The organism is Stenotrophomonas sp. Ste96, assembly GCF_024519495.1.
Lineage (GTDB): Bacteria > Pseudomonadota > Gammaproteobacteria > Xanthomonadales > Xanthomonadaceae > Stenotrophomonas > Stenotrophomonas bentonitica_A.
In genome coordinates, this window is record NZ_JALJRX010000003.1 from 225467 (window position 1) to 340809 (window position 115343).

General features: G+C 68.0%; 89 protein-coding genes, 1 other RNA gene, 1 pseudogene and 2 riboswitches (1 of these 93 cut by a window edge). Of the genes and pseudogenes, 71 read left to right on the forward strand and 20 right to left on the reverse strand.

Annotated features, from left to right (window positions below; all coding sequences use genetic code 11):
• Window positions 1-187: 187 nt before the first annotated feature.
• Window positions 188-664, reverse strand: coding sequence for an RDD family protein (locus OC373_RS10385; RefSeq protein ID WP_237393502.1), 477 nt, complete (start codon window positions 662-664; stop codon window positions 188-190).
• Between the two features lie 71 nt (window positions 665-735).
• Between OC373_RS10385 and xerD the strand changes: the two genes are divergently transcribed.
• Both xerD and OC373_RS10395 read left to right on the forward strand, forming a co-directional pair.
• Window positions 736-1713, forward strand: a complete 978-nt coding sequence (gene xerD, locus OC373_RS10390) for a site-specific tyrosine recombinase XerD (protein WP_070426586.1) — start codon at window positions 736-738, stop codon at window positions 1711-1713.
• A 105-nt stretch (window positions 1714-1818) separates the two neighbouring features.
• Window positions 1819-2598, forward strand: coding sequence for a thioredoxin fold domain-containing protein (locus tag OC373_RS10395; protein WP_046272725.1), 780 nt, complete (start codon window positions 1819-1821; stop codon window positions 2596-2598).
• Between the two features lie 88 nt (window positions 2599-2686).
• Here OC373_RS10395 and OC373_RS10400 read toward each other — a convergent pair whose 3' ends face one another.
• Window positions 2687-4795, reverse strand: a complete 2109-nt coding sequence (locus tag OC373_RS10400; RefSeq protein ID WP_070426587.1) for a glycosyl hydrolase family 18 protein — start codon at window positions 4793-4795, stop codon at window positions 2687-2689.
• A 293-nt stretch (window positions 4796-5088) separates the two neighbouring features.
• On the opposite strand from OC373_RS10400, the gene purL reads away from it, so the two are divergent.
• From purL to bcsZ (OC373_RS10520), 24 genes are all read left to right on the forward strand, one after another.
• Window positions 5089-8973: a phosphoribosylformylglycinamidine synthase gene (gene purL, locus OC373_RS10405; RefSeq protein ID WP_070426588.1), complete on the forward strand. Its 3885-nt coding sequence runs from the start codon at window positions 5089-5091 to the stop codon at window positions 8971-8973.
• Window positions 8974-9423: 450 nt separating this feature from the next.
• A complete protein-coding gene (locus OC373_RS10410; RefSeq protein ID WP_261997657.1) occupies window positions 9424-17013 on the forward strand; it encodes an ESPR-type extended signal peptide-containing protein in 7590 nt (2529 codons plus the stop codon).
• 157 nt (window positions 17014-17170) lie between these two features.
• Window positions 17171-19024: a S8 family peptidase gene (locus tag OC373_RS10415; RefSeq protein WP_026069677.1), complete on the forward strand. Its 1854-nt coding sequence runs from the start codon at window positions 17171-17173 to the stop codon at window positions 19022-19024.
• Window positions 19025-19149: 125 nt separating this feature from the next.
• A complete protein-coding gene (gene gspE / locus OC373_RS10420) occupies window positions 19150-20877 on the forward strand; it encodes a type II secretion system ATPase GspE (protein WP_019182544.1) in 1728 nt (575 codons plus the stop codon).
• A gap of 37 nt (window positions 20878-20914) precedes the next feature.
• Window positions 20915-22135 carry a type II secretion system F family protein gene (locus OC373_RS10425; RefSeq protein WP_070426590.1) on the forward strand — a complete coding sequence of 407 codons (1221 nt, stop codon included), beginning with the start codon at window positions 20915-20917 and terminating at the stop codon, window positions 22133-22135.
• Window positions 22136-22183: 48 nt separating this feature from the next.
• On the forward strand, window positions 22184-22615 hold the full coding sequence (gene gspG / locus OC373_RS10430) for a type II secretion system major pseudopilin GspG (RefSeq protein ID WP_019182542.1): 432 nt from the start codon (window positions 22184-22186) through the stop codon (window positions 22613-22615).
• 90 nt (window positions 22616-22705) lie between these two features.
• On the forward strand, window positions 22706-23125 hold the full coding sequence (locus OC373_RS10435; RefSeq protein ID WP_070427528.1) for a GspH/FimT family pseudopilin: 420 nt from the start codon (window positions 22706-22708) through the stop codon (window positions 23123-23125).
• The gene (locus OC373_RS10440; RefSeq protein ID WP_070426591.1) at window positions 23122-23538 is read left to right on the forward strand and encodes a prepilin-type N-terminal cleavage/methylation domain-containing protein; all 417 of its coding nucleotides are present in this window, start codon (window positions 23122-23124) and stop codon (window positions 23536-23538) included. Before OC373_RS10435 ends, OC373_RS10440 begins: the two co-directional genes overlap by 4 nt.
• Complete coding sequence (locus OC373_RS10445; RefSeq protein WP_070427527.1) at window positions 23535-24173, forward strand: type II secretion system protein J; 639 nt, start codon at window positions 23535-23537, stop codon at window positions 24171-24173. The genes OC373_RS10440 and OC373_RS10445 overlap by 4 nt, the downstream gene beginning before the upstream one ends.
• On the forward strand, window positions 24170-25033 hold the full coding sequence (locus OC373_RS10450; RefSeq protein WP_070426592.1) for a type II secretion system protein GspK: 864 nt from the start codon (window positions 24170-24172) through the stop codon (window positions 25031-25033). The genes OC373_RS10445 and OC373_RS10450 overlap by 4 nt, the downstream gene beginning before the upstream one ends.
• Complete coding sequence (locus OC373_RS10455; RefSeq protein ID WP_070426593.1) at window positions 25030-26178, forward strand: PilN domain-containing protein; 1149 nt, start codon at window positions 25030-25032, stop codon at window positions 26176-26178. The genes OC373_RS10450 and OC373_RS10455 overlap by 4 nt, the downstream gene beginning before the upstream one ends.
• Entirely contained in the window at window positions 26153-26896 is a 744-nt protein-coding gene (gene gspM, locus OC373_RS10460) for a type II secretion system protein GspM (RefSeq protein ID WP_237393503.1), read from the forward strand. Before OC373_RS10455 ends, gspM begins: the two co-directional genes overlap by 26 nt.
• Complete coding sequence (locus tag OC373_RS10465; RefSeq protein ID WP_261997658.1) at window positions 26886-27671, forward strand: general secretion pathway protein GspN; 786 nt, start codon at window positions 26886-26888, stop codon at window positions 27669-27671. Before gspM ends, OC373_RS10465 begins: the two co-directional genes overlap by 11 nt.
• A 9-nt stretch (window positions 27672-27680) precedes the next feature.
• Window positions 27681-29879 (forward strand): type II secretion system secretin GspD, encoded by a 2199-nt coding sequence (gene gspD, locus OC373_RS10470; RefSeq protein ID WP_070426596.1) that lies wholly within the window; start codon window positions 27681-27683, stop codon window positions 29877-29879.
• Between the two features lie 115 nt (window positions 29880-29994).
• Window positions 29995-30861 carry a glycosyltransferase gene (locus OC373_RS10475; protein WP_261997659.1) on the forward strand — a complete coding sequence of 289 codons (867 nt, stop codon included), beginning with the start codon at window positions 29995-29997 and terminating at the stop codon, window positions 30859-30861.
• Window positions 30858-31694 (forward strand): glycosyltransferase family 2 protein, encoded by an 837-nt coding sequence (locus OC373_RS10480; RefSeq protein ID WP_261997660.1) that lies wholly within the window; start codon window positions 30858-30860, stop codon window positions 31692-31694. The genes OC373_RS10475 and OC373_RS10480 overlap by 4 nt, the downstream gene beginning before the upstream one ends.
• Before the next feature lie 106 nt (window positions 31695-31800).
• Window positions 31801-32979, forward strand: a complete 1179-nt coding sequence (pncB, locus tag OC373_RS10485; RefSeq protein WP_261997661.1) for a nicotinate phosphoribosyltransferase — start codon at window positions 31801-31803, stop codon at window positions 32977-32979.
• A 247-nt stretch (window positions 32980-33226) separates the two neighbouring features.
• A complete protein-coding gene (gene bcsD / locus OC373_RS10490) occupies window positions 33227-33685 on the forward strand; it encodes a cellulose biosynthesis protein BcsD (protein ID WP_026069674.1) in 459 nt (152 codons plus the stop codon).
• 24 nt (window positions 33686-33709) lie between these two features.
• Entirely contained in the window at window positions 33710-34084 is a 375-nt protein-coding gene (locus OC373_RS10495; protein WP_261997662.1) for a hypothetical protein, read from the forward strand.
• Window positions 34085-34184: 100 nt separating this feature from the next.
• On the forward strand, window positions 34185-36335 hold the full coding sequence (bcsA, locus tag OC373_RS10500; RefSeq protein WP_019182528.1) for a UDP-forming cellulose synthase catalytic subunit: 2151 nt from the start codon (window positions 34185-34187) through the stop codon (window positions 36333-36335).
• A complete protein-coding gene (bcsB, locus tag OC373_RS10505) occupies window positions 36332-38677 on the forward strand; it encodes a cellulose biosynthesis cyclic di-GMP-binding regulatory protein BcsB (RefSeq protein WP_261997663.1) in 2346 nt (781 codons plus the stop codon). The genes bcsA and bcsB overlap by 4 nt, the downstream gene beginning before the upstream one ends.
• Window positions 38678-38679: 2 nt before the next feature.
• Entirely contained in the window at window positions 38680-39843 is a 1164-nt protein-coding gene (gene bcsZ / locus OC373_RS10510; RefSeq protein ID WP_261997664.1) for a cellulose synthase complex periplasmic endoglucanase BcsZ, read from the forward strand.
• Window positions 39825-44306, forward strand: a complete 4482-nt coding sequence (locus tag OC373_RS10515; protein ID WP_261997665.1) for a cellulose biosynthesis protein BcsC — start codon at window positions 39825-39827, stop codon at window positions 44304-44306. Before bcsZ (OC373_RS10510) ends, OC373_RS10515 begins: the two co-directional genes overlap by 19 nt.
• 125 nt (window positions 44307-44431) lie before the next feature.
• Window positions 44432-45553, forward strand: coding sequence for a cellulose synthase complex periplasmic endoglucanase BcsZ (gene bcsZ / locus OC373_RS10520; RefSeq protein WP_019182524.1), 1122 nt, complete (start codon window positions 44432-44434; stop codon window positions 45551-45553).
• Window positions 45554-45596: 43 nt separating this feature from the next.
• Here the strand turns inward: bcsZ (OC373_RS10520) and OC373_RS10525 are convergent, their stop codons facing one another.
• Complete coding sequence (locus tag OC373_RS10525; RefSeq protein WP_261997666.1) at window positions 45597-46913, reverse strand: NCS2 family permease; 1317 nt, start codon at window positions 46911-46913, stop codon at window positions 45597-45599.
• A 125-nt stretch (window positions 46914-47038) separates the two neighbouring features.
• Window positions 47039-48703: an energy-dependent translational throttle protein EttA gene (ettA, locus tag OC373_RS10530; protein WP_019182522.1), complete on the reverse strand. Its 1665-nt coding sequence runs from the start codon at window positions 48701-48703 to the stop codon at window positions 47039-47041.
• Window positions 48704-48938: 235 nt separating this feature from the next.
• On the opposite strand from ettA, the gene OC373_RS10535 reads away from it, so the two are divergent.
• From OC373_RS10535 to thiL, 10 genes are all read left to right on the forward strand, one after another.
• On the forward strand, window positions 48939-49409 hold the full coding sequence (locus OC373_RS10535) for an RcnB family protein (protein ID WP_070426603.1): 471 nt from the start codon (window positions 48939-48941) through the stop codon (window positions 49407-49409).
• Window positions 49410-49611: 202 nt separating this feature from the next.
• Window positions 49612-50865, forward strand: coding sequence for a serine hydroxymethyltransferase (gene glyA / locus OC373_RS10540; RefSeq protein WP_070426604.1), 1254 nt, complete (start codon window positions 49612-49614; stop codon window positions 50863-50865).
• Between the two features lies 1 nt (window position 50866).
• Window positions 50867-51289 (forward strand): hypothetical protein, encoded by a 423-nt coding sequence (locus tag OC373_RS10545; RefSeq protein ID WP_070426605.1) that lies wholly within the window; start codon window positions 50867-50869, stop codon window positions 51287-51289.
• 108 nt (window positions 51290-51397) lie between these two features.
• Window positions 51398-51919 (forward strand): transcriptional regulator NrdR, encoded by a 522-nt coding sequence (gene nrdR / locus OC373_RS10550; RefSeq protein WP_019182518.1) that lies wholly within the window; start codon window positions 51398-51400, stop codon window positions 51917-51919.
• 70 nt (window positions 51920-51989) lie between these two features.
• Window positions 51990-53072 (forward strand): bifunctional diaminohydroxyphosphoribosylaminopyrimidine deaminase/5-amino-6-(5-phosphoribosylamino)uracil reductase RibD, encoded by a 1083-nt coding sequence (gene ribD / locus OC373_RS10555; RefSeq protein ID WP_070426606.1) that lies wholly within the window; start codon window positions 51990-51992, stop codon window positions 53070-53072.
• Between the two features lie 189 nt (window positions 53073-53261).
• Window positions 53262-53406, forward strand: a riboswitch (FMN riboswitch).
• 75 nt (window positions 53407-53481) lie between these two features.
• Window positions 53482-54084: a riboflavin synthase gene (locus OC373_RS10560; protein ID WP_070426607.1), complete on the forward strand. Its 603-nt coding sequence runs from the start codon at window positions 53482-53484 to the stop codon at window positions 54082-54084.
• Window positions 54081-55196, forward strand: coding sequence for a 3,4-dihydroxy-2-butanone-4-phosphate synthase (ribB, locus tag OC373_RS10565; RefSeq protein ID WP_070426608.1), 1116 nt, complete (start codon window positions 54081-54083; stop codon window positions 55194-55196). Before OC373_RS10560 ends, ribB begins: the two co-directional genes overlap by 4 nt.
• A 183-nt stretch (window positions 55197-55379) precedes the next feature.
• Window positions 55380-55847: a 6,7-dimethyl-8-ribityllumazine synthase gene (ribH, locus tag OC373_RS10570; RefSeq protein ID WP_070426609.1), complete on the forward strand. Its 468-nt coding sequence runs from the start codon at window positions 55380-55382 to the stop codon at window positions 55845-55847.
• On the forward strand, window positions 55844-56323 hold the full coding sequence (nusB, locus tag OC373_RS10575) for a transcription antitermination factor NusB (RefSeq protein WP_019182513.1): 480 nt from the start codon (window positions 55844-55846) through the stop codon (window positions 56321-56323). The genes ribH and nusB overlap by 4 nt, the downstream gene beginning before the upstream one ends.
• Before the next feature lie 8 nt (window positions 56324-56331).
• Window positions 56332-57294 carry a thiamine-phosphate kinase gene (thiL, locus tag OC373_RS10580; protein ID WP_083279852.1) on the forward strand — a complete coding sequence of 321 codons (963 nt, stop codon included), beginning with the start codon at window positions 56332-56334 and terminating at the stop codon, window positions 57292-57294.
• A gap of 81 nt (window positions 57295-57375) precedes the next feature.
• Here thiL and OC373_RS10585 read toward each other — a convergent pair whose 3' ends face one another.
• Entirely contained in the window at window positions 57376-58095 is a 720-nt protein-coding gene (locus tag OC373_RS10585) for a fimbria/pilus periplasmic chaperone (RefSeq protein ID WP_261997667.1), read from the reverse strand.
• A gap of 63 nt (window positions 58096-58158) precedes the next feature.
• Window positions 58159-58671 (reverse strand): fimbrial protein, encoded by a 513-nt coding sequence (locus OC373_RS10590; protein WP_261997668.1) that lies wholly within the window; start codon window positions 58669-58671, stop codon window positions 58159-58161.
• Window positions 58672-59190: 519 nt separating this feature from the next.
• Between OC373_RS10590 and OC373_RS10595 the strand changes: the two are divergent.
• From OC373_RS10595 to OC373_RS10615, 5 genes and pseudogenes are all read left to right on the forward strand, one after another.
• Window positions 59191-60816: pseudogene (locus OC373_RS10595) on the forward strand (fimbria/pilus outer membrane usher protein); the annotation flags it as partial.
• Between the two features lie 58 nt (window positions 60817-60874).
• Entirely contained in the window at window positions 60875-61531 is a 657-nt protein-coding gene (locus OC373_RS10600; protein ID WP_261997669.1) for a fimbria/pilus outer membrane usher protein, read from the forward strand.
• Between the two features lie 30 nt (window positions 61532-61561).
• Entirely contained in the window at window positions 61562-62071 is a 510-nt protein-coding gene (locus OC373_RS10605) for a fimbrial protein (protein ID WP_261997670.1), read from the forward strand.
• Window positions 62064-63002 carry a fimbrial protein gene (locus tag OC373_RS10610; RefSeq protein ID WP_261997671.1) on the forward strand — a complete coding sequence of 313 codons (939 nt, stop codon included), beginning with the start codon at window positions 62064-62066 and terminating at the stop codon, window positions 63000-63002. Before OC373_RS10605 ends, OC373_RS10610 begins: the two co-directional genes overlap by 8 nt.
• A 643-nt stretch (window positions 63003-63645) precedes the next feature.
• Window positions 63646-65526, forward strand: a complete 1881-nt coding sequence (locus OC373_RS10615; RefSeq protein ID WP_261997672.1) for an autotransporter outer membrane beta-barrel domain-containing protein — start codon at window positions 63646-63648, stop codon at window positions 65524-65526.
• Window positions 65527-65686: 160 nt separating this feature from the next.
• Here OC373_RS10615 and OC373_RS10620 read toward each other — a convergent pair whose 3' ends face one another.
• The 3 genes from OC373_RS10620 to OC373_RS10630 form a co-directional block, all read right to left on the reverse strand.
• On the reverse strand, window positions 65687-67072 hold the full coding sequence (locus tag OC373_RS10620) for an FAD-linked oxidase C-terminal domain-containing protein (RefSeq protein ID WP_070426615.1): 1386 nt from the start codon (window positions 67070-67072) through the stop codon (window positions 65687-65689).
• An 85-nt stretch (window positions 67073-67157) separates the two neighbouring features.
• Window positions 67158-67526, reverse strand: a complete 369-nt coding sequence (locus OC373_RS10625; RefSeq protein ID WP_070427533.1) for a YraN family protein — start codon at window positions 67524-67526, stop codon at window positions 67158-67160.
• 5 nt (window positions 67527-67531) lie between these two features.
• On the reverse strand, window positions 67532-69253 hold the full coding sequence (locus OC373_RS10630) for a penicillin-binding protein activator (RefSeq protein WP_070427532.1): 1722 nt from the start codon (window positions 69251-69253) through the stop codon (window positions 67532-67534).
• 79 nt (window positions 69254-69332) lie between these two features.
• Between OC373_RS10630 and rsmI the strand changes: the two genes are divergently transcribed.
• A complete protein-coding gene (gene rsmI, locus OC373_RS10635) occupies window positions 69333-70154 on the forward strand; it encodes a 16S rRNA (cytidine(1402)-2'-O)-methyltransferase (RefSeq protein WP_070426616.1) in 822 nt (273 codons plus the stop codon).
• A 276-nt stretch (window positions 70155-70430) separates the two neighbouring features.
• Here rsmI and rnpB read toward each other — a convergent pair.
• Window positions 70431-70781, reverse strand: an RNA gene (rnpB, locus tag OC373_RS10640) — RNase P RNA component class A.
• 26 nt (window positions 70782-70807) lie between these two features.
• The gene (locus OC373_RS10645) at window positions 70808-71584 is read right to left on the reverse strand and encodes an NRDE family protein (protein ID WP_070426617.1); all 777 of its coding nucleotides are present in this window, start codon (window positions 71582-71584) and stop codon (window positions 70808-70810) included.
• Between the two features lie 324 nt (window positions 71585-71908).
• On the opposite strand from OC373_RS10645, the gene mraZ reads away from it, so the two are divergent.
• From mraZ to lpxC, 15 genes are all read left to right on the forward strand, one after another.
• Window positions 71909-72355 (forward strand): division/cell wall cluster transcriptional repressor MraZ, encoded by a 447-nt coding sequence (mraZ, locus tag OC373_RS10650; RefSeq protein WP_019182494.1) that lies wholly within the window; start codon window positions 71909-71911, stop codon window positions 72353-72355.
• A 14-nt stretch (window positions 72356-72369) separates the two neighbouring features.
• Entirely contained in the window at window positions 72370-73338 is a 969-nt protein-coding gene (gene rsmH, locus OC373_RS10655) for a 16S rRNA (cytosine(1402)-N(4))-methyltransferase RsmH (protein ID WP_070426618.1), read from the forward strand.
• The gene (gene ftsL / locus OC373_RS10660) at window positions 73335-73598 is read left to right on the forward strand and encodes a cell division protein FtsL (RefSeq protein WP_019182492.1); all 264 of its coding nucleotides are present in this window, start codon (window positions 73335-73337) and stop codon (window positions 73596-73598) included. Before rsmH ends, ftsL begins: the two co-directional genes overlap by 4 nt.
• A complete protein-coding gene (locus tag OC373_RS10665; protein ID WP_070426619.1) occupies window positions 73595-75439 on the forward strand; it encodes a penicillin-binding transpeptidase domain-containing protein in 1845 nt (614 codons plus the stop codon). The genes ftsL and OC373_RS10665 overlap by 4 nt, the downstream gene beginning before the upstream one ends.
• Window positions 75436-76938, forward strand: a complete 1503-nt coding sequence (locus OC373_RS10670; RefSeq protein ID WP_070426620.1) for a UDP-N-acetylmuramoyl-L-alanyl-D-glutamate--2,6-diaminopimelate ligase — start codon at window positions 75436-75438, stop codon at window positions 76936-76938. The genes OC373_RS10665 and OC373_RS10670 overlap by 4 nt, the downstream gene beginning before the upstream one ends.
• Complete coding sequence (gene murF / locus OC373_RS10675) at window positions 76935-78329, forward strand: UDP-N-acetylmuramoyl-tripeptide--D-alanyl-D-alanine ligase (RefSeq protein WP_070426621.1); 1395 nt, start codon at window positions 76935-76937, stop codon at window positions 78327-78329. The genes OC373_RS10670 and murF overlap by 4 nt, the downstream gene beginning before the upstream one ends.
• Window positions 78319-79404, forward strand: coding sequence for a phospho-N-acetylmuramoyl-pentapeptide-transferase (mraY, locus tag OC373_RS10680; RefSeq protein WP_019182488.1), 1086 nt, complete (start codon window positions 78319-78321; stop codon window positions 79402-79404). The genes murF and mraY overlap by 11 nt, the downstream gene beginning before the upstream one ends.
• The gene (ftsW, locus tag OC373_RS10685; RefSeq protein WP_070426622.1) at window positions 79404-80732 is read left to right on the forward strand and encodes a putative lipid II flippase FtsW; all 1329 of its coding nucleotides are present in this window, start codon (window positions 79404-79406) and stop codon (window positions 80730-80732) included. The genes mraY and ftsW overlap by 1 nt, the downstream gene beginning before the upstream one ends.
• A complete protein-coding gene (gene murG, locus OC373_RS10690) occupies window positions 80729-81823 on the forward strand; it encodes an undecaprenyldiphospho-muramoylpentapeptide beta-N-acetylglucosaminyltransferase (protein WP_070426623.1) in 1095 nt (364 codons plus the stop codon). Before ftsW ends, murG begins: the two co-directional genes overlap by 4 nt.
• Before the next feature lie 37 nt (window positions 81824-81860).
• Window positions 81861-83297, forward strand: a complete 1437-nt coding sequence (murC, locus tag OC373_RS10695) for a UDP-N-acetylmuramate--L-alanine ligase (RefSeq protein WP_019182485.1) — start codon at window positions 81861-81863, stop codon at window positions 83295-83297.
• Window positions 83294-84277, forward strand: a complete 984-nt coding sequence (locus OC373_RS10700) for a D-alanine--D-alanine ligase (protein ID WP_019182484.1) — start codon at window positions 83294-83296, stop codon at window positions 84275-84277. Before murC ends, OC373_RS10700 begins: the two co-directional genes overlap by 4 nt.
• Window positions 84274-85035, forward strand: a complete 762-nt coding sequence (locus OC373_RS10705; protein WP_019182483.1) for a cell division protein FtsQ/DivIB — start codon at window positions 84274-84276, stop codon at window positions 85033-85035. Before OC373_RS10700 ends, OC373_RS10705 begins: the two co-directional genes overlap by 4 nt.
• A complete protein-coding gene (ftsA, locus tag OC373_RS10710; RefSeq protein ID WP_017355446.1) occupies window positions 85032-86267 on the forward strand; it encodes a cell division protein FtsA in 1236 nt (411 codons plus the stop codon). The genes OC373_RS10705 and ftsA overlap by 4 nt, the downstream gene beginning before the upstream one ends.
• 280 nt (window positions 86268-86547) lie before the next feature.
• Window positions 86548-87780 (forward strand): cell division protein FtsZ, encoded by a 1233-nt coding sequence (ftsZ, locus tag OC373_RS10715; RefSeq protein ID WP_019182482.1) that lies wholly within the window; start codon window positions 86548-86550, stop codon window positions 87778-87780.
• Between the two features lie 216 nt (window positions 87781-87996).
• Window positions 87997-88908 carry a UDP-3-O-acyl-N-acetylglucosamine deacetylase gene (lpxC, locus tag OC373_RS10720; RefSeq protein WP_070426625.1) on the forward strand — a complete coding sequence of 304 codons (912 nt, stop codon included), beginning with the start codon at window positions 87997-87999 and terminating at the stop codon, window positions 88906-88908.
• 295 nt (window positions 88909-89203) lie between these two features.
• Here the strand turns inward: lpxC and OC373_RS10725 are convergent, their stop codons facing one another.
• A complete protein-coding gene (locus tag OC373_RS10725; protein ID WP_083279853.1) occupies window positions 89204-89644 on the reverse strand; it encodes a DUF721 domain-containing protein in 441 nt (146 codons plus the stop codon).
• 12 nt (window positions 89645-89656) lie between these two features.
• Here OC373_RS10725 and OC373_RS10730 point away from each other — a divergent pair, with 12 nt between their 5' ends.
• From OC373_RS10730 to OC373_RS10740, 3 genes are all read left to right on the forward strand, one after another.
• Window positions 89657-90607 carry a M23 family metallopeptidase gene (locus OC373_RS10730; RefSeq protein WP_019182479.1) on the forward strand — a complete coding sequence of 317 codons (951 nt, stop codon included), beginning with the start codon at window positions 89657-89659 and terminating at the stop codon, window positions 90605-90607.
• Window positions 90608-90775: 168 nt separating this feature from the next.
• The gene (gene secA / locus OC373_RS10735; protein ID WP_019182478.1) at window positions 90776-93508 is read left to right on the forward strand and encodes a preprotein translocase subunit SecA; all 2733 of its coding nucleotides are present in this window, start codon (window positions 90776-90778) and stop codon (window positions 93506-93508) included.
• A 420-nt stretch (window positions 93509-93928) separates the two neighbouring features.
• Window positions 93929-94888: a Nudix family hydrolase gene (locus tag OC373_RS10740; protein ID WP_070426626.1), complete on the forward strand. Its 960-nt coding sequence runs from the start codon at window positions 93929-93931 to the stop codon at window positions 94886-94888.
• On the opposite strand, the gene OC373_RS10745 is transcribed toward OC373_RS10740, so the two are convergent.
• Window positions 94878-95444, reverse strand: coding sequence for a hypothetical protein (locus OC373_RS10745; protein WP_070426627.1), 567 nt, complete (start codon window positions 95442-95444; stop codon window positions 94878-94880). The genes OC373_RS10740 and OC373_RS10745 overlap by 11 nt on opposite strands.
• 50 nt (window positions 95445-95494) lie before the next feature.
• Window positions 95495-96322 (reverse strand): methylenetetrahydrofolate reductase [NAD(P)H], encoded by an 828-nt coding sequence (gene metF, locus OC373_RS10750; RefSeq protein ID WP_019182475.1) that lies wholly within the window; start codon window positions 96320-96322, stop codon window positions 95495-95497.
• A 124-nt stretch (window positions 96323-96446) separates the two neighbouring features.
• Here metF and OC373_RS10755 point away from each other — a divergent pair, with 124 nt between their 5' ends.
• From OC373_RS10755 to OC373_RS10775, 5 genes are all read left to right on the forward strand, one after another.
• Entirely contained in the window at window positions 96447-97337 is an 891-nt protein-coding gene (locus tag OC373_RS10755) for a TIGR01777 family oxidoreductase (protein WP_070426628.1), read from the forward strand.
• A gap of 120 nt (window positions 97338-97457) precedes the next feature.
• Window positions 97458-98378 carry an alpha/beta hydrolase gene (locus OC373_RS10760; RefSeq protein WP_070426629.1) on the forward strand — a complete coding sequence of 307 codons (921 nt, stop codon included), beginning with the start codon at window positions 97458-97460 and terminating at the stop codon, window positions 98376-98378.
• A gap of 20 nt (window positions 98379-98398) precedes the next feature.
• Window positions 98399-99469 carry a histidine kinase gene (locus OC373_RS10765; protein WP_237393506.1) on the forward strand — a complete coding sequence of 357 codons (1071 nt, stop codon included), beginning with the start codon at window positions 98399-98401 and terminating at the stop codon, window positions 99467-99469.
• Window positions 99466-100206: a LytTR family DNA-binding domain-containing protein gene (locus OC373_RS10770; protein ID WP_070426630.1), complete on the forward strand. Its 741-nt coding sequence runs from the start codon at window positions 99466-99468 to the stop codon at window positions 100204-100206. The genes OC373_RS10765 and OC373_RS10770 overlap by 4 nt, the downstream gene beginning before the upstream one ends.
• A gap of 54 nt (window positions 100207-100260) precedes the next feature.
• The gene (locus OC373_RS10775; RefSeq protein ID WP_070426631.1) at window positions 100261-100818 is read left to right on the forward strand and encodes a DUF3228 family protein; all 558 of its coding nucleotides are present in this window, start codon (window positions 100261-100263) and stop codon (window positions 100816-100818) included.
• A gap of 171 nt (window positions 100819-100989) precedes the next feature.
• On the opposite strand, the gene OC373_RS10780 is transcribed toward OC373_RS10775, so the two are convergent.
• Together OC373_RS10780 and ybaK are read right to left on the reverse strand one after the other, a co-directional pair.
• Window positions 100990-101505, reverse strand: a complete 516-nt coding sequence (locus OC373_RS10780; protein ID WP_070426632.1) for a hypothetical protein — start codon at window positions 101503-101505, stop codon at window positions 100990-100992.
• Window positions 101505-101978: a Cys-tRNA(Pro) deacylase gene (gene ybaK, locus OC373_RS10785; protein ID WP_070426633.1), complete on the reverse strand. Its 474-nt coding sequence runs from the start codon at window positions 101976-101978 to the stop codon at window positions 101505-101507. Before ybaK ends, OC373_RS10780 begins: the two co-directional genes overlap by 1 nt.
• A 17-nt stretch (window positions 101979-101995) precedes the next feature.
• On the opposite strand from ybaK, the gene OC373_RS10790 reads away from it, so the two are divergent.
• The gene (locus OC373_RS10790) at window positions 101996-102898 is read left to right on the forward strand and encodes a hypothetical protein (RefSeq protein WP_156785738.1); all 903 of its coding nucleotides are present in this window, start codon (window positions 101996-101998) and stop codon (window positions 102896-102898) included.
• Window positions 102899-102971: 73 nt separating this feature from the next.
• On the opposite strand, the gene ahcY is transcribed toward OC373_RS10790, so the two are convergent.
• The gene (ahcY, locus tag OC373_RS10795) at window positions 102972-104417 is read right to left on the reverse strand and encodes an adenosylhomocysteinase (RefSeq protein WP_046273657.1); all 1446 of its coding nucleotides are present in this window, start codon (window positions 104415-104417) and stop codon (window positions 102972-102974) included.
• A gap of 35 nt (window positions 104418-104452) precedes the next feature.
• Window positions 104453-104541: riboswitch (S-adenosyl-L-homocysteine riboswitch) on the reverse strand.
• A 126-nt stretch (window positions 104542-104667) separates the two neighbouring features.
• On the opposite strand from ahcY, the gene OC373_RS10800 reads away from it, so the two are divergent.
• Together OC373_RS10800 and ppc are read left to right on the forward strand one after the other, a co-directional pair.
• Window positions 104668-107202 carry a prolyl oligopeptidase family serine peptidase gene (locus tag OC373_RS10800; RefSeq protein WP_070426635.1) on the forward strand — a complete coding sequence of 845 codons (2535 nt, stop codon included), beginning with the start codon at window positions 104668-104670 and terminating at the stop codon, window positions 107200-107202.
• Between the two features lie 305 nt (window positions 107203-107507).
• Window positions 107508-110219 (forward strand): phosphoenolpyruvate carboxylase, encoded by a 2712-nt coding sequence (gene ppc, locus OC373_RS10805; protein ID WP_070426636.1) that lies wholly within the window; start codon window positions 107508-107510, stop codon window positions 110217-110219.
• Between the two features lie 41 nt (window positions 110220-110260).
• Here ppc and OC373_RS10810 read toward each other — a convergent pair whose 3' ends face one another.
• Both OC373_RS10810 and metK read right to left on the reverse strand, forming a co-directional pair.
• Window positions 110261-110779: an acyl-CoA thioesterase gene (locus OC373_RS10810; protein WP_026069660.1), complete on the reverse strand. Its 519-nt coding sequence runs from the start codon at window positions 110777-110779 to the stop codon at window positions 110261-110263.
• A gap of 213 nt (window positions 110780-110992) precedes the next feature.
• Window positions 110993-112204, reverse strand: a complete 1212-nt coding sequence (gene metK, locus OC373_RS10815) for a methionine adenosyltransferase (RefSeq protein ID WP_019182462.1) — start codon at window positions 112202-112204, stop codon at window positions 110993-110995.
• A gap of 358 nt (window positions 112205-112562) precedes the next feature.
• Between metK and OC373_RS10820 the strand changes: the two genes are divergently transcribed.
• The 3 genes from OC373_RS10820 to OC373_RS10830 are packed head-to-tail and all read left to right on the forward strand — an operon-like array spanning window position 112563 to window position 114967.
• Entirely contained in the window at window positions 112563-113405 is an 843-nt protein-coding gene (locus OC373_RS10820) for a UDP-2,3-diacylglucosamine diphosphatase (RefSeq protein ID WP_261997673.1), read from the forward strand.
• A 48-nt stretch (window positions 113406-113453) separates the two neighbouring features.
• On the forward strand, window positions 113454-114530 hold the full coding sequence (locus OC373_RS10825) for a metal-dependent hydrolase (RefSeq protein WP_019182460.1): 1077 nt from the start codon (window positions 113454-113456) through the stop codon (window positions 114528-114530).
• The gene (locus tag OC373_RS10830; protein ID WP_019182459.1) at window positions 114527-114967 is read left to right on the forward strand and encodes a hypothetical protein; all 441 of its coding nucleotides are present in this window, start codon (window positions 114527-114529) and stop codon (window positions 114965-114967) included. The genes OC373_RS10825 and OC373_RS10830 overlap by 4 nt, the downstream gene beginning before the upstream one ends.
• 13 nt (window positions 114968-114980) lie before the next feature.
• Here the strand turns inward: OC373_RS10830 and OC373_RS10835 are convergent, their stop codons facing one another.
• A protein-coding gene (locus tag OC373_RS10835) for a methyltransferase domain-containing protein (RefSeq protein ID WP_046273661.1) crosses the window boundary here: on the reverse strand, window positions 114981-115343 show its end. Its footprint extends 465 nt past the window's final position; 363 of the gene's 828 nt are visible here — the last part of the coding sequence; its start codon lies beyond the right edge, outside the window; it ends in the stop codon at window positions 114981-114983.

Genomic DNA, 115343 nt, shown 5'->3' on the forward strand with positions numbered 1-115343 from the left:
CAACCGCATTACGTGATCTGTCAATGCGGAGAGGCGCAGCCCATTTCAGGACCGTAGTGCGCCATGGATGGCGCACTACGAGCCTACATGGACGTACTTGCGGCGGGTCCAGAAATGGGTTGCGCCTCTCCGCAAACGCAGAGAAAAAGAGACGCTGCTTGTTGCTGTTTGCTGTTTTCTGTTTGCTTCACGGCTTCGGCAGCCGCACAACCCGCGTCCCGCTGGCGCGGTCATGCCAGGTCAACCGCTGCCGATCCACCAGCGCCCACCAGAACCCCAGGCCGGCCGCCAGCACCGACAACGTCCCCACTGCATACCGCCGCCACAACTGCCCGCGCGACGGTACCGTGCCGTCCAACGACACCACCTGCAACCGCCACGGCCGCATTCCCAGCGTCTGCCCACCGCGGCGCCAGCTCATCGTCGCGTACAGCCCCGTCACGCCCCAGCAGCACGCCCACAACGCCCACTGCCACGCACTGAACGGCGCGATGTTTTCCCGCTCCGCATGACCGCTCAACGTATAGACCGCCACGAACACCGCACCGAGCAGCATCCACAGCGCCAGCGCCGGGAAGAAGTCGTATAACAGTGACAACAGCCGCCACGGCAGCAACGATGCAGGGCGATCAGCAGCGGGGGACGACAGCGCGGTATCGGTCATGACCCGGAGCATACCCGGCCCGCTGCCCCCGTTCGATGGCCCACGCACGGTCTGCTCCGTATGCTGTCCGCATGTCCGACGCCACCACCCCCGCCCTGCGCCGCCAGCTCATCCAGCACCTGCCCGAGCTGCGCGATGACGACACCCTGCGCATCCAGCGCTTCCTCGACACCGCCTGGGCTGAACACGGCCTCGCGCGTGCCAGTCTGGACAGTTACCGGCGCGATCTGGAAGGTCTCGCGCGCTGGCGTGATGGTGCGGCCGGGGGGCTGGCCGGTCTCGATCGCGCTGGGCTGTTCGACTACCTGGCCTGGCGCTCCCGCCATGGCTGGTCGCCGCGCAGCAATGCCCGCCTGCTTTCCGCGCTGCGGGCCTTCTTCGCCGATGCCGTGCGCCGCGGCGAGCGCACGGACGACCCAAGCGCGCTGCTCGACCCGCCCAAGCTGCCGCGGCTGCTGCCCAAGGCGCTGGCCGAAAGCCAGATCGATGCGCTGCTGGCCAGCCCCGACATCGATACGCCCCTGGGCCTGCGCGACCGCGCCATGCTGGAGTTGATGTATGCCGCGGGCCTGCGCGTCAGTGAACTGGTCAATCTGCCGGCTAATGCAGTGAACCTGCGTCAGGGCGTGCTGCGGGTGACCGGCAAGGGCAGCAAGGAACGCCTGGTGCCGCTGGGCGAGGAGTCCCAGCACTGGCTTGAGCGTTATCTGGCCGAATCGCGGCCGCAGCTCACCGGCAAGCGCAACGTGCCGACGCCGCAGGACGGCGCCGTGCCGATGTTCCTGGAGCCCTCCCTGCATCCCTTGAGCCGCCAGCAGTTCTGGGGGCTGGTGAAGAAGTATGCGGTGCTGGCCGGGATCGACCCGGCCCGGATCAGCCCCCACGGCCTGCGCCACAGCTTTGCCACCCACCTGCTCAACCGTGGCGCGGATCTGCGCGCGCTGCAGATGCTGCTGGGCCACAGCTCGCTGTCCACCACCCAGATCTACACGCTGGTGGCCCGCGAGCACCTGCAGAAGCTGCACGCCAGGCACCATCCGCGCGGCTGAGGGGCGGGCAGAACCTGGTCGCGCGTCACCGTTCCACTGCGGTCCAGCTGCGTGGGCGGGCAGCTGTGCGAGAATCCAGCCTGACCTCTTACACCGGAATGCTCGATGCTCCGTGTTGCCATTGCGGCGCTCTTCGGCGCGCTCAGCCTGACTGCCTGCGCGCAGCAACCGTCCGCTCCGGCGGCCACATCCACTGCCGCCGCCCCGGCCGCCGCCGGTGATGCCGACCAGCGCGTGCGCACCGCGCTGCAGCAGCTGGACCCCAACTTCAAGCCCGATTTCATCGGCGCCGCCCCGTTCCCCGGCTTCCGCGAAGTGCTGGTCGGCGGCCAGGTGCTGTACGTTTCCGATGACGGCCGCTACCTGATGCAGTCCCAGCCGTACGACATCCAGAACAAGGCCCCGGTCAGCAGCCAGGGCCTGCTCAGCTACCGCCGCAAGCTGCTCGATGGCGTGCCGCATAACGAGCGCATCGTGTTCGCCGCGCCGAATGCCAAGTACACCGTCAGCGTCTTCACCGATATCGAATGCGGCTACTGCCGCAAACTGCACCAGGACATCGCCGAGCTCAACCGCAACGGCATCACGGTGGAGTACCTGGCGTTCCCGCGCATGGGCCTGGGCAGCCAGGACTACACCGACATGATCTCGGTCTGGTGCGCGGCCGACCGCAAGCAGGCCCTGACCGCAGCCAAGACCGGCAAGGCCGTCACCCCGAAGAACTGCACCAACCCGGTGGCCATGCAGTACAAGCTCGGCCAGCAGATGGGCGTCAACGGCACCCCGGCGATCTTCGCCGCCGACGGCACCCAGCTCGGTGGCTACCTGCCGCCGGCCCAGCTCAAGGCCGCGCTGGAACGTGTCTCTGCAGGCGGCAGCCGCTGAAACAGAACGCCCCGGCCAGGCCGGGGCGTTTTTTTTCTCCGCGCGAGCGCCCTGTTCGATCAACGGGGCTGCGTCCGGCGCGACGGCCTCACTTCAAGCCGTCGCTGATCGCCTTGGTCAGGGTGCCCTGCGCATCATCGCCGCTGAACTCCCAGAAGAACGCGCCACCCAGGCCCTGGGTTTTCACGTAGCCCATCTTCTCGGTGACCATCGCCGGCGTGTCCACGCTCCAGAACGTGGTGCCGTTGGAGATCCACGTGGCCTTGGCGATGCTGTCGGTGTAGACCGGCCAGTTGAGGTTCTTGAGCACCTTCCAGTCTTCGATGCCGGCCTCGTACGTGCCCGGTGCCGCGCCGCTGGCGCTCTTGTAGAGCCCGTTGTTGCCACTGGCCACGCCGGTCCAGCCGCGCCCGTAGTAGCCGATGCCCAGGTTCAATTTGCTGGCCGGCACACCGCGGCTGAGGAAGGCCTCCATCGCATCATTGCTGTTGTAGAACTTCTGGTCGCCCGTGGAAGGATCGGCCGGTGAATCGAACAGCGCCGAGTGATGGTTGGTCTGCGGATCCCACGCGCCGTGGAAGTCGTAGGTCATCACGTTGATGAAATCCAGGTACGGGTGGTAGCTGGCCGGATCGGTCACGCGGATCTTGTCCACGCCTGCACCCACGGCGACCGTCAGCAGCAGCCCGGGCCGCACGGCGTCGAGCTGGCGGCGGAATTCGGCCAGCAGGGCGGTGAAGTTGGCATTGTCGGCCGGTGTGCCGCAGCTCAACCCGCAGGCCACCGGGTACTCCCAGTCGATGTCGATGCCATCGAACACGCCCAGTGCCGCACCCGCGCCGCCGGCACCATCGGCGACCGGCAGGTTGCCCTTGATGTAGGCATCGATGCACGAGGCCACGAACGCCTGCCGGTTGGCCGGCTGCGCTGCGCTGGAGAACCCGCGCGACCAGGTCCAGCCGCCGAGCGAGATCAGCACCTTGATGTTCGGGTGCTTGGCCTTGAGCTGCTTGAGCTGGTTCCAGTTGCCACGCAGCGGCTGGTCCCAGGTATCGCCGACGCCGCTCACGCTGGCTCCGGCAGCGAAGGATTTGCCGTAATCAGCGTACGCATCGCCGCCCACGCCGGTATTCGGGTCCGAGGCCTGGGTCACGCCCACTTCGCAGCGGTTGTTGCGCACATTGCCGAAGGCGTAGTTGATGTGGGTCAGCTTCGCTGCCGAGCCGCTGGTATCGATGTTCTTGACCTGGTAGTTGCGGCCGTAGATGCCCCATTGGGTGAAGTAGCCGATCACCCGCTTGTTGCCGCCGCCCCCGCCACCGGCGGCCGTGGTCACGCTGATCGAACTGCTCTGCGCCGACGCATTCCCGGCGTTGTCACGCGCGCGCACCGTGTAGGTGTAGGCCGTGCTCGCGGTGAGGCCGCCGTCGGTGTACTGGGTCGCACTCGGCGAGCCGACCAGGCTGCCGTTGCGGTACACGTCGTAGCCGGCCACGCCGCTGCCGCCGCTGTTGTCGGTGGCGGCATTCCAGGCCAGGTTCACCGTGGTGGCGGTCCGGGAAGGTGAGCCCAGCCCACCCGGCACGCTGGGCGGCGTGGTGTCGTTGCTGGCTGCGGTGACGGTCACGCTGACCGTGGCCGAGGAGGTCACCGCATTGTTGTTGTCGGTGGCCACCGCCTTGAAGGTGTGGCTGCCCGCCGAGGCATTGCTCCAGACCACGCTGTACGGCGCGCTCGTGTCGATGCCCAGCGAGGTGCCGCCGCGGAAGAATTCCACCTTGCTGACGCTGCCGTCGGTATCGCTGGCGTTGGCGCTCACGGTGATGCTGCTGCCGGCGGTGAAGCTGGCCCCGGCGGTGGGCGAGGTCAGGCTGACGGTGGGCGGTTGGTTGCTGCCGCTGCCATCGCAGGCGCCCAGGTTGGTGTAGTAGGGCGCGCCGGCCGGGTGGTCCGGCGGTGCGTTCCAGATGTCCTGGTTGGCGCGGTACAGCACGCCTCCCTTCTGCAGGGTCTGGCCGGCCAGATAGATGGCCGCGCCGTTCCATTCGGGCGCCCCGGTACAGTTCGCGGCCTGCACCAGGGTGGGCGTGCCGGCCGCAGCGGCCAGGGCCAGGGCCAGCAGCCAGCGCCGCGGGCGCAGGGTGGGGGCTGGGGAGGTAAACGATGTCACTGCACGGCGCGCAATCGGGTCTGGCATGGTCGGTCTCCGATCAGGTGGTGTGCGCATGCCGCCGGGATGGCGGCATGCGTGCAGCAGTTCCGGACGCCGGTGAGAGAGGCCGGCAACGACATGGGGGACGGACGGCACCTGGCCGTGGGCCAGGTGGTGATAACGTTGTCATGTAATCGGCGGCCAATCCGTGAACCAGTGCATGGTTCGGGTGTGAACTGGGCTGGGCACCGCCTGGGCCTGCCGATCCCCGGGGCCGGGCCGCGGCGGCCGAGTTGGGTACAATAGTGGGCCCCGTTCCCAACCACGGTTCCCCGGACATGATGGTCCTCGAGGGCGCATCCGCCCTTTCGCCGTTCCGCCGCGAACGTCTTGAATCCCGCCTGCAGTCCCTGGCCGCCGATCTGCGCATCACCGGTGCCTGGCATGTCTACTTCATCCAGACCGAGGGCGATGCGGCCCCGGACCCGGCGATCCTGAGCCGGATCCTGGAAGCCCAGCCCGCGCTGGCCGGGCGTGAGGACGGGGCGGTATCGCGCTTCGTGGTGCCGCGGTTGGGCACGCTGTCGCCGTGGTCGAGCAAGGCCACCGAGCTGGTCCGCGGTGCCGGGCAGCCGATCCGCCGGGTCGAACGTGGCCTGCGTATCGATCTGGCCGGATGGCCGGCCGACGCGGCCGCGCAGGAGGCGGTGATCCGCGCGCTGCACGACCCGATGACCCAGTCCGTGCTGGCCGAGACCGCGCAGGCGCAGGCGCTGTTCAGCGCCCCGGCCCGCGGTGAGCTGGAACGGATCGCGCTGGATGACCTGGAAGCGGCCAACACCCGGCTCGGCCTGGCCATGGCCCAGGACGAGATCGACTACCTGCGCCAGCGCTTCGGCGAACTGGGCCGCAAGCCGTCGGACGTGGAACTGATGATGTTCGCGCAGGCCAACTCCGAGCACTGCCGCCACAAGATCTTCAATGCCAGCTGGACCATCGACGGTGCCGAGCAGTCGCACTCGTTGTTCCGGATGATCAAGAACACCCACCAGCAGACCCCGCAGCACACGTTGAGCGCCTACAGCGACAACGCTGCGGTGGTCGCCGGTTTCCCGGCCGCGCGCTATCGCCCGGACCCGGCCAGCGGCCAGTACCGCAGCGAGGCCGTGGTCGATTCGGCGTTCTGCATCAAGGTGGAAACGCACAACCACCCGACCGCGATCGCCCCGTTCCCGGGTGCGGCCACCGGTGCGGGCGGCGAAATCCGCGATGAAGGCGCGACCGGCCGCGGCGGCAAGCCCAAGGCCGGCCTGACCGGCTTCTCGGTCTCGCACCTGCGCATCCCGACCCTGCCGCAGCCGTGGGAAGCGCCGCGCGCGCTGAACCCGCGCATGGCACCGGCGCTGGACATCATGCTGGACGGCCCGCTCGGCGGCGCCGCCTTCAACAACGAGTTCGGCCGCCCGAACCTGCTCGGTTATTTCCGCAGCTTCGAACTGCCCGAAGGGCAGGGCCTGACCCGCGCCTACGACAAGCCGATCATGCTGGCTGGTGGCCTGGGCGCGATCGACCAGAACCAGGTCGAGAAGCTGCGCCTGCAGCCCGGCGATGCGGTGATCGTGCTCGGCGGCCCGGCGATGCTGATCGGCCTGGGCGGTGGTGCCGCCAGCTCGGTGGCCTCCGGTGAGAGCGCCGAAGACCTCGATTTCGCCAGCGTGCAGCGCGACAACCCGGAAATGGAACGTCGCTGCCAGGAAGTGATCGACCGCTGCGTCGCGCTCGGCCTGGACAATCCGATCCGCTGGTTCCATGACGTCGGCGCCGGTGGCCTGTCCAATGCGATTCCCGAACTGCTGCACGACTCCGGCGTGGGCGGTGTGATCGATCTGGGCAAGGTGCCCGCCGATGACCCGTCGCTGTCGCCGATGCAGCTGTGGTGCAACGAATCGCAGGAACGCTATGTGCTTGGCGTGCCGCAGGCGCGCCTGGCCGAGTTCGCCGCGCTGTGCGCACGCGAGCGCTGCCCGTTCGCCGCGGTCGGTGTTGCCACGGCCGAAGAGCGTCTGGTCGTGGCTTATGGCGCGACCGTGGGCAACATTCCGGCCGATGCCCCGATCGACCTGCCGATGGACGTGCTGTTCGGCAAGGCGCCGAAGATGCACCGCGACACCGTGCACCCGCCGGCGCCGCGCTGGCCGGCGCTGAAGACGGCCGGGCTGGACCTGCATGAAGCGGGTCTGCGCGTGCTGGCCCATCCTTCGGTGGCCTCGAAGAACTTCCTGGTCACCATCGGTGACCGCAGCGTCGGTGGCCTCACCGCGCGCGAGCAGATGATCGGCCCGTGGCAGCTGCCGCTGGCCAACGTCGCCATCACCCTGGCAGGCTTCGATACCGTCGCCGGTGAAGCGATGGCGATCGGCGAGCGCACCCCGCTGGCCCTGCTGGATGCGGCCGCCTCGGCACGCATGGCGGTGGGTGAAGCGATCACCAACCTGTGCGCGGCCCCGGTCGACGCGCTGGAAACGGTCAAGCTGTCGGCCAACTGGATGGCCGCCGCCGGGCACAATGGCGAAGACGCGCTGCTGTACGACGCGGTGCGTGCGGTCGGCATGGAGCTGTGCCCGCAGCTGGACCTGAGCATTCCGGTCGGCAAGGACTCGCTGTCCATGCAGGCGCAGTGGCAGGCCGATGGCCAGGCACACAAGTCGGTCTCGCCGGTCTCGCTGGTGATCTCGGCGTTCGCGCCGGTCGCCGATGCCACCGGCCAGCTGACCCCGCTGCTGGACCGTGACGCCGACAGCGAGCTGTGGCTGATCGGCCTGGGCGCCGGCAAGCAGCGCCTGGGCGGCTCGATCCTGGCCCAGGTGCACGCCGACCATTCCGCGCTGCCGGCCTTCGCCGGTGCGGTGCCGGACCTGGACGATGCGCAGCGCCTGCGTGCCTTCTTCGAACTGATCCGTGATGCACGCCAGGCCGGCCTGCTGCTGGCCTACCACGACCGCAGCGATGGCGGCGCGTTCGCCGCGTTGTGCGAAATGGCCTTTGCCTCGCGCCTGGGCCTGGACATCACCCTGGATGCCTGGGGCGATGATCCGTTCCGCAGCCTGTTCAATGAAGAACTGGGTGCGGTGGTGCAGATCGCCAAGGAAGACCGCGCGGCCTTCGCTGATCTGGTCGAGCGTCACGCACTGACCGAATGCGCCCAGCGCATCGCGCGTCCGACCACCGCGCCGGTGGTACGCGTCTCGCTGCAGGGCGAAAGCCTGGTCGAGTGGCGCTGGGAAGCGCTGTTCGATGCGTGGTGGTCGGTCACCCATGCCATGCAGAAGCTGCGCGACAACCCGGACAACGCCGACCAGGAGCGTGCCATCGCGCGCAACTTCAACGCGCCGGGCCTGAAGCCGAAGCTGACCTTCGATCTCAACGAAGACGTGGCGATGCCCTTCATCAACACCGGTGCGCGCCCGCGCGTGGCGGTGCTGCGCGAGCAGGGTGTCAACGGCCAGATCGAAATGGCGAACGTCTTCGAACGTGCCGGCTTCAGTTCGTTCGATGTGCATATGAGCGACCTGATCGAAGGCCGTGTCGCGCTGTCCGATTTCACCGGCCTGGTGGCCTGTGGCGGTTTCAGCTACGGCGACGTGCTCGGTGCCGGCCGCGGCTGGGCCACCTCGGTGCTGGAGCGCAGCGCGCTGCGCGATGCCTTCGCGGCGTTCTTCGCCCGCGAGGACAGCTTCGCGCTGGGCGTGTGCAACGGCTGCCAGATGATGAGCCAGCTCAAGGACATCATCCCCGGTGCCGAGCACTGGCCGCAGTTCCGCCGCAACCGCAGCGAGCAGTTCGAAGCACGCACCGCGTTGCTGGAAGTGGTGGAATCGCCGTCGATCCTGCTGCGTGGCATGGCCGGTTCACGCCTGCCGGTCGCGGTGGCGCATGGTGAGGGCCAGGCGGTATTCGCCAATGCGGTCGATCAGGCGGCAGCCCGCGTGTCGCTGCGTTACATCGATGGCGACGGCAACGTAGCCACCCAGTACCCGTTGAATCCGAACGGCTCGCCCGACGGCATCACCGGCCTGACCACCACCGATGGCCGCACTACCATCATGATGCCGCACCCGGAACGCACCCCGCGTGCGATCAACCACAGCTGGCATCCGCAGGACTGGAACGGCGATTCGCCGTGGCTGCGGATGTTCCGCAACGCAAGAGTATGGTGCGGCTGATACTGCGCATCGCCTCCCATGCGGGGCAGTGAAAACCGCGTGAAGAAACCGCCGGCTTGCCCGGCGGTTTTCTTTTGTACGCCCCACAACATGATCGGCAGCAATGAGTTACATCGCGTTACAACGTGAAATGACGTTATCGCCGTTACTCACATGCATCTAACAAAATCCTTCAATAACGCGTGGTTTTTGTGACGCACTTCGCGGTCATATGAATTTCAATGTCAAAGTCTTGACGTTGTTCAAACTGTACGTTAACACTGCATCCTCATTTCGACAGCGTTCAGTTCCACAGTAACCGCATGGATGGCGTGCACGCTGTAGGTATCTGCCAGCCATTGCGCACAACGCAGTAAATCAAGCGAAAAAACGCCCCCAGGGGACGTTGGACCACGCGGTCCGGCGTTGGCGTCGCTTTGCCTAAAACCAGCCTAATCAGGAGCCGCATCGATGAATCGGATTTATCGCAAGGTCTGGAACAAAGCACTGGGGCAGATGGTCGTCGCCTCGGAATTGGCCAGCAGCCAGTCCTCGGGTGTCGTCATCGATCAGCGCCGAACCTCTGGCGGACGCAACACCGCACTGCTCTGCGCCGCCATCGCGTTGACGCTGGGAGTGGGCATGGCAGGCGGCGCGCAGACAGCGCGTGCGCAGTCGGTGGAGGTGGGTGGGAACGCGAACTGCGTGGTTCTGAACAGCACCGTCATCGACAGCTGTGTCGTTGATGGCAATGCCACCGCCTCGGGCACCAATGCGGTGGCGATCGGCAGCAACAGCACGGCCTCCGGGGCGAACAGCGTGGCGCTCGGCGCCGGCTCGAAGACCAACCGCGCCAACACGGTATCGGTGGGTGATGCGGGCAAGGAACGGCAGGTCACCAACGTGGCCGCCGGCACCGCCGCCACGGATGCGGTGAACAAGGCGCAGCTGGACAAGGTTGCGGTGGCAGCCGAAGGCGCGACCCGCTATTTCAAGGCCGACGGTGACGGCAACGATGCCGACGCGGCGAAGATCGATGGCGAAGGTGCACTGGCCGCAGGGGCGAGCGCCAAGGCCGATGGCGACGGCGCAACGGCGCTGGGCCACAGCAGCCAGGCCATCGGCAATGCGACCACCGCAGTGGGCAGCGAAGCACTCGCGGTCGGCCTCGGGGCGAGCTCGTTCGGCCAGGGCAGCCTGGCCTTCGGTGATGCCAGCATCGCGCTCGGCCAGAGCGCCGCGGCGTTCGGTCTGGGCGATGTCGCGCTCGGTGCATCGGCAGTGGCGGCCAGTGAAAACGGCGCGGCCACCGCGATTGGCGGTCTTGCCGAAGCCAGCGCCGATGGCGCGACCGCGATTGGTGGCGGCGCACTGGCCATCGGCCCGGGCAGCACCTCGCTGGGCCGCGGCGCGGCCAGTGCCGGCGAAGCGTCGGTGGCGGTCGGTGCGTTCAGCGTCGCGGTCGCCGATTTCAGTGCGACGCTCGGTGCGAATTCCGCTGCGGTTGCGGTAGGCAGCGTGGCGCTCGGCGCCGGCTCGTACGCCGATCGCGTCGACACGGTGTCGGTCGGCAATGCGCAGAACGGCCTGCGCCGCCAGATCACCAATCTCGCCGACGGCACCGATGACAGCGATGCGGTGAACAAGGCGCAGCTCGATGCCGTCGGCGGCGTCGCCGCCAACACGGACAAGTACTTCCAGGCCACCGGCAGCAGCGACAGCGATGCCGGTGCCTTCGCGGCAGGCGACAACGCTACGGCGATCGGTGAAGCATCCAACGCGCTGGCCGATGGTGCGACCGCGCTCGGCAGCGGCGCCACGGTGACCGGGCAGAACGCAACGGCGGTCGGTTACAACGCCAGCGCCACCGGCCAGAACAGCGCGGCCTTCGGCACCAATGCGCAGGCCAACGGCCCGGGCAGCGTGGCGGTCGGCGGTGCTGCGGTGGATGCCGATGGCAATCCGCTGATCACCAATGGCGGCGTACCGGTCGATACCGGCGCGACCAGCGCCGGCGTGGGCGGCACGGCGGTCGGTGCAAGTGCGGAAGCCTCCGGGTTCGCTGCGTCGTCCTACGGCGTCGGCGCGTACGCGGCCGGTGCACAGGCGTCGGCCTTCGGCGCGGTGGCCAACGCCACCGGCGACTATTCCACTGCGGTCGGGACGCAGAGCGTGGCGACCGGCAACAGCAGCACGGCCATCGGTGGCCCGGCGGATCTGCTGCCGGGGCTGGGCTTCTTCGTGCAGACCCAGGCCAGCGGCGAAGCCGCCACGGCCGTCGGCGCAGGTGCGATCGCCAGCGGCGATTACGCCGTGGCCAACGGCACGCTGAGCGAAGCCTCGGGTACTGAAGCCACCGCCGTGGGCTACTTCGCCTATGCCCCGGGTGAGGGCGCCACTGCACTCGGCGCGGAGACCTGGGCCAGCGGGGAACTGAGCACGGCGGTCGGTTTCTACAGCACCGCGCGCGGCGCCAACAGCGTCGCGCTCGGCGCCAACTCCACTGCCACCCGTGACAACACCGTCTCAGTCGGCGACGTTGGCAATGAGCGGCAGATCACCCATGTCGCTGCAGGCAGCGAAGCGACCGATGCGGTCAACAAGGCACAGCTCGATGCCGTCGCGACGTCGGCCTCGGCCACATCAGCGCAGTTCAAGGCAAACGGTGCGGCCGGCGGTGCGGTCGGTGCTTACGCGCAGGGTGAGGATGCGCTGGCGGCCGGTGAGGCCAGCAACGCATTGGGGGCCGGTGCAACGGCAGTGGGTGGCGGCGCGACCGCCGTCGGCGATGACACCGTCGCGCTGGGCCGTAACAGCAGCGCCACCGGCAACGGCAGCGTCGCCATCGGTGGGCTGGGCCAGGCCTATGACGAGTACAACCAGCCGCTGGTCGATGAGCAGGGCAATGCGATCCTGATCGGTGCGACCGCGGCGCCGGACAGCGTGGCGGTCGGTGCCGGTGCACAAGCTACCGGCACCACCAGCAACGCCTTCGGCAGCGGCGCGCAGGCCACCGGCAGCAACAGCCTGGCCAGCGGCTACAAGGCCCGCGCGACCGGCGATTACAGCGTGGCGCAGGGCGACAATGCCTTCGCCAGTGGCGAAGAAACCACGGCCACCGGTGCCTACGCATGGGCCACTGCCGATGGCGCCACCGCCTTCGGTTCCAGTGCATGGGCGACCGAAGCCAACGCGACCGCAGTCGGCCAGTCGGCCTGGGCCAGCGGCACCGGATCGACCTCGATCGGCTACAACAGCTGGGCGCGCGGCAGCAGTTCCACCGCGCTCGGCCGTGGTGCCTTCGGCTACGGCGACAACAGCGTCGCCGTCGGCTTCCAGGCCCTGGGCAACAGCATCAACACCATCGCCATCGGCACCAATGTGGTGGCCGGCGGTGAAAGCGCGATCGGCATCGGGGCGGGCAGCAATGCCAGTGCGTCCAACAGCGTGGCGCTCGGCGCGGGTGCGGTCGCTGATCGTGCCTACACCGTCTCGGTCGGCAACGATGGCCGGCAGCGCCAGATCACCCAGGTTGCCGCCGGTACCGAAGGCAGTGATGCGGTCAATCTCGATCAGCTGAGCGCAGCCACCGATCAGTTCCAGGCCAGCGGTGACGGTGTTGCCGTGGCAGGTGGCGAGGAAAGTGTGGCCGCCGGCGCAAACGCGGCGACCGATGGCGACTACGCCACTGCCGTGGGCTCGAGCAGCTTCGCGGCCGGTACCGGCGCATCGGCTGTTGGCAGTGGTGCCTTTGCCTTGGCCGACAACGCCAGTGCCGTCGGCTTCAACGCCGTCGCCAGCGGTGCCAACGCAAGCGCAACCGGTGCCAACGCACAGGCGACCGCCGAATACGCAACAGCCAGCGGTGCCGAAAGCCTGGCCTCGGGTGAGCAGAGCACCGCGACCGGTGCGGCCAGCGTCGCCTCCGGCGCCGGCAGCCTGGCCGGTGGCGCGCTGTCCGACGCGGCCGGTGAAGAATCCGTGGCGTTGGGCTACTTCAGCAGCGCCAGTGGCGACGGCGCGACCGCGGTAGGTGCCGAAAGCGTGGTCAGTGGCACGCTGTCGGCCGGCTATGGCTTCGCCTCCGAAGCCACCGCCAACTACACCACCGCGATCGGCGGGGATGCCGTGGCCTCGGCCTTCAACGCCACCGCGCTGGGCAGCTTCGCGCAGGCGACCGGCTCCAACAGCGTGGCCCTCGGTGGTGATGCTGAAGCGACTGGTGCGTACAGCACCGCCACCGGCCAGGGCAGCCTGGCCAGTGGCATCAACAGCGTGGCGGTCGGTGGGGCGCTGTTCGGCCTGCTGCCTACCGAAGCGTCGGGCAATTACTCCACGGCTGTCGGTGGTGGGGCATGGTCGCCCGGCGTGAACAGCACCGCGCTCGGCAATGCAGCAACCTCCACCGGGGCCAACAGCGTTGCGCTGGGCGCGGACTCGATCGCCGACCGCGATGACAGCGTCTCGGTCGGCAGCGCCGATGCGCAGCGCCAGATCACCCACGTCGCCGCCGGTACCGACGGCACCGATGCGGTGAACGTAAACCAGTTGAATGCGGTGGCCGATGCGGCCGCCACCACCAGCAAATACTTCCAGGCCAGTGGCAGTGCCGACAGCGATGCCGGTGCCTACGTGGAAGGCGACAACGCGCTGGCTGCCGGTGAGGCCGCCAATGCCATCGGCAACGGCGCCAGCGCACTCGGCAGCGGCGCCACCGCCATCGCGGACAACGCCACGGCCGTCGGTTTCAACGCCCTGGCCAGCGCTGACGGCGCCGCGGCCCTGGGCAGTGACGCGCAGGCGACCGGCGAAGACAGCGTGGCGATCGGCAACGGTGCCAGTGCCAGCGAGATCGGTGCGAGCGCCACCGGCGCCGGTGCACAGGCCGGCGGTGCATACGCCACGGCGACCGGCAGCCAGTCCACGGCGGTGGGCCAGCAGGCCACCGCCAATGGCTTCCGCGCCAATGCCTCCGAAGCCGGTGCATCGGCCTTCGGCAGTTACAGCGAAGCGACCGGCCAGCTCTCGTCCGCGCTGGGCTACGGCGCGGTCGCCTCCAACGCCTACGCCGTGGCGGTGGGTGCGGCCTCGACGGCCTCCGGCGCTGGTGCGGTGGCGGTGGGTGAGTACTCCGAAGCCACCGGCGATGAGAGCGTGGCGATCGGTGGCACGACTTTCTTCGGTCTGCTTCCGTCGCGCGCATCGGGTACCGGTGCCTCGGCCTTCGGTGCGGGCGCGTGGGCAACCGATGATTACGCCACGGCAATCGGCTGGAACTCGTGGGCCGATGCGGGCAATGCCACGGCACTGGGTGCCAGTGCCAGCGCGGAAGGCGTGAACAGTGTTGCGCTCGGCGCCGGTTCCACCGCGGATCGCGACAACTCGGTCTCGGTCGGCACCGCCACCGCGCAGCGGCAGATCACCAACGTCGCCGCCGGTACGGAAGGCACCGACGCGGTGAACGTCGATCAGCTCACTGCGGTCGCCGATGTGGCCGAAACCACCAGCCGTTTCTTCCAGGCCTCGGGCAGCGGCAACGGCGATGACGTCGGCAGCTTCGTCGACGGGGCGTATGCCACCGCGGCGGGTGAGGCGGCCAATGCGTTCGGTACCGGGGCCTCGGCCTACGGCAGCGGCGCGCTGGCGTCCGGGCGCAACGCCTCTGCGTCGGGCTTCAATGCCTCGGCCACGGCCGACTCGGCGACCGCCATCGGTGGTGCGTTGTATTACGAAGATGAGAACGGCAACGTGTTGCTCGACAAGGCCACCAGCGCCAGCGCCGTCGGTGCCACCGCGCTCGGTGCGGGGGCGCAGGCCGACGGAAGCTTCAGCACCGCGACCGGTGCCGGTGCCACGGCGGCCGGGCTGCAGTCCTCGGCCTTCGGTTACAGCGCCGAAGCCGGCAGCGACTACAGCACCGCCGTCGGTACGTTCAGCGCGGCCAGCGGCGCGCGCACCACGGCGTTGGGCTACGGGGCCGAAGCCAGTGGCGATTACGCCTCCGCACTGGGCTGGGGCAGCGCCGCGTCGGGCAGCTACGCCAATGCGATCGGCTACGCATCACAGGCCAGCGGCGACAACAGTGTGGCTGCCGGTTCCAACGCCTGGGCAACCGCGGCACGCACCACGGCGGTCGGGCAACTGGCCTGGGCGACCTCGCAGGGGTCCACTGCCCTCGGCCAGGACAGCTATGCCTACAGCGGCATCAATGCCACCGCACTGGGCACCAGTTCGTCGGCCAGTGGTGCCGGCAGCGTCGCGCTAGGCGCCGGTGCCCGCACCAGTGAAGCCAACGTGGTCTCGGTCGGTGGCGGTAACGGCACCACCGGCCCGGCGACGCGGCGCATCACCAATGTCGGGGATGCGGTCAATGCCAGTGACGCGGTGACCAAGTCGCAGCTGGATTCGGTCGCTGCGACGGCCGATGCGGTCGGCAAGCACTTCCAGGCCAGCGGCAGCGGCGTGGCCACGGCCAGTGGCAGTGATGCACTCGCCGCCGGTTCCGGCGCCACCGCCAGCGCAACCCGCAGCAGTGCACTGGGTACCGCGGCGATCGCCTCGGCCACTGGCGCCACCGCGGTCGGTGCCGATGCCTCGGCACGCGGTGCCAACAGCACCGTGATTGGTCGCCAGGCCTCCACCAATGCCACCAACGGCGTGGCGATCGGCAACGGTGCGTTCGCCAGCAACGGGGCCAACAGCATCGCGATCGGGTCGGCGGCAGGTGTCTCCGGTGCCAACGCGGTGGCCTTGGGCGCCGGCTCGCGCGCGGTGGAAGCCAATGTGGTCTCGGTCGGCGGCGGCAACGGGACGGACGGTCCGGCCACGCGCCGCATCGTCAACGTGGGCGCCGGTCGCATCGCCGCCGGCAGCACCGATGCGGTGACCGGCGGCCAGCTCAACACCACCAACCAGCGCGTGGGTGCGGTGGAAACCCAGGTCGGTGATATCGACACCCGGATCGGCTCGGTCGAGAACGTCACCGCCAATGCGCTGACCTACGACGACAGCAGCCGCGACACGCTCACCCTCTCGGGTCTGCAGGGCACCACGCTCGACAACGTCGGCAGCGGTTCGATCGCATCCGGCAGCCGCCAGGCGATCAACGGCGGGCAGCTGTTCCAGTCGCTCACCGATGTCGCCACCTTCCTCGGCGGCGGGGCCAGTGTCGGCATGCAGGGCGTGTTCGTTGCGCCGAACTATGTGATCCAGGGCGCGACGTACAGCAACGTGGGCGATGCACTGGGCGCGCTGGACCGCAAGGTCAGCGACCTCGATCAGCGTGTTGCCGGTGGCGGCAGTGGCAGTGCACGTGCACGGACTGCCTCGCTGGCGACTGCCAGCGTCGCAGCGGACACCAGCGGTGTGCAGGAGGCCAGCGTCATCAGTGCTGCCAGCGAAACCGCCGTCGCCAATGTGCAAGGTGCGCCGACCGCTGCCAGCGTTGGCGGCAGCCAGCCGGTCAACGCGCCGGCCGCCGCACCTGCCGCCGTCAATGCGGTGGCGATGGGTGACGGTGCCGTGGCAAGCGGGGCCTCGGCCACGGCCATCGGCCAGGGCGCGACCGCCTCGGCGGCCAACTCGGTGGCGCTGGGCCAGGGCTCGGTCGCCGATCGTGCCGACACCGTCTCGGTCGGCAGCGTCGGCAACGAGCGACAGGTCGCCAACGTCGCGGCCGGTACGCAGGCCACCGATGCGGTCAACAAAGGCCAGCTGGATGGCGGCATCGCGACCGCCAACAGCTACACCGACCAGCGCTTCACCTCGATGGCCGACAGCTTCGACATCTACAAGGGCGAGATCGACCAGCGCCTGCGTCACCAGGACCGCCGCATCGATCGCCAGGGCGCGATGAGCGCGGCCATGCTCAACATGGCCACCAGCGCCGCCGGCGTGCGCACCCAGAACCGCGTCGGTGTCGGCGTCGGTTTCCAGGGCGGCGAATCGGCCCTGTCGCTGGGCTACCAGCGTGCGCTCAGCGAGCGCGCCACGGTGACCCTGGGCGGTGCCTTCAGCAGTGATGACAGCTCGGTCGGCGTGGGTGCCGGCTTTGGCTGGTAAGCCGTTTCAACGCGGGGCCGTGCGCGGCCCCGCCGCAACGCAATGCAAGGCCTGAGGGGGCGGGTCACGGGAACCCTGGCCAGGGCCGGCCAGGGAGCTCGCATGGAGTGTTGGCCTGAACAGTCGTTTGATCCATGACCTTGAAGAGGACGTCAACGTGACCAGTAAGCAGAACCTTCGCATCAATGTGCTGGCAGCCGCCGTGCTGTCGTTGTCCGCAGGCGCCAGCGCCTATGCCGCGGGCCTGCCGGCCAAGGAACCGGTGCGCCAGCCGGCTGCCGCCCAGGGCGCAGAGCGCATCATCGTCAAGTACCGCCCCGGCAGTGCCGCGGCCACGGATCGTTCGGCCAAGCTGACGGCCGTGCAGTCGGCGGTCGCCCGCGCCAGTGTCGGTGGCTCCGCCGCCGGGCGTGCCAGCGCGGTGAACCCGCAGATCGTGCGCAAGCTCGGTGTCGGTGCCGATCTGATCCGCCTGCAGGGCCGCTTGAGCCCTGCCGAACTGCAGAAGGTGCTGGCCGAGATCAAGGCCGATCCTTCCGTGCAGTACGCCGAAGTGGACGTGAAGCTGCAGCGCACCGATGTGCGCCCGCGCGACGCGACCCCGCAGCTGGTGCCGAACGATCCGTACTACGCGCAGTACCAGTGGCATCTGAACAGCGCTACCGGCGGCATCAATGCGCCGGCCGCGTGGGACATCGCCCAGGGCGAAGGCGTGGTGGTGGCGGTGCTCGATACCGGCATCCTGCCGCAGCATCCGGACTTCTCCGGCAATCTGCTGGAAGGCTACGACTTCATCAGCGACGCGGAAACCTCCCGCCGCGCCACCGATGACCGCGTGCCCGGCGCGCTGGATTACGGTGACTGGGTGGAGAACGACAACGAATGCTATGCCGGCTCGCTGGCCGATGACAGTTCCTGGCACGGCACCCACGTGGCCGGCACCATCGCCGAATCCACCAACAATGGCGTCGGCATGGCAGGCGTCGCGTACAAGGCCCGCGTGCTGCCGGTGCGCGTGCTCGGCAAGTGCGGCGGCTACCTCTCCGACATCGCCGATGCGATCACCTGGGCCTCCGGCGGCACCGTTGCCGGGGTTCCGGCCAATGCCAACCCGGCCGAGGTCATCAACATGAGCCTGGGCGGTGGCGGCGCATGCGATGCGCTCTACCAGGATGCCATCAACGGTGCGGTATCGCGTGGCACCACCGTGGTGGTCGCCGCCGGCAACTCGGCCTCCAACGCGGCCAACTTCCGGCCGGCCAGCTGCGCCAACGTGGTGGCGGTCGGCGCCACCCGCATCACCGGCGGCATCGCCTACTACTCCAACTTCGGCCCGGTCGTGGATCTGTCCGGCCCGGGCGGCGGCGGCAGCGTGGACGGCAACCCGGGCGGTTACGTGTGGCAGTCCGGCTACAACGGCCTGACCACGCCGACCTCCGGTGCCTACAGCTACATGGGCATGGCCGGTACCTCGATGGCCTCTCCGCACGTTGCGGCGGTGGCGGCGCTGGTGCAGGGCGCGGTCGCCGCGGCCGGCAAGGATCCGCTCACCCCGGCCGCGCTGGAAGCACTGCTCAAGCAGACCGCGCGGGCGTTCCCGGTGACCATCCCGACCGCCACCCCGATCGGCACCGGCATCGTCGATGCCAAGGCGGCCCTGGACAAGGCGCTGGAAGAAGAATGCACCGAGAACTGCGGCCCGGTGGCGACCCCGCTGACCAACAAGGTCGCCGTGGGTGGTCTGAGCGGCGCCGGTGGCAGCGAAGTGCTTTACAGCTTCGAGGCGCAGGCCGGCAAGGTACTGAGCCTGCTCACCTATGGCGGCAGCGGCAACGTCTCGGTGTATGTGAGCCAGGGCAAGGAGCCGACCGCGACCGCGTTCGATGCCAAGTCCACGCGGCCGGGCAACAGTGAAACCGTGCGCTTCACCGCACCGGTGGCCGGAACGTATTACATCAAGGTGGTGGGCGAGTCCGCGTTCAGCGGCGTGAGCATTCTCGCCAACCAGTAATACGGGTCAAACGCCACGGGAGTCCGTCATGTGACGGGCTCCCGTTTTTACATCTGGACGGTGTGGAATCCCGCGTACGATCGCGGTGAACTGCTAAAGTCGCAGCGGTTGCCAGGAGAAGATTCTTGAACGCGGTTGCCCAGGACCCCACTGCAGAATCCACCGCTGAATCCCGCATCGTCGGGGTATTGCTGGAGAAAGGCCGGCTCAAGGACAGCGATCTGGCCCGCGCGCGTCCGCTGCACCGTGAATCCGGCGGCAGCCTGCTCGGCCTGCTGGTCCGCCTGGGGCTGGTATCAGAGCGCGACCATGCACAGACCTGCGCCGAGGTTCTCGGCCTGCCGCTGCTCGACGCCAAGGCCGTGCCGGAATCGCCGCCCGAAGCGCTGCTGGACGGGCTGCCGCTGACGGTGCGATTCCTCAAGCAGTTCCATGTCTGCCCCCTCGCATTGCAGGACGACGCGCTGGATCTGTGGCTGTCCGATCCACAGGACCCGTATGCGGCCGATGCCGTGCAGCTGGCGATGGCGCTGCCGGTCCGCCTGCATGTCGGCCTGCGCTCGGAAATCGATGATCTGATCGAGCGCTGGTTCGGCCAGGGCCGCAGCGCGATGGGCGCGATCATCGAAACCGCGGACGGTGAAGGTGCGGCGGTCGACGACATCGAACACCTGCGCGACCTGGCGTCCGAAGCGCCGGTGATCCGGCTGGTCAACCTCGTGATCCAGCGGGCGGTGGAACTGCGCGCCTCCGATATTCATATCGAACCGTTCGAGAATCGCCTGAAGGTGCGTTACCGCGTAGACGGCGTGCTGATCGAAGGGGAAAGCCCGCCGGTGAATCTCACCGCTGCGGTGATCAGCCGCATCAAGATCATGGCGCGGCTCAACATCGCCGAACGTCGCCTGCCGCAGGACGGCCGCATCATGCTGCGCGTGCAGGGCAAGGAACTGGACCTGCGCGTGAGCAGCGTACCGACCGCGCACGGCGAAAGCGTGGTCATGCGCCTGCTCGACCGCGACACCGTGGTGTTCGATTTCCATCGGTTGGGGTTCACCGAGGCGTTCCTGCCGCAGTTCCGCAAGGTGCTGGAACAGCCACACGGCATCCTGCTGGTCACCGGCCCGACCGGTTCGGGCAAGACCACCACGCTGTACACCGCGCTGAGCCAGCTCAATACGGCCGACGTCAAGATCATCACCGTCGAAGATCCGGTGGAGTACCAGATCGAAGGCATCAACCAGATCCAGGCCAAGCCGCAGATCGGGCTGGATTTCGCCAATGCGCTGCGCAGCATCGTGCGCCAGGACCCGGACATCATCATGATCGGTGAAATGCGCGATCTGGAAACCGCGCGCATCGCGATCCAGTCCGCGCTCACCGGCCACCTGGTGCTGTCCACGCTGCACACCAACAATGCCGCTGGCGGCATCACCCGCCTGCTCGACATGGGCGTGGAAGATTATCTGCTCACCTCCACCATCAACGGCATCCTGGCCCAGCGCCTGGTGCGCAGGCTGGAGCCCCAGCACGCCCAGCGCTATCGCGCATCGCCCGAAGAGATCGAAAAATTCGGCCTGCGCCGGCTGCAGCCGGAGGGTGAGATTTTCCTGTATCGCGCGCAGCCCTCGGCGATCGCACCGACCGGATACCTGGGCCGGACCACCATCGTGGAATTCCTGGTGATGAACGATGCGCTGCGCAGTGCGGTGATGCGTCGGGCCGGGATGGGCGAGATCGAGCAGATCGCGCGTGCCGCGGGCATGCGCACCATGTACGAAGACGGGCTGTCCAAAGCCCTGCAGGGCCACACCACGCTGGAAGAAGTGCTGCGCGTGACGGAGGATGCCTGATGCGTGCCTGCGGCCAACACCGGGTGGGCGGCTGAGCATGCCCCAGTACCGCTACAAGGCGCTCAATGCCCACGGCGAACTGTTCGATGGCCAGATGGAGGCAGCCAGCGAAGCGGAGGTCGCCGCGCGGCTGCAGGACCAGGGCCACATGCCGATGGAGGCACGTCTGGCCAGCGAGAGTGCCGCTGGGGCGTCGTCGTGGCTGGCGCTGCTGCGCCGCAAGCCGTTCGATGGCGGCGCGCTGGTGCAGTTCACCCAGCAGCTGGCCACGCTGCTCGGTGCCGGCCAGCCGCTGGACCGCGCGCTGAGCATCCTGCTGGAACTGCCCGAAGACGAGCGTACCCGGCGCGTCATCACCGACATCCGCGACATCGTGCGCGGTGGCGCACCACTCTCGACCGCGCTGGAACGCCAGCACGGATTGTTCTCCCGGCTGTACATCAACATGGTGCGCGCCGGTGAGGCCGGCGGCAGCCTGCACGACACCCTGCAGCGGCTGTCGGATTACCTCGAGCGCAGCGCCGAGCTGAAAGGGCGCGTGATCAACGCGCTGATCTACCCGGCGATCCTGTTGGCGGTGGTTGGCGGTGCGCTGCTGTTCCTGCTGGGTTACGTCGTGCCGCAATTCGCGCTGATGTACGAGAGCCTGGATGTCGCGCTGCCCTGGTTCACCCAGTCGGTGCTCACCGCCGGGCTGGTGGTGCGCGAAGGCTGGCTCATCATGATCGTGGTGCCGGCCGTGATCGCGCTGGTAGTGGAACGGCGGCTGCGGCAACCGGCCGCGCGCCTGGCCGTGGATGGCTGGCTGCTGCAGCGCAAAGGCATCGGCCCGCTGCTGGGCAAGCTGGAGACCGCACGCCTGGCCCGCACGCTGGGCACGCTGCTGCGCAACGGCGTGCCACTGCTGTCCGGCCTGGGCATCGCGCGCAATGTGTTGAGCAACCGCGCGCTGGCTGCCGACGTGGATGCCGCCAGCGACGAGGTCAAGAATGGCAACGGGCTGTCGGCCTCGCTGTCGCGGGGCAAGCGGTTTCCGCGGCTGGCATTGCAGATGATCCAGGTCGGCGAGGAATCCGGTGCGCTGGATACGATGCTGCTCAAGACCGCCGATACGTTCGAGCAGGAAAGCGCGCGCGCGATCGACCGTCTGCTGTCGGCACTGGTGCCGGTGATCACCCTGGTGCTGGCCTCGGTGGTCGGTCTGGTGATCGTGGCCGTGCTGGTGCCGCTGTACGACCTGACCAATGCCATCGGCTGACCGGCCGCTGGTCAACACCCCTACGATTCGATGCAAGGAGCCTGCCACATGCAACGCCGCCGCCTGACCCGCTTCTCTTCCGCGCGCCACCAGTCCGGCATGAGCCTGCTGGAAATCATCATCGTCATCGTGCTGATCGGCGCGGTGCTGACCCTGGTCGGCAGCCGAGTGCTCGGCGGCGCCGACCGTGGCAAGGCCAACATCGCCAAGGCGCAGGTGCAGACCATGGCCGGCAAGATCGACAACTACCAGCTGGACACCGGCAAGCTGCCGGCCAAGCTGGAGGATCTGGTCACCCAGCCCAGCGGCAGTGCGGGCTGGCTCGGTCCGTACGCCAAGCCGGCCGATCTCAACGACCCGTGGGGCCACGCGCTGGAGTACCGCGTCCCGGGCGAAGGCCAGCCGTACGACCTGATCAGCCTGGGCAAGGATGGCAAGGTGGGCGGCAGCAGTTACGACGCGGACATCCGGTACGAGTAATCGGCATTGGGAGCACTGTGGTCCACGCCGAGCAGACCGCCGCGCCGCGTGCCCACGGGCGTGCATGCGCATGGCCTGTCGTTGCTGGAGATGCTGCTGGTGGTCGCGCTGATCGCCATCATCGGCGTGGTCACCGCCACCGCGATGAACGGCGGCATCGACGGCATGCGCCTGCGCAATGCCGGCAAGGAAATCGCCACCCAGCTGCGTTACACGCGTACCCAGGCGATCGCTACCGGGCAGACCCAGCGCTTCGTGATCGACCCGCGTGCGCGGACGTGGCAGGCGGCCAACGGCCGCCACGGGCAGATCCCGGCGGCGTTGGATGTACGGTTCCGTGGCGCCGGCCAGCTCGGTGCCGCACCCGGGCAGGGCGCGATCGCCTTCTTCGCCGACGGCGCCGCCAGTGGCGGCACCATCGAAGTGAGCACGCGGGGCGCAGCCTGGGACATCCACGTGGGCTGGATCACCGGCGAAGTGCGTGCCGGCCCGCGCCGGGAGGGCCGATGAGGCGCCAGCGTGGGTATTCGCTGCTGGAGGTGATCATCGCCTTCGCGCTGCTGGCGCTTGCGCTGACCCTGCTGCTGGGCAGCCTGTCCGGCGCGGCGCGCCAGGTCGGGCAGGCCGACGTACGCAGCCGCGCGACACTGTATGCGCAATCATTGCTGGCCAGCACGGGGGTGGAAAGCCCCTTGCAGGAAGGCAGCACGCAGGGAGAGTGGGAGCAGGGCAGGTACCGCTGGCAACTGCAGGTGGCGCCCTACCAGGAGCCCCGCAGCGCTACCGGTCCGGTCACGGTGGACGTTGGCGGCCCGACCCTGGCACAGATCACCCTGCAGGTACGCTGGGGCGAGGGCAATGGCGAGCAGCTGCAATGGCGCAGCCTGCGCCTGTTGCCGCCGGTGCCGGGCGCACCACGATGACAGCACGCGCACGCCGGGCCGCCGGCTTCACCCTGATCGAAATCCTGCTGGCGACCGCCTTGCTCGTCGGCGGCCTGGCGTTGGCCTTCGCCACGGTGCGCTCGGCCATGGCCATCAGCCAACGCGGCGAGCGCATGGCCGCGCAGAACGAGCGCATGCGCGCGGTGGAAGGTTTCCTGCGGCGGCGCCTGTCCACCGCACTGGTGATCGCGACCACCCCGCCGGACCCGACCCGCGATCCGGTGTATTTCATGGGCGAGCCGCAGCGCATGCTGTTCGTCTCGGATCTGCCGGGCTATCTGGGTCGCGGCGGGCCGTATGCACACGAGCTGCAGGTCCGCCATGCCGCGGGCGCCGAGCAGCTGGAGGTCGCGCTGACCCTGCTGCAGAACGGCGAGGCGATCGAGGAAGATCCGCCACGCCCGCCGGAAATGCTGGCCGATCAGCTGCGCGAGGTGCGCTTCCGTTATCGCGGCACCGACCCGCGCACCGGTCAGTTGACGCCGTGGCTGGACCGCTGGGATGACACCCGCCGCCTGCCGTTGCTGGTCTCGATCGAGATCGTGCCGCTGCAGGGGCCGGCCTGGCCGCCGATGATCGCCGCACTGCCTCCGTCACGTGGGGATCGCCGATGAGGCCGGTACGTGGCGCCGCGCTCGTCCTGGTGTTGTGGCTGATCGCCCTGCTGACCGCGGTGGTCGGCGCGTTCGCCCTGAGCGCGCGCGTGGAGCACATGCAGCAGCGCGTGATCGGTGACGATGCCATCGGGCAGGAGTATGCGCGCGCAGGGCTGGAGTACGCGCTGCACCGCCTGCAGCCGCGCGCCACCCAGCCGGCCTGGGTTGCCGATGGCCGCCGCTACCGGTGGACGTTCGATACGCGCCGGATCGATCTGACGATCCTCGATGAGAACGGCAAGATCAATCTGAACCTGGCCGACGTGAGCCTGCTCAACGCGTTCCTGCGTGCGATGGGGGAGGAGCCCGGGCGCGCCCAGCAGCTGGCCGGCGCCATCGTCGACTGGCGTGACGCGGACAGCCTCAAACAGCCCGGTGGCGGCGCGGAGACGCCCGATTACCTCGCCGCCGGGCTGCCCTACGGCGCACGCAACGCGCGCTATGAGACGGTCGGCGAGCTGCAGCGCGTGCTCGGCATGGAGGCGGACCTGTATGCGCGGATGGAGCCGATGCTGACCCTGTACAGCCGCCAGGCACGGCCTGACCCGCGCGTTGCCGCAGGCCCGGTGCTGACCGCACTGGGGCTGGATGCAGAGCGCCTGCTGGCCGAACGCGAACGCGCAGCGGCCGCTGATGAAGCTGGATTGCCGGTCGCGCCGCTTGCAGGTGGCAGTGGCACCTATAGTATCGAGAGTCGCGCCACGGACGAACGCGGCCGGGTATCGGTACTGCGCGCCGTGGTGAGGATGGGGTCGGCAGGCACGCCGGGAACGGCATACACAGTACTTCGCTGGGAACAGGGAATGGCAGCAAGATGACGGCATGGCGTGACAGTCTGGTGCGGGCCCGCGGGCGCGTGTCGCCCGGCGTGGGCAGCAGCCTGCGCTGGTGGCGGCAGTCGTTGCTGGCCTGGCTGCCGGTGCGGTGGCAATGGGCGATGGGCTGGTCGCGTTCGCGCCTGCTGCTGCTGCGCGAGGGCGAGTTACTGCGCCTGCAGCGACAGACCGGCGAGCAGATCGAGGCCATCGTGGAGCTGCCGTGGCCGGTCCCGCCCGCCGCGCTCGATGGCGTGCTCGATGCGCGCCTGCGCAGCCTGCCCCGGCACTGGTTGCTGCCGGTCGGGAGCGTGCTGCGCCGTCCGCTGCGCTTGCCGGCGGCCGCCGCCGAGCGGCTGCGCGATGTGGTCGGATTCGAAATCGATCGGCAGACCCCGTTCGATGCCAGCCAGGTGAGCTATGACGTGCGCGAGCTCGGGGCCTTGCCGGATGGCCAGCTGCAGGTCGAGCTGGTGGTGATCCCGCGCGCGCAGCTGGACCAGTGGGCGCAGCAGGCCGGGCCATGGGCACAGGCGGTGGCCGGCGTCGATGCAGTGGATGCCGCTGGCCGGCCGCTCGACGTCAACCTGCTGCCGCTGGCGCAGCGGCAGCCCTATCGCGACCCGATGGCACGCTGGAACTGGCTCCTGGCCGCGAGCGCGATCGTGCTGCTCGCGTTGGCCGGCCACCAGCTGCTGGACAACCGCCAGGCCGCGGCGGACCAGCTGCGCGCGCAGGTGGATGACGCCGCGCGTGATGCGCGCCGGGTCGCGGCCGAGCGCCAGCAGTTGCAGAGCCTGGTCGAAGGCGCCGCGTTCCTGGAAGGCCGGCGCGGCGAGCACGCCAGTACCGTGGAACTGTGGAACGAGCTGACCCGCCTGCTGCCCGATGGCACCTATCTGGAAAAACTCTCGATCGAAGGCAACACACTGCAGTTGATCGGGCTCAGCCGCGAAGCCTCGCAGCTGGTGCCGCTGCTGCAGGACTCGCCGCTGTGGCGCAAGGTCAACCTGACCGGCGTGCTGCAGGCCGATGGGGCAACCAGCGGCCGCGACCGTTTCACGCTGACGGCCGAGCTGCAGCCGCTGCCCGGTGCGGCCCCGCCCGCGAAGGAGGTTGCCGATGGCAGCACAACCGACGCGCCGTGATCGCTGGCTCGCGCTGGGCCTGCTGCTGGCGGTGATCGCCGTGGCGTACCTGCTGCTCGTGCACCCGTGGTTGACCCGCCCCCTGCTGGCGATCAATGCCGACATCGCCGCCGTGCAGGAGCGCCAACAGCGCGTGGATGCGCAGCTGGCGCAGCGCGGGCAGATCGCCACCCAGCTGCGCGAGGTGCAGGCCGCCCTGGAGGGCCGCCCTGGCTTCCTGCGCGAGGCCACTGCCGAATCGGCCGCCGCGGCGCTCTCCAGCCGCCTGCAGGATGCGGTGGCGTCGGCCAGCCCGGGCAACCGCAGCTGCACGATCAGCAATCGCACCCCGCTGCCCGATGCCAATCGCGAGGCTGCCTTCCCGCGTGTGGCCCTGCAGGTGCGCCTGCGCTGCGGCGTGCCGGAAATGGCGGCCGTGCTGCACACGCTGGAGACCGGCAGCCCGCGCCTGTTCGTGGAGAACCTCAACCTGCTCGCGCAGCGCTTCCAGCAGTCGCCCAGCGAAACCGGCACCGGCCTGGATGTGTCCTTCGAACTGGTCGGTCATCTGCGCCCGGGCGCAGCGCTGGAACCTGACGCGCCCGCGCCGGCCCCACTGCCACCGCCGTCCGGGCAGGATGCCGGCCAGGACGGCGGCCCGGATGCGGCCCCGCCCAGCGATGCAGCCGAGCCCGCGCCCGCACCGGACGCTGCCGGGGAGGCCCAGCATGAAGCTTGAAGCAGCTGGCCTGCGGACCTGGTGGCTGGGCGGCATCGCCCTGTGGGCGCTGGCGATCTGGATCGCCACGCTGTTCGGCCTGGGCCAGCGCATCGCGCCGGCCACCGACGGCGATATGGGTCCTGCGCCGCTGCCCCACCTGGCTCCCGCCGCGCCCGAGCGCATGAGCTCGGCCAGCACCTATGCCCAGATCGGCGCCCGCCCGCTGTTCGCCGAAGATCGCCAACCGCGCCCGTACCTGCTCGGTGGCACCGAACAGGGCACCGCCAGCAGCGTCTCACTGACCGGCGTGCTGCTTACACCGGGTTTCGGGATGGCGATCCTGACCACCGACCAGCGCCAGTCGCTGCGACTGCGGCTGAATGGTGAAGCGGTGAACGGCTGGCAACTGCTGGCGCTGGAACCGCGCCGCGCCACCGTCAGTGGCCCCGGTGGCACGCAGGTCCTGGAATTGCCGGTGTTCAATGGGCAGGGCGGTGAACCACCGACGGTGCTGGGCGCTACGCCGCTCACCGCGGTGCCTCCGGCCGGTGCCGGCGCGCGCCCGATCAATGGCGCCGCAGCGATGCCCGCACCGGCGCCGGGCGCATCACCTGCGCCGCAGGCAGCGACGCCATCGAATGCGGGGGCCCCCGCGCAGAACGCGCAGGGTCCCAGCGAAGCCGACATGAAGGCGATCCGCGAGCGCATCCAGGCGCGTCGCCAGCAATTGCAGCAGCAACAGCAACAGCAGTCGCAGCAACCGCCCGCGGGCGGCTCCGGCCACAACCCTTAGAGTGACAGCATGACCCTGCGCCTTTTTCCCGTGTCTTTCCTTGTCGCCCTGCTGGTGGGCTGCACCACCGTGCCCGCGCCGGAGGTACGCCGCGATGCGGTGCTCGACAGCCACCAGGTGGTCGCCGGTGACGGATCCCGTGAAGGCGTCGAGGCCGAGCCGCTGGGCAGCGCCGGCACCCCGCAGGCGGTGATCCGCCGTGGCACCGGCACCATGATCAACCGCAGTGCCGCGGCCGCCCCGCAACCGTCGCTGGGCAATGCCTCCACCGGCAACGCCACCTTCAACTTCGAAGGCGAATCGGTGCACGCGGTGGTCAAGGCGATCCTCGGTGACTTCCTGGGCCAGAACTACGTGATCGCGCCGGGCGTGCAGGGCACCGTGACCCTGGCCACGCCCAAGCCGGTCTCCTCGGCGCAGGCATTGAACCTGCTGGAAATGGTGCTGGGCTGGAACAACGCGCGCATGGTCTACAGCGCCGGCCGTTACAACATCGTGCCCGCCGACCAGGCACTGGCCGGTACGGTCTCGCCGAGCACGGCGTCGCCGGCCAATGCGCGCGGCTTCGAAGTGCGGGTGGTGCCGCTGCAGTACATCTCGGCCACCGAAATGAAGAAGGTGCTGGAGCCGTACGCGCGCCCGAATGCCATCGTCAACGTCGACAACGGCCGCAACGTGATTACCCTCGGCGGCACCCGCAGCGAGCTGGAGAACTACCTGCGCACGGTGGAGATCTTCGACGTGGACTGGCTCTCGGGCATGTCCGTGGGCGTGTTCCCGATCCAGTCCGGCAAGGCCGAACAGGTTGCCGCCGATCTGGAGAAAGTGTTCGGCGAGGAGAGCAAGACGCCCAGCGCCGGCATGTTCCGATTCCTGCCGCTGGAGAATGCCAATGCGGTGCTGGTGATCACCCCGCAGGCGCGCTACCTGGACCAGATCCAGCAGTGGCTGGACCGCATCGATACCGCCGGCGGCAATGCGCGGCTGTTCTCCTATGAACTGCGCTACGTCAAGGCCAAGGACCTGGCCGAACGCCTGGCCGAAGCCTTCGCCAACGAGAATGGCCGCAGTGGCCGTGGCAGCAGTTCGCTGGCGCCGGGCGCCTCGCCGATGGATATCGGCAGCCGCGATGGCAACAACACCAACGGCAATTTCTCCAACACCGGCAGCAGCACGGGGAGCAGCCGCGGTGGGCTGGGCGATGGCACGATGAACCTGCCGCAGCGCCAGTCCGGCAACGCCAGCTTCAGCCTGGAAGTGCAGGGCGATACGGTCGGCGTCTCGGCGGTGGAGGAAACCAATACCCTGCTGGTGCGCTCCACCCCGCAGGCCTGGCGCTCGATCCGCGAAGTGATCGAGAAGCTCGACGTGATGCCGATGCAGGTGCACATCGAAGCGCAGGTCGCCGAGGTCGCGCTGACCGGCGACCTCAGCTACGGCGTGAACTGGTTCTTCGAACAGGCCGTGACCACCGGCAAGACCGAGAGTGGCATCGACCTGCCCAGTGCTCTGGGCCGCTCGATCTGGGGCAGCATCTCCGGCACCGTCGGCGATGGTGGAGTGGGCTGGACCTTCCTCGGCAAGAACGCCGCCGCCGTGGTCAGCGCACTGGACAAGGTCAGCAACCTGCGGCTGCTGCAGACGCCGTCGCTGTTCGTGCGCAACAACGCCGAAGCCACCCTCAACGTCGGCACCCAGATCCCGATCAACTCGGTCTCGGTCAATACCGGCATCGGCGGCGACAACACCTACAGCCAGGTCCAGTACCTGGACACCGGCGTGATCCTCAAGGTGCGCCCGCGCATCACCCGCGATGGCGTGGTGTTCCTGGATATCGTGCAGGAGGTGAGTTCGGCCGGTGCGATCCCGAGTGGGTGCGACCCGACCCGCACCACCTGCAACCCGCCGATCAATACCCGCAAGATCTCCACCGAAGCGGCCGTGCAGAGTGGCGACACCATCATGCTTGCCGGGCTGATCACCAACTCCGACGATGATGGCGCCAATGGTGTGCCTGGCCTGAGCAGGATCCCGGTCATCGGGGCGCTGTTCGGCAGCAAGACGAAGAAGTCCGGGCGTTCCGAAGTGATCGTGCTGCTGACCCCGACCATCGTGCGCAACGCGCAGGAGTCGCGCAACCTGACCGACGAGTACAGCAGCCGCTTCCGCGCGATGGAGCCGTTCCCCGAGCACAAGGACAAGCGCTGAGTGCTGCCCGGCCCCGGCTGTCACCGCAGGGGCCGATCTTGCTACGCTGGCCCCGCCCAGGGGAGCCCGCGATGACACAGCGACACGGCGAAGACGGCAGTACGCAGAGGTCCGCATGAGCACGGTCGTCCTGCTGCCGATCGGGGTCGACGATGCCGCGCTGGACCGTTGCCTGGCCGCCCTGGACGCCGGTACCGCGCCGGGGACCGCCATCTGGCTGGCCGATGATGGCCAGGCCGGGCCGCGGGCCCAGGCCGTGATCGAGCACTGGCTCACGCACACCCCGCTGCAGGCCGAGTACACCCGCCGTGCCCGCGCCATCGGCGAAGTGGCCCATCTGGATGAAATGCTGGCTGCCTGCGCCGGGGCCGATGTGGTGGTGCTGGCGCCGGACGCGATTCCGGCACCGGGATGGCTGCAGCAGCTGCAGGCCTGCCTGGCCCGCGATGCCTCGATCGGCTCGGCTACGCCGTGGTGCAACGCCGGCGAGACGGCCGCCTGGCCGCGCCTGGGTGAAATCAACCCCTTACCGGATGACCTGGATCTGGCCCCGTTGGCGCAGGCCTGCGCGGCGATGCCGCCGCTGCATCCGGAGTTGCCGTGTGCCGTGACCCATGCAGTGCTGTTGCGCGGCAATGCGCGGCGCAGGGCCGGCGGGCTGGACATGCACAGCTATGCCTCGTGGAATGCCGCGCTGATCGACCTGAGCCTGCGCATGGCCGGGCTCGGCTGGCGCAACGCGCTGTGCGAGACCGCCTTCGTCGCCCGCGTGGCCGAAGGCGTGACCGGCGAGGGCGACATGGACGCGCTTGCCACGCGCTGGCCCGGTTGGCCGCCGCGGTTGGCGGGCTTCCTGATGGCCGATCCACTGCAGCAGGCACGCCACGATCTGCAGCAGCATCACCGGCAGGCGATAATGCCCAAGGCGCAGGGCGATCTGTTCGCGCCGCCTGTCACTGCCGCCCCGGAGCCGCCCGTTTGAGTCCTGCCATCGCCGCCATCATCGTCAGCTACCAGAGCGCCAGCACGCTGGATGCCTGCCTGCTGCGCCTGCGCGAGGCGCGCGACATCGCCGAGATCCGCGTGGTCGACAACGATTCCACCGATGGCACCCTGGAGATCGTGCAGCGCCACGCCAGCGCCGATCCGCGGGTGCGCTTCATCGCCAACCCGGACAACCCCGGATTCGCCGCCGCCAACAACCAGGGCGTGGCCGACAGCCAGGCACCGTGGCTGGCCTTCATCAATCCGGACCTGATGGTCGGTCCCGATACCCTGGCCCTGTTGCGCGAACGCGCGCTGCCGCTGGGCGACTGCCTGCTGGGCGTGGAACAGGTCGACGAAGACGGCCGCCCGGACGATGCGGTGCGCCGCCGTGACCCGGATTTCGCCGCGATGCTGCGCCGCCCGGGGCAAGGCGGCAAGCTGGCGATCCCGGTCGATCGCCGCCAGCCGCTGCAGGTCGTGCCGGCCCTGTCCGGCGCGCTGCTGCTGATGCCGCGCGCGCTGTTCGAGCGGATCGGCGGCTGGGATGCCGGCTATCGCCTGCACGCCGAGGACCTGGACCTGTGCCGCCGCGCGCGTGAGGCCGGCGCGGTGATCGCGATCGCCAACGACCTGCAGGTCACCCATGTCCGCGGCGTCTCCAGCCGCGCGCGGCCCTTCTTCGTGGAGTGGCACAAGCATCGCGGGTTGTGGCGGTACTTCCAGAAATTCGAGGCGCCACAGCGTGCCTGGCCGGTGCGTTGCGCGGTGTGGGGCGCGATCTGGGCGCACGCGCTGGTGCAGGTCCCGCGCCTGCTGCGCCGCCGGTAGCGCCCGCCCACCGCATGCGCCCAGGCGCGATGCGTGCCGGGAACGCATTCCACCCCGAGGGGGCCGGGCGTTGGTCGGACCCCCTGGCAGGCGCATAATCCCCTGCATGATCATCCAGTCCCTGCTCGACACCGACCTGTACAAATTCACCATGATGCAGGCGGTGCTGCATCAGTACCCCGGCGCGCAGGTGCAGTACCGGTTCAAGTGCCGGACCCCGGGCATCGACCTGGCGCAGTTCATCGACCAGATCAACGCCGAGATCGACCACTTGTGCAGCCTGCGCTTCAGCCCCGAAGAGCTGGACTACGTGCGCGGCCTGCGTTTCGTCAAACCGGACTTCGCCGATTTCCTCGGCCTGTTCCACCTGGACCGCAAGTACATCGCGCTGCGCCCCTCGGCCACCGTCCCGGGTGAGATCGAGCTGGACATCACCGGCCCCTGGCTGCACACCATCCTGTTCGAGGTGCCGCTGCTGGCCATCATCAACGAGGTCTGGTTCCGCAATACCACCGATTCGGACTTCAGCGAGGGCGAGCGCCGCCTGCAGGCCAAGACCGCGCTGCTGCGCGATACGCCCGGTTTCGAGCTGTGCCGGATCGCCGATTACGGCAGCCGCCGGCGCTACTCGCGCGAGTGGCATGGGCGCATGCTGCCGATGCTGCGCAATGCGCTGGGCGCGCAGTTCGTGGGCACCAGCAACGTGCATTTCGCCCGCCTGTACGGCATGACCCCGCACGGCACCATGGCCCACGAGTACCTGCAGGCCTTCCAGGCGCTCGGCCCGCGGCTGCGCGATTCGCAGGTGGCGGCGCTGGAATCGTGGGCACGCGAGTACCGCGGCGACCTGGGCATCGCGCTGTCCGATGTGGTCGGCCTGGAGGCCTTCCTGCGCGACTTCGACATGTATTTCTGCAAGCTGTTCGATGGCGTCCGGCATGATTCCGGCGACCCCTTCACCTGGGGCGACCGCATGCTGGCGCACTTCCACAGCCGCCGCGTGGACCCGCGCAGCAAGGTGCTGGTCTTCAGCGACGGGCTGAACATCGAAAAGGTCATGCAGCTGTTCGATTACTTCCGGGGCCGCTGCCAGGTGGCCTTCGGGGTGGGCACCCACCTGACCAACGACCTGGGCCCGACCCCGCTCAACATCGTGATCAAGATGGTCCGCTGCAACGGCCAGCCGGTCGCCAAGCTGAGCGATTCGCCGGGCAAGAGCATGTGCGATGACCCGGGGTACCTGGCCTACCTGCGGCAGGTGTTCGAGCTGCCGGCGGAGGCCTGACCCCGGCACCGGGTGGCACCCTTGGCCGCCGTCCGGCTCCGGCGCCGGGGCGGCCCGGTACGCACATCCGTTCAGCGAAGCGGTGGCGGGTGACGCGGCGGGTCAGGAAGCGACGCAGGGCGCTCGCTATGCAGGAAAGCCAGATGTGCCACAATATTGTGAGGCGTAGTTCACACTTTTGACCGACATCGATGCCGGTAATTGCCCGTATACCGCCTCTGCATCGTGGTTCGTCTAGGCTTTCCACATGAAGTCATCAGCATTGCTCGATTACTACCGGACCCACGCGTGCTCACGCCAGTGGCGCGGCTTCCTGCTGGCGCTCTGCGAAGAGTTCGACAGTGCGTTGCCCGATGCCGAACTGTCGCGGTTGATGGCGCGTATCGGTGAGCGCTTCGGTCGTGACCATGCGCTGCCGGCGGTCGCCACACTGGATGAACTGCAGCAGGCGGCCAATGCGGTTTGGTCGTCGACGGAATGGGGGCAGGTCGTGTTCGAGGAAGCCCCCGAACAGGTCCGCATCCACCACGCCGCCTCGCCGCTGTCAGCCGTCCTCGGCGCCCGGGCCGGGTGGGACACTGGGTTTCTGGAAGGTGTGTACCGCCAGTGGTTCCGGGCCGCCGGGATGATGTCGGTGCTGGATGTGCGCTATCTGCAGAGTGATCATCCCGATGTAGCTACCTACACGCTGTCGCGTGTGTTCTGACCCTCTCCCCCTTTCGATGGTGCCATGAGCAAGTTTCAGCAACCTGCCGATGCCGAGAGCCACGACGACGTGGCTGGTCTCTTCAACCGCCTGGGGGATCGCGATGACACGCGCGCTTACCGGGATTTCTCCCACAGCCAGTCCCGCGTGAGCACGGTGGCCAAGCCGCGCGATGAGGTGCCGCCGCCGATTCCGGCCGCGATGAACCTGCCGCCCGCGGTCACTCTCGCGCCGGTGACCACGCCGGTGACCACGCCGGTCCAGGCGACCACCGTGGAGACGCCGGCCACGGCCGCACCGGGGCGCAAGACACCGCTGGAGCAGTTGTTCCAGCGCCTGGCGGAGGCACGTAGCGCCACGCCGGGGCACAGCCCGCTGAGCCGGCTGCGCCAGGGTTGAAACGTAGTCGGTGATCGTCCGTCGCGCCCAGCCGGGTGCGGCAACGGGACCGGCTGATGCAAGGGGATGCCGCGATCTGCGGCCGTGTTGGGGGAACATCATGAGCAAGTCATCCACCCCGAGAGGGGATGCCATTCTGGCCCGCCTGGCGCTGCTCGCGCTGGCGGTCGGCGGCGCCGTGCTGCTGGCCTTTGTGGTTACCGTCCCGATGGAGATCGGCCAGCAGTTCCTGTTCTCGGCCGTGGTGTTCCTGATCGCCCTGTGCCTGCGCAACCGCGAGAACCGGTTGATCCCGCTGGTGCTGATGGGGCTGTCGCTGGTGATGTCCACGCGCTACATGTACTGGCGCCTGACCGACACCATGGGCATGAGCAGCTTCGTCGACCTGACCCTGGGCCTGGGCCTGGTGGCCGCCGAGGTGTACTCCTTCATCGTGCTGGTGCTGGGCTACTTCCAGGTGGCATGGCCACTGCACCGCAAGCCGATGCCGCTGCCCGAAGACCAGTCGCTGTGGCCGAGCGTGGACGTGTTGATCCCCACCTACAACGAGCCGCTTTCGGTGGTGCGTACCACCGTGCTCGCCGCGACCGTGCTGGACTGGCCGGCCGACAAGCTCAACATCTACCTGCTCGATGACGGCCGCCGAGACGAGTTCCGCGCGTTCTGCGAAGAAGTCGGGGTGCAGTACATCACCCGTACCAACAACAACCACGCCAAGGCCGGCAACATCAATGCGGCGTTGAAGAAGACCAGTGGCGAGTACGTGGCGATCTTCGACTGCGACCACATGCCGACCCGCTCGTTCCTGCAGATGTCGATGGGTTGGTTCCTGCACGACGAGAAGATGGCGGTGGTGCAGACCCCGCACTACTTCTTCTCGGCCGATCCGTTCGAACGCAACCTGGGCAACTTCGGCCGCGTGCCCAACGAGGGCGAGCTGTTCTACGGCCTGCTGCAGGACGGCAACGACCAGTGGAATGCGACCTTCTTCTGCGGTTCCTGCGCCGTGATCAAGCGTGCCCCGCTGGAGGAAGTGGGCGGTGTGGCGATCGAGACGGTGACCGAGGATGCGCATACCGCCATCCGCCTGCACCGTGCCGGCTACCGCAGCGCCTACATCCCGGTGCCGCAGGCGGCCGGCCTGGCCACCGAAAGCCTGTCGGCGCACGTCGGCCAGCGCATCCGCTGGGCACGCGGCATGGCGCAGATCCTGCGGGTGGACAACCCGATGTTCGGCAAGGGCCTGAGCTTCGTGCAGCGGCTCTGCTACACCAACGCGATGCTGCACTTCTTCTACGGCCTGCCGCGGATCATCTTCCTGACCGCGCCACTGGCCTTCCTGTTCTTCGGTGCGCACGTCATCCACGCCTCGGCGCTGATGATCCTCGCCTACGCGCTGCCGCACATCGTGATGGCCAACCTGACCAACCTGCGCGTGCAGGGCAAGCACCGCCATCTGCTGTGGAACGAGGTATACGAGACCACGCTGGCCTGGTACATCCTGCGCCCCACCCTGATGGCCGTGATCAACCCCAAGTTGGGCAAGTTCAACGTCACCGCCAAGGGCGGCCTGGTGCAGCGCAGCTACTTCGATGCGCAGATCGCCCGCCCGTACCTGTTGCTGCTGCTGTTGAACCTGGCCGGCGTGATCGCCGGCATCGTGCGGATGGTGATGGCCCAGACCAGTGGCGAGGTCAATACGATCTGGTTGAACCTGGGGTGGACCGTCTACAACATGATCATGCTCGGGGCGGTGATCGCCACCTCCAGCGAGCAGCGCCAGATCCGCCGCGCGCACCGGGTGCCGCTCAACATGCGCGCCGTGCTGCACCTGCCTGATGGCCAGGCGCTGCCGTGCCGCACGCTGAACTTCTCCACCGGTGGCATGGCGATCCGCCTGGACCAGGCACAGCCGGTGCAGCCGGGCACGCGCGTGGAGGTCGAGCTGGCTCATCGCCAGCGCAGCCAGCGGCTGCCGGCCGAAGTGCGGCATGACCGCGACGACCAGGGCATCAGCATCCAGTTCGGTGAGCTGAGCCTGGAGCAGGAGCGCTGGCTGGTCACGTCCACCTTCGCCCGTGCCGACATCTGGGTGAAGCTGTGGGGCCGCCACGACCGCGACACCTTCCTGCGTTCCACCACTGACGTCCTCAAGGCCAGCATGCGCGGCTTCCACCGCCTGGGCCAGTTCGTTTTCGCGGGCGGCCGCAAGGATGCCCCCACGCCGCCGCGCACCGGAGATTCCGCATGACCCGTCGTCACCGTTCCCTGTTCCGCCCGGTGCGCCTGCCGCGCCCGTCCGCCGCAGCGGTGGCGTTTACCCTGACCCTGCTGTGCGGGGCGGTCTATGCGCAGAGCCCGCCCGTGCCCGCGACAGCGCCCGCTGCCGTGCCAGCGACCACCCCGGCAGACGCCGCGCCGGCGGCGATGATGCCCGCCACGCCGGCTGCAGGGACCCGGCAGAGCCGCTCCACGCTCAAGCAGCTCGGCATCGACTATGAGATCACCCTGCGCGGCATCCAGGGCACGGCCGGCGTGCCGTTCTCGATCCGCAACGACCAGGTCGTGGACCGCGCATCGCTGCATCTGAAATACAGCTATTCGCCAGCGCTGCTGCCAGACCTGTCGCACCTGAAGGTGACCGTCAATGACGTCACCGTGGCGACCCTGCCGACGCCGGTGGACCAGGCCGGCCGGATGATCGAGCGCGATATCGATATCGACCCGCGCATGATCATCGACTACAACCGCATCAATCTTCAGTTGATCGGCCACTACACACGCGAGTGCGAAGATCCCGATCACACCAGCCTGTGGGCCAACATCGACAGCGCCAGCTACCTGGAGCTGGGCTGGGCGCCGCTGCAGCTGACCAATGATCTGTCGCTGCTGCCGGTGCCGTTCTTCGACGCACGCGACACCAACCGGCTGGAACTTCCGTTCGTGTTCACCGGCCAGCCGGGGCAGGGCCTGCTGCAGTCGGCCGGCATCGTGTCGTCGTGGTTCGGCGCACTGGCCGGTTACCGTGGCGCGCTGTTCCCGGCCTCCATCGATACGGTGCCGATGGAAGGCAATGCGGTGGTCGTGGCCACCCCGCGCAATCCGCCGGCCGGCCTGGTGCTGCCCGACATCAGCGGGCCGACCCTGGCCGTGATCGCCAACCCCAACGATGCCAACGGCAAGCTGCTGCTGGTGCTGGGTCGCGATGATGCCGAACTGCGCATCGCCGCCACCGCGTTGACCTTGGGCGCGCCGCTGTCCGGCCCGACCGCAAGCATCGGGGACTTCAAGGAGATCGCGCCGCGCAAGCCGTACGACGCGCCGAACTGGATTCCCAGCGACCGGCCCGTGCGCGTGTCCGAACTGGTGCGGCAGACCAGCGAGTTGAACGTCGTCGGCTACCACCCGGACCTGATCCGCATCGGCCTGCAGCTGCCGCCGGATCTGTTCGTGTGGCGCCGCGACGGCATTCCACTGGACCTGCGTTACCGCTATACGCTGCCCGAAGGGGCGGACAAGTCGGCGCTGAACATCAGCATCAACGACGCCTTCGTTACCACCCTTCCGTTGAATGGTCGGCCGGCACCGCGCTCGGTCTCGGACATGGTGTGGAACAAGCTCAAGGCACCCGGCGCGATGCCGATCCAGCAGAAGGTGATGCTGCCGACCGGACCGTTCTCGTCCAACAGCCAGCTGCGCTTCCACTTCTTCTTCGACCGCCCGCAGGCAGCCGAGTGCAAGAACACCTTCCCGGATGTCTCCGCGGCGATCGATGGCGATACCAGCATCGACCTGAGCGGTTTCGACCATTACATGGCGATGCCCAACCTGGCCGCCTTCGGCAACGCCGGTTACCCGTTCACGCGCCTGGCCGATCTGTCCGAGACCGTGCTGGTACTGCCGGACAACCCCAACGCCGATGACGTCGGCAACGTGCTGACCCTGCTCGGCCGCATGGGTGCCTCGACCGGCTACCCGGCGCTGCGCAACCGCATCATCGCCGCGCGCCAGGTCGGCGAGCACGCCGACCAGGACCTGGTGGTGCTGGGCTCGCGCCGCAGCCAGCCGCTGTTCGGCGAATGGGCGGCGCACCTGCCGATCGGCGAGGCGGGGCAGTCGCGCCGCGTGCAGCTCTCGGACTGGGTGTTTGAACGCATGCCCTCGTTCCTGTCGCCGGATGCGCGCCGCACCGATCTGCCCACCACGGCCGAAGTCTCCGTGCGTCCGGATGCCGGCGACGTCGTGTTGATGGGCTTCGAGTCGCCCCTGCGCAAGGGCCGCAGTGTGATCGCGGTGATGGCCGACGACCCGGCCCAGGTCAACCGCCTGTTCGAAGCATGGTTTGATCCGGACCGCCTGCGCGATTTCCAGGGTAGCGTGGTGCTGCTGCAGAAGGACAAGGTGCGCAGCCTGGCCGGCAACCAGAGTTACTACGTCGGCCACCTGCCGCCGCTGACCTGGCTGCGCTGGTACTTCTCGCAGAGCCCGCTGCTGCTCGGCGCCCTCGTCGGCCTGGCCTGCCTGTTGTTGGCGCTGATCGCGCGCTGGCTGCTCAGGCGCAACGCCAAGGCACGCATCGGGATGTCCGGCTGAGCATGCGCGACCCGTCCGTCCCCGCGCCGGCGCCTGCGCGCCGTCGCTTCCTGCAGGCGATGGCGGCCGCTGGTGCTGCCGCCGTGCTGCCGCTCGACGTTCTGGCACAGGCCTGCGGGACGCCGTGGCGTGAGTGGCGTGCGTTTGTCGATCGGCATATCGAGCCGGATGGCCGCGTAGTCGATCATCTCAACACCGACCTGCGCAGCACCTCCGAATCGCAGTCCTACGGATTGTTCTTCGCACTGGTGGACAACGATCCAGTGCTGTTCGACCGTATCCTGGCCTGGACCCGCCGCCACCTGTGCCGCGGCCGTGCCGACCTCAATCTGCCTGCGTGGTTGTGGGGGCGTGCCGCCGATGGCCAGTTCCGCGTGCTCGACCCCAACACCGCCGCTGATGGCGAGCTGTGGATCGCCTACGCGCTGCTTGAAGCGGGCCGCCTGTGGAAACGGCCGGGGCTGGTCGAAGCCGGCCGGCAGACGCTGGCGCTGATGCGCACGGCTGAAGTCGTCGAGCTGCCCGGCTTCGGCCCGATGCTGCTGCCCGGCAACCGCGGGTTCGTGCAGGCCGACCGCTGGACGCTCAACCCGAGTTACCTGCCGTTGTTCGTGCTGCGTCGTTTTGCCGCCGTCGATGCACGTGGCCCGTGGGCGCGGCTGGCCGAACGCAGCGTGGCGATGACGCGTGCCAGTGCGCCGGTCGGGTTCGCGCCGGACTGGATCGCCTGGAACGGCAAGGCCTTCGTAGCCGACCCGGGCAAGGGCGCGATCGGCAGCTACGACGCGATCCGCTGCTATCTGTGGGCAGGCATGACCGATCCGGCCGATCCGTTGCGGCGCACCTTGCTTGATGGCCTGTCTGGGCCGGCATCGATGTTGCGCGCGCAGAGCGGCTTTGCCGAAAAGATCGACACACGGCTTGGCGTGGGCACCGGTACGCCGTCACCGGGCTTTGCCGCCGCCCTGCTGCCGTATCTCAGTGCACTTGGCCAGCCCGCATTGGCCAAGGCGCAGCTGGCGCGGATTCCCACCGCCGGTACCCTCAACTATTACGATCGTGCCCTGGTGCTGTTCGGCAAGGGCTGGATGGATCGCCGCTACCGTTTTTCTACCGATGGGCGACTGCTGCCCGCGTGGAGTTCGCCATGTTCCGCAAGACCCTGACACCTCTTTGCCTGGTTGGCCTGTGCGTGCTGACCGTGCCGGCCTTCGCGCAGAACGCGTCGTCGACGCAGCAGCTGGTCAGCCAAGGCAACTACTGGCAGGACCAGGGCCGCGAGGATCTGGCCGCCGATGCCTGGCGCAAGCTGCTGGCCACCGACCCCAACCAGGCCGATGCACTGCTCGGCCTGGGCCTGATCGACCTCAACCAGGGCCGCCGGGCCGAGGCGCAGAAGCGGCTGCAGCAGCTGCAGGCGCGTCATCCGTCCTCGGCGCAGACCACGCGCCTGCGCATGGCGCTCGGCGGTGGCGGTGGCGGGAACCAGCTGCAGAACGCGCGTCGCGCGGCGGCGGCCGGTCGCTATGTCGAAGCGGTACGTGCCTATGACGAGGCCTTCGGCGCAGGCGGTCCGCCCAATGATCTGGCGCTGGAGTACTACCAGGTGCTGGCCGGTACGCCGGAAGGCTGGACGCGCGCGCGCGATGGCCTGCGCCGCATCGCCACCGGCAACAACAACCCGGCCAAGTTGGCGCTGGCCCAGGTGCTGACCTACCGCGAGCCCACCCGCCGCGAGGGCATCGCCCAGCTGCGTACGCTCAGCCAGGCAACCGACACCGCCGGCCCCGCGCGTGCGGCCTGGCGCCAGGCGCTGCTGTGGCTCAACGCCACCACCGCCGATGCACCGCTGTACCAGGCCTTCCTGGACGTGGTGCCGAACGATCGCGAGGTGGCGGCCAAGCAGGCGCAGCTGCGTGAACAGGCCATCGCCAACCGCCCGGTGCCGCAGGACCCGAACCAGCGGCTGCTGGGCGAGGGCTTCCGTGCCCTGGACAGCAACAACCTGGCCCAGGCCGAAGCCCGTTTCGCCCAGGTGCTGCGCGCGCGTCCGCGCGATGCCGAGGCACTCGGTGGCCTGGGCTCTGTGCGTCTGCGCCAGGAGCGCTTCGGCGAAGCCAATGAACTGCTGCGCCCGGCGGCTGCGATCAACGGCAAATGGCGCAGCGCGGCCGATGCCGCGCGCTACTGGCTGACCCTGCAGGAGGTGCGTCGCCAGCCCAGCGGCGATGCCATCGCCCGGGTGCAGCAGGTCATTGCGCTGCAGCCGAAGGAGCCTGCGGGTTACGTCGCGCTGGCCGACCTGCAGAGCGGGAGCGATCCGGCCGCGGCCGAACGCAGCTACCGCAAGGCACTGGAACTGGATGCCGGCAATGCCGGTGCGCTGCAGGGCCTGGTCGGCCTGCTTGGTCGTCTTGGCCGCGCCGATGAAGCGGCCGCCCTGTTCGACCGGCTGACCCCGGCCCAGCAGGAAAGTGCCGGCGGCCAGTCGGTGCTGCGTGCCAACCTGGCGCGTGCCCGCGCGCAGCAGGCGCTGGCCGAGGGCAGCATCGAGATGGCGCAGATCGAGCTGGAAGATGCATTGCTGGTGCAGCCGCGTGACCCATGGCTGCGGTTGGAACTGGCGCGCCTGTACACGCGCGCGGGTCGTCCGGACCAGGCCAACGGCGTCATCGAAGGGTTGCGCGCGCTGGACGACAGCTCGGCGACCTCGCTGTATGCGCAGGCCCTGTTCGCTCAGGAGAACAGCGACTGGCCGCGCGCGTATGCGTTGCTGGAACGCATTCCCACCGCGTCGCGTGATTCGGAAATGACCGCGTTGCACGACACCGCGTGGGTGCAGGTGCAGGCCGCCCAGGCGCGCTCGCTCATGCAGCGCCAGCGCAGCGGCGAAGCGCAGCTGTCGCTGGCCCGCGCCGAAGCCGCACTCGGTGACCGGGTCAAGAACCCGGCCATCGTGGCCGCGTTGGCCGGTGCCTACGCCGACATCGGCAGCCAGCAGCGCGCCCTCGTGCTCGCGCAGCGCCTGATCGAAGGCGGTTCGCCCAGCGTCGACAACCGCCTGGAATATGCCTCGGTGCTGCTGCGCGCCGGTCGCGATGGCGAGGTCGCCGCGATCCTGCGCCAGCTCGCCGACGTGCCGCTCTCGGCCAGCCAGCAGACCCGCTTGAACGATCTGCGCAGCGGTTACGTGCTGCGCCAGGTCGATGCCCTGCGGGAGCTTGGAAATCTTGAAGGCGCATACGCGGTGTTGGCCCCGGCATTGGCCGAGCGCCCGCAGGACCCGCGCAATATCGCCGCGCTGGCACGGCTGTATGCCGCCGCGGGCGACAACGGCCAGGCCCTGGCGCTGTACCAGCAGCAGTTGCAGCTGGCACCGGGCGATCTGAATGCGATGGTTGCCGCCGCGGGCAGTGCCGCGGCGATGCGTGACATGGATCTGGCCGAACAGTATCTGGAGCGCGCGCTGAAGCAGGCCCCGGAATCGCCGGATGTGTTGGCGGCGGCAGGGCGCGTGTATCGCGCGGCCGGCAAGAACCGCCGCGCCGAAAGCTACTTCCGCGCGTCGCTGGCCGCCGCCGCGAAGGGCAGCGGCCAACTCGACAATGGCTACCCGCAGGCCAGCACCGCGATGCTGGCCAGCGGTGGCAGCTTCAATCCGTTCGCCGGTCTCAACCGTGGCGGTGGCACCCGTACCGCAGCGCTGCGCGATGGTGGTCTGCCACTGCCGGCCGCGACTGCCCGCTTGGCTGCCGAACCCCTGCCGATGGACGCCGGCCCGGCGATGGGCATGAGCCTGGGCCCGGCAAGCGTCACCCCGGTAATCGATGCCGATGGCCTGCCGGAACCGGTTATGGCCACAGCTGCGGCCAGCGGCGGTGTCGCCCTGCCGTTGCCGGTGCCCGGCTCGCGCCAGGTGCCCAGCCAGGCGAGTGCGCCGCGCGCCTCGCGCAATACCGCGCTTGGTCCGCTGCCGCCAGCCACCAGCGGCAACGGTGTGCTCGATGAACTGCGCGCGCTCAAGGCCGAGAACAGCAGCAGCCTGGCGGTCGGCGCGGCGTATCGCACCCGCGCTGGCGAAGCCGGCATGGGCCAGCTCGATGACCTGCAGGTGCCGCTGGAAGGGCAGTTCGCGGTCGGCGACGGCAAGCTCAAGGTGGCAATCACCCCGACCGTGCTCGATGCCGGGCGCCCCGATCCGGAATACACCAGTGCCAGCCGCTTCGGGGGTGGCCCGCAGGCCGCTTTGGCCGGTGCACTGGCCGCTGACCGCACACCGGTCGATGACCTGGTCGGCTCGTCGCTGTACCAGACGCTGCTGACCCGTGGCGAGAGCAACGCGACCCGCAATCTGATCTACGACCGCGCGCTGGACAACGGTCGTTACCAGGAACTGTTCAACCAGACCGACGGTTCGCTCACCCAGGCCGAACGGGCCGCTGCCGCACGTGCGCTGCTGTTCGCCGATCCGCTGCCGAGTTACATCCTCAGCCGTGATCTGGCCAATACCCCGATCAGCGACATCGCCACCCAGGTACTGGGCAATGCCGGCCTGGTGCGCGGGCTGAGCGCGGCCGAGCAGGCCCAGCTCAAGACGCTGGCCCAGGGCGGCGGTGGCTCACAGACACCGCAGGCGTTCCAGGACACTCTGTACGCGATGGTGGCCAATGCCGCCGGTGCACGCCGCATGAGCTCCCAGGATGCCAGCGGCGCCGGTGTCTCGGTGGGCTATGAGCGGGGTGGCTTCCGCGCCGATGTCGGCAGCACGCCGCTCGGCTTCGATGACACGCAGATCGTCGGCGGCATCGGCTACCGCGGTCAGATCGGCGATGCGCTGACCTGGTCCGGCGAAGCCTCGCGCCGCGCGGTGACCGACAGCCTGCTGTCCTTCGCCGGCGTGGAAGACGGGCGCAACGGGCTGCGCTGGGGCGGGGTGACCGCCAGCGGCGCCAAGCTCGCCGCGACCGTCGACAACGGTCAGTTGGGCGGCTACGCCAGCGCGTCCTGGCATCGCCTGGAAGGCGAGAACGTGGCCGACAACGATCGCCAGGAAGTCGGCGTGGGCGTCTACGTGCACGCCCTGGAGACCGACAACCAGTCGCTGACCGCCGGCCTCAACCTGACCGCGATGCAGTACGACCGCAACCTCAGCGGCTTCACCTACGGACATGGCGGTTACTTCAGTCCGCAGCGCTATGTGGATGTCGGCTTCCCGGTGCACTGGAACGGGCGTACTTCCAGCGGCCGCGTGGCGTGGCAGCTGGATACCAGCGTCGGCGTACAGCACTTCAAGGAAGACGCCGCGCCGTACTTCCCGACCGATCCGGCGATGCAGCAGGCTGCCTACGAGGCCGCCTCGATGGCTGCGTTGCTGGGACTGACCACCGAGTACGTGGACCCGGTCTATACCGGCCAGACCAAGACCGGGGTGTCCTACAACCTCAGCGCCGCCGCCGAATGGCAGCTGTCTTCGCAGCTGTTCCTGGGCGGGCGCATGGAGTTCAACAACGCGCGTGACTACCGGCAGTTCGGCACCAGCCTGTACCTGCGCTTCCTGCTCGACCGCCTCGGCGCCGGGCTGGGCAAGCAGCCGCAGCCGCTGCGCTCGCCGTACGCGTCGGGTGAATGATTACCGTCATGCGTTGATGACCGGCCCGCTGCCAGGCTTTACCTGGCCGCGGGCGTCCCGCAGGCTTGCCAGGTCCCGCTGCGAAGAGGCTGATGTCCGTGACTGAATCCCCATCGTTCCATCGGATGCGCCGCCGTCTGCTGCAGGCGCTGGCCGTTACTCCGCTGCTGGCCTGCTCGGCCAACGGCCCGGCGCGCGGGCCCGGCCCGTGGACGGCCTGGCAGGTGATGCGTGCCTCCAGCGTGACCCCGGACGGGCGCATGGTCGACCACAACAACGCCGACCAGCGTTCGACCTCCGAAGGCCAGTCCTACGCGCTGTTTTTCGCGCTGGTGGACAACGACCAGCCGCTGTTCGATCGCCTGCTGCGCTGGACCGAGGACAACCTCGCCGGCGGCAGCATGGCCCAGCGCCTGCCGGCCTGGCTGTGGGGGCGCGACACCACGGCCAATGCATGGAAGGTGCTCGACGACAATCCCGCCAGCGACTCGGATGTCTGGCTGGCCTATACCCTGCACGAGGCAGCGCGGTTGTGGAAACGGCCGGCGCTGCGGCAGACCGCCGAGGCGATGCTGGCGGCGATCCAGGTGCAGGAGCTGGTCGATGTGCCGGGCCTGGGCACGATGTTGATGCCTGGGCCCAAAGGATTTGCGACGGAAGACACGTGGCGGTTCAACCCCAGCTACCTGCCGTTGCCGCTGCTGCGCCGCTTCGCCGCGCTTGATCCGAGCGGGCCGTGGACCACCGTGATCGGCAACAGCGTTCGCCTGCTGCGCGATACCGCACCCCACGGCTTTGCGCCGGACTGGACCGCGTGGCGCGACGGCGGCTTCATCGCTGATCCGGACAAGGGTCCGCTCGGCAGTTACGACGCCATCCGCTGTTATCTGTGGGCAGGCATGACCGCCGTGAACGATCCCAGTTTCCGCTCGGTTCTGGATGCACTGCACGGCCCGCTGAGCACCCTGCGCGAGGGCCAGCCGATGCCGGAGAAGGTCAACACGCTCACCGGCATACGCGAAGGCACCGGCAACTACGGTTTCCAGGCGGCCCTGGTGCCGTACCTGCAGGCGCAGGGCGAGGCCGAACGCACCAAGGCAATGGTCGCTGCGCTGCCGACACCGGAGCAGCAGCGCGCCGCGCCGCCGCGCTATTACGAGCAGGTGCTCAGTCTGTTTGCCCTGGGCTGGTACGAAGGCCGCTATCGCTTTGCCGCCGACGGCCAACTGCGGCCGGCCTGGGCCTGACCAGCACCAGCACCAGCACCAGCACACGGCCGGTGCCCGTCGATCACTCCAGCGCGTAGCGCAGCACGAACAACCCGGCCACCAGCCACACCGCCGGATGCACGTCGCGCCAGCGCCCGGTGCCGGCCTTGAGCACCGCATAGGCGATGAAGCCGAAGGCCAGGCCATTGGCGATGGAGTAGGTAAACGGCATCGCCAGCGCGCACAGCGCGGCCGGCACCGATTCGGTCAGGTCGCCCCAGTCCACATCGACCAGCTCGCGCAGCATCAACCCGGCCACGAACAGCAGGGCAGGGGCGGTGGCATAGCCGGGCACCATTGCCGCCAGGGGCGAGAACAGCAGCGCCGCCAGGAACAATGCCGCCATCACCAGCGCGGTCAGACCGGTGCGGCCACCGGCCTGCACGCCCGAGGCGCTTTCGGCGAAGGCGGTGGTGCTGCTGGTCCCGAGCAGCGAACCGGCCACGATCGCGGTGCTGTCGGCCAACAAGGCACGGCCGAACCGCTTCTGCGCGCCGGGCAGTTTCAACAGGCCCGCACGACCGACCACGCCGTACAGCGTGCCGGTGGCATCGAACACTTCCACCAGCACGAACACCAGCACCACCTGCAGCAGCACCGCGATCGGCGCGCCACCGTCGTGATGCAGCAGGCCCGGCAGGTCCAGCTGCAGGAACGTCGGCGCCAGGCTCGGCGGCAGCGAGATCAGGCCATGGAACTGCACGTCTCCGAGCAGCCAGGCCGCCCCGGTCACCGCCAGGATGCCGATCAGGATCGCGCCGCGCACCTTGCGTGCCTCCAGGATCGCGATCAGCAGAAAGCCGGCCAGGGCCAGCAGCGGTGGGGCGGTGTTGAGCGGCCCGAGTGCGACCAGGGTGTCGGTGTTGGCGATGATCACGCCGGATTTCTGCAGCGCGATGATCGCCAGGAACAGGCCGATGCCGGCCACGATCGCCGCGCGCAGCGAAGCGGGGATGCCCGCCACCAGCCAGGCGCGTACGCCGGTCAGTGACAGCACCAGAAAGACCAGGCCGGAGATGAACACCGCCGCCAGCGCCTGCTGCCACGGCAGGCCGGCCGCGCCCACCACGGTGAAGGCGAAGAACGCATTCAAGCCCATGCCCGGGGCCATGCCGACCGGGAAGTTGGCCGCGAACGCCATCACCAGCGAGCCCAGCGCGGCGGCCAGGCAGGTGGCGACAAACACCGCGCCCGGGTCCATGCCGGTGGTGGCCAGGATGTCCGGGTTGACGAAGACGATGTAGGACATCGTCAGGAACGTGGTCAGGCCGGCCAGCAGTTCGGTGCGCACGGAGGTGCCGTGCTGCTGCAGCTGGAACAGGCGTTCGGGGAGGGACATCGCGAAATCTCAAACCGTTGGTGTTGGGTACTGACCGTTGGTCGGTACGCTTCAAAGCGTCACCAGCAACGGTGGTGACCTACCGAAATGAGAAAGGCCGCGCGAGCGCGGCCTTTCCGGTTGCCTTATTTCAGCGCCTTGAAGCGCAGGCGCTTCGGCGCAGCGTCGTCGCCCATGCGGCGGCGCTTGTCTTCTTCGTACTCGCGGTAGTTGCCCTGGAAGAACTCCACGTGCGAATCGCCTTCGAACGCCAGGATGTGGGTCGCGATGCGATCCAGGAACCAGCGGTCATGCGAAATCACGAAGGTGTTGCCCGGGAACTCCAGCAGCGCATCTTCCAGCGCACGCAGGGTTTCGATGTCCAGATCGTTGGACGGTTCATCGAGCAGCAGCACGTTGCCACCCTGCAGCAGGGTCTTGGCCATGTGCAGGCGGCCACGCTCACCACCGGACAGCGAACCGACCAGCTTCTGCTGATCCTGGCCCTTGAAGTTGAAGCGGCCGATGTAGGCGCGCGACTGGATCTCGATGCCGTTGATGTTGAGGATGTCCAGGCCGCCGGCGATTTCCTGGAAGACGTTGTGGTTGCCTTCCAGCGCGTCGCGGCTCTGGTCCACGTAGGACAGCTTGACGGTCGGGCCGACGGTGATTTCGCCCGAATCCGGCTTTTCCTGGCCGGTGATCATCTTGAACAGGGTCGACTTACCGGCACCGTTGGGGCCGATGATGCCCACGATCGCGCCGGCCGGCACCAGGAAGCTCAGTTCGTCGAACAGCAGGCGGTCGCCGAACTTCTTGGAGACGTTCTTGAACTCCATCACCGAGTTGCCCAGGCGCTCGCCCGGCGGGATGAAGATTTCATTGGTCTCGTTGCGCTTCTGGTAATCCACCGACTGCAGTTCTTCCAGGCGGGCCAGACGGGCCTTGCCCTTGGTGCGGCCGCCCTTGGCGTTCTGGCGCGACCACTCCAGTTCCTTCTGGATCGCCTTCTGGCGGGATTTTTCCTGGTTGTCTTCCTGCTTCAGGCGCTCGTCCTTCTGCATCAGCCAATCGGTGTAGTTGCCCTTCCACGGAATGCCGCGGCCGCGATCCAGTTCCAGGATCCACTCGGCGGCGTTGTCCAGGAAGTAGCGATCATGGGTGACCGCCACGACGGTGCCGGTGTAGCGCGCCAGGAACTGTTCCAGCCACTCGACGGACTCGGCGTCCAGATGGTTGGTCGGTTCGTCGAGCAGCAGCATGTCCGGCTTCTGCAGCAGCAGGCGGCACAGTGCCACGCGGCGCTTTTCACCACCGGAGAGCTTGCCGATCACCGCATCCCACGGCGGCAGGCGCAGCGCATCGGCGGCCACGTCCAGCTGGTTTTCCAGGGTGTGCGCATCGCCGGCGGCGAGGATCGCCTCCAGGCGCTCCTGTTCCTTGGCCAGCTTGTCGAAGTCGGCGCCCTCCTCGGCATAGGCCAGGTAGACCGCGTCCAGCTGGGCCTGGGCCTGCAGCACTTCGCCGACGCCTTCCTCGACCGCTTCACGCACGGTCTTGGTCGGGTCCAGCTCCGGTTCCTGGGCCAGGTAGCCGACCTTGATGCCGGGCTGCGGGCGGGCTTCGCCCTCGAAATCGGTGTCCACGCCGGCCATGATCTTGAGCACCGTGGACTTGCCGGCGCCGTTCAGGCCCAGCAGGCCGATCTTGGCACCCGGGAAGAACGACAGCGAGATGTCCTTGATGATCTGCCGCTTGGGCGGGACCACCTTGCTGACGCGGTTCATGGTGTAGATGTATTGCGAGGACATGAGCTCTCCGAAGGCGCAACCCTGCGCCCGTTCCGGACGGAACAGGAACAGAGGAAGAAAAGGATGCCCCGATTATAGCCGGAAGCGATCAATGCCGCCGGGAGCCAAGGGCGCCGGGGCTTGCCGCCGCCTGAATGCGGGGTCAAAGCCCTTGAATTGGAAACCGTTTCCAGCCGGAGACCGTTCAGACGGGGTGCGCATGATGGAGCCATCAACCCACCAAGCGAGGCCAATCATGCGCATGAATCGATTTGTAGTCGGGGCCGTCGCCTCGCTGCTGGCCTTGGGCACCGTGGCCCCGGCCTTCGCCGATGACCACCGTGGGCGCGGTCACGACCGCCGCGAGTGGCGTGATGACCGCCGTGACAACCGCCATGACCGGCACGATCGTCATGACCGTCGCGAAGTCCGCCATGACCGCCGTTACGACCGCCGCTATGACAACCGCGGCTACTACCGCCCGGGCCCGCCGCCGCCGCGGGTGGTCTATCGCCCGGCGCCGGGCTATGGCTCCTACGGCTGGGCCCGCGGCCACCGCTACCGTGAGTATTACGGCGGCCCGGTCTATGTGGTCAACGATTACAGCCGCTACTCGGTGCGCCGCCCGCCGCGCGACCATCACTGGATCCGCGACGACCGCGGCAACCTGCTGCTGGTCGCCATCGCCACCGGGATCATTGCCGACTACGTGATCAACAACCGGTAAGACCGGGTCCAATCGCGGCGGTACCTCACACGGATGGCGCCCTTCGGGGCGTCGTTCTGGTTTCCGCGGTGGGCTGCTGCGGCTGGCGCCCTGGGCAGCATGCGGGGGTGCCGGCGATCGGCGGCACAATTGGTCAGCCCCGCGCCCGGGGACTACAATCCAAGGCTCGCGCTGTACCCCCTCTGCCTGCCTGGAGTAACCGATGTTCCCGCGTGACGTCCGCATCGAAACCTACGATCCCGAACTGGCCAAGGCCATCGCCGCCGAAACCCAGCGCCAGGAAGACCATGTCGAGCTGATCGCCAGCGAGAACTACACCAGCCCGGCCGTGATGGAGGCCCAGGGCAGCCAGCTGACCAACAAGTACGCCGAAGGCTATCCGGGCAAGCGCTACTACGGTGGTTGCGAATACGTGGATATCGCCGAGCAGCTGGCGATCGACCGCCTCAAGCAGCTGTTCGACGCCGACTACGCCAACGTGCAGCCGCACAGCGGTTCGCAGGCCAACCAGGCGGTGTACTTCGCGCTGCTGCAGCCCGGTGACACCATCCTGGGCATGAGCCTGGCCCACGGTGGACACCTGACCCACGGTGCCAAGGTCAACGCCTCGGGCAAGCTGTTCAACGCCATCCAGTACGGCGTCGACGAAGCCGGCCTGATCGACTATGACGAGGTCGAGCGCCTGGCCCTGGAGCACAAGCCGAAGATGGTCGTGGCCGGTTTCTCGGCCTACTCGCAGGTGGTGGACTGGGCACGCTTCCGCGCCATCGCCGACAAGGTCGGTGCCTACCTGTTCGTGGACATGGCGCACGTGGCTGGCCTGGTCGCCGCCGGCGTCTACCCGAGCCCGCTGCCGCACGCCCACGTGGTCACCTCGACCACCCACAAGACCCTGCGCGGCCCGCGTGGCGGCATCATCATCGCCAAGGGGGCCAGCGAAGAACTGCAGAAGAAGCTGCAGTCCATCGTGTTCCCGGGCATCCAGGGCGGCCCGCTGATGCACGTCATCGCCGGCAAGGCCGTGGCCTTCAAGGAAGCGCTGGAGCCGGGCTTCAAGGCCTACCAGCAGCAGGTGGTCAAGAACGCCCAGGCGATGGCCAGCACGCTGATCGCGCGTGGCTACAAGATCGTGTCCGGCGGCACCCGGAACCACCTGATGCTGGTCGACATGATCGGCAAGGATGTCTCGGGCAAGGATGCCGAAGCCGCGCTCGGCCTGGCCCACATCACCGTCAACAAGAACTCGGTGCCCAACGACCCGCGTTCGCCCTTCGTGACCTCGGGCCTGCGCCTGGGCACCCCGGCGGTCACCACGCGCGGTTACGTGGAACAGGACTGCGTGGACCTGGCCAACTGGATCGCCGACGTGCTCGATGCCCCGGCTGACGAGGCCGTGATCGCCCGCGTCCGCGACGCGGTCAGCGCGCAGTGCCGCAAGTACCCGGTCTACGGCTGACATGGACGAGGGCCGGCAACGGCGTATCTACGCCGTGCTGGCCCTGGTCTGCGGCATCGTGGGGATGGCTGGCGGTGGCACCTTCGCCGCCATCGGGGTCTGGGTCGCGTTCGTCGAGCCGGCCTATCTGGACCGGGCCTCGCGCCTGGTGATTGGCAGCTGGGGGGCGGCAGGCCTGATCGGGATCGTGGGCTGGCTGTGGTTGAGTGGCCGCTATCTCCGAAAGGGACGCACCGGCCTGCGCGATGCCGGGCCTTGGCCGTGGGCTGCATTGGGCCTTGGCGTCCTTGCCGCCCTGGCGGTGGTCGGCATGGCATTCTGGCAGGCCGCCGTGAGTCCGACGGCACTGGTTCTGCTGCTGGCCGGGCCGCCGATGCTCTCCTGCGCGGCGCACCTGCTGTGGCTTCGTCGGCAGCCGGCCTAGGCTGGGCTGGCCTCTGCCCCCTGCCATTTGCTGTTGCCTGTCTCTCTCAGGTACCGTTGCGACGCTGCCGTGACCACGGCATGACGTTTTCCCGATGCAAGGCGTTCCATGTACTGTCCGTTCTGCCAGCATGCCGACACCCGTGTGATCGATTCGCGCGTCTCTGAAGACGGCGCGACGATCCGGCGTCGCCGCGAGTGCGAGGCTTGCAACGAGCGCTTCAGCACCCTGGAAACCATCGAACTGAAACTGCCGGCGATCGTCAAAAGCGACGGCAGCCGCGAGGCCTTCGATGCGCGCAAGGTCCGCAGTGGTTTCGACCGCGCGCTGCAGAAGCGCCCGGTCCCCGAAGACAAGATCGAGCTGGCGGTGCGCGCGGTGATGCAGCAGGCGCGCATCTGTGGCGAACGCGAAATCCCCTCGATCAAGGTCGGCGAGTTCGTGATGAACGAACTGCGCAAGCTGGACCATGTGGGTTACGTGCGCTTTGCCTCGGTGTACCGCAGCTTCGAAGACGTGGCCGATTTCCGCGAGGAGATCGAGAAGCTCGAACGCGAGCTGCCCTCCAGCACCGAGCAGTTGCAGTTGCTCGGCGATGTGATCGCGCTGACCAAGAAGAAAAAGGGCTGAGCCCCGGCCGCATCGCGGCCACCCCGGCTGGGCTACCATCGCGGCTGCACGCCGCCAGATGATCCCCGCCATGACCGATTTCTCCGCTCTCGACCATCAGCACATGGCGCACGCGCTGCGCCTGGCCGAACGTGCCGCATACACCGCGCGGCCCAATCCCATGGTGGGGTGCGTGATTGCCCGCGATGGGGTCGTGGTGGGCGAGGGCTGGCACCAGCGCACCGGCGGCCCGCACGCCGAAGTGTTCGCGCTGCGCCAGGCCGGTGAGCAGGCCCGCGGCGCCACCGCCTACGTCACCCTGGAGCCCTGCGCGCACCACGGGCGCACACCGCCGTGTGCACTGGCCCTGATCGACGCCGGTGTCAGCCGCGTGGTGGCCGCGATGCGTGATCCCTTCCCGAAGGTCGACGGGGGCGGCTTCGTGCTGCTGCGCGAGGCCGGCATCGAGGTGGCCGAAGGCCTGATGGCCACGCAGGCGCGCGAGCTCAACAAGGGCTTCCTGTCGCGCATCGAGCGCGGCAGGCCGTGGCTGCGGGTGAAGCTGGCCGCCAGCCTGGATGGCCGCACCGCGATGGCCGATGGGACATCGAAGTGGATCACCGGTGCGGCCGCGCGCGAGGATGTGCAGCACTGGCGCGCGCGTGCGGGTGCGATCCTGACCGGCGCCGACACCGTGCTGACCGACGACCCGATGCTGACCGTGCGCCTGGCCGACACCGAGGTACTGCCGCCGCTGCGCGTGGTGCTCGATGCACGCCTGCGTTCGCTGGAATGTAGTCGCGTACGCGAGGGTGGGGCGCCGACGTTGTACGTGCACGACGCCGCCGTCAGCGCGCCGGATGCGGCTGATGCCGAATTCGCCACTGCGCCCAGCGTCGATGGCCGCCTGGATCTGGGGGCGGTGCTGGCGCTACTGGCCGAGCGTGGCATCAACGAAGTGCACACCGAAGCCGGTGCGACTCTGGCTGGTGCGCTGCTGGTCGGGGGCTGGGTCGACGAACTGCTGCTGTATCAGGCGCCCACGCTGCTCGGCGAGCATGGCCGGCCGCTGCTGTCCGGCCTGGGCATCCACGCGATGGAGCAGCAGCGTCGGCTGCGGGTGGTGGACCAGCGGCAGGTGGGGGCAGACGTGAGGCTGATGCTGCGCCCATAAAAAACGGGCCCCTTTCAGGACCCGTTCGATCATGGCGCGGCGCGGACGCTGCAGCTCGATCAGTAACCGACGTGTGCGCCGTCATATCCACGCGGCGCAGCACTCAGGCGCGTAGCTTAACACTTATTTAACTTAAAGCCCGCAGTCAGGGTGCCCTGTTACACTAGCCGGGCCGGTTCGCCGGTACATAAACGTCTTCAGGGCGGGGTGCGATTCCCCACCGGCGGTAGGTGCGCAAGCACGAGCCCGCGAGCGCTTCCCGGCCCCCGGGAAGGTCAGCAGATCCGGTCCAATGCCGGAGCCGACGGTATAGTCCGGATGAAAGAAGACGGTGCGGCCGGGCCTTGTGCCCGGCGTGCACCTATATGCCTTGCGGCGTTTTTCGCTCACTTTCCGCGGAGAACGTTACGTGTTTACTGGAATCATCGAAGGCGTCGGCCGTCTGGCCGCACGCGACACCCTTGGCGGCGATGTCCGCTTCACCTTTGACGTAGGCACCCTGCCGTTCGAGAACGTGCAGATGGGCGAGAGCATCGCCATCAACGGGGTCTGTCTCACCGTCATCGCCTATGACGCCACCCGCTTCCAGGCCGACGCCTCGACCGAGACGCTGGGCCTGACCACGCTGGGGCAGCTGGCCGACGGCGCCGTCATCAACCTCGAACGCGCCATGCGCCCGACCGACCGCCTCGGCGGCCATCTGGTCAGCGGCCATGTCGATGGCCTGGGCCAGGTGTTGTCGGTGCATGACGACGCGCGCGCCCAGCGCTGGCGCTTCGCCGCGCCGGCCGCGCTGCTGCGTTACATCGCCAAGAAGGGCTCGATCTGCGTGGACGGGGTCAGCCTGACCGTCAACGAGGTGGACGAGCAGGGCTTCGAGGTCGCCCTCATCCCGCACACCGTCGCCAACACCGCCTTCGCTGCGACGGCCGTGGGCAGTGCGGTCAATCTTGAAATCGATCTGGTCGCCCGTTACGTCGAACGTTTGTTGGGTGCAGGAGCACGCGCATGAATTTCGCCCCCATTCCCGAGATCCTCGAGGACATCCGCCTCGGCCGCATGGTCGTCATCGTCGATGACGAAGACCGCGAGAACGAAGGCGACCTGATCATGGCCGCCGAGCTGGTCAAGCCGTCGGACATCAACTTCATGGTTACCCATGGCCGTGGCCTGGTGTGCCTGCCGCTGACCCGCGAGCGCGCTGCCGATCTCGGCCTGGCGCCGATGGTCCAGGCCAACACCGCGCAGTTCCAGACCAACTTCACGGTCAGCATCGAGGCCGCCGAGGGTGTCACCACCGGCATCTCGGCCTACGACCGCGCGCACACCATCCGCACCGCGGTGAAGCCGGACGCCAAGCCGGCCGACCTGCACCAGCCGGGCCACATCTTCCCGCTGATCGCCCAGCCGGGCGGCGTACTCACCCGCGCCGGGCATACCGAGGCGGGCGTGGACCTGGCCATGCTGGCCGGGCTGGAACCGGCCGGCGTGCTGGTGGAGATCCTGAATCCGGACGGCAGCATGGCGCGCCGCCCGGAGCTGGAGGTGTTCGCCCGCGAGCACGGCCTGAAGATGGGGTCCATCGCCGACCTGATCGCCTACCGCCTGGCCACCGAGAAGACCGTCGAGCGGGTGGACGAGCGTGAGATCGAGACCGAGTTCGGCCCGTTCACGCTGGTCACCTACCGCGACCGGATCGCCCACGACCTGCACTTCGCGCTGGTCCGCGGCACCCCCGATACCGAGCCGACCCTGGTCCGGGTGCAGGTCGAAAACCCGCTGGCCGATCTGCTGCACTGGCGTCGCGACGATTTCGGCGTGGCCTCCACCGATGCGTTGCGCGCGATCGCGGCTGCCGAGCGTGGCGTGATGGTGGTGCTGTCGGCCCCGCGCGACACCAACAGCCTGCTGGCCCGCCTGCGCCAGCAGCCGCAGCCGGTGGTGCCGGGCAAGGACAAAGATGTGAGCCAGTGGCGCCGCAACGGCGCCGGGGCCCAGATCCTGTCCGATCTGGGCCTGGGCAAGCTGCGCGTGCTGGGCACCCCCCGCCGCCAGATCGGTCTGGCCGGGTATGGCCTGGAAGTGGTCGAGACGGTGGGGAGCACGTCATCGCATGCGCGCTGACGCCCCACGATCTGCTTCGCAAAGCGCGGGTCCCTCTTACCATCACCCAGACCCCCGCCGCTTCGCGGCAGCCCCCTGACCCAGGCGGGCTGCTGCACCGACCCGTCCCGTAACGCACAGCGGCCCGGCGACACGCGGCCATGCGCTAGAATATTCACCTATTAAATGGACCCCACGCCGAACATGAGCCATTACGAAGGCGACCTCCGTACTCCGGAAAAGGCCCGTTTCGCCATCCTCGCCAGCCGCTGGAATGCCCGCATCACCGACGTGCTGGTGGCCGGTGCGCGGCAGAGCCTGGCCGGCAACGGGATCGACGAGGCCGCCATCGACGTGATCCGCGTGCCCGGCGCGTGGGAACTGCCGCTGGTCGCCGCGCGCCTGGCCGCCGCCCATCAGCATGCCGCGATCATCACCCTGGGCTGCGTTATCCGGGGCGATACCCGTCATTACGAACACGTCGCCGACCGCTGCGCGGAAGGCCTGATGCGCGTGCAGCTGGATTTCGGCGTGCCGGTGCTCAATGGCGTGCTGGCGGTGGAGCGGGTCGAGGATGCCGAAGCCCGCGCGGGTGGCAGCCACGGCAACAAGGGTGAGGAAGCCGCACTGACGGCGTTGGAAATGGTCAATCTTCTGGAGCAGCTGCCATGAACAAGTCAAACCCGGGCAAGCCCTCCGGTAAGCCCGTCCGCCGTGATGGCGTCGATCCGGTGCTGCGTTCGCGCGCCCGCCGTCGTGCGCTGCAGGCAATCTATGCGTGGCAGATCTCGGGGGGCAACGCGCAGAGCGTGATCGCCCAGTTCGCCCACGAACAGGCCCGCGAGATCGCCGATCTGGCCTACTTCGAAGCGCTCGTGCACGGCGTGCTCGACAACCGCAAGGACCTGGACGCGGCGATCGATCCGTACCTGGACCGCGGCATCGAGGAAGTGGATGCGATCGAACGCGCCGCGCTGCGCGTGGCCGCCTATGAAATGCGTTACCGCCTGGACGTGCCGTACCGCGTGGTGATCAACGAAGCGATCGAATCGGCCAAGCGCTTCGGTTCCGAGCACGGCCACACCTACGTCAACGGGGTGTTGGATCGCGCCGCCGTGGAATGGCGCAAGGTCGAAAACGGGGGCTGATCGGCCCCATGTCCCTGGCTGAATTTGCCCTCATCGACCGCATCCGGGCGCGCACCGTCGAGCGCGACGACATCGTGCTCGGCATCGGCGATGACGCTGCACTGCTGCAGCCGCGCCCGAACGAACAACTGGTGGTCACCGCCGACACCCTCAACAGCGGGGTGCATTTTCCGGCGGAGACCCCGGCGTTCGACATCGGCTGGAAGACGCTGGCCGTCAACCTGTCCGACCTCGCCGCGATGGGCGCACGCCCGGCCTGGTGCACGCTGGCGCTGTCGCTGCCCGAGGCCGGCGAAGACTGGATCGATGCCTTTGCTGATGGCTTCTTCGCCCTGGCCGACCAGCACGACATCGCGCTGATCGGCGGCGACACCACGCGTGGCCCGCTGTCACTGTCGGTCACTGCGATGGGGCAGGTGTCACGCGGCCAGGCACTGCGCCGCGACCGCGCTCAGGTCGGCGATGACATCTGGGTGAGCGGCACACTCGGCGATGCCGCCGGTGCGCTGCGCCTGTGGCAGCAGGGCGCATTGAACGTGGCCACCGCCACCTTGCTGGCCGACTACGAATGCCTGCGCCTGCGCCTGCTGCGGCCCACCCCGCGCGTCACCCTGGGCCTGCGCCTGCGTGCATTCGCGCACGCCGCCGTGGATGTGTCCGACGGCCTGCTGGCAGACCTGGGCCACATCGCTGCACGTAGCGGCGTACGCGCCGAAGTCGACGCCGACGCGTTGCCGATGTCGTCGGCACTGCGCGAACTGCTCGGCCGCGAGGGTGCACGCGAGTGCGCGCTGCGCGGTGGCGACGACTACGAACTGTGCTTCACCGCCGCTGCCGACCAGCGCGACGCGCTGCACTATCTGGCCGAATCACTGGACCTGCCACTGACCCGCATCGGCCGCATTGTCGACGGGCAAGGCGTGCAGGTGAATGGTGAAGCCACCGACGGCGGCTACCAGCACTTCGCGTGATCACATCGTACAGGTAAGCGTCCGCCCCGCAGCCACCAAAGGCCGAAGCGACGCGGGAACCAGGTTGCACGAGTGCGGTGCTCATGGGCCTACGGGCGCATCGTGGTTGCGCGGCGTGCCGTAATCGTCCAACCACTGGAAGCTCACCGTGGCCGGCATCGTCGTGCCCTGCGGCAACGGCAACCGTACCTCAGTGCCCGGCGCGATCATGTCCACGTCCAGCTTGCGGCCATCGGCCAAGGTGAGCGTGCTCAGTGTCACGTGGTAGGCGCTGGGGTTGCGTACCTGCAATGCGTCGCCATCGGCCGACCACTGCAATGCCGCCGCGGCATCGCGCGCCGCACCCTGCAATCCTTCGGGCCGATGAAACAGCTTCACCCGCGTGCGCACCGCAAACTGCAACAGGTTCCTGCCCGCGGCGTCCTTGGGCTTGGGCGGGATGTCCAACAGATTGAAATAGAACAGGGATTCGCGATCGGTTGGCAGCGGCGCTTCGCCTGGGCGTGGGGCATAGGTGACGCGGAACGCCTGGCCCTGATGTGCCTGCAGCAGGCGCGGTTCGGCCGGGGTCAGCCGGAACGGCGTACGCACATGCTCGGGTCGTGCCTGGCTGTCACCGTTGTCGATCCACACCTGCACCATAGCGGGCTGTTCGCCGCGATTGCTGGCCTGCACGGTCACGTCGCGGCCTTTGCTCGCGTCATGCACGATGCGCGTGCCCTGCAGGGTCACGGCGGCATGCGCAGGGATCGATATCGCGCCAGCCAGCAGGGCGACACACACGGTTGCTCGGAGATTCATGGCTTGACTCTTGTACAAGCTGTTTCCGGCCCGGCCCGGGCCGGGCCGGAAACAGGCGCGGGCTTACTTGTAGACGACCACGAAATCACCGGACGCATTGGCGCTACCGGCGGTGGCATTCTGGCTCGGCGAGGCGTACCACGCGCTGTAGTCAAGCTGGCCGCTGCCGGCGGCGGGGATGGTCACCCACTGCACCGGGTCCTCACCGATCTTCTGGTGGTTGCCGGCGAAGTCGTACAGCGCAACGCCCACGTTGGTGGCGCTCGAGCCAGCATTCAGCGCCAGGTTGCCGGTGGTGCCATGCGGCGCGCCACCGAAGCGCACGCCTACGTCCTGCGCGGCGCCCGAGCCGGAGCAGTCCAGCAGGATGCTGAAGTTCTTCTGGCCAGCACGGGTATCGGCATTGATCGAGGTCAGTTCAACCTTGCCCATCGGCACGGTGATGGTGCCAGCGGCAGCCTGCACCTCGCAGGTGGTGGGCATGATCTCGCCGGTGATCTCCAGCTTCTCGGCGAAGGCGGATGGCGCAACGGCAACGAGCAGGCAAGCGCCCAGCGCGCGGATGATGTTCGACATGGGATTCTCTTGGTAGATCAGAAAAGGAACGCCGACGAACGCTCGGCGCCCGATCGACAGCGCGCAGTCTGCAGGCGGGGCGGCGGACAACCAATGCAACTAGTTGCAAAAGGAGGCGCGGATACACGACGTCGCAGGCAGTCCACTCGATGAGCAGACGCTGCGTCGACACGTGCGCGCGATGAGGTGATCGGCCTTCGTACGCAGGTCGGACCAGACGCGAAGCCTTGGCGCTCGCCACGTGCGCATGGCCGGGAGCGGCCTTGCTGGAATTGCAACAAGTTGCATGGGCATGTGGGACACGCCTGCCTAATCTTCGCTGCGACGTTCGCGCCTGTGCGGGCCGCAACCTGAAATTCCTCCATGACACTGCGTTTCTCTCCCACCCCCCTTCCTGTACCGCGCCGGGCCTTGTGTGCGGCCGTCGCCATCGTGCTGTGCTCGACCGGTATCGCGTCGGCGGCTGCCGATGATGTGGAGTTCAGCGACGGCTTCCTCATCGGTGGCCAGGCCATCGACATGCAGCGCTACGCGCAGGGAAATCCATTACCCGATGGCCACTACCCGCTGGAGCTGCTGGTCAACGACGCCTTTCAGCGCAACGTGGATATCGGTGTGCGCGATGGCGTGATGTGCCTGCCCACGGCAGTAGTGCGTCAGCTGGATCTGAAGGACGACATCCGTGCCCAGCTGGGTGATGGCCCCGACGCCTGCGTCGATCTGCCCGGTCTGATCAAAGGCGCCACCGTGGCGATTGACAGCGGTACGCTGCAGCTGCGCATCGGTCTTCCGCAGGCGGCGCAGGCGCGTCGCGCGCGCGGCCATGTGGCACCGGACCAGCGCGATCGTGGCATCACTGCCGGCTTCTTCGATTACAGCCTAAACCACACCCGCAGCGGTGGCCGCGACAGCACCTACCTCGGCGTCAACGCCGGCCTGAACCTGGGCGCGTGGCGACTGCGGCATCGCTCGTCCATCAGCCATGGCAGCGACGGTCGCCGCCGCGATGTGATCGGCAGTACGCTGCAGCGCGAACTGACCGGCTGGAACAGCCAGCTGCTGCTGGGCGAAAGCAACACCGGCGGCGAGCTTTTCGAGAGCGTGGCCTTCACCGGCCTGCGCGTGGCCAGCGACGAGCGCATGTTGCCGGACTCGCTGCGCGGCTTTGCGCCGGTCGTGCGTGGCATTGCCGAGGGCAACGCAGTGGTGCGCATCCGCCAGAACGGCAACGTCATCCACGAAACCACGGTGGCGCCGGGCCCGTTCGTCATCGAGGATCTGTATCCCACCCATTTCGGTGGCGATCTTGAAGTGACCGTTACCGAGCCTGACGGTCGCGAGCAGCGTTTCAACGTCAACTTCTCCGCCGTCCCGCAGGCGTTGCGTCCCGGCGCCAGCCGTTTCAGCGCCACCGTGGGCCAGCTGCGCGACACCAGCGATCGCTGGGAAGAACTGCGCTTTGCCGAAGCCACCTACGCACGCGGCATCAGCAACCGACTGACCCTGCTGGGCGGCGCCCAGTTGGGCGAAGATTACCGCTCGCTGCTGGCCGGCGCAGCGTTCAACACACCAGTGGGTGCCTTCGGTGCCGACGTTACCCATTCGCGCGCGCAGCCGCTGCATGCCGGGCCGGTCAGCGGCAACAGCCTTCGCATCAACTACCAGCGCTACGTTGCGCGCAGCGGCACCAACTTCGGTCTGGCCGCTTACCGCTACAGCACACGTGGCTACCTGTCGCTGGGCGATTTCGCACGCGTACGCAGTGACGATTGGGGCTATGCCAGCCGCGCCCGCCAGCGCTACCAGATGAACTTCTCGCAGAAGCTGGGCCAGCGCAGCACGCTGTACCTCAGCGGTGGTCATACCCGGTACTGGGACAGCGCACGCCGCCACAACGACGTGCAGCTGGGCATGCAGACCGTGGTGGCCGTGGCCAATATCGGCGTCTCCGCGCTGCGCTACCAGATTGGCGAAGGGCACCAGGACACGCGCTATGCGCTTACCGTCAGCGTGCCACTTGGCCGCAGCCCCAACACGCCGCGCCTGGGCAGCCAGCTCAGCCATGCCGCCAGCGGCACGCAGGCACAGCTGGGCATCCACGGCGTACTGGGCGAACACCGTGCATTCAGCTACAGCTTGTCGGCAAGCGACGGCAACGGCAGCCAGGGTAACGCCAGCGCCTACGCCGCGTACCAGGGCAGCCGTGGCAACGTCACCGCGGGCTTACGGCCGCAGCGGTGTTTACCGCGCCCTGTCGCTGGGTGCCAGCGGCAGCGTCGCCCTGCATCGCGGCGGCATGAACCTGGGCCCGCCGGCGGGCGAGGGCTTTGCGCTCATCCATGCCGATGGTGCGCAGGGCGCGCGCGTCGGCCATGGCGGCCAGGTGCGCGTGGCTGGCAATGGCTACGCGCTGCTGCCGCACATCAGTCCGTATCGCTGGAACCAGATCGATCTGGACCCGTCCGGCCTGCCGATCGAGGTGGAACTGCTGCAGACCTCGCAGCGGGTAGCGCCCACGGCGGGCAGCATCGTGCGTGTGGAATTCGGCGCGCGTCGCGAGCGCATCTTGTTCATCGACGCCACCGATGCCCTCGGCCAGCCGTTGCCGTTCGCTGCGCGGGTGGAAGACGAATCCGGCACGCCCAAGGGCGCCGTCGGGCAGGGCGGCGTCATCCAGCTGCGCGGTGCGCACGATGCCGGCGCATTGATTGTCGACCCGGACGGCACGCAGCGCTGCCGTCTGGAATACCGCATGCCCGGTGCGCCCGATGGCTATGGCCTGTCGTGGAGCCAGGCGCTGTGCGTGCCCTTGGCTGCCCCCGTGCGGGGCCTGCAGGCCGCCGCTCCCGCAACCCCCTGATCCGCCATTCCCTTCCACAGGAGATTCCCCATGAATGCTGTTGCCCTGCGTAGCGCCACCCTCCTCGCATTGATTGCCACCACACCCACCGCGTTGGCCGTTACCACCACGCTGACCATCAGCGGCCGCGTGCTGCCGGGTACCTGCACGTTGAACGCGCCCGCCATCGCGCTGGATCCGGTGAAAGCCGACGAGCTCACCCAGGGCGACAACAAGCTCAAGACCGGCAGCCTCGATTTCAGCGGTTGCGTGGGCGTGACCAAGGCCACGCTGTCCTTCGCCGGTACCGCCGCTGATGGCGACGCAGAGCGCTGGAAGAATACGGCTGCCGCCGATGCGGCCGATGGCGTCTCCATTGCGCTGCTGCAGGGCGCCACGGGCACGACGTATCTGAAGAACGGCGATACCGGCATCGACGTGCCGGTGACCGGTTCGACCGCCACCTTCGTCCTGCGCGCCGGCTACTACCTGCCCACGGTGGGCGCGGCGAAGGCGGGTGCGGTGCAGACCGAGATTACGGTGACGGCAGACTATGAGTAAACGTAGCGCATCGTGGGTAATGCTCGGTGCCTGTCTGGTTGCGGGGGGCGCCCAGGCCTGCTCCACCATCATGTGGCCAGTGGACCGGGATCTGCGGTATGACACTTACCCCGAAGCGCCCAAGGTATGGATGTGGCAGGTTCCGGGGGCCATCACCATCCTGGATTGCGTCGGTCCGCCGTTCCAGACCAGTGTCCGCTTGGACATGCCGGATCTGCTGCCGGTAGGGGATGTCACCTACAACGGAATCGTCATGCCGGCGTATGAGGCATCGCCGGATTCGGCATTGCTGGCGGTCACCCAAGTGCAGACGTTCGGATGGGACCAAGTGGCGCTGCGCAATGGGGAGGAGGTTCCCTATCTGGCGGACGTCAGCGGGGAGGGCCGCGCAGCATTCGCGCCACAGTTCTATGTTTTCAGCCGGGGCGGCCGGATGCGCACCTTCGAGACCCGCGGGACGCTGACGATGACCTCAGTGGAGAGGCCGGCCGTCAACACCGTCATGCCGGTGCGTCTGCGCATCGAATTTCCGGCAACCACCTGCCCGTTGCAGGACGTCGACGAAACCCTCCAGGAGGTTCAGATAGCGGAGCTGTCGACGCCCGGCAGTACGGCCCGTGAGAAAGTGGTGGCGATCCGCATGAACTGCGGTATCGACCCGCCGCGTGCGCGCATGACGCTGGTCGATGCCGGCGACGCGGGCAATACGGGGAGTCAGCTGACGCCCACAGCCGATTCGGACGCCCAGGGGGTGCGGGTGCAATTGCTGCGCAATGGCAGGGAGATGCAGTTCGGACAATCGTGGGACTTCGATCCGGGTACCGGCGGCGTGCACGACCATCCGTTCACCGCACGCTATATCCGGTTGAATGAAGCCCTGAAACCCGGTCAGATCAAAGGCGAAGCCGTGCTGAACGTGGATTACTGGTAGGGCGCGTCGTGCGGGCGGCAGTTGGTCCAGGCATGCCGGCAACGCCGCTCACATATCCATCACGTTCCTGCGCGCCAGTATTAACAACACGTAACTTGTTGTCGTAATCGCACATTTTTACAACTAATTGAATGTGATTGATTCGGCACGACGGACACAGTAGCGGCCATTACCGGCCTGCGCAGCTGCGCTATTCGGCTGCCTGATCCTTCAAACAGGAACGCTTTCCATGAATCCCATTCAGCACCGCCGATTGACCCTGGCCCTCATGGCCGCCCTCGCCACCGCGACCCCCGCTGCTTTTGCCGGCGTGGTTCCGGCCGATGGTGAAGTAGTGTTGGGGCCGGGGGCGCCTGCCGAACGCTGGACGGTGGGAACCGGCGGCACGCTGATCGTGCAGCCTGGCGCGCAGCTCATCGACATTTCCATGAACGGCGCAGGGACCCTGCTTATGGATGGTGCTACGGTCTCCAGTCCCGGCTCTTTCGCTGTGAACGTCCTGGGTACGGCCACCATCTCCAATTCATCCCTGACCAGCACCAATCGTGAGGCGTTGCGGGTCGCATATTCCGACACTTCGCCAGAAAGGACGACGGTGAACGTCAGTGGCAGTACGATCCGATCCGATGTCAATGCGGTGAACATGGGTTCCCGCACGGAGCTGACGCTCTCCAATACCTCCGTCGCGGGTGGCAACGTTGGCATCAACTCGTTCGGTGGTCGCCTCAGCGTCCTTGGCGGCAGCCGCATTGAGGGCGTAGCTGCCGGCATCCGGCTCAGGGTGGGCGACTACAGCATGGAGGTGCCCGGTGAGAACGTCATCGACGGCTCGACCGTGGAAGGCCTTGCCGGACCGGCCATCTCGGTACTGGGAACCTCCAGCGGCGGCGCTTCGGCAGAGACACGCATTGCCGTGCGCAATGGCAGCCAGTTGATTGGCGGCAACGGCAACCTGCTGGAAGTGTCGACGACGGGTACTGACCTGCCCATCGCCCACTTCGACGTTCAATCCAGCGCTCTGCGCGGCAACATCGTGGTGGGCGACGATGGCAGCCAGGGCCACGTGACGTTGTCCAACGGCGGCAGCATCACCGGTGCGTTCACCAACGTCACCAGCGCCACGCTGGACAACGGCGGCCATTGGCAGATGAGCGGCGACAGCAGCGTGGGCACGCTGGCGCTCAACGATGGCGGCACGCTGGCGCTGGGCGATGGTGGCACCTTCAATACGCTCAGCGTGGACACCTTCACCGGCAACGGCGGCACCGTGCTGTTCAACACCGTGCTGGGCGCCGATGGGTCCAGCACCGACCTGCTGCACGTGCTGGGCGATACCAGCGGCACCGCCAAGGTGGCGGTCAACAACGTGGGCGGCGCCGGCGCGCAGACGGTGGATGGCATCGAGCTGATCCGCGTGGACGGGGCATCCAACGGCCAGTTCGATCTGGCCGGGCGCGCGGTGGGCGGGCAGTACGAGTACTTCCTGCACAAGGGCGGCGTGGCCGGTGGCGAGGGTAACTGGTACCTGCGCTCGCAGCTGCCGACCCCGCCGGACCCGTGCGATGCCGATCCGACGCTGCCCGACTGCGGCGGCCCGGTAGTACCGGTGCTGCGCCCGGAAGGCGGTGCCTACCTGGCCAATCTGACCGCTTCGCAGGTGATGTTCCGCCTGGGCTACCACGACCGCCAGGCAGGCCAGAACGGTGGCCGCGGCTGGGCGCGGGTGGACGGTTCGCGCAGTGGCTTCGATGCGGTCAGCCGCCAGCTGGATGTGCAGGGCAACAGCCAGGCGCTGAGCGTGGGGGCGGACCTGCTGCGCAACGCGGACGGCAGCGCCTTCGGCGTCATGCTGTCGGCCGGCAACGCCGGCAGCACCTCCACCAATGCGCTGACCGGCTACTACGCGCGCGGCAAGGTGAAGGGCGCCGCACTGGGTGTGTATGGCACCTGGCGCGCACCGCATGAAGATCCGTATGCAGGGTTCTATGTGGATGGTTCGCTGCAGCGTTCGCAGTTCCGCAACCGGGTGGAAGGCCTGGCCCTGACCCCGGAGCGCTATGACAGCAAGGCGTGGCAGGGCGCGGTGGAAGCGGGTTATGCGGTGCGCGTAGGTGGTGCTGCCAACGGCGGCCTCTACCTGGAGCCGCAGCTGCAGGTCGGGTACAACCGCTGGGATGATCTGCGCCACACCGAAGCCAACGGCACGGTTGTGACCACGCGCGATGCCGATGGGTTGTTCGGCCGTGCGGGCGTGCGCCTTTCCGGCGTGACCCGGTGGGGCACGAGCGCCGCGCAGGTGCAGCCGTATGTGGCTGCGCACTGGCTGCACCAGCGTGCGGCGTCGGGCGTGCTGATGGACGATGAGGCGGTGGACGCGCGCATTCCACGCAGCCGTGGCGAGTTCAGTGCCGGTGCGTCGCTGAAATTTGCCAATGGCGTGGGCGCGTGGGGTGGGCTGTCGTTGCAGCGTGCCTCGGGTTACCACCAGACCAGCGCCCAGGTGGGCCTGAGCTACAGCTGGTAAACCCTGTAGGGTCGGATCCCTTTGCGTTGCAAAGGGATCCCCCTTCTGCGTGCCCACTCATGCCGCGTGCGCCGCATAGCCGCGTGCTCGGCCAACGCACGGCAGGCAAAAACAGCCTTTCGCATGTGCCGGTCGGGGCGGTGTTGACCGCCACCAATCGCTAAGCCGGTGGCAGCACCTTGCCCGGGTTGAGGATGCCATCCGGATCCAGCGCGGCCTTGATCGCGCGCATCGTCGCCAGCGTTTCCGGGGTGAACGCCTTGGCCATGAAGTCGCGCTTGGCCAGGCCGATGCCGTGTTCGCCCGACAACGTGCCACCCAGCGCCAACGTCAGTTCGAAGATCTTCGGCAGTGCGGCGTGCGCGCGTGCATTCTCGTCGGCATCTTCCGGGTGGTAGAGGATGTTGACGTGCAGGTTGCCGTTGCCGGCATGACCGAAGGTGACGATGGTCAGCGTGTACTCGTGTGCTAGTGCCTGCACGCCGGATACCAGGTCCGGAATGCGCGACACCGGCACCACCACGTCTTCGTTGATCTTGCCCGGGGCGATGCTGCGCAGCGCGGGCGACAGCGCCTTGCGTGCGGCCCACAGTTTTTCGCGCGCGGCCCCTTCCATGGCCACGTCCAACGCGATCATGCCGTCACCCTCGGCAGCAGCAGCCAGCGCCTGCAGCAGATAGGGCAGGGTGTCGTGGTCGCCATCGGCTTCGACCAACAGCATCGCGCCGGCCTCGGGCACCTCGGCACCATTGCCACGCAGCAGCTCCAAGCTGCGCGCGTCCATGAACTCCAACCGCGTGGGCACGACCGGCTGCGACATCAGGCGCGACACAGCCGCGGCGGCGGCATCCGCATCGCGGTACAGCACGCGCAGCCCGGCCTGTGTCACCGGCAGCGGGGTCAGCTTCAAGGTCGCCTCCACGATCAGCGCCAGCGTGCCTTCGCTGCCCACCAGCAGATGGGTCAGGTCGTAGCCGGTGGCATCCTTGGTGTACGGCCCGCCGCAGGTGATCAGTTCGCCGGCACCGGTCACCGCCACCAGGCCCAGCACGTTGTCGCGGCTGGTGCCGTACTTCACCGCGCGCGGGCCGCCTGCGTTGCAGGCCAGGTTGCCGCCGATGCTGCAGATCTCCGCGCTGGAAGGGTCTGGTGGCCAGAACAGACCATGAGGCATCAGCGCCTGCTGCAGGTCGCCGTTGAGCACGCCGGGTTCGACCACCGCGCAGCGGTCGCCGGGCTGGATGGCGAGGATGCGGTTCATGCGCGCGAACGAGAGCACGATGCTGCCTTCGATCGGCACCGCCGCGCCGGTGGTGCCGGTACCGGCGCCACGCGCGACCAGGGCGATGTGGTGCTCGCGGCAGGCGCGGACCAGGGCGACCACCTGCCCGCGATCGCGCGGGAACGCCACGCCTGCGGGGCGCGTGTGCCGCCAGGAGTTGTCCTGCGCATGTGCGTCCAGTGCGCTGTCATCGGTGCGCCAGCCGTCCTCGCCAAGCAGGGCATGCAGGGTGGCAGCAAACGCAGCGGGCAGGGCGGTGGTCATCATCGAGTCCGGGTATCGGCTGGGGCGCATCGGCGCGGCGCACCACGACGGCGGTGGAATGAGGCGCGGGTAACGCTCGCCGGCATCAGCAGTCTTCCAGCCGGAACGCGTCGCGCAGCCAGTTCAGCTGCGGCGGCTCGCCACTGGCTTCAACCACGTCGAAGCGGCAGGGCTGCTCGGCCAGCCAGGGATGCGATTGCAGGAACAACTGCGCGGCGATCACCAGCTTGCGTCGCTTGCGCAGGTCCACCGAGGCCGCGCCGCCGCCAAAGCGGGCACTGGCGCGGTAGCGCACTTCCACGAACACGACGACATCGCCGTCGCGCATGATCAGGTCGATCTCACCGCGGCGATAACGCGCGTTGGTGGTGACCGGGCGCAGCCCGGCCTCACGGAGATGCTGCTGTGCGGCGGCTTCCACCGCCGCGCCACGTAGCGCGCGCCCTGTCGGCACGCCGATCAGTTGCTGCTGGCGATCGGCATCGGCCGGCCGCCGCTGAAGGTCGACCACGCCGGTACCCGCAGCACGTTGCCGTTGCTGTCCAGGAACAGGGTGCCGGTGGCGCCGGCCAGGCCGCCTTCGGTGGCGACCTTGTCCAGGTAGGCGCTGATCTTCCAGGCGTCGAAACCAAACGCGAACAGCCGACCGGAGGCGCCACGTGCCGAGGGCAGGATCTGCCCGGCGGTGGATGCGGCTGGCAGGCCGGGCACGCCGCGCACGTTCCAGGCTTCGTTCGGGTAGACGATGCCGTCCAGCGCCATGTCTTCTTCGGGCTTGCCGGCGCCGACGGTGAGCTGGGAGGTGCCGACGCGGGTGGCGCCGCCCGCACCGGCCAGTGCGAGTTGCGGCGTCAGCGCACGCGCCTGCGGTGCCTTGACCGCCAGCAGCACGCCGTCGATGGCACCGGCGGCACGCACCTGCGCGCCGATATCACCGACGGTGTCGCTGACGCCGATCGTCGCCACCACCTGGCCACCACGCTGCGCGAAGCGCTCGCGGAAGGCGGCAGCGGCACGGCGGCCGTTGTCATCGTTGCTGTGGATCACCAGCACTTTGCTGCGTTCGCGGCCGCGAAGATACTCGGCGGCGATGATGCCGTCGTCTTCCGGGGCCAGCGAGAAACCGGCGCTGCCGGCCGGCGGGGTGTCCTTGCCGCGGTTCAGCGCCAGCACCGGCACCGGCAGCTCGCGGCGACCGAACACGGCATCCACTTCGTCGCGGCCGAGCGGGCCGACGATGAAATCGGCGCCGGCGGTCACGGCCTTGTCGTAGGCCGCCACGGCCCCGGCCGCGGTGCCGGCGGTATCGATGAACTGGATGTCCGGGCGGCGGCGGGTTTCACCGTAGTAACCGCTGAGCAGGCCATCGCGGACCGGCTGCGCGGCGGTGGCCAGGCGGCCGCTGAGCGGCAGCAGCACGGCCATCTTCACCGGTGGGCGGTAGCCATCGCTCATCGCCGGCGGGCGCTTGCTGGTGTCGAACTGCGAGGCGCCTTCGCGATCGAAGGGACGCGGCAGCGGCAGGCCGCGGGCGATCAGCGCACGGCCGGCGAAGTTGTACAGCGGCTCATTGGCCGGCAGTGCGGCGGCGCGGGCGCGCAGGGTGGCATCGTCCAGCGTGCCGAGCAGGCCGGCGATGGCCTGCTGGTTGTCGCTGCGCGCCTTGCCGGTCAGTGCGGCGTGCGCACGGGCGCGCTCGAGTGCGGCACCGAGGTTGTCACCCGTGGCCTGCAGCGCGTTGGCGCGGGCCAGCTGCCAGCGCGTGCGCAGCGAGGGGGTGACCGCATCGGCCGAATCCTTCAGCGCGGCCAGCGCCTGTGCCGGCTGCTTGTCGGCCAGCGCCAGTTCGGCGGTGGTCAGCTGGTAGCGCTGCAGGCTGGCGCCGCTGAGCTGGCGCGCGGTGACCTGGGCCAGCAGCGTGCGGGCACGGGTGGCATCGCCGGCTTCGTGCCAGGCAAAGGCGGCATCGGCCAGGGCAGCGCTGCGGGCACTGCCGCGCAGGGTGTTGGCCAGCGCTTCAAGCTGGAGCGCCGCATCGCGCGGCTTGCCCTGCTCGATCAAGGCCAGGGCCTGGCTCTGGGCCGGCGATTCCGGCGCGCTGGTGAAGCTGGTCGTGGCGCAGCCGGCAAGCAGCATCAGCGACAACGAAAGGGCGGAGATCCTTACGACGGGCTTGTTCATGATCAGGTCCATTCGATGGGGGCAGCGGCCGTGGCCGGGGAACGGTACGATTCTACCCTTGACCACGGAAGAGCCGCTGATGAGTGCTGTCCCCACGCTGTATGTCGTTGCCACCCCGATCGGCAACCTCGCCGATCTGACCCCGCGGGCACAGGACGTGCTGCGTTCGGTGGCCGCGATCTGCGCCGAGGACACCCGCCGCAGCGGCCAGCTGCTGGCCCACTTCGGCATCCAGCAGCCACTGGTGGCGCTGCACGATCACAATGAGGAAGCGCTGTCGCAGCGGATCGTGGCGCGCCTGCTGGCCGGTGAGTCGCTGGCGCTGGTCAGCGACGCCGGCACCCCGCTGGTGAGCGATCCGGGCTACCGCCTGGTCCGCGCCGCGCGCGAAGCCGGAATCAAGGTCAGCCCGGTGCCCGGCGCCTGCGCGGCGATTGCCGCACTGAGCGTGGCCGGCCTGCCCAGCGACCGCTTCACCTTCGAAGGGTTCCTGCCGGCCAAGGCCTCCGGCCGCCGCGAGCGCCTCAACGCGCTGGCCGGTGAGACCCGCACCCTGGTGTTCTACGAATCCTCGCACCGGATCACCGAATCGCTGGCGGACATGATGGCTGCGTTCGGGCCCGAGCGGCCGGCGGTGCTGGCGCGCGAACTGACCAAACTGTTCGAGACCGTGCTGGACGGCGACCTGGCCTCGCTGCTGCAGCAGGTCGAGGCGGACGACAACCAGCGCAAGGGCGAGTTCGTGGTGATGGTGCAGGGCGCGGCCGACGATGAGGAGGCTCAGTTGGCCGCCGGCCGCCGCATGTACGCCAAGCTCAGCGAACACCTCCCGCCGTCCACCGCAGCCAAGCTCGCCGCCGAACTCACCGGTGCCCCCAGAAAAGCCCTGTACGGCGGTTGATCGGCCGGTCGCGCCACCCACGGGTGGCTGCACGCAGTGCCAAAGAAGGTAGCCACTCCACGGGTGGCTGCACGCGGTGCCAGAACGTGAGGCAGCCACCCATGGGGTGGCTACCGCGCGTGCAGATTGAATGCCGGCCCACGCAAACCGTCTGGATGCACAGCCCCCCTTAGTAAAGGGGGGCGCGGCGACAGCCGCGGGGAATTGGGCGCTGGTGGCCCGGGGCCCAAGGTCTGCGCTGCAAACCTTGGGCTTTTTTCGTCATGACGAAAAAAGCGGCGGAGCCGGCCGATAAGCCGGGTTTTGTCGTGGACAGTCATTCTTCTAGGCGCTGCGTCACCGCAGCGCTCGAGCAACCTACCCGGACCCGACGCGGGCCACGCCATTAGGTCCCTATTTGGTCTTGCTCCAGGTGGGGTTTGCCGTGCCGGTCTGTTACCAGACTCGCGGTGCGCTCTTACCGCACCATTTCACCCTTACCGGCTTCCCGAAGGAAACGTAGGCGGTATCTTTCTGTTGCACTTTCCGTCGGCTCGCGCCGCCCAGGCGTTACCTGGCACCTTGCCCTGTGGAGCCCGGACTTTCCTCGGCATCCGCAAGGGATGACGCGACTGTCTGGCCGACTCCGCCGCGCGCATTGTCCCACATTCACGTCACCTCGGCGCAGACAGCTGCGTGGTCGTCAGCCGGGTCTCGCCGATGCAGTCACCCTCCGCATCGAACCGGCGTTCGGCGATGAAGCCGTGGCCGTTGGCGTCCAGCGCGATGATCGTGCTGGCGCGGGTGCCGTACTCGGGGCTGCGGATGAAGGCGGAGGACAGCCAGCGCTCGCGCGCCAGGCCGATGCCGGTGTCGGGCAGGGCGCGGTCGTCGGCGCGGGTCTCATCGCGCAGGGCGTCCCACAGCGGGGTCAGGTCCTCGCTGGCGGCGTCCACCCACGCGCGCAGCGCTGCGTTCAATGTCACGGTTTTCGGCCACGGCGCGTCCAGCGGCCCGTTGGACACGCCATGGATGCCCGGGGCCAGCGGTTGGCGGTGCAGGGGATGGTTGCCCAGGAACTGGCAGCTGTCGCGGTCGGCCAGCACCAGGTTGAAGGGGGCGAATTCCACCGCGCGCGCGGCGAGCTGGTCGGCGAAGACGGCCGCCGGCGCATCGTCGCGCAGGTAGCCGGCCACCAGGGCGCCGCGCGAGGGGCCGGTCTGCCGGGCCAGCGGGTCGCGGACATTGGTCACCACCGCCATCCGCCCCTGCGCGCCGATCCCGGCCCAGGTCCCACCCGAGCGCAGGTCGCGGCCGGCGGCCACGGCTTCATCCGGCGGAGACCAGCGTGCCAGCGCGGCGGTGGGCCGCGCGTGGAATTCATCGCGGTTGCCGGCCATCACCAGCTGCCAGAGGGGGTGTGTTTTCCATGCGAGGGCGAGCAGACACATGCCTCACATTGTGCCGGTTCTGCGCAGCGGCGAGACGATGCCGACCGCGTCAGGACTGAATACGCGGCGATGTTTCACGCGGTCTCCACAGGCCTGAACTTCGGCGAAATCTCAAAAAATGAGACGAAACAGCAACTTGTGGATAAGCCTTGAACAAGTCTCTAAACATTGCTGCAAGCCCTTGATGTTCAAAGTGATTTCCCCTTCGCAAAGTTGTTGACAACCCGATCGGCACTGCTAAGGTGGGCATCAGAGGGGAAACCGGGTTTTTTGTGGTTTTTCGTGGTTCAATGTTTCACCAGGCGAAGGAAAGGTGAAAACGTCGTGTTTCAAGGCGAGACGGCCATCACTGTTGACGACAAAGGGCGCATGGCGGTTCCGACCGCGCATCGCGACCTTGTCGCGCGTGTGAGCAACAACCGTCTGGTCCTGACCTACAACCCGTTCGAGTCCGGCTGCCTCTGGCTGTACGCCGAACAGGAATGGGAACGCGTCCGTGATGACGTCATGTCCAAGCCCAACACACAGCGCGTCGTGCGCCTCCTGCAACAGAAGCTGGTCGGTTCGGCCGCGCATCTGGAGCTGGACGGCAACGGCCGCATCAGTATTCCCGCCAGCCACCGTGGTGCCGTTGGCATTGAAAAGAAGGCGGTGCTGCTCGGTATGGGCGACAAATTCGAATTGTGGAGCGAGCAGGCTCATCGCGCGTTGATCCAGCAGACGTTGTCTGACGAGGATCTCGGCGATGGGTTGCTCGACCTGAAGTTGTGAGCCGGGGTGCCCGGATGCGCGGAGCAGCGCAGACCGGTCACCTTCCGGTGTCGCAGTCGCCGGCAGGCCACCTGCCGGTCCTGTACACGCAGGTCCTGGATGGCCTGAAGGTGATCGAAAACGGAGTGTATCTCGATGGCACGTTCGGTCGTGGCGGTCACGCCCGCGGCGTGCTCGAGCAACTCGGTCCCGGAGGCCGGCTGCTGGTCATGGACAAGGATCCCGAGGCGATTGCGGTAGCCGAGCGTGATTTCGCGCCGGACCCGCGCGTCTCGATCTTCCGTGGCAGCTTCGCCGATCTGCTGCACTGGGAGGCCACCGCGCAGGGCCTGGATGGCGTGCTGTTCGACCTGGGCGTGTCCTCGCCCCAGCTGGATGTCGCCGAGCGTGGCTTCAGCTTCGGCAAGGATGGCCCGCTGGACATGCGCATGGACCCGGACAGCGGCGAAAGCGCGGCGCAGTGGCTCAACCGTGCCGAAGAGCGCGAGATCGCCGATATCCTGTGGACCTATGGCGAAGAGCGCCAGAGCCGGCGCATCGCCCGCGCGCTGGTGGCCCGCCGCGAGAAGCAGCCGTTCAGCCGCACCGCCGAACTGGCCGATGCCATCGCCGCCGTGATGCCGCGTGGCAAGGACAAGATCAACCCGGCCACGCGCAGCTTCCAGGCGATCCGCATCCACATCAACCGCGAACTGGCCGACCTCGAGGCCGGCCTGGATGCCGCCCTGGCGCGCCTCAAGCCCGGTGGCCGCCTGGCCGTGATCAGCTTCCATTCGCTGGAAGACCGCATCGTCAAGCAGTTCATGAACCGCCATGCCAAGGCCCCGCCGAGCAACCGCCGGTTGCCCGAGGCGCAGCCGTTCGTGCCGACCCTGGTGCTGCACGGCGGCGCCATCAAGGCCGACGATGACGAGCTGGCGGTCAATCCGCGCTCGCGCAGCGCCGTGCTGCGCGTCGCCGAGAAGTGCGAGGTGGCCGGATGAGCCGCCTGCTGTTGATCGTGCTGCTGGCCTGCACCGTCGCCTCGGCGATCGGCGTGGTGTTCATGCGCCATCGCCACCGCCAGACCTTCGTGGAGCTGTCCCGGGTCGAGCGGGCGCGCGATGAGATCAACATCGAGTTCGGTCGCCTGCAGCTCGAGCAGGCCACTCTGGCCGAGGCCACCCGGGTCGACCGCGTCGCCCGCGAGCGCCTGGGCATGAAGTTCCCCGAAGCGGCCGATGTCGTGGTGATCCGGCCATGAACAAGTCCGGGCGCAACCGTGCGCGCAACAGCTTCAACCTCCGCCAGCGCCTGAAGTGGGTGGGGCTGGCGCTCGGCTTGTGCTCGGTCTCGCTGGTCGGTCGCGCCGCCTACGTGCAGATCATCAACAGCGAGTTCTACCAGCGCCAGGGCGAAGCGCGTTACCTGCGCGAACTGCCGATCAACACCTCGCGCGGCATGATCACCGACCGCAATGGCGAACCGGTGGCGGTGTCCACCCCGGTCGCCTCTATCTGGGTCAACCCGCAGGAACTGCTGCGTTCGCCGGACCGCATCCCGGAGCTGGCCACCGCGCTGGGCATGCCGCTGGACGAGCTGACCTCCAAGCTCTCGCAGAAGGCGGACAAGGAATTCATGTACCTGCGCCGCCGGATCAATCCGGACGACGCGGAGAAGGTGGTCGCGCTGAAGATCCCGGGCGTGGCCTCGCAGCGCGAGTTCCGTCGCTTCTACCCGCAGGGTGAGGCGATGGCGCACGTGCTCGGCTTCACCAACATCGACGACCGCGGCCAGGAAGGACTGGAGCTGGCCTTCGACGAATGGCTGCGCGGCAAGGCCGGCGCCAAGCGGGTGATCCGCAACCGCAAGGGCGACACCGTCGAGAGCGATCTGCTGCGCGCCGCCGAGCCGGGCAAGGACCTCACCCTCAGCATCGACCGCCGCATCCAGTTCCTGGCCTTCAAGGAGCTGCGCAACGCGCTGATCGCCAACAAGGCGGCCGGCGGCTCGATGGTGATCATGGACGTGGCCACCGGTGAAGTGCTGGCCATGGTCAACCTGCCGACCTACAACCCCAACGCCGTTGGCGGCGCGGCACCGGACACCCGTCGCAACCGCGCGGTGACCGACCTGGTCGAGCCGGGTTCGACCATGAAGCCGCTGACCATCGCCTCGGCGCTGCAGTCCGGCGTGGTCACCAAGGACACCACGGTGGATACCAACCCGGGCTACATGGCCGTGGGCCGGTTCACCATCAAGGACGTGCCGCGCAACAACGGCGTGCTCAACGTCACCGGCGTGATCACCCGCAGCTCGAACATCGGCGCGGCCAAGATCGCGGCCAAGATGCCGGACCAGGTCTTCTACGACCACGTGCACAGCTTCGGCTACGGCGTGTCGCCGCACAGCGGCTTCCCCGGCGAATCGGCCGGCGTGCTGCCGCGTCCGGCGCGCTGGAGCGGCTCGTCCAAGACCACCATGTCCTACGGCTACGGCCTGAATGTCACCCCGCTGCAGATCGCCACGGCGTACTCGGCGCTGGGCAACGGCGGCAAGCTGATCGCGCCGACCTTCGTCAAGGGCCAGCGCAACGAAGGCAAGCAGATCATCGATGAGAGCATCGCCAAGGAAGTGGTGGCGATGATGGAAACCGTGGTCACCCAGGGCGGCGCCAAGCAGGCCGCGGTGCTGGGCTACCACGTGGCCGGCAAGACCGGTACGGCCCGAAAGGCCGGCCCGGGCGGGTACGAGCGCGGGCATTACAACGCGCTGTTCGCCGGTGTGGTGCCGGCCACCAACCCGCGCTTTGCCACGGTGATCGTCATCAACGACCCGCAGGCCGGCAAGTACTACGGCGGCCTGGTGTCCGCACCGGTGTTCCACAACGTGATGGAAGGCGCCCTGCGCCTGATGGACGTGCCGCCGGACGACATCGAGTCGTGGCTGGCCGCCCAGCAGTCCGGAAAGATGGGCCACTCGGCCTCGGTGCTGCCGATGCCGCCGCCGGAAACGGTGATCGCCCCCGACGCCGCCGCAGAATTCGATGCCGCGCTGCCCAGCGCGCACGCAACGGTGCCGCCCGCGCAGGGAGGCACCCAATGAGCCAGACGATGTTGCTTTCGCAGTTGCTTCCCGATGTGGCACTGAGCCACGATCCGACCCTCACCGGCCTGGTGCTGGACAGCCGCGCAGTGCGCCCGGGCAACGCCTTCGTGGCGATCGCCGGTTTCGGCGCGCACGGGCTGGGGTTTGTCGACCAGGCGCGCGCCAATGGCGCTGCAGCGATCCTGTTCGACCCGCCGGCCCCGGCCGAGCTGCCGGCGCCGGCCGATGCGATCGCCGTGCCGGGTCTGCGCAACCGCATGGGCGCGATGGCCGACCAGTTCCACGGCCATCCCTCGCGCGCGATGACGATGGTCGGGGTGACCGGCACCAACGGCAAGACGTCCACCGTGCAGCTGCTGGCCCAGGCCTGGCACCTGCTCGGCACCGCCAGTGGCAGCATCGGCACGCTGGGCGTGGGTCTGTACGGCAACGTCGTGCCGACCGGGTTCACCACGCCGCTGGTGCTGCAGATGCATGAGGTGCTGGCGCAGCTGCGCGATGCCGGCGCCCAGGCCGTGGCGATGGAAGTCAGCTCGCACGCGCTCGACCAGGGCCGCGTGGACGCCGTGCATTACGACGTGGCGGTGTTCACCAATCTCACCCGCGACCATCTCGACTATCACGGTGACATGGCGCAGTACGGTGCGGCCAAGGCCAGGCTGTTCCACCGCGATGGTCTGAAGGCTGCCGTGGTCAACCTCGATGACAGCTTCGGCAGCGAGCTGCTGCGCACCGTCGGCGCGAGCGTCCGCCCGATCGGCGTCAGCTCGCGCGGTGCCGCACAGGCCACCCTGCGCGCCGATTCGCTCACCCTGGATGGGCGCGGCATCGCCTTCGACCTGGTGGTCGACGGCCAGCGCCATCCGGTGCAGTCGCCGCTGCTCGGTCGTTTCAACGTGGACAACCTGCTGGCCGTAGCCGGTGCGCTGTATGCGCTGGACCACATCCCGGCCGCGATCGCCGCGCTGCTCTCGCAGCTGCAGCCGATTGCCGGCCGCATGAACCGCCTGGGCGGCGAGGGTGGGCTGCCCACCGTGGTGGTCGATTACGCCCACACCCCGGATGCGCTGGAACAGGCCTTGACCAGCGTGCAGGGCCATCTGGCCGGCCGCCTGGTCTGCGTGTTCGGCTGCGGCGGCGAGCGCGATACCGGCAAGCGCCCGCAGATGGCCGCCATCGCCGAACAGCATGCCGACGTGGTGATCGTCACCGACGACAATCCGCGCGGCGAAGACGGCGACGTGATCGTGGCCGACATCCTCAAGGGATTTGACGCACCCGCGGCGGTCACCGTGCAGCGCGACCGTGCCGCCGCGATCGCTGCTGCGATCGGCCAGGCCGGCGCGGGCGACATCGTGCTGATCGCCGGCAAGGGACATGAGCCCTACCAGGAGATCGACGGGGTCAAGCACGCCTTCGACGACACCGAGGTGGCCGGCCGAGTGCTGGCCGCGCGCGTAGACAACGCGGGCACGCTGCGCAGGGAGGCCCCATGAAGCGCACGCCGCTGTCGCTGATCGCCCATTGGGCCGGTGGCGAGATCCATGGCGAAGACACCGCCATCGATGCGATCAGCAATGACACCCGCACGCTTGCCCCGGGCAGCCTGTACGTGGCGCTGCGCGGCGAGCGTTTCGATGGTCATGAATTCGCAGCCGACGCCCTGGCGCGCGGTGCTTCGGCGATGCTGGTCGAGCGCCTGCTGGATGTGGCCCTGCCGCAGATCGTGGTTGCCGACAGCGAGCACGCCCTGGGCCGCATCGCCGCCGGCATGCAGCGCGACCGCGGCACCGAGGTGTTCGCGATCACCGGCAGCAACGGCAAGACCAGCGTCAAGAGCCTGCTGCTGGCGATCCTGGAGCAGGTGGCACGGGACGACCGCAAGGTGGTCTACGCCAACCCGGGCAACCGCAACAATGAGATCGGCCTGCCGCTGGCGGTCCTCGATGCGCCGGAAGATGCCGACTACGCCGTCTACGAGATGGGCGCCGGCAAGCCGGGCGATATCGCCTACCTCACCGAGATCGTGCGCCCGCACTACGCGCTGGTGAACAACATCGCGCCGGCGCATCTGGAGCGCATGGGCAGCCTGCAGGGCGTGGCCACCACCAAGGGTGCGATCTACGCGGCGCTGCCCTCCGATGGCGTGGCCGTGATCAATGCCGATGACGCCTTCGGGATCTGGTTCGAACAGCACATCGTCGGCCAGCCGCCGCGCTGCCGCGTGCTGCGCTATGGCCTGGACCACAGCGCCGATGTCACCGCACGTGCGATCCGTCCGGCCGCGCAGGGCAGCCAGTTCGTGCTGTCCACGCCGCAGGGCGATTCAGAGATCACGCTGGGCCTGCCGGGCCGGCACAACATCAGCAATGCCCTGGCCGCTGCCTCGCTGGCGTTGGCCGCAGGCCTTCCGGTGGCGCAGATCGCCGCCGGCCTGGCCCGCGCCGAGCCGGTCCCGGGCCGCCAGATCGCGCACCAGCTGCCCAACGGCGCGGTGCTGATCGATGACAGTTACAACGCCAACCCCGGCTCGTTGGCCGCGGCCATCGATGCCCTGGCAGGCGCGAAGGAAGAAGGCTGGCTGGTGCTCGGCGACATGCGCGAACTCGGCCCGGACGGCGAGGCGCTGCATGCGCAGGCCGGCCGCCGTGCGCGCGAGGCTGGCCTGGCGCGGCTGTACACGCTCGGTCCGCTGAGCGCCGCCGCCTCGACCGCCTTCGGTGAAGGCGGTCAGCATTTCCAGAGCCACCAGGCCCTGGCCGCCGCGCTCGCCACCGAACTGCATGCCGGCGTGCGCTGCCTGGTCAAGGGCTCGCGTGGCAGCGCCATGGACACGATCGTCAAAGCGCTGCTCGCGCAAGGAGAGGAAACCCCCAATGTTGCTTGAACTGGCCCGATGGCTGCAGCAGTTGGAGAGCCTGTTCGGGCTGTTCGGCTACCTGACCCTGCGCGGCATCCTCGCGGCGCTGACCGCCCTGTTCCTGTCGCTGTGGCTTGGCCCGGCGATGATCCGCAAGCTTGCCCAGTTCAAGGGCGGCCAGCCGATCCGCAAGGACGGGCCGCAGACCCATTTCTCCAAGGCCGGCACGCCGACCATGGGCGGTTCGCTGATCCTGCTGACGATCACGCTGTCGGTGCTGCTGTGGGCCGACCTGCGCAATCGCTACGTCTGGCTGGTGCTGGCGGTGATGCTGTGCTTCGGTGCGATTGGCTGGTACGACGACTGGATCAAGATCGTCCGCCGTGATCCCAACGGCCTGAAGTCGCGCTGGAAGTACCTGCTGCAGTCGATCTTCGGCCTCGCGGCGGGTCTGTTCCTGTTCTACACCGCCGATGTCCCGGCGGCGATGACGTTCTACATCCCGATGTTCAAGTCGATCGCGCTGCCGCTGGCCGGCATCAGCTTCGTGGCCATCGCCTACTTCTGGATCGTCGGCTTCTCCAACGCGGTCAACCTGACCGACGGCCTGGACGGGCTGGCGATCATGCCGACCGTGCTGGTGGCCTGCGCGCTGGGCGTGTTCGCCTACGCCTCGGGCAACGTGGTGTTCTCCAGCTACCTGCAGATCCCGCAGATCCCGGGCGCCGGTGAGCTGGTCATCATCTGCGCGGCGATCGCCGGCGCAGGGCTGGGCTTCCTCTGGTTCAACACCTATCCGGCCATGGTCTTCATGGGCGACATCGGCGCGCTGGCGCTGGGCGCGGTGCTGGGCACGATCGCGGTGATCACCCGCCAGGAACTGGTGCTGGTGGTGATGGGGGGCGTGTTCGTGATCGAGACGCTGTCGGTGATGATCCAGGTCGCCTCATTCAAGCTGACCGGCAAGCGCGTGTTCCGCATGGCGCCGATCCACCACCACTTCGAACTGAAGGGCTGGCCGGAGCCGCGCGTGATCGTGCGCTTCTGGATCATCTCGGTCGTGCTGGTCCTGATCGGCCTGGCCACGTTGAAGGTCCGCTGATGAACGACCTCTCGCGCCAGGCAACCCGCCTTGAAGCCATCGGAGGCCACTTCGACAAGTGGCTGCTGGGCGCGATCATCGCGCTCACCGGGCTGGGCGTGGTGATGGTCGCGTCGAGCTCGATCGCGCTGATGAGCAGCCCGTTCTACTACCTCAACCGCCACCTGATCTTCCTGGCGGTGGGTATCGGCCTGGCGATCATCGCCATGCGTACCGAGCTCAAGAGCATCGAGCAGTACAACCAGATCCTGCTGCTGGGCTGCTTCGCGCTGCTGGTGGTGGTGTTCATCCCGGGCCTGGGCAGCAGCGTCAACGGTGCCCGCCGCTGGATCAACCTGGGCATCTCCAAGTTCCAGACCGTCGAAGCGGTCAAGGTGCTCTACATCGTGTGGTTGTCCAGCTATCTGGTCCGCTTCCGCGATGAGGTCAATGCCACCTGGCCGGCGATGCTCAAGCCGCTCGGCGTGGCCGGCGCGCTGGTGGTGCTGCTGCTGCTGCAGCCGGACTTCGGTTCGTCCACGCTGCTGCTGGCCATCACCGCCGGCATGCTGGTGCTGGGCGGGGTCAACATGCCGCGCATGTCCATGCCGGTGATCATCGGCATGGTCGGCATGAGCGCGCTGGCGATCATCGAGCCGTACCGCATGCGCCGCATCACCTCCTTCCTGGACCCGTGGGCCGACCAGCAGGGCGACGGCTACCAGCTGTCCAACGCGCTGATGGCCGTGGGCCGCGGCGAGTGGACCGGCGTGGGCCTGGGCAACTCGGTGCAGAAGCTCTATTACCTGCCCGAAGCGCATACCGACTTCATCTTCTCGGTCACCGCCGAAGAGCTGGGCTTCCTCGGCACCTGCCTGATCATCGCGCTGTACGCACTGCTGGTTGGCCGCACCTTCTGGCTGGGCATGCGCTGCGTGGAAATGAAGCGCCACTTCTCCGGCTACATCGCCTTCGGCATCGGCCTGTGGATCAGCATGCAGAGCTTCGTCTCGATCGGGGTCAACCTGGGCATCCTGCCGACCAAGGGGCTGACCCTGCCGCTGATTTCCTCGGGCGGCTCGAGCGTGCTGATGACCTGCGTGGCGATGGGCCTGCTGCTGCGCGTCTCCTACGAACTGGATCGCGCCGAGCGCCGCCAGGCCGTGCGCATGGGTGCCGACCAGGAGGGTCCGCTGCCGGGGGATGCGCCCAGGGCGGAGAGCGCCAGTGCGGTCGCCGCCGCGATGCAGGACAGCGGCAACCGCGATGCCGCACCGCGCGACAGCTCCACCCGTGGCACCAGCCGCATGCAACAGCGCATCGAGCCGACGCTGGGGAGGATGGGATGAGCACGCCTCGCCTCGATCCGTCCCGTCGCCCGGTCATGATCATGGCCGGTGGTACCGGGGGGCACATCTTCCCCGGCCTGGCCGTGGCCAAGGTGCTGCGCGAGCGCGGCGTGCCGGTGACCTGGCTGGGTGCCGATGGCGCGATGGAAACGCGCCTGGTGCCGCAGCACGACATCCCCATCGACACGCTGGCCATCGGCGGCCTGCGCGGCAAGGGCAAGCTGGCCCTGCTCGGCGCGCCGTTCCGCCTGCTGCGCGCGGTCCGCGCGGCCGGCTTCCTGATCCGTGATCGCCGGCCGCGTGCCGTGATCGCGTTCGGTGGTTACGCCTCCGGCCCCGGCGCCATCGCCGCGCACCTGCACGGCCTGCCGCTGCTGGTGCACGAACAGAACCGCGCCCCGGGGTTGACCAACCGCGTGCTGTCGCGCGTCGCGCGCCGCGTGCTGGCCGGTTTCCCGGGCAGCTTCGCCAAGCGCGAGGAAGCGGTCGGCAACCCGGTGCGTGCCGAGATCGCCGCGATCACGCCGCCGGATCTGCGCCTGGCCAATCGCCAAGGCCCGTTGCGCCTGCTGGTGCTCGGTGGCAGCCAGGGCGCACGCGTGCTCAACAACGCGGTGCCCAAGGCGCTGGCTGCGCTGGGCGCCGGGATGCCGGTGCAGGTGCGCCACCAGAGCGGCGAGAAGCTGCATGCCGAAGCGCTGCAGGCCTATGCCGATGCCGGCGTGCAGGCAAGCGTGGAACCCTTCATCGCCGATATGGCCGAGGCGTTCGCCTGGGCCGATCTGGTCGTGTGCCGCTCCGGTGCCTCCACCCTGGCCGAGCTCTGCGCGGTCGGCGTGGGCAGTGTGCTGGTGCCGTTCGCGGCGGCCGTCGACGATCACCAGACCCGCAATGCGGAGTATCTGGTCGAGCGCGGCGCGGCCGTGTTGCTGAAGCAGGATGAAACGCTGGCGACGCAGTTGGAAGGCGTGCTGCGCGATCTGTCCGAAAATTCCGCCCGACGCATGCAGATGGCCAACGCCGCGCGTGCCCTGGCCAAGGTCGATGCCGCTGAGCGCATCGCCGACATCATTCTCGAGGAATCCAAATGAACACCGCTACGCGCGCCAGCCTGGCGCGAGGCCGCGCATGATCCGCCGCCTCCACGACACCAACGACCTGGTACGTGCGTTCCCGCGCGTGCACTTCGTCGGCATCGGCGGCACCGGCATGAGCGGCATCGCCGAAGTGATGCTGACGCTGGGCTATGAAGTGTCCGGTTCGGACAACGCCGACAACGCCGCGACCCGTCGCCTGGCCGGCCTGGGTGCGCGCGTGATGCGTGGCCATTCGGCTGCCAACGTGCTCGGCACCGACTGCGTGGTGGTCTCCAGCGCGATCCGCGATGACAACCCCGAGCTGATGGAAGCGCGCAGCCAGCGCATTCCGATCATGCCGCGCGCGGCGATGCTGGCCGAACTGATGCGCTTCCGCCGCGGCATCGCGGTGGCCGGCACGCACGGCAAGACCACCACCACCAGCCTGACGGCCGCGGTGCTGAGCGAAGGCGGGCTGGACCCGACCTTCGTGATCGGCGGCCAGCTGCTCGCTGCCGGTGCCAACGCCAAGCTCGGCAGTGGCCAGTGGCTGGTGGCCGAAGCCGATGAAAGCGATGGCAGCTTCCTGCGCCTGAACCCGCTGGTCTCGGTGATCACCAACATCGATTCGGACCACCTGGAAAACTACGGCAACGATTTCGCCCGGGTCCAGGCTGCGTTCGCCGAGTTCCTGCAGCGCCTGCCGTTCTACGGCCTGGCGGTGCTGTGCATCGATGATCCGGAAGTGGCTGCGCTGGCCGCGCAGACGCCGCGCCATGTCATGAGCTATGGCATGAGCAGCAACGCCGACGTGCGCGCCGAGGATGTGGTCCAGGACGGCCCGCGCATGCGCTTCACCCTGCGCCTGCCCGAAGGCAGCAGCCACCCGGTGACGCTGGCCCTGCCGGGCGCACACAACGTACTCAACGCCCTGGCCGCCGCGGCCGTGGGCTGGCAGCTGGGCGTGGCGCCGGAGGCGATCGCGCGCGCGCTGGAAAGCTTTGCGGGCATCGGCCGCCGCTTCAACGATCTGGGCATCGTCACCACGCACACCGGTGCCAAGGTGCGTGTGATCGATGATTACGGCCACCATCCGCGCGAACTGGCCGCCGTGTTCGCCGCCGCCCGCGGCGGCTGGCCGAGCCAGCGGCTGGTCGTGGCGTTCCAGCCACACCGTTACAGCCGCACCCGCGATCAGTTCGACGCCTTCGCGGCGGTCCTCTCCGAAGTGGACGCACTGGTGCTGAGCGAGGTCTATCCGGCCGGCGAGGCGCCGATTCCGGGGGCCGATTCGCGTTCGCTGGCGCGCGCCATCCGCGCGCGTGGCCGCAGCGAGCCGGTCGTGGTCGGCAACGCCGCCGAACTGGCGCACGTGCTGCCCGACGTCCTGCAGGACGGTGACCTGCTGCTGATGATGGGCGCAGGCGACATCGGCTACATCGCCCAGCAGATCGCCGGCGAAGGCTTCCAGGAGGCCCCGGCGGCATGAACGCGCTGACCTTCCCGCCACTGCGCCTCACCGATCCGGCCATGTTCGGCCGCGTTGCCGTGCTGCTCGGTGGCACCTCCAGCGAGCGCAACGTCTCGCTGGATTCGGGCCGCAACGTGATCGAAGCGCTGCGCGCGCGCGGCGTCGATGCGATCGCCGTCGATGGCATCCCGGCCCTGGCGCTGGCGCTGGTCGAGAAGCGTTTCGACCGCGTCTTCAACATCCTCCACGGCCACAACGGCGGTGGTGAGGACGGCATCGTGCAGGGCCTGATGGAGGCCTTCGGCGTGCCGTACACCGGCTCGGACGTGCTCGGCTCGGCGCTGAGCATGGACAAGATCCGCACCAAGCAGGTGTGGATCTCGCACGGCCTGCCGACCCCGCGCTTCATCGCGCTGGACCAGGCCTCCGATGTCCACGCCGCCGCAGCCGAGCTCGGCCTGCCGGTGGTGGTCAAGCCGGCCAACGAAGGCTCCAGCGTCGGCATCAGCCGCGTGGTGGAAGAGGCCGGCCTGGATGAGGCGGTTGCACTGGCAGTGCGCTATGACGGCCAGCTGCTGATGGAGCAGATGGTGGTCGGCGACGAGTTGACCGTGGCGATCCTGGGCGACCAGGCGCTGCCGTCGATCCGCATCGTGCCCAAGGGCCAGTGGTACGACTACAACGCCAAGTACATCGCCGAGGACACCCAGTACCTGTGCCCGGGGCTGGAAGGCGAGGACGAGATCGAGATCCGCCGCCTTGCACTGGCCGCGTTCCGCGCTGCCGGTTGCCGCGGCTGGGGCCGGGTGGACGTGATGCGTGACCGCAGCACGGGCCGCTTCTACCTGCTGGAAGTGAACACCGCGCCGGGCATGACCAGCCATTCGCTGGTGCCCAAGTCGGCCAGCCAGGCCGGGATCGGCTTTGAAGAGCTGGTCTGGCGCGTACTGGAACAGACCCTGCCGGGTCACGCAGCGCAGGAGAACCGCCACGCATGAACGCGGTGCTGCGCATCTTCGTCTGGTTGCTGGCCCTGTCGGTCGTGGCACTGCCCGTGGTGGCGGTGCTCAACGGCTGGGTCGGTGCCGAGCGGTGGCCGTTGGCCAAGCTGCGTGTGCACGGTGAGTTCAAGCGGGTGCCGGCCGAGCAGCTGCAGCAGGTGGTGCTGCCGTATGCGAAGTCCGGCTTCTTCGCGGTCAAGCTGCAGGATGCACAGGACGCCATCGAAACGCTGCCGTGGGTGGAAAGCGCGCAGGTCCGCAAGCAGTGGCCCGACGTGCTGGAAATCACCCTGGTCGAGCACAAGCCGTTCGCGCGCTGGGGCCATGACCGCCTGCTCTCCGAGCAGGGCAAGCTGTTCGCCACGCCCAAGAAACTGCAGGACCTGGAACTGCCCGACCTGGATGGTCCGGACAGCCAGACCGAAGAAGTGGTGGCGCTCTACAACGATGCGCGCGCGCTGTTCGCGCCGGCCGGGGTGGACGTCAAGCGGGTCACCATGGACGCACGCGGCAGCTGGTCGCTGGTGCTGAGCAACGGCACCGAAGTGGTCGTGGGCCGCGACGATGCCCGCTCGCGCCTGCAGCGCTTCGTGCGCGTGCTGCCGCAGCTGGCCAACCAGGCGGCGCCGATCGAGCGCGCCGACCTCCGATATACCAATGGTTTCACACTGAGCTGGGGTACCCCGGCTCCGGCGACGCCGGCCGCACCGGCCGCGCCGGCCAATGTGGCGCACAGGACGCAGGACAGGACATGAATCGCAAGGGTGACAAATCACTGATCGTCGGTCTGGACATCGGCACCTCCAAGGTGGTGGCGCTGGTCGGCGAGTATTCGCCGGGCAATCCGATCGAGGTCATCGGCATCGGCTCGCACGAATCGCGCGGTCTCAAGCGCGGCGTGGTGGTGGATATCGAATCGACCGTGCAGTCCATCCAGCGTGCGGTCGAAGAGGCCGAGCTGATGGCCGGCTGCGAGATCCGCTCGGTGTACGCCTCGATCTCCGGCAACCACGTGCAGTGCAAGAACTCGCCCGGCATCGTGCCGATCCGCGACGGCGAAGTGACCTGGGGCGACCTGGACCGCGTGCTCGACGCAGCCAAGGCGGTGGCGATCCCGGCCGATCAGAAGATCCTGCATGCGATCCCGCGTGAGTACGTGCTGGATGATTCGCAGGAAGGCATCCGCAATCCGGTCGGCATGACCGGCGTGCGCCTGGAAGTGCACGCCCACCTGGTGGTGTGCGCACAGTCGGCCGCCGCCAACATCTCCAAGTGCGTGCAGCGCTGCGGCCTGCAGGTCGATGACCTGGTGCTGTCCTCGCTGGCCTCCAGCGTGGCCGTGCTGACCGCCGACGAGCGCGAGCTGGGCGTGGTGCTGGTCGACATGGGCGCCGGTACCACCGACCTGGCCGTGTTCGTGCAGGGCGCGATCTGCCACACCGCCTCGCTGCCGATCGCCGGCGACCACGTCACCAACGACATCGCGCACATGCTGCGCACGCCGACCCCGGAAGCCGAGCAGATCAAGGTGCGCTACGCCTGCGCCCTGGCCCAGCTGGCCACCGCCGAGGAAAGCATCCAGGTGCCCAGCGTCGGCGATCGTCCGCCGCGCCGGATGCCGCGCCATGCACTCGCCCAGGCGGTGCAGGGCCGCTACGAAGAAATCTTCGAGATGGTGCAGGCCGAACTGCGCCGCTCCGGTTTCGAGGAACTGGTGCGCGCCGGCATGGTGCTCACCGGCGGCGCTTCGAAGATGGAAGGCGTGGTCGAACTGGCCGAGGAAATGCTGCAGATGCCGGTACGCGTGGGCATCCCGCAGCACGTCACCGGCCTGGGCGAAGTGGTGGGCAACCCGGTGCATGCCACCGGCGTGGGCCTGCTGCTGATGGGCAGCCAGATCGAACACCCGCGTCGCCCGTCGCTGCCGACCGGCCGCGCCGGCAGCATGTTCAAGAAGCTCAAAACCTGGTTCCGCGGCGAGTTCTGATCGCGGCCCGCAACACGCAGTACACATGCAATAAGCGATAAGCAGTTCCCGAAAAATCCACACACCGTCCACGCAACGCCGCAACACCCCGCATCACGACGTACACAGCAAGCGCATTACCCGGCCACCTGGCCGACCATTGAAGCAGGCAACACCGTCGCGGTTGGCTCTATCCAGCCCGGCATACCAACTACAACTCGCCGGCACGACGGTGGGGAGGACAGGAGAAGGATTCTCCGAAGCCCCCGTCCCGCGTAAACGGCAACACGAGGACACGGACATGGCGCATTTCGAACTGATTGAAAAGATGGCACCCAATGCGGTGATCAAGGTGATCGGCGTGGGCGGCGGCGGCGGTAACGCCGTGGCGCACATGGTCAGCACCAGTGTGGACGGCGTGGAATTCATCACCGCCAACACCGATTCGCAGGCCATCAAGAATTGCGGTGCCAAGCTGCAGCTGCAGCTGGGTACCAACGTCACCAAGGGCCTGGGCGCAGGCGCGAACCCGGAAGTCGGCCGCCAGGCCGCGCTGGAAGACCGTGAGCGCATCATGGACGCGCTGCAGGGTGCGGACATGGTGTTCATCACCGCCGGCATGGGCGGCGGCACCGGCACCGGTGCAGCCCCGGTCGTGGCGCAGCTGGCCAAGGAGATGGGCATCCTGACCGTCGCCGTGGTCACCAAGCCGTTCCCGTTCGAAGGCCGTCGCCGCATGCAGGTCGCGCTGAAGGGCATCGAAGAGCTGAGCCAGCATTGCGATTCGCTGATCACGATCCCGAACGAAAAGCTGATCACCGTGCTGGGCCGCAACGCCACCATGATCCAGGCCTTCCGTGCCGCCAACGACGTGCTGCAGGGCGCCGTGCAGGGCATCGCCGATCTGATCGTGCGTCCGGGCCTGATCAACGTCGACTTCGCCGACGTGCGCACCGTCATGTCCGAAATGGGCCTGGCGATGATGGGCACCGGCACCGCGCGTGGCGATGACCGCGCCCAGGCCGCGGCCGAAGCCGCCATCCAGAACCCGCTGCTGGACGATGTGAACCTGGCCGGTGCCAACGGCATCCTGGTCAACATCACCGCCGGCGCCGACTTCACGATGGCCGAGTTCGACGAGATCGGCCGCACCATCGATGGCTTCGCCTCCGAAGATGCCACCGTGGTCGTGGGTACCGTGCTGGACCCGGACATGCAGGACGAAGTCCGCGTGACCGTGGTCGCCACCGGCCTGAACCGTGCCGTCACCGCCAAGACCCAGCGTCCGGGCGAGCGCGCACCGATCAAGCTGGTCCGCAACGCCACCACCGGCCAGCCGGAGTTCGGCGAATTCGACAACGGCGGCGATGCGGTCTCCAAGGCCGTCGGCGGGATGGGCATGGGCATGGGCCTGCGTCGTCCCAGCGCCGACACCGTGGCACCGTCGGCTCCGAGCGCTTCGGGTCCGGCCGCCGCTGAGCTGCCCAACGATTACCTGGACATCCCGGCGTTCCTGCGCCGCCAGGCGGACTGAGTAACGCTGGCCGGGGCCTTGTCCTCCCCGGTAAGCACCTCCATGTCCCATGCTGCCGGGCCAGGATCGGCCCGGCAGTCTGACCGCCGTCGTGCATCGCGCACGTCCGGGCAGTGTTGTCGACGCACCACGGTTCACGGAAGGGACAGCGGTAGTGCGTGTTATTCTTGTTTGTCACAGCCGCGCTGACCGCGCGCTTTCTGGTCCTGCCCCCCGATGATCCCGCAACGCACCCTCAAGAACACGATCCGCGCCACCGGCGTCGGCCTTCACAGCGGTGACAAGGTCTACATGACCCTGCGCCCGGCCCCGGTCAACCATGGCATCGTGTTCCGCCGCGTCGATATGGACCCGGTGGTGGAAGTGCCCGCGCGTGCGGACCTGGTCACCGAAGTCACGCTGTGCACCGGCCTGACCTACCACGAGGCCAAGATCCAGACCGTCGAACACCTGATGTCGGCCCTGGCCGGCCTGGGTGTGGACAACATCATCGTGGAGCTGTCCTCGGCCGAGCTGCCGATCATGGACGGTTCCTCCGGCCCGTTCGTGTTCCTGCTGCAGTCGGCGGGCATCGCCGAACAGGACGCGCCGAAACGCTTCATCCGCATTCTCAAGACGGTGGAAGTCACCGATGGCGACAAGGTCGCCCGCTTCGAGCCGTACGAAGGCTACAAGCTCGGCTTCACCATCCAGTTCAACCACCCGATGATCCCGGCCAAGCAGTCGCGCGCGGAAATCGAGTTCTCGACCCTGGCCTACACCAAGGAAATCTCCCGCGCCCGGACCTTCGGCTTCATGCGGGATCTGGAATACATGCGCGAGCGCAACCTGGGCCTGGGCGGTTCGATGGACAACGCCATCGTGCTCGACGAGTTCCGCGTGCTCAACGACGACGGCCTGCGCTACGCCGACGAGTTCGTGCGCCACAAGATCCTCGACGCGATCGGCGATCTGTACCTGGCCGGTGGCCAGGTGCTCGGCGCTTACGAGGGCTTCAAGTCCGGCCATGCGCTCAACAACAAGCTGGTACGCGCCCTGCTGGCCGATGCCAGCGCGTGGGAGTGGGTCAGCTACGAGTCGCCTGCGGCCGAGGCCCCCGTCGTCTATGGTCTGCCGGCCTACGCCTGAGCCACGTTCTGGCCAACCCATTGATTTTATAGAAAATAGAACGGCGCCCAAGGCGCCGTTTCTGTTTCAGGGGGTCAGGACGGGCTCAACGCCGCGTGATCTTGACGTCAATGAACCGTAGGGGTGCACAGCGCACAGATTTGTGAACCTCATCAAGGTTTGTGCCGAATTTAACGTTAATTTAATAAAACACTAACGACTGGCGGCACCGACGCCGCTACAGTGCAGACCGGCTCCCAGCCAAAGTTCACGTGATCGTGACGCGGCCGGGAAGGGGCGGGATGCCCCGATGGCTTCACGACTTGGAAGAACCCACGTCGCGCAGACAAGCCAACGCGTCGCGTAGCCCTTTGTGCGTGGCGGCTGAAACAGCGTGGGGGCCATTCCTGTTGTCGATCGCTGGGGAGCGTGGGGGAGGGGCGGACGCTGTTTTGACGGTCACCTTGGTGACCTTCAGCCCGATGGACCGGGCCGCGTCGATCAACTGTGCTTCGGCAAGCCGGACCTTGGCGTGCCACACGGGAGATTCGACGAGAAAAACGAGGTGCTCGCCGTTTACATTCGCCAGCCGGCAACGGGTGGCCAGTGCAGGCGGCAAATGGGGGCGCAATTGACGGTCCAGCGCGTCGAGCCACAAGGCACGACGCAGCGGGTTACCGGCTTTGTCCGCCATGACCGCATCCAGCGCCGGCTTCGGCGTGGATGGGGAACGGGCACTGGATTTCGGCTCAGACATGAAAACTCACTGATGGCATTCAAAAAGATCGTAATCAAAACGCGTGAAGGACAGGCCAAGACGCCGCTGGCGCGTTTGCGTTTCTACTTCGAAGATTCCCCCCGTGCCCTGCTGGGCAGTGTGCTGGGGGTGGGCTGCCTGATCGGCTTCGGTGCCGGTATCGGTGGCAGCATGTTCAACGATTCCCGGCTCCACGCCAAGGTCGCACAGCAGGAACGCGAACTGGCGCAGGCCCAGAAGGACGCCCAGACCCAGGTCAACGCGCTGGCAGCGCGGATGGGCGAGCTGCAGGCGCAGGCCACCCGTCTCAACGCCCTGGGCGAACGACTCACCCAGATGGGCAAACTGGAAGACGGCGAATTCGACTTCAACGAGACCCCCGGCCTCGGTGAAGGCGAGCCCGGCCCGACCCAGGACATCCCGGTCAGCGCGGTCAACGCCGACTTACAGGTGCTGGAGCAGCGCTTTGCTGCTTCAGGCCGCCAGCTGTCGGTGATGGAATCGCTGATGTTCGACCACCAGCTCGAACAGAATGCCGTGCCCTCGCGCATGCCGATCCGCAACACCTACATCACCTCCAACTTCGGTACCCGCAGCGATCCGTTCGGTCGCGGTGCGGCCACCCACAAGGGCATGGATTTCCACGCCAAGGTCGGTGACCCGGTGATGTCGGTGGCCGATGGCGTGGTCAGCTTCGCCGGTGTGAAGGGCGGTTACGGCAACGTGGTCGATGTGGACCATGGCAACGGCTATGTGACCCGCTATGCGCACAATTCGCGCCTGGTGGTGAAGCCGGGCGATCTGGTCCGGGCCGGCCAGGAAGTGGCCAAGGCCGGTTCCACGGGCCGTTCCACCGGTGCCCACGTGCACTTCGAGGTCTGGGAACGCGGCCAGGTGGTCAATCCGCGCAAGTTCCTCGGTGATGGCGGCAACACCCCGGTCGGCCGCGTTTCGCGGGGCTGATCACGGTAACGAACTTGAACGGGGGTGCTTGAAACGCCGGACCCCCGTCCCAAGCTACAATGGGTGTTGCCATAGACAGGGCGCGGTGCGCCCTGTTTCGTTTGCGGCGTGCGCATCCCCCGGGGAGAGCGCCGCCGTTGGGGCGTCTCATTCCAACCGGTTCCTTCAATGATCAACAGCCTGCTTACCCGCGTCTTCGGCAGTCGTAATGAACGACAGCTGCGCCAGCTCAACCGCATCGTCGCCAAGGTCAATGCGTTGGAGCCGGAAATCGAAAAGCTCTCCGACGAGCAGCTCAAGGCCAAGACCCCGGAGTTCAAGCAGCGCATCGCTGACGGTGAAGCCCTGGACAAGGTGCTGCCCGAAGCGTTCGCGGTCTGCCGTGAAGCCAGCCGCCGCGTGCTCGGCATGCGCCATTACGACGTCCAGCTGATCGGCGGCATGGTCCTGCACCTGGGCAAGATCGCCGAAATGCGCACCGGTGAAGGCAAGACCCTGGTCGCCACGCTGCCGGTCTACCTCAATGCGCTGGAAGGCAAGGGCGTCCACGTGGTCACCGTGAACGACTACCTGGCCCGCCGTGACTCGGCGCAGATGGGCAAGCTCTACAACTGGCTGGGCCTGAGCGTGGGCGTGGTCTACCCGGGCATGCCGCACGGCGACAAGCGCGAGGCGTACGCCAGCGACATCACCTACGGCACCAACAACGAATTCGGCTTCGATTACCTGCGCGACAACATGGCGCTGTCCCGTGCGGACCGCTACCAGCGCGGCCTGCACTACGCCATCGTCGATGAAGTCGACTCCATCCTGATCGACGAAGCCCGTACCCCGCTGATCATCTCCGGCCCGGCCGATGACTCCCCGGAGCTGTACATCCGCGTCAACCGCGTCGTCCCGCACCTGATCAAGCAGGATGCCGAGGAAGGCGAGGGCGATTTCTGGGTGGACGAGAAGGGCAAGCAGGTCCATCTGTCCGAAGCGGGCATGGAGCATGCCGAGGCGCTGCTGGTCGAAGCCGGCATCCTCAATGCCGAGACCGAAGGCCTGTACGCCGCGCAGAACCTGACCGTGGTGCATCACCTCAATGCCGCCCTGCGCGCGCATGCCATCTACCAGCGCGACGTGGATTACATCGTGCGCGATGGCGAAGTGGTGATCGTCGATGAATTCACCGGCCGTACCCTGGCCGGCCGCCGCTGGTCCGATGGCCTGCACCAGGCGGTGGAAGCGAAGGAAGGCGTGCCGGTCCAGCGTGAGAACCAGACCCTGGCGAGCATCACCTTCCAGAACCTGTTCCGCATGTACAAGAAGCTGTCCGGCATGACCGGTACGGCCGATACGGAAGCCTACGAATTCCAGAGCATCTACAACCTGGAAGTGGTGGTGATCCCGACCAACCGCCCGACCATCCGCAAGGACGGTTCGGACCAGGTGTTCCTCAACCGCAACGGCAAGTTCAATGCCGTGCTGGCCGATATCCAGGCCTGCAACGAGCGCGGCCAGCCGGTGCTGGTGGGTACCACCTCGATCGAAACCTCGGAGATGCTGTCCGAGCACCTGACCAAGGCCGGTGTGCACCACGAAGTGCTCAACGCCAAGCAGCACGACCGCGAAGCGACCATCATCGCCAACGCCGGCATGCCGGGCGCGGTGACCATCGCCACCAACATGGCCGGCCGTGGTACCGATATCGTGCTCGGTGGTTCGCTGGAAGCGCAGCTGCATGAGCTGGGCGAAGACGCCACCGACGAGCAGCGCGCCCAGGTCAAGGCCGAGTGGCAGAAGCGCCACGACGCGGTCAAGGCGGCCGGTGGCCTGCACATCGTCGGTACCGAGCGCCACGAATCGCGCCGTATCGACAACCAGCTGCGTGGCCGTTCGGGCCGCCAGGGCGATCCGGGTTCGTCCCGTTTCTACCTGTCGCTGGAAGACAACCTGATGCGCATCTTTGCCTCGGACTGGGTCCAGAAGGCGATGCGCATGATGGGCATGAAGGAAGACGACGTCATCGAGGATCGTCTGGTCAGCCGCCAGATCGAGAAGGCGCAGCGCAAGGTCGAAGCGCACAACTTCGACATCCGCAAGAACCTGCTGGACTTCGACGACGTCAACAACGATCAGCGCAAGGTGATCTACAGCCAGCGCGACGAACTGCTGGATGCGGAGTCGGTGAAGGAGAACGTCGATGGCATCCGCGGCGACGTGATCTTCGATGTGGTGGCGCGCTTCGTGCCGCCGAACTCGATCGATGAGCAGTGGGACCTGCAGGGTCTGGAAGCGACGCTGGCCTCGGACTTCGGCATCGACATGTCGCTGACCGAGCTGGTCAAGGCTCACGAGGAACTGGACGCCGAAGGCATCGCCGAGAAGGTGCAGGCCAAGGTGGACGAGCACTTCGCCGCGAAGGAAGCCGGCGTGGGCGACGAGACCATGCGCGCGCTGGAAAAGCACGTGATGCTGACCGTGCTGGACCAGAGCTGGAAGGAGCACCTGGCGCGCATGGATTACCTGCGCCAGGGCATCTACCTGCGCGGTTACGCGCAGAAGCAGCCGAAGCAGGAGTACAAGAAGGAAGCCTTCGAGCTGTTCTCGGAAATGCTGGAGAACGTGAAGCGCGAAGTGGTGACGTTGCTGGCGCGCGTGCGCATCCGCAGCGAAGAGGAAGTGGCGGCACTGGAGCAGGCCGAGCGTCAGCAGGCCGAAGCACGCCTGCTGCAGTCGCAGTTCCAGCACCAGGATGCCGGCGGCTACGGTGCCGACGAAGAGGCCGCGCAGGTGGAGGCCGCCCAGAACGGCGTGCCGCAGGTCACCCGCGATGAGCCGAAGGTCGGCCGCAACGATCCGTGCCCGTGCGGCAGCGGCAAGAAGTACAAGCACTGCCATGGTCAGCTGAGCTGATTGGCTGATCCGCTGATCGGAAGTGCTGAAGAAGCCCCGCCTTGTGCGGGGCTTTTTTTTGGTTCTACTCACATCCGCGTGGCAGGCATGCAGCGCGGTCTGACCTGCTCCAGGGCGGCGGTGGCTGGGTCGCGCCCCGCGTATCGAGACTATTGGCGCCCAACAGCTAGGTCCGCTCTTCCGCACTCCTGCCGCGCGCGAGCGCCGTAGCGGCCGATAGGCCCCTGGGCAAAATCAAGGAGGAGGCTGCCGCCACCAGGCGGCGGCCGGGGGACATTTGCCGAGGGGCCTATTGGTCGCTGCGGGGCCCTTACGCTCGCCGCACCCCTGAGCGGAGACACCACGACGATCCACCCTGCGCCTCCACAACGACCCGCAGGGGCATTGCGTCACCGGGGCCGCTTTGGGCATCCTCCGGGTATGTCATCTCCCCTTCGTTCGATCCATGTCGTGGCCGGCGTCATCACCGATGCCCGCGGCCGCATCCTGCTCAACCGTCGTACCGAGAACCGCGACATGGCCGGCCTGTGGGAGTTCCCGGGCGGCAAGCGGGAGCCCGGCGAGACCTCCGAGCAGGCCCTGGTGCGGGAGCTGCGCGAGGAGCTGGGGATCGAGGCGGAGGTCGGTGAGTGGATCATGGACGTGCCGCAGATCTACCCGGACAAGCGGCTCCGCCTGGAGGTGCGCCGGATCAAGGGCTGGAAGGGCTCGCCGCGTGGGCGGGAAGGGCAGGCGATCACCTGGGTGGCCGCGGACAAACTGCACCGGTACTCGATGCCGCCGGCGGACCTGCCGGTGGTGGCGGCGTTGCGCCAGCCGGATCGGTATCTGATCACCCCGGAGCTGGAGGGCGAGGAGGACAGTGTCCACCAGGCATGGCTGGGGCGCCTGGCGCAGGCGCTGGAGAGTGGCGTGCGCCGGGTGCAGCTGCGCACGCCATCCAGTCCGGCGCGGGTGGCGCTGGCCGAGCGCGTGATCCAGCAGCATGGGCCGCGCACGCAGTGGCTGGTGAACCGGGATATCGACCTGGCCGGGCGGCTGGGCGTCGGGGTGCATCTGGGCAGTGAGCAGCTGCTGGCGCTGGGCGAGCGGCCGCTGCCGGCCGGTCAGCTGGTGGCGGCCTCCTGCCACGATCTGGCGCAGCTGCAGGCGGCGCAGCGGCTGGGCTGTGATTTTGCGGTGCTGGGACCGGTGCAGGCGACGGACAGCCATCCCGGCATAGCGCCGCTGGGCTGGGGCGCGTTCGAAGCGCTGCGCGAGCAGGTCTCGCTGCCGCTGTACGCGCTGGGCGGGATGACCCCTGGCGATATCGAGCAGGCGCGCCGCCACGGCGCGCAGGGCATCGCGGCGATCCGCTCGCTGTGGCCGGCTACAGCGTGATCCAGAAGCAGCCGTACTGACGCCGCAGGCCGAACACGGTCCGGGCCGGGGTGGCGGTGCTGCCCAGTGTCTGTTCGATGCGCAGGCCGATGGGGCGGGGGCGCGAAGGCGCCGATTCAGGACCTGCAGCGGCAAGCGCCGGGTCCACCACCACCGGCGCGCTTTCGGGGTAGACCGGGGCGATGTCGACCAGGGGGCGCTGCACCACCGATTCCAGCCGCCCGATGATGTGGTCCGCGGTGGCGTTGGAGACGTTGCTCCACAGGTAGATCGAGGACAACCGGTTCACGTCCTGCGCGCTGACCGCGTCGCGGATCTGGCCGGTCAGCTCGCTGAGTCGGCGCGCGCAGCCGGCGCGATAGATGCCGGTATTGCCCACGCTCGCGGTGCGCGGGGGCAAGCGCGACGTAGCACCCACTGCGTCGCAGCGGCGGTCGGTGAAGACGGTTTCGCCCTGCGCGTTGGTACAGCGGTTCACGCGCTGCGGCGCCTGCGCCAGGACGGGCGGCGAGGGCAGGCACAGCGCACACAGCAGGAGCCACACGAGCGGTTTCATCGCAGCAGCGTAGCGGCGCCGGCGTTATCTGCAAGCGATGCGCAACCGCCTCAGCTGCGCAGCAGTTTCAGCACCTGGGTGGTCGGCTTGGCCAGGTTGAGCGTGTAGAAGTGCAGGCCCGGGGCGCCGCCGGCGACCAGGCGTTCGCACAGGCTGGCCACCACCTCGGCACCGAACGCGCGGACCGATTCGGCATCGTCGCCATAGGCCTGCATGCGTTTGCCGATCCAGCGCGGGATTTCCGCACCGCACTGCTCGGAGAAGCGGCGCAGCTGGCTGAAATTGGAGATCGGCATGATGCCCGGCACGATCGGCACGGTCACGCCCAGCGCGCGCACGGCATCGACGAAGTGGAAGTAGGCGTCGGCGTTGAAGAAGTACTGGGTGATCGCCGCATCGGCGCCCGCGTCGATCTTGGTCTTGAAGTGCTTCAGGTCGAGCAGGGCGTCGCTGGCCTGCGGATGGGTCTCCGGATACGCGCCCACTTCAATGCGGAACGCATCGCCATGCTCGGCACGGATGAAACTGATCAGTTCGGAGGCATAGCGCAGATCGCCCGGATGGCCCATGCCGGAGGGCAGGTCACCGCGCAGGGCGACGATCCGCCGACAGCCGATCGCGCGGTAAAGCTTGAGCAGCTCGCGGATCTCCTCGCGGCTGCCACCGACGCAGGACAGGTGCGGGGCGGCTTCGAAACCATGGTGCTGCTTGAGGTGGCGCACGGTTTCGGAGGTATAGCTGAGGGTGGAGCCGCCGGCACCGAACGTACACGAGACGTACTCCGGCGCGAACGCCTTCAGCTTGGCCGCGGTCCGGTCCAGCTGGGCACGCTGGTCGTCGGTCTTGGGCGGGTAGAACTCGAAGCTGATGGCGGTCATGGGCGGGGCGCGTCGGCGGGTGTGGTTCAATCATATCTCTTCATCGCGATGAATGTGAAGTGCGTCGATGCGCCGTGCACGCCGCGCCGGGTACAGTGAGCGCTGATCTTCCGGAGCAATCGCCATGCAGATTCTCGTGACCGGTGGCACCGGCTTCATCGGCAGCCGCCTGTGCGCGCGCCTGCTGGCCGAGGGCCATGCCCCCATCGTGTTGACCCGCCGGCCCGGGCGGAACCCGCAGCCGGGGATCCGCAGCGTTGCCACGCTGGACGAGGTCGGCCCGGTCCAGGCGGTGGTCAACCTGGCCGGCGAGCCGCTGATGGACGGCCGTTGGAGCGATGCGCGCAAGCAGGCGCTGCGCGACTCCCGGATCGGCACCACCCAGGCGCTGCTCGCCTGGATCGCTGCGCTGCCCGAACGGCCTCGGGTGCTGGTGTCCGGTTCTGCGATCGGCTGGTACGGCCCGCGTGACAGCACACCCCTGGATGAAACCGCCTCGCCCGGGCATGACTTCGCGGCGATGCTGTGCCGGCAATGGGAAGCGGAGGCCCTGAAGGCGGAAGACCTCGGCGTGCGTACCTGCGTGCTGCGAACCGGCATCGTGCTCGACCGGGACGGCGGGGCCCTGCTGAAGATGCTGCCGCCGTTCCGGATGGGCGTGGGCGGCCCGATGGGCGACGGCCGGCAGTGGATGAGCTGGATCCACCGCGAGGACCTGGTCGGCATGATCCTGTGGCTGCTGGGCAACGGGCAGGCGCGCGGTGCTTACAACGGGACCGCGCCGGGTACCGTCACCAACCGCGTGTTCGCCACCACGCTGGGCGAGGCGCTGCATCGTCCTGCGCGGCTGACCACCCCGGCCTTCGCGCTCAAGGTGGCGTTCGGCGAGATGGCCGGGCTGCTGTTGACCGGGCAGAACGTGCAGCCGGTACACGCGCTGGCCGAAGGCTTCACGTTCCAGTACCCCTCGCTGCCGGGCGCCCTGCAGGCCATCGTGGGCGCGCCGGAGCACTGAGGCGGCATTTCCATCCCCGCCTGGCGACCGCTCATGGCCCGCTGCGGCCGCTGCTCATGTCATCGCCCCGGCCGTGCCTGCATGCGGCAGTCTGCAGGCTCACCCCAGCCGGAGCCTGCCATGTCGACCCGCCGCAACCGCCGCATCCACTCCCTTGCGCCATTGGCCGCACTCGCGCTCACCGCCTGGGCCACCTTGGTCAGCCCCGCCCACGCAGCGACCGAAGCGTTTCAGGATCTGCAGGTCGAGGTGATCGGCACCGGCCGGCCGGTGCTGATGATCCCCGGCCTCAACAGCGGCGCGCAGGTCTGGCGCGAGACCTGCGCCGCGCTGCAGCCGCAGGTGCAATGCCACCTGATCCAACTGCCCGGCTTCGCCGGTGCGCCCGCCGTGGCCAGCGATGATTTCCTCAGCGCCATGCGGGACCGCCTGCTGGCCTACAGCGCCGACCGCAAGCTCGATCATCCGGCGGTGATCGGCCACAGCCTCGGCGGCGTCCTGGCCCTGCAGATGGCGATCGCGGCGCCGCAGAAGATCGGCCCACTGGTGATCGTCGATGCCTTGCCCTACTTCGGCGCGGTGCAGAACCCGGCCGCGACACCGGCTACGCTCAAGCCGATGGCCGAGCAGATGCGGGCCGGCATGCTCGCCGCCGACGCCACCCGGTACGCGGCGCAGACCGATGCCGCGGTGGCCGGGATGGCGCATGCACCCGAACGTGTTGCCACGTTGAAGCAATGGGGACGCGACAGTGACCGCGCCACCACCGCCAACGCGATGTATTCGATGACCATGACCGACCTGCGCCAGCCGATCGCCGGCATCACCGCCCCGGTGATGGTGCTCGGTGCCTGGGCGGCCTACCAGCCGTTCGGTGCGACCGAAGCCAGCACGCGCCAGGTGTTCGCGACGCAGTACGCCGCGCTGCCCGGGGTGCGGATCGAGATGAGCCGCGCCGGCTACCACTTCCTGATGTGGGATGATCCGCGCTGGCTGCAGACGCAGATCCGGGACTTCCTCGATCTGCCTGCGGCGCCCTGATCGATAGCGGCATGGAGATGATGAGCACGACGCAGGCAGCACGCAGTTCCGGCTTCTGGTGGCGCAACAGCGCGGTCTGGCTGGTCTACCTTGGGGTGAGCCTGGTGCTCGGGTTTTCCTATGGAGGCCACTGGTCCGGCATCGTCCTGATCTCGCTGATGGTGTCGCTTTGCTTGTGGGTGGGCAGCGCGTTCATTCGCCGCTGGGCGCTTGGCCATGACTGGTTGCAGCGCGATCTGCTTGGGTTGACGTGGCGGCTGCTGCTCGCGGTGATGATCGTGGCAGCGGCTACCCAGGTGCTCACCGCCGCTGTGCTACTACCCGCTTTGGCCTGGGACTGGGTGCAGCTGCCGGGGCAACGTGCGAACTATCGCCCGGCCGCCGTCTTCGGCTACTGGTTCAATACCGCCATCGTCCTGAGCGTGTGGTGCGCACTGTGGACCGGCCGCCGCGCGCTGCAGCGGGCCCGGCACAGTGAGATGGCACAGCTGCGCGCCGAAGCACAGCGGGCGACACTGGAGCATCAGGCACTGCGTGCGCGGCTCAATCCCCACTTCGTGTTCAACGCGCTCAACAACCTGCGTGCACTGATCAATGAAGACCCGGCGCGCGCACGCGACATGGTCACCCATCTGTCCAGCACGCTGCGCCACGCCCTGGTGCATACCGATGGCGATTGGGTCACCGTGGCCGAGGAGTGGCGCGTGGTGCAGGACTACCTGGCGGTGGAGGCGATCCACTACGAAGACCGCCTGCGGGTGCGCACCGATATCGACCCCGCCGCGCTGTCCGCACGGCTGCCGCCGATGGCCCTGCAGCTGCTGGTGGAGAACGCGATCAAACACGGCATCGCGGTCCACCCGGGCGGTGGCGAGCTGACGATCCGCGTGCAGCTCGATGGCGGCTGGCTGCGGGTGGAGGTGGACAATCCCGCCCCGCACGACGCCAGTAGCGCAGGCCACGGTATCGGGTTGACGTATCTGCGCACCCAGCTCGGCCTGGACGAGTCGCGTTCCGCATCCGGCCGCGGCACGTTCCTGCTGGAGCGTCAGGGTGAGCGCATGATGGCCCGATTGCAGGTGCGGCAATGAGCCCCTCCCTGCGCGTGCTGATCGTGGACGATGCGCGGCTGGCGCGCAGTGAACTGCGCACGCTGCTGGCGGCGATCCCGTGGGTGGACTGTGTCGGTGAGGCGGACGATGTACCCGCCGCGCGCGATGCGATCCTGCGTGAGCAGCCCGACCTGGTGCTGCTGGATGTACAGATGCCCTCGGGTGAGGGGTTCGATGTGCTGGATGGACTGGAGACCGTGCCGATGGTGGTGTTCGTCACCGCCTACGACCAGTACGCCGTGCGCGCCTTCGACACCAATGCGCTCGATTATCTGGTCAAGCCGGTGGAGGCCGACCGCCTTCGGGCGGCGCTGGAACGCGGCCGGGCGCGCCTCCCGGTGCCAGCCGCCCCCGTTGCGACGAACAGCGGCCGCGATTCGCTGGGCGCCGACGATCAGGTGTTCCTGCGCGATGGCGAGCGCTGCTGGTTCGTGGCACTGGGCGAGATCCGCAAGATCGTGGTCGACGGCAACCATGCCCGGCTCTGGTTCCGTGACCAGAACGCGGTGCTGGCACGCAGCCTCAGTACCCTGGAAGCACGACTGTCGCCGGCGATGTTCTTCCGCGCCAACCGCAACACCCTGGTCAACCTGCGCCGCGTGCGGGCGATCGAACCGTCGCTCGGCGATGGCTACGACCTGACCCTCGACGACGGCAGCCAGGTCGAGGTCTCGCGGCGCCAGGCGCGCGAGCTGCGTGAGCGGTTGGCGCTGTAGGGCACGCGCCGCACACGCTACCCTGTATGGGATCTCCACCGCCTGACTGTGCCCATGTCCATCGTCCTCACTGCATTCGCCCGTTCCCGCCTGTTCCCCCGCGTGCCGCGCGGCAACACCATCCAGGACTGCAGCGCCGAGCAGTTCGAACAGCACCTCAACACGCACGCGCCGTTCAAGGTGCTCGATGGCTACGCGCCGTTCTGCAAGCTGCATGTGTACGAAAACTGGACCTCCACGCGCTGCCTGACCGTGCCGATCACCGAGGCCAACCGTCACCAGCTGCGCAGTGGTTATGAAGCGCGCAACCGCGAGGAGCTGCCGGTGCTGGTGCGCTGGTTCGAAGGCGTGGAATCCCCGCGCGCGAACTACCTGGTGGTGATCCTGTACAGCGCCGAGCAGCTGGCCAAAGAGGGCTCACCCATCGATGCGGAGTGGGGCATCGTGGGCTGCATCTACACCGCCGAGCCGGAGGAAGTGCCGATGGCCCCGATCACCATGATGCGCAATGCGCTGGGCGTGGAAGAAGGCGGCTCGGGTGTGCCGCTGGATCGCGAGGCGTATCAGCGCGCGGTGACGTTCTGGGACCGCAACGCCAACTGGCGGCCCTGAGGCGCCCAGGCTCGCTGCACGCCTCCCCTGTAGAGCCACCCCATGGGTGGCTGCACGCGGACCGGGGCGAACGCAGCCACGCATGGCGTGGCTCTACAGGTCCATGAAGCGTCCGGCTGGATGCCCATGCGCCGAAGCATCGCGCCAGTACGATGTGCAGCGGCGATGCAATCACGCATGCGTTGGGGTTCCCTCCACGGTGGGACGCGTTGGTTTCCACTCCCACCACGGGTAGTGATACTCGCGGTCGGTGGCCAGCCAGTGCGTTGCGCAGTCCACGCAGGTGACGGCATGCGCCTCGCCCCAGCCGTCCTCGGCTTCCCCCACGGCATCGATGACCACATGCCCGCGCGTGGCTTCCCGACGCGGATCGAAGAACGGGTAGTGCGGGTAAAGCGCACACAGGCAGCCGGCCCGGTCCCGCCAGAAGCGCAGCCGGCGCAGGGCGAACTGCAGGTGATGGTTGTTGGCGAACAGGGCGCCACCCAGCGCGATGTCCGCGGTGGCGCGCTCGATCCGTTCGACCCACGGCGAAAGCGCGTCCAGTTCGGCCGGATCACGGAGCTGGGCGATGGCGCAGGCTGCGCTGTAGATGCGGTCAGGCTCGGATGACAGCAGCGCCTGCAGGTGCTGCGCGCCAGGGCCCTCGGTGGGGGCGATTGAGTCCCGGTTGAGAGGCCAGCGCATCAGCGTGCCTTGCCGATGGCGGCATAGCATCCGCCGGTGAGCCGCAGCAGATCGGCCGGTGCCAGCGCCACCTCCAGCCCACGCCTACCCGCACTGACATGCACAGTCGGCAAGGCCTGCGCGCTGGCATCAAGAAAGGTGCGGTGCTTTTTCTTCTGCGCCAGTGGGCTGATCCCGCCGACCAGGTAACCGGTCGCGCGCTGCGCCGCTTCGGCGTTGGCCATTCCGCATTTCCGGCAGCCGGCCGCGGCGGCGAGTGCCTTGAGGTCCAGGGTGCCGCTCACCGGCACGATCGCCACCAGCAGCTCATGTGTCTCGGTGGTTGCCAGCAAGGTCTTGAACACCTGGGCCGGATCCAGCCCGAGCTGCTGCACGGCCTCGCCACCGTAGGAGTCGGCGGCGGCGTCATGGTGATAGGACAGCACGCTGTGCGCGATGCCGGAGGTCTTCAGCAGGTTGATGGCGGGGGTCATGGCGGCATCGTAACCCGGTGCGTACCGGCTGCCTTGACCGAGACTACTGCGGTCGCTGCGATAATGGCGGCGTTCCCGTCTGGAAAGATCCCATGCGCCTCTCTGGCCAATTCAACGCGCTCAGCTTCGACAGTGATGTGGCGCGCGGACCGTATCCCCCTCAGGGGTTTGTATCGATCGCGGAAGGCGCGCTCGGCAACGGCGATTGTTTCGGGCTGTACTGGCCGTTGGGGCGTGAGGGAGATGCGCCCTTCGTCTGCGAGATGTTCCATGACGAGTGGCGTATGGAACTGCGCCATTCCTCGGTGCAGGTGTTTTCGCAGTGGCTGGAACTGAACGAAGGCGAGTATGGCGAGCTTGAGGTCGAAGATCCCGGTTCGCCAACCGGGCAGTTGGAGCAGGCGCGCGCGCAGGTGCTGGCGGGGCAGGTCGAGCAGGCGATTGAACTGCTGCGCGCAGCGTGCACCGCCTTCCCGGAGCTTCAGCAGGGCTGGGCGCTGCTGGCAAGCCAGTACATGCGGCAGGGGCAGCGCGATGCGGCGATCGATGCAGCACGTTCGGCCGTGATTGCCAACTGGGCGTTTGGCATTCCCGAGGCCGGCGTGCTGCGCGTTCTGCGCGCTGCCCCGGCCGGCACTGACCCGGTGATCGCGTTGGTACAGCGGATGGGCTTCGCCTTTGGCGGGGCCAAGACCAATCCGGATTACGCGCTGATGCAGGCCTGCATCGATGACTGCTGGGCGGCCGGTGACGCGCTGACCGCGCTGCGACTGTCGCAGAACCGCTGCTACGTGCTTGCGGGCGAAACGGTGTCTTTCCAGGAACGAGAAGGGTTCACGCTGTCGCGCTGGCAAGCCGAATTCGCCGCGCAGTGCAAGGCCGTCCTGAACGACGACCGCAGGTGTTTCGGCCAGGATTGAAGGGCCTTCCGCCACGAAAACGGGCGCCTTTCGGCGCCCGTCTGTGTTCAACGCAACTGGACCGGCAGGCCGATCAGTAGCGGTAATGCTCCGGCTTGAACGGACCATCCACCGGCACGCCGATGTAGTCGGCCTGTTCCTGGCTCAGGGTGGTCAGCTTCACGCCGATCTTTTCCAGGTGCAGACGCGCCACTTCCTCGTCCAGCTTCTTCGGCAGCAGGTACACCTTCTTCTCGTAGCTGTCCTTGTTCGCCCACAGGTCGATCTGTGCGAGCGTCTGGTTGGCGAACGAGTTGGACATCACGAAGCTCGGGTGGCCGGTGGCGCAGCCCAGGTTCACCAGGCGGCCTTCGGCCAGCAGGAAGATCGCGTTGCCGTTCGGGAAGACGTACTTGTCCACCTGCGGCTTGATGTTGATGTGCTGCACGCCCGGGAAGCCGACCAGCGCATCGACCTGGATCTCGTTGTCGAAGTGGCCGATGTTGCAGACGATGGCCTGGTCCTTCATCGCGCTCAGGTGCTCGATGCGGATGATGTCCTTGTTGCCGGTGGTGGTGACGTACAGGTCGGCACGGCCCAGGGTGGATTCGATGGTGTTGACTTCGAAGCCTTCCATCGCGGCCTGCAGGGCGCAGATCGGGTCGATCTCGGTGACCACCACGCGCGCGCCGTAGGCACGCAGCGAAGCGGCGCAGCCCTTGCCCACGTCACCGTAGCCGCAGACCACGGCGACCTTGCCGGCCAGCATCACGTCCATCGCGCGCTTGAGGCCATCGGCCAGCGACTCGCGGCAGCCGTACAGGTTGTCGAACTTGCTCTTGGTGACGGAGTCGTTGACGTTGATCGCCGGGATCAGCAGGGTGCCGGCCTGGGCCAGCTGGTACAGGCGATGCACGCCGGTGGTGGTCTCTTCGGAGACGCCCTTCCAGTCCTTGACCACGCGGCCCCAGTAACCCGGGCGCTCGGTGGCCACGCGCTTGAGCAGGTTCTTGATGACCTGCTCTTCATGCGAGGCGGCTTTTTCATTGACCCAGTTGCTGCCGTTCTCGAGCTCGTAGCCCTTGTGGATCAGCAGGGTCACGTCGCCGCCATCGTCCACCACCAGCTCCGGGCCGGTCAGGGTGCCGTCGGGCAGGGTGAAGGTCAGTGCATCCAGGGTGCAGTCCCAGTATTCCTCCAGCGACTCACCCTTCCAGGCGAACACCGGGGTGCCGGACTTGGCGATCGCAGCGGCAGCGTGGTCCTGGGTCGAGAAGATGTTGCACGAGGCCCAACGCACGTCGGCGCCGATGTCCTTCAGGGTCTCGATCAGCACCGCGGTCTGGATGGTCATGTGCAGCGAGCCGGTCACGCGCACGCCCTTCAGCGGCAGGGTGGCGGCGTGCTTGCGGCGGATCGACATAAGGCCCGGCATTTCATGCTCGGCGATGTCCAGCTCCTTGCGGCCCCAATCGGCCAGGGAGATATCGGCAATCTTGTAATCGCCTTCGGTGGAGAAGGTCTTGGCAACAGCGTTCATTCAAAGCTCCGGTGTAATGACGAGTCGGTACTCGTGTTCGCCGGGCGCCGTTGGAACCAATCCTGGCCACCGAGCCTGGCCGCCCCCGGAAAGGTCCGGAACGGTCGCAGCGCCCCTCGGTGGAGGGTCGCCCATTATATCGCGGCCCGCTGCGTTGGCATGAATCGGTCCCCGCCCCCAACCATCGGCAGGGGGGCGATCGGCGCCCGGCTGTTAAGGTCGGGGGTTTGTATCAGCATAGGGACGGAACATGACACGCAACCATGGTCGACGCGCACCGCAATGGCGCCATACCTTGATCCTCGGCCTGGCCCTGCTGGCGGTGCCGCCGTTGGCGCTGGCCGCCGCGCCGGCCGCGAAGACCTCCGCGCAGGCCGTGGCCGCCGCCAAGGGTGACCCGAGCGGCTATGAGCTGCCCTCGCCGGCGCTGCAGGCGGTGGTCGACGCGCCGCGTGCCCCGACCCTGAGCCTGTCCCCGCGCCGCGACCTGGCCGCGCTGCTGCAGACCCCGCCGCTGCCGTCGATCAACGACGTCGCCCAGCCCGAACTGAAGCTGGCCGGCCTGCGCATCAACCCGGCCACGCATTCGGCCAGCCGCTTCAGCTTCGCCGACAAGCTGTGGCTGATGAACGTGGCCGATGGCAAGGAGCGCCAGATCAGCGGGCTGCCGCAGCCGTTGTCGATCGCCACCTTTGCGTGGTCGCCGGACCAGAAGTACATCGCCTTCAACCAGGTGCATGCGGCCACCAACACCAATGAACTGTGGATCGTTGATGTGGACGCCGGTTCGGCACGGCGCCTGGTCGGCGATCTGAACACGGTGATGGGCGATGGCTACAGCTGGCAGCCCGACAGCCGGGGCCTGCTGGTGATGCAGCAGCTCAAGGGCCAGGGGCCGGCACCGTCCGCCGGCGGCATTCCGACCGGCCCGGCGATCCAGCAGACCGAGGCCGACGCCGGTGTGCGCACCATCCGCACCTACCAGGACATGCTCAAGAACGAGGCCGATGCCCGCCTCTTCGATTACTACGCCAGCGCGCAGCCGGCCAAGGTCGCGCTCAACGGCGTGACCACGCCGCTCTCCACGGGCGGGGTGTACTGGGACGTCACGCTCTCCCCGGATGGCCGTTACCTGCTCAGCGAACGGGTGGTGCGCCCGTATTCCTATCTGGTGCCGGCCAGCGCATTCGCGCGTCGCATCGAAGTGCTGTCCGCCGTGGACGGCAAGCTGGAGCACACCGTAGCCAACCTGCCGTTGAAGGAAGGCCTGCCGACCGGCAACGATGCGGTGGCCACCGGCGTGCGCCGGATCGACTGGCGCGCCGATGCCCCGGCGACCCTGGTCTGGGCCGAGGCGCAGGATGGTGGCGACCCGAACCGCGAGGCCAAGGTGCGCGATGCGGTGCTGATGCAGGCCGCCCCCTTCGACAAGCCGCCGGTGACCCTGGCGCAGCTGGGCAGCCGCTATGCCGGCATCCAGTGGGGCCGTGGGGATCTGGCGCTGCTCAACGAATCGTGGTGGAAGAACCGCGAGGTCAAGCAGTGGCGGATCGCGCCCGACCAGCCGGAGAAGGCAGCGGAACTGCTGTCCGCACGTTCCTCGCAGGACCGCTACAACGATCCCGGTCGCCCGGGCCTGGTGCGCGACGTCAACGGGCGCGCGCGCCTGCAGGTGAGTGCCGATGGCCGCAGCATCTTCCTCTACGGGCTGGGCGCTTCGCCGGAAGGCGATCGTCCGTTCGTGGACCGCTTCGATCTGGACAGCAAGCAGACCACGCGCCTGTTCCACTCGCAGGCCCCGTCCTATGCCGCGCCGGTGGCGCTGCTCGACCAGGAAGGCACCTCGCTGCTGCTGACCCGTGAATCGCCCGATGAGCCGGCCAACTTCTACGTGCAGTCGCTGGGTGATGCCACGGCTGCACCGAAGGCGCTGACCCACTTCCAGCACCCGCTGCCGCAGCTGCGTGGGGTGAGCAAGGAGCAGATCCGCTACAAGCGCAACGACGGCGTCGACCTGACCGCCACGCTGATGCTGCCGCCGGGTTACAACGCGAAGAAGGATGGTCCGTTGCCGCTGCTGATGTGGGCCTACCCGGGGGAGTTCAAGACCGCCGAAGCCGCCAGCCAGGTCACCGATTCGCCGTACCGCTTCAACGCGATCAGCTACTGGGGTCCGCAGGCGTTTCTGGCCAAGGGCTACGCGGTGCTGGTCAGCCCGTCGATGCCGATCATCGGTGAGGGCGACAAGGAGCCGAACGACACCTACCTGCCGCAGCTGATCGCCAATGCCGAGGCGGCCGTGAATGAAGTGGTGCGGCGTGGCGTGACCGACCGTGAGCACATTGCGATCGGTGGCCACTCCTACGGTGCGTTCATGACCGCCAACCTGCTCGCGCATACCCGCCTGTTCAAGGCCGGCATCGCGCGCAGCGGCGCCTACAACCGCACGCTGACCCCGTTCGGCTTCCAGGCCGAAGAGCGCAACTACTGGCAGGCGCAGGACGTCTACCAGAAGATGTCGCCGTTCAACTACGCCGACAAGATCAAGGACCCGATCCTCTTCATCCATGGCGTGGACGACAACAACTCCGGCACGTTCCCGATCCAGAGCGAGCGCATGTTCGCCGCGGTGAAGGGGCTGGGCGGGACGTCGCGGCTGGTGATGCTGCCCAATGAATCGCACGCTTACCGGGCACGCGAATCGATCATGACCATGCTGGCCGAGAGCGAGCGCTGGCTGGAGCAGACCGTTGGCGAGGGGAAGCCGGTGAAGAAGAAGCGCTGAAACAACCGGTGGGTACCGGCCGTTGGCCGGTGCCGGAAACGATCGCCACCTGCCGGCCGCTGGCCGGCTCCCCGCGATGCACGCGATCGGTAGTGCCGGCCGCTGGCCGGCTCCTCGGAATGCACGCGATCGGTAGTGCCGGCCGCTGGCCGGCTCCTCGCGATGCCCGCACTGGCACCTGTCAGATCTGCATGGAGCCGGCCAGCGGCCGGCACTACCAGATGTAACTATTTGCGCGACGCAGCAACGACGCGATTGTGGGTTAGGCTTGAGCGGATTCCGTTCCCGAGGCCAGTGCGTCGCAGATGAACGAGTACCGTAGCAGCATCGTTTTTGCCACTCCCGATATTCCCCTGCGCGACGATGTACGCCGACTCGGCGCACTGGTCGGCGACCTGCTCGCCGAGCAGGTCTCCACGCAGTTTTTCGATGATGTGGAACAGGTGCGTACACGCGCCATCGCCCGCCGCGAAAGCGACGCCCCGCTGTCCGATCTCAACGATGCGCTGACCGGCCTGCCACCGGCACGCGCCGAAGCGATGGTGCGTGCGTTCAGTACCTATTTCCAGGTGGTGAACATCGCCGAGCGGGTGCACCGCATCCGCCGCCGCCGCGACTACCAGCGCGCCGGCACCGCCACGCCGCAGCCCGATGGCCTGCAGGACGCACTGGTCAACCTCAAGGCACAGGGCGTCACCCTGGACGAGCTGGCCGAGTGGCTGCCGCGCATCGACATCGAGCCGGTGTTCACCGCGCACCCGACCGAGGCGGTCCGCCGCGCGCTGCTGGAGAAAGAGCAGTTGATGGTGGCCAGCCTGGTCGACAACCTCGACGGCCAGCGCACCCCGGGCGAAGCGGCCGCTGACGCCGCGCGTTTCCGCATGGCGCTGACCGCCTCGTGGCAGACCACCGATTCCTCGCCCGTGCGCCCGACCGTGGAAGACGAGCGCGAGCATGTCGGCTTCTATCTGGTGCAGGTGCTGTACCGGGTGATTCCGGTGCTGTACGAATCGCTGCAGCAGGCACTGCTGGATACCTATGGCCAGGAACTGCCGCTGCCGCGCCTGCTGCGTTTCGGCACGTGGGTAGGCGGCGACATGGATGGCAATCCGAACGTGGATGCCGGCACCATCCGCAACACCCTGGATGCGCAACGCCAGGCCGTGCTCGGCCGCTACCAGAAGGACCTGCTGCAGTTGGCCAGCCTGCTCAGCCAGTCCACCGAGCGCGTGGCGGTCAGTGATGAACTGCAGGCCCGCGTGGACCATTACAAGGCGTTGCTGCCCAAGGTCACCTCGCGCCCGCGTCATGCCGACATGCCCTATCGCCTGCTCAACGACCGCATGCGCGCGCGGGTACAGGCGACGATGGACGATGCGGAAGGCGCCTACGCGTCGCCGCAGGAGCTGACCGACGACATCGAGCTGATCCTGCGCAGCCTGCACGAGAACAAGGGCGACCATGCCGGCGGCTTCGCGGTGCGTCGCCTGCTGTGGCGGGTGCGCACCTTCGGCTTCCATCTGGCGCGCCTGGACGTGCGTCAGGAATCGAGCGTGCATGGTCGCGCGCTGGCCAGCGTGCTGGATGGGCAGGAGGCCTGGGACGCCGCCGATGCGGTCACCCGCGCGGCACGGCTGGCCCCGTTCGCCAGTGGCGAGCAGGCGCTGCCGGTGAGCAACGAAGAAGGCGGTGAGCGCCTGGACGCGGTGTTCGCGGCGCTGGCTGATGCCCATCACCGGCATGGGGCCGATGCACTGGGCAGCTACATCATCTCGATGGCGCATGACCGCAGCGATGTCCTCGCCGTGCTCGCCTTGGCACGTCGTGGCGGCCTGGTGGATGACGCCGGCGCGGTGCCGCTCGACATCGCCCCGCTGTTTGAAACCGTGGACGATCTCAAGCGCGGTACCGACACCCTGCGCGATCTGTTGGCCGATCCGGTCTACCGCACGCACCTGGCCTCGCGCGGCGATGTGCAGATGGTGATGCTCGGCTACTCGGACAGCGGCAAGGATGGGGGCATCGCGGCGTCGCGCTGGGGCCTTCAGCGCGCCCAGGTGGAGCTGTTGGAGGTCGCTGCCGAGAACGACATCCGCCTGACCTTCTTCCACGGCCGCGGCGGCTCGATCAGCCGCGGTGGCGGCAAGACCACGCACGCCGTGGATGCCTCGCCACGTGGCAGCATCGACGGCCGCCTGCGCGTGACCGAGCAGGGCGAAGTGATCCACCGCAAGTACGGCATCCGTGCGCTGGCGCTGCGCTCGCTGGAGCAGTCCACCGGTGCGGTGCTGCGCTCCAGCCTGCGCCCGCGTGCACCGGAACCGCGCGAGGAACAGTGGCGCCCGGTGATGGACCTGATCGCGCAGAAGAGTGCGGATGCCTACCGTGTCTTCGTCGGCCAGAAAGACTTCATGCAGTACTTCCGGCTGGCCGCGCCGATCGACGTGATCGAGCGGATGACCTTGGGCTCACGCCCCTCGCGCCGACTGGGTGAAGATGCCGCGTTGACCAACCTGCGCGCGATTCCGTGGGTGTTCGCCTGGAGCCAGGCGCGTGCCGTGATTCCGGGTTGGTATGGCGTGGGTAGCGGCCTGCAGGCGGCGATCGATGCCGGCCACGAGGACATCCTGAAAGAGATGGCGCGCGACTGGCCGTTCTTCAGCACCTTCCTGGATGACATCGCGATGGTGCTGTCCAAGGGCGACCTGACCATCGCCGAGCAGTTCTCGCAGCTGTCTGGTGCGTTGCATGGCCGTTTCTTCCCGCAGATTCAGCGTGAGCTGGAGCTCACCGCGCAGTGGATCCTTGTGCTGACCGGGCAGGATGCACTGCTCCAGCACGACCAGCGGCTGGCGCTGTCGATCCGCCTGCGCAATCCCTACATCGATCCGATCAGCGTGCTGCAGGTGGATCTGCTGCGCCGCTGGCGTGAAAGCGGTGGCGAAGACGATGACGTGCTGCGCGCGCTGGTGGCCTGCGTGAACGGTGTTTCGCAGGGCGTACAGAACACCGGGTAGGCCATGAAGGGGGAGTGCCGGCCGCTGGCCGGCAGCGCTTCTCAGACCCGCTCGACCAGATCACCTGGTGCAGGCGGATTGGATGCCAGCAGCTCCAGGTGGCGCTGCTCCATCTCCTCGCGCAGTTGGCGGCGGATCAACGCGGCGGCATGCCGGCGGCGTTCGTCGGCGGTCTCCAGCACGAGCGGCGGCACCGGGGTCGGCTTGCCCTCGTCATCCACCGCGACCATGGTGAAGAAGCAGCTGTTGGCGTGGCGCACGCTGCGCTTGAGGATGTCCTCGGCCACCACCTTGACGCCGATCTCCATCGAGGAGGTGCCGGTGTAGTTCACCGAGGCCAGGAAGGTGACCAGCTCGCCGACCGCGATCGGCTGCCGGAACATCACCTGGTCCACCGAAAGGGTGACCACGTAGCTGCCGGCATAGCGGCTGGCGCAGGCATAGGCAACCTGGTCGAGCAGGCGCAGCACCGCACCGCCGTGTACCTTGCCGGAGAAGTTGGCCATGTCCGGCGACATCAGCACCGTCATGGAGAGCTGGTTGGATTTGAATTCGGGCATGACTGGAGTGTAGCGCCGCTTGACCCATTGGTAGAGCCGACCGTTGGTCGGCTGGTCGCGCGCGGCGCGACGATGGGTCAAGGCGCCAAAACGACGACGGGCCGCTTTCGCGGCCCGCCGTTTGTTTCGCCGATCATTGCCGCGCTGCGCGCGGCCAGCCGACCAACGGTCGGCTCTACCCGTAAGAAAAGGGCCGCTTTCGCGGCCCATTTCTTACTTCAACTTCGCATCCGCGCGCAGGGCGGCGGCGCGATCGGTCTTCTCCCAGGAGAAGGCGGTTGCGTTGACCTGTTCGCCAGCACCGTTGGTGTAGCTGAACTCCTTCGCCTTGCGGCCGAAGTGGCCGTAGGCCGCGGTCTGCTGGTACATCGGGTGGATCAGGTCCAGCATCTGGATGATGCCGTACGGGCGCAGGTCGAAATGCTTGCGGATCAGCTTTTCGATCTTGTCATCGCTGATCTTGCCGGTGCCGAAGGTGGTGACCGAGATCGAGGTCGGCTCGGCCACGCCGATGGCGTAGGAGACCTGCACTTCGCAGCGGTCGGCCAGGCCGGCGGCCACGACATTCTTGGCGACGTAACGGGCAGCATAGGCAGCCGAACGGTCGACCTTGGACGGATCCTTGCCCGAGAACGCACCACCACCGTGACGGGCCCAGCCGCCGTAGGTGTCGACGATGATCTTGCGGCCGGTCAGGCCACAGTCGCCCACCGGGCCGCCGATCTCGAACTTGCCGGTCGGGTTGATGTGGAATTTGGTGCCCTTGTGCAGCCACTTGGCCGGCAGCACCGGCTTGATGATCTCTTCGCGGACGGCCTCGATGAGGTCCTTCTGCTTCACGCCCGGGGCGTGCTGGGTCGACAGCACCACCGCGTCGATGGCCGAGACGGCGCCGTTTTCATAGCGCAGGGTGACCTGGCTCTTGGCATCCGGGCGCAGCCAGGACAGCGGCGAGTTCTTCTTCTTGCGGATCTTGGCCTGCTGCTCGACCAGGCGGTGCGACAGGTGGATCGCGGCCGGCATGTAGCTGTCGGTCTCGTTGGTGGCATAGCCGAACATCAGGCCCTGGTCGCCAGCGCCCATTTCTTCGGGCTTCTTGCGGTCCACGCCCTGGGCGATGTGCGGCGACTGCTTGCCGATCAGGTTCAGCACGCCGCAGGTCGCGCCGTCGAAGCCGACGTCGGAGCTGTCGTAGCCGATGTCCAGGATCACCTTGCGGGTCAAGGCTTCCAGGTCGATCCAGGCGCTGGTGGTGATTTCACCGGCGACGATTGCCACGCCAGTCTTGACCATGGTTTCGCAGGCCACGCGCGCACGCTTGTCCTGGGTCAGGATCGCGTCCAGCACCGCATCGGAGATCTGGTCGGCAATCTTGTCCGGATGGCCTTCGGAGACCGATTCGGAGGTGAACAGGTAGCTGGACATCAGGCGTAATATCCTTTGATTCGGATGGAAAGATGGGCGCGAATGATACACGGCAAGTCGCGCGCTTGCATTGTGCGCCAGCGAGGGTTGCCCGTGGTTAAGCCTGCGTGCCCGTCGCAGGGCCCGGTGTGACGGGATTGGGGGCCAGCGTCACCGCCCAGTGTTCCACCAGCGTGACAAACGGCCGCCCGCAGCGGCACCTGCCCGAGAAGCATGCCAGCCGCACGCGCCTCACGAAGGGCGCGACGTGCATCCGAACCCCGCGAGCGTCATCGGCCCGTCGTCAAACCGCCATCGGGCTGTCGTCGCCGCAGGGCAGGCTTCGGCGCATCCGGCCGCCGGACCTGAGGAGCACGCCATGCACGACGTCGAGCAGCGCGACGCGCGGGAGGCCGACAAACGGCCCGTGACCACCCTGGCGCCCCATCGGCGGGCCGTCTTCCTTTCCGATGTCCACCTGGGCTCACGTCACTGCCACGCCGCCGAACTGGCCAGGTTCCTTGCCGGGCTGCGCTGCGAGCGCCTGTATCTGGTGGGCGACATCATCGACCTGTGGTGGATGGCGCACCGCCGGGCCAGTTGGCGGCCGGCCCACAGCGAGGTGATCCAGGCCCTGCACGCGCTGCAGCGGGCCGGCACCCGGATCATCTACATCCCGGGCAACCACGATGCTTCGCTGCGCAAGGTCTGCGGGCTGATGCTGCCGGCCATGCAGGTACGCCGCCGGGCGATCCACGTGACCGCCGATGGACGGCGGCTGCTGGTCGTGCATGGTGACGACTACGACGGCATCACTCATTTCGGTGGCCTGCAGGAGCGCTTCGGCGACTGGCTGTATTACCGCATCCTGACCGGCAACCACCTGCTCAACGCGGTCCGGCGGCGGCTGGGTCAGCGCTACTGGTCTCTCTCTGAATTCCTCAAGAAGCGCAGCGGCGCGGCCGAACGCTACATCGAACGCTTCGTCCAGGCCGGGCTCGAGGATGTGCGTCGGCGTGGGCTGGACGGGATCATCTGCGGGCACATCCACCGCGCCGCACTGGTGGAGCGCGACGGGCTGATCTATGCCAACGACGGCGACTGGGTCGAGAGCCTGACCGCGCTGGCCGAGGATCCGGACGGCAGCCTGCGGCTGCTCGATCACACCGGGCAGACCCTGGCGGCGCTGCCCGGCAACGCCGCACTGGCCAGAGCGGCCTGAGCAGAACGGCATCAACGCAGCGCCAGGCCCGGCTGCTAGCATCGGCCGATGGACTCCCTCACCCAGATCGTACTCGGCGGCGCGGTCGCCGCCGCCATCGCACCGGCCGGCCATCGTCGCGCCGCCCTGTTGGCCGGTGCCGCGCTCGGCACCCTGCCGGACCTCGACGCGCTGCTGCTGGCGTTCACCGCCGCCGATCCGGTGGCGCTGATGGTCGAGCACCGCAGCTACAGCCACTCGCTGCTGGTGTTGCCGTGGGTGGCCGCGCTGATCTGGTGGCTGTTCAAACGCTTTGGTCACGGCCGGGTGGCGCAGGCGCCGGGCCGCTGGTTCTGGGCGATCACGCTGGCGCTGATCACCCATCCGCTGCTGGATGCCTTCACCGTCTACGGTACCCAGCTGTGGTGGCCGTTCACCCCGCACCCGACGATGTGGGCCAGCGTTTTCATCATCGACCCGCTCTACACCGTGTGGCTGCTGATCGCCTGTGCAGTGGCGTGGTTCGCGCGGGCGCGGCCGTTGGCGCAGAAGGCGCTGGTGGCCGGTCTGGTGCTCAGCAGTGGCTACCTGGGCTGGTCGCTGCTGGCCAAGCACACCGTCGACCGCGAGGCCGACCGCGCACTGGCCGCCATGGGCCTGGGCGATGCGCCGCGCTTCTCGGTGGCGATGCCGTTCAACACGCTGCTCTGGCAGGTCGTCGCGATGACGCCCAACGGCTACGTGATCGGCGAGCGCTCGCTGATCGCCGACCGCGGCCCGATGACCTTTGAAGGCCATCCCTCCAACGTGCAGGCCCTGCGCCAGGCGGCCACGCTGCCGGCCGTGCAGCGCCTGAACTGGTTCAACCGCGGCTTCATGCGCGCACAGGTGGTCGATGGCGAGCTGCGGCTGAGCGATCTGCGCATGGGCCTGGAGCCGGACTACACCTTCACCTTCGCGGTGGCCCGGGCCGAGGGCGGGGGCTGGGCCGCGATCACGCCGCGGCAGCTGCGCCCGGCGTATGAAGGTGAGCAGGGCAGGGCGATGGTGAAGCGCCGGTTCTCGGCGATGTGGCAACGCATCTGGCATGCACCGGCGAGCACCGAGGTGATCGCACCCAAGGCAGGTTGGACGGAGGCACCGTGACCGAACGGTTTGAAATGGAGATCAATGGCACGCGCTACACCCGGCTGGCCGATGTACCGCCGGAGTACCGCGCGCTGTTGCTGGATCTGGCCCCGGGCCGCTCCGCTGAGCAGCCGGCGGTGCCGTTGCGCGAGATCCTGCACAAGGCCAGGGCGCAGCCGGACCGCGCGCGTCAGCAGCAGGTGCTGCTGGAGGAACTGCACAAGGTCGACCCTGAGCGGGCGCGGCGCATGCAGAACAAGCTCACCGAGCGTAACCAGCGGCCGGCCACCGGCACGCTGGAAGTAGGCCACACGCCCACCGCGCGTCCGCGCGAAGGTGCCCGTCTCACCGCCGGCAGTGCGACGGTCGCCCCGGGTGATCGGGGCGGACTGGGCCTGTGGTTGCTGCTGGCCGCAGCGGTGGTGGTGACCGTGATCGCCTGGGCGACGCGCTAGCGCCGCCCCCCGGTCAATACACCGTCGCGCGCGCCTGCACGAAGGAGAAGAAGAACACCGCGTTGGGGTCGTTCTGGACCAGGCTGAACTCGCGGCGCATCCCGTCCACCGTCTCCTGGTCGACCAGGCCGGCTTCCAGCAGCGGATCGGCCGCCGACAACAGCAGTTGCTCCCAGAACGCGATCATCGTCTTGCGACGCGCCGGCTCGCGGTTGTCCAGGTGGATGGTCTTGATCTCGGTGTGCACGTCGCGGAAGCCGCCGGCCAGCAGCAGGTTGCCGAGCTTGGCACCGACGAACGGATCGCCGCCGTGGTCGTACTGGAAATCGTTGAACGCCATCCAGTAGCGCCAGATGTGCGGCGAGTAAGGATCGAG

Coding starts and splice junctions, on each gene's coding strand:
- OC373_RS10670 (WP_070426620.1), top strand. CDS start 75,436: ATGAGCCAGACGATGTTGCTTTCGCAGTTGCTTCCCGATGTGGCACTG.
- ettA (WP_019182522.1), bottom strand. CDS start 48,703: ATGTCCTCGCAATACATCTACACCATGAACCGCGTCAGCAAGGTGGTC.
- thiL (WP_083279852.1), top strand. CDS start 56,332: ATGTCCCTGGCTGAATTTGCCCTCATCGACCGCATCCGGGCGCGCACC.
- ftsA (WP_017355446.1), top strand. CDS start 85,032: ATGAATCGCAAGGGTGACAAATCACTGATCGTCGGTCTGGACATCGGC.
- nusB (WP_019182513.1), top strand. CDS start 55,844: ATGAACAAGTCAAACCCGGGCAAGCCCTCCGGTAAGCCCGTCCGCCGT.
- bcsB (WP_261997663.1), top strand. CDS start 36,332: ATGACCCGTCGTCACCGTTCCCTGTTCCGCCCGGTGCGCCTGCCGCGC.
- OC373_RS10705 (WP_019182483.1), top strand. CDS start 84,274: ATGAACGCGGTGCTGCGCATCTTCGTCTGGTTGCTGGCCCTGTCGGTC.
- OC373_RS10610 (WP_261997671.1), top strand. CDS start 62,064: ATGAGTAAACGTAGCGCATCGTGGGTAATGCTCGGTGCCTGTCTGGTT.
- OC373_RS10395 (WP_046272725.1), top strand. CDS start 1,819: ATGCTCCGTGTTGCCATTGCGGCGCTCTTCGGCGCGCTCAGCCTGACT.
- OC373_RS10700 (WP_019182484.1), top strand. CDS start 83,294: ATGAACGCGCTGACCTTCCCGCCACTGCGCCTCACCGATCCGGCCATG.
- OC373_RS10630 (WP_070427532.1), bottom strand. CDS start 69,253: ATGAACAAGCCCGTCGTAAGGATCTCCGCCCTTTCGTTGTCGCTGATG.
- OC373_RS10615 (WP_261997672.1), top strand. CDS start 63,646: ATGGGTTCCCGCACGGAGCTGACGCTCTCCAATACCTCCGTCGCGGGT.
- OC373_RS10665 (WP_070426619.1), top strand. CDS start 73,595: ATGAACAAGTCCGGGCGCAACCGTGCGCGCAACAGCTTCAACCTCCGC.
- lpxC (WP_070426625.1), top strand. CDS start 87,997: ATGATCCCGCAACGCACCCTCAAGAACACGATCCGCGCCACCGGCGTC.
- OC373_RS10435 (WP_070427528.1), top strand. CDS start 22,706: ATGCTGCTGGTGGTCGCGCTGATCGCCATCATCGGCGTGGTCACCGCC.
- ftsL (WP_019182492.1), top strand. CDS start 73,335: ATGAGCCGCCTGCTGTTGATCGTGCTGCTGGCCTGCACCGTCGCCTCG.
- gspM (WP_237393503.1), top strand. CDS start 26,153: ATGGCAGCACAACCGACGCGCCGTGATCGCTGGCTCGCGCTGGGCCTG.
- OC373_RS10825 (WP_019182460.1), top strand. CDS start 113,454: ATGGACTCCCTCACCCAGATCGTACTCGGCGGCGCGGTCGCCGCCGCC.
- murC (WP_019182485.1), top strand. CDS start 81,861: ATGATCCGCCGCCTCCACGACACCAACGACCTGGTACGTGCGTTCCCG.
- secA (WP_019182478.1), top strand. CDS start 90,776: ATGATCAACAGCCTGCTTACCCGCGTCTTCGGCAGTCGTAATGAACGA.
- ftsZ (WP_019182482.1), top strand. CDS start 86,548: ATGGCGCATTTCGAACTGATTGAAAAGATGGCACCCAATGCGGTGATC.
- OC373_RS10770 (WP_070426630.1), top strand. CDS start 99,466: ATGAGCCCCTCCCTGCGCGTGCTGATCGTGGACGATGCGCGGCTGGCG.
- xerD (WP_070426586.1), top strand. CDS start 736: ATGTCCGACGCCACCACCCCCGCCCTGCGCCGCCAGCTCATCCAGCAC.
- OC373_RS10760 (WP_070426629.1), top strand. CDS start 97,458: ATGTCGACCCGCCGCAACCGCCGCATCCACTCCCTTGCGCCATTGGCC.
- OC373_RS10545 (WP_070426605.1), top strand. CDS start 50,867: ATGGACGAGGGCCGGCAACGGCGTATCTACGCCGTGCTGGCCCTGGTC.
- OC373_RS10740 (WP_070426626.1), top strand. CDS start 93,929: ATGTCATCTCCCCTTCGTTCGATCCATGTCGTGGCCGGCGTCATCACC.
- ribD (WP_070426606.1), top strand. CDS start 51,990: ATGACCGATTTCTCCGCTCTCGACCATCAGCACATGGCGCACGCGCTG.
- OC373_RS10725 (WP_083279853.1), bottom strand. CDS start 89,644: ATGTCTGAGCCGAAATCCAGTGCCCGTTCCCCATCCACGCCGAAGCCG.
- murG (WP_070426623.1), top strand. CDS start 80,729: ATGAGCACGCCTCGCCTCGATCCGTCCCGTCGCCCGGTCATGATCATG.
- OC373_RS10445 (WP_070427527.1), top strand. CDS start 23,535: ATGACAGCACGCGCACGCCGGGCCGCCGGCTTCACCCTGATCGAAATC.
- OC373_RS10605 (WP_261997670.1), top strand. CDS start 61,562: ATGAATGCTGTTGCCCTGCGTAGCGCCACCCTCCTCGCATTGATTGCC.
- OC373_RS10495 (WP_261997662.1), top strand. CDS start 33,710: ATGAGCAAGTTTCAGCAACCTGCCGATGCCGAGAGCCACGACGACGTG.
- glyA (WP_070426604.1), top strand. CDS start 49,612: ATGTTCCCGCGTGACGTCCGCATCGAAACCTACGATCCCGAACTGGCC.
- OC373_RS10730 (WP_019182479.1), top strand. CDS start 89,657: ATGGCATTCAAAAAGATCGTAATCAAAACGCGTGAAGGACAGGCCAAG.
- OC373_RS10385 (WP_237393502.1), bottom strand. CDS start 664: ATGACCGATACCGCGCTGTCGTCCCCCGCTGCTGATCGCCCTGCATCG.
- OC373_RS10645 (WP_070426617.1), bottom strand. CDS start 71,584: ATGTGTCTGCTCGCCCTCGCATGGAAAACACACCCCCTCTGGCAGCTG.
- bcsZ (WP_019182524.1), top strand. CDS start 44,432: ATGCGCCGCCGTCTGCTGCAGGCGCTGGCCGTTACTCCGCTGCTGGCC.
- OC373_RS10535 (WP_070426603.1), top strand. CDS start 48,939: ATGCGCATGAATCGATTTGTAGTCGGGGCCGTCGCCTCGCTGCTGGCC.
- metK (WP_019182462.1), bottom strand. CDS start 112,204: ATGTCCAGCTACCTGTTCACCTCCGAATCGGTCTCCGAAGGCCATCCG.
- pncB (WP_261997661.1), top strand. CDS start 31,801: ATGATCATCCAGTCCCTGCTCGACACCGACCTGTACAAATTCACCATG.
- OC373_RS10400 (WP_070426587.1), bottom strand. CDS start 4,795: ATGCCAGACCCGATTGCGCGCCGTGCAGTGACATCGTTTACCTCCCCA.
- OC373_RS10475 (WP_261997659.1), top strand. CDS start 29,995: ATGAGCACGGTCGTCCTGCTGCCGATCGGGGTCGACGATGCCGCGCTG.
- bcsD (WP_026069674.1), top strand. CDS start 33,227: ATGAAGTCATCAGCATTGCTCGATTACTACCGGACCCACGCGTGCTCA.
- metF (WP_019182475.1), bottom strand. CDS start 96,322: ATGACCGCCATCAGCTTCGAGTTCTACCCGCCCAAGACCGACGACCAG.
- OC373_RS10780 (WP_070426632.1), bottom strand. CDS start 101,505: ATGCGCTGGCCTCTCAACCGGGACTCAATCGCCCCCACCGAGGGCCCT.
- OC373_RS10450 (WP_070426592.1), top strand. CDS start 24,170: ATGAGGCCGGTACGTGGCGCCGCGCTCGTCCTGGTGTTGTGGCTGATC.
- gspG (WP_019182542.1), top strand. CDS start 22,184: ATGCAACGCCGCCGCCTGACCCGCTTCTCTTCCGCGCGCCACCAGTCC.
- ftsW (WP_070426622.1), top strand. CDS start 79,404: ATGAACGACCTCTCGCGCCAGGCAACCCGCCTTGAAGCCATCGGAGGC.
- bcsA (WP_019182528.1), top strand. CDS start 34,185: ATGAGCAAGTCATCCACCCCGAGAGGGGATGCCATTCTGGCCCGCCTG.
- rsmH (WP_070426618.1), top strand. CDS start 72,370: ATGCGCGGAGCAGCGCAGACCGGTCACCTTCCGGTGTCGCAGTCGCCG.
- OC373_RS10425 (WP_070426590.1), top strand. CDS start 20,915: ATGCCCCAGTACCGCTACAAGGCGCTCAATGCCCACGGCGAACTGTTC.
- mraY (WP_019182488.1), top strand. CDS start 78,319: ATGTTGCTTGAACTGGCCCGATGGCTGCAGCAGTTGGAGAGCCTGTTC.
- rsmI (WP_070426616.1), top strand. CDS start 69,333: ATGAGTGCTGTCCCCACGCTGTATGTCGTTGCCACCCCGATCGGCAAC.
- OC373_RS10440 (WP_070426591.1), top strand. CDS start 23,122: ATGAGGCGCCAGCGTGGGTATTCGCTGCTGGAGGTGATCATCGCCTTC.
- OC373_RS10775 (WP_070426631.1), top strand. CDS start 100,261: ATGTCCATCGTCCTCACTGCATTCGCCCGTTCCCGCCTGTTCCCCCGC.
- OC373_RS10620 (WP_070426615.1), bottom strand. CDS start 67,072: ATGACCACCGCCCTGCCCGCTGCGTTTGCTGCCACCCTGCATGCCCTG.
- OC373_RS10820 (WP_261997673.1), top strand. CDS start 112,563: ATGCACGACGTCGAGCAGCGCGACGCGCGGGAGGCCGACAAACGGCCC.
- OC373_RS10455 (WP_070426593.1), top strand. CDS start 25,030: ATGACGGCATGGCGTGACAGTCTGGTGCGGGCCCGCGGGCGCGTGTCG.
- purL (WP_070426588.1), top strand. CDS start 5,089: ATGATGGTCCTCGAGGGCGCATCCGCCCTTTCGCCGTTCCGCCGCGAA.
- OC373_RS10800 (WP_070426635.1), top strand. CDS start 104,668: ATGACACGCAACCATGGTCGACGCGCACCGCAATGGCGCCATACCTTG.
- OC373_RS10810 (WP_026069660.1), bottom strand. CDS start 110,779: ATGCCCGAATTCAAATCCAACCAGCTCTCCATGACGGTGCTGATGTCG.
- ribB (WP_070426608.1), top strand. CDS start 54,081: ATGAATTTCGCCCCCATTCCCGAGATCCTCGAGGACATCCGCCTCGGC.
- bcsZ (WP_261997664.1), top strand. CDS start 38,680: ATGCGCGACCCGTCCGTCCCCGCGCCGGCGCCTGCGCGCCGTCGCTTC.
- OC373_RS10745 (WP_070426627.1), bottom strand. CDS start 95,444: ATGAAACCGCTCGTGTGGCTCCTGCTGTGTGCGCTGTGCCTGCCCTCG.
- OC373_RS10465 (WP_261997658.1), top strand. CDS start 26,886: ATGAAGCTTGAAGCAGCTGGCCTGCGGACCTGGTGGCTGGGCGGCATC.
- ybaK (WP_070426633.1), bottom strand. CDS start 101,978: ATGACCCCCGCCATCAACCTGCTGAAGACCTCCGGCATCGCGCACAGC.
- gspD (WP_070426596.1), top strand. CDS start 27,681: ATGACCCTGCGCCTTTTTCCCGTGTCTTTCCTTGTCGCCCTGCTGGTG.
- nrdR (WP_019182518.1), top strand. CDS start 51,398: ATGTACTGTCCGTTCTGCCAGCATGCCGACACCCGTGTGATCGATTCG.
- OC373_RS10765 (WP_237393506.1), top strand. CDS start 98,399: ATGAGCACGACGCAGGCAGCACGCAGTTCCGGCTTCTGGTGGCGCAAC.
- OC373_RS10410 (WP_261997657.1), top strand. CDS start 9,424: ATGAATCGGATTTATCGCAAGGTCTGGAACAAAGCACTGGGGCAGATG.
- ppc (WP_070426636.1), top strand. CDS start 107,508: ATGAACGAGTACCGTAGCAGCATCGTTTTTGCCACTCCCGATATTCCC.
- OC373_RS10585 (WP_261997667.1), bottom strand. CDS start 58,095: ATGAATCTCCGAGCAACCGTGTGTGTCGCCCTGCTGGCTGGCGCGATA.
- OC373_RS10515 (WP_261997665.1), top strand. CDS start 39,825: ATGTTCCGCAAGACCCTGACACCTCTTTGCCTGGTTGGCCTGTGCGTG.
- ribH (WP_070426609.1), top strand. CDS start 55,380: ATGAGCCATTACGAAGGCGACCTCCGTACTCCGGAAAAGGCCCGTTTC.
- murF (WP_070426621.1), top strand. CDS start 76,935: ATGAAGCGCACGCCGCTGTCGCTGATCGCCCATTGGGCCGGTGGCGAG.
- ahcY (WP_046273657.1), bottom strand. CDS start 104,417: ATGAACGCTGTTGCCAAGACCTTCTCCACCGAAGGCGATTACAAGATT.
- OC373_RS10590 (WP_261997668.1), bottom strand. CDS start 58,671: ATGTCGAACATCATCCGCGCGCTGGGCGCTTGCCTGCTCGTTGCCGTT.
- OC373_RS10755 (WP_070426628.1), top strand. CDS start 96,447: ATGCAGATTCTCGTGACCGGTGGCACCGGCTTCATCGGCAGCCGCCTG.
- OC373_RS10525 (WP_261997666.1), bottom strand. CDS start 46,913: ATGTCCCTCCCCGAACGCCTGTTCCAGCTGCAGCAGCACGGCACCTCC.